This window comes from Streptomyces sp. NPDC051018 (genome assembly GCF_044456085.1).
Taxonomy (GTDB): Bacteria; Actinomycetota; Actinomycetes; order Streptomycetales; family Streptomycetaceae; genus Streptomyces.
On record NZ_JBITFN010000001.1, the window covers coordinates 57672 to 173014 of the forward strand.

At 71.7% G+C, this 115343-nt stretch carries 80 protein-coding genes and 3 tRNA genes (2 of these 83 cut by a window edge); 46 read left to right on the plus strand and 37 right to left on the minus strand.

What is annotated here, in order from left to right:
• From ACIBCM_RS00240 to ACIBCM_RS00250, 3 genes are all read left to right on the plus strand, one after another.
• Positions 1-726, plus strand: the 3' portion of a protein-coding gene (locus ACIBCM_RS00240) for a hemolysin family protein (RefSeq protein WP_399238443.1). It extends 573 nt beyond the left edge of the window; 726 of the gene's 1299 nt are visible here — the last part of the coding sequence; its start codon lies beyond the left edge, outside the window; it ends in the stop codon at positions 724-726.
• Positions 727-862: 136 nt separating this feature from the next.
• On the plus strand, positions 863-1216 hold the full coding sequence (locus tag ACIBCM_RS00245) for an MmcQ/YjbR family DNA-binding protein (RefSeq protein WP_399238445.1): 354 nt from the start codon (positions 863-865) through the stop codon (positions 1214-1216).
• Between the two features lie 174 nt (positions 1217-1390).
• The gene (locus ACIBCM_RS00250; RefSeq protein ID WP_399238447.1) at positions 1391-1768 is read left to right on the plus strand and encodes a cytidine deaminase; all 378 of its coding nucleotides are present in this window, start codon (positions 1391-1393) and stop codon (positions 1766-1768) included.
• A 270-nt stretch (positions 1769-2038) separates the two neighbouring features.
• Here the strand turns inward: ACIBCM_RS00250 and ACIBCM_RS00255 are convergent, their stop codons facing one another.
• The gene (locus ACIBCM_RS00255) at positions 2039-2980 is read right to left on the minus strand and encodes a LysR family transcriptional regulator (protein ID WP_399238449.1); all 942 of its coding nucleotides are present in this window, start codon (positions 2978-2980) and stop codon (positions 2039-2041) included.
• A gap of 333 nt (positions 2981-3313) precedes the next feature.
• Between ACIBCM_RS00255 and dnaE the strand changes: the two genes are divergently transcribed.
• From dnaE to era, 4 genes are all read left to right on the plus strand, one after another.
• Entirely contained in the window at positions 3314-6910 is a 3597-nt protein-coding gene (dnaE, locus tag ACIBCM_RS00260; RefSeq protein ID WP_399238451.1) for a DNA polymerase III subunit alpha, read from the plus strand.
• Positions 6911-7243: 333 nt separating this feature from the next.
• Positions 7244-8602, plus strand: coding sequence for a beta-xylosidase (locus tag ACIBCM_RS00265; protein ID WP_399238453.1), 1359 nt, complete (start codon positions 7244-7246; stop codon positions 8600-8602).
• 60 nt (positions 8603-8662) lie between these two features.
• The gene (locus ACIBCM_RS00270) at positions 8663-9643 is read left to right on the plus strand and encodes a WxL protein peptidoglycan domain-containing protein (RefSeq protein WP_399238455.1); all 981 of its coding nucleotides are present in this window, start codon (positions 8663-8665) and stop codon (positions 9641-9643) included.
• Positions 9644-9766: 123 nt separating this feature from the next.
• The gene (gene era / locus ACIBCM_RS00275) at positions 9767-10720 is read left to right on the plus strand and encodes a GTPase Era (protein ID WP_399238457.1); all 954 of its coding nucleotides are present in this window, start codon (positions 9767-9769) and stop codon (positions 10718-10720) included.
• A 169-nt stretch (positions 10721-10889) separates the two neighbouring features.
• Here the strand turns inward: era and ACIBCM_RS00280 are convergent, their stop codons facing one another.
• Both ACIBCM_RS00280 and ACIBCM_RS00285 read right to left on the minus strand, forming a co-directional pair.
• Positions 10890-11156 (minus strand): protealysin inhibitor emfourin, encoded by a 267-nt coding sequence (locus tag ACIBCM_RS00280; protein ID WP_399238460.1) that lies wholly within the window; start codon positions 11154-11156, stop codon positions 10890-10892.
• A gap of 62 nt (positions 11157-11218) precedes the next feature.
• Positions 11219-12289 carry a M4 family metallopeptidase gene (locus ACIBCM_RS00285; RefSeq protein ID WP_399238462.1) on the minus strand — a complete coding sequence of 357 codons (1071 nt, stop codon included), beginning with the start codon at positions 12287-12289 and terminating at the stop codon, positions 11219-11221.
• A 296-nt stretch (positions 12290-12585) separates the two neighbouring features.
• Between ACIBCM_RS00285 and leuA the strand changes: the two genes are divergently transcribed.
• From leuA to ACIBCM_RS00315, 6 genes are all read left to right on the plus strand, one after another.
• Positions 12586-14346 carry a 2-isopropylmalate synthase gene (gene leuA, locus ACIBCM_RS00290; protein WP_399238464.1) on the plus strand — a complete coding sequence of 587 codons (1761 nt, stop codon included), beginning with the start codon at positions 12586-12588 and terminating at the stop codon, positions 14344-14346.
• Positions 14347-14642: 296 nt separating this feature from the next.
• A complete protein-coding gene (locus ACIBCM_RS00295) occupies positions 14643-15338 on the plus strand; it encodes a TerB family tellurite resistance protein (protein WP_399238466.1) in 696 nt (231 codons plus the stop codon).
• 402 nt (positions 15339-15740) lie between these two features.
• Positions 15741-16523, plus strand: a complete 783-nt coding sequence (locus tag ACIBCM_RS00300) for an AraC family transcriptional regulator (protein ID WP_399238469.1) — start codon at positions 15741-15743, stop codon at positions 16521-16523.
• A 116-nt stretch (positions 16524-16639) separates the two neighbouring features.
• Positions 16640-18781 carry an MMPL family transporter gene (locus tag ACIBCM_RS00305; RefSeq protein WP_399238471.1) on the plus strand — a complete coding sequence of 714 codons (2142 nt, stop codon included), beginning with the start codon at positions 16640-16642 and terminating at the stop codon, positions 18779-18781.
• A gap of 497 nt (positions 18782-19278) precedes the next feature.
• The gene (locus tag ACIBCM_RS00310; RefSeq protein WP_399239767.1) at positions 19279-20505 is read left to right on the plus strand and encodes a sensor histidine kinase; all 1227 of its coding nucleotides are present in this window, start codon (positions 19279-19281) and stop codon (positions 20503-20505) included.
• Complete coding sequence (locus ACIBCM_RS00315) at positions 20502-21182, plus strand: response regulator (protein ID WP_399238473.1); 681 nt, start codon at positions 20502-20504, stop codon at positions 21180-21182. The genes ACIBCM_RS00310 and ACIBCM_RS00315 overlap by 4 nt, the downstream gene beginning before the upstream one ends.
• Positions 21183-21248: 66 nt before the next feature.
• On the opposite strand, the gene ACIBCM_RS00320 is transcribed toward ACIBCM_RS00315, so the two are convergent.
• On the minus strand, positions 21249-22481 hold the full coding sequence (locus ACIBCM_RS00320; RefSeq protein ID WP_399238476.1) for a glycoside hydrolase family 18 protein: 1233 nt from the start codon (positions 22479-22481) through the stop codon (positions 21249-21251).
• A gap of 257 nt (positions 22482-22738) precedes the next feature.
• Between ACIBCM_RS00320 and ACIBCM_RS00325 the strand changes: the two genes are divergently transcribed.
• From ACIBCM_RS00325 to ACIBCM_RS00335, 3 genes are all read left to right on the plus strand, one after another.
• A complete protein-coding gene (locus tag ACIBCM_RS00325; protein ID WP_399238478.1) occupies positions 22739-24559 on the plus strand; it encodes an SMI1/KNR4 family protein in 1821 nt (606 codons plus the stop codon).
• Positions 24560-24813: 254 nt separating this feature from the next.
• Positions 24814-25560 (plus strand): DNA repair protein RecO, encoded by a 747-nt coding sequence (gene recO / locus ACIBCM_RS00330; protein ID WP_399238480.1) that lies wholly within the window; start codon positions 24814-24816, stop codon positions 25558-25560.
• Between the two features lie 37 nt (positions 25561-25597).
• Positions 25598-26422: an isoprenyl transferase gene (locus tag ACIBCM_RS00335; protein ID WP_399238482.1), complete on the plus strand. Its 825-nt coding sequence runs from the start codon at positions 25598-25600 to the stop codon at positions 26420-26422.
• Positions 26423-26836: 414 nt separating this feature from the next.
• Here the strand turns inward: ACIBCM_RS00335 and ACIBCM_RS00340 are convergent, their stop codons facing one another.
• From ACIBCM_RS00340 to ACIBCM_RS00355, 4 genes are all read right to left on the minus strand, one after another.
• Positions 26837-27271, minus strand: coding sequence for a Fur family transcriptional regulator (locus ACIBCM_RS00340; RefSeq protein ID WP_399238484.1), 435 nt, complete (start codon positions 27269-27271; stop codon positions 26837-26839).
• A 92-nt stretch (positions 27272-27363) separates the two neighbouring features.
• The gene (locus tag ACIBCM_RS00345; protein ID WP_399238486.1) at positions 27364-28257 is read right to left on the minus strand and encodes a metal ABC transporter permease; all 894 of its coding nucleotides are present in this window, start codon (positions 28255-28257) and stop codon (positions 27364-27366) included.
• 2 nt (positions 28258-28259) lie between these two features.
• On the minus strand, positions 28260-29063 hold the full coding sequence (locus tag ACIBCM_RS00350) for a metal ABC transporter ATP-binding protein (protein ID WP_399238488.1): 804 nt from the start codon (positions 29061-29063) through the stop codon (positions 28260-28262).
• The gene (locus ACIBCM_RS00355) at positions 29060-30004 is read right to left on the minus strand and encodes a metal ABC transporter substrate-binding protein (RefSeq protein ID WP_399238490.1); all 945 of its coding nucleotides are present in this window, start codon (positions 30002-30004) and stop codon (positions 29060-29062) included. Before ACIBCM_RS00355 ends, ACIBCM_RS00350 begins: the two co-directional genes overlap by 4 nt.
• Before the next feature lie 278 nt (positions 30005-30282).
• Here ACIBCM_RS00355 and ACIBCM_RS00360 point away from each other — a divergent pair, with 278 nt between their 5' ends.
• Both ACIBCM_RS00360 and ACIBCM_RS00365 read left to right on the plus strand, forming a co-directional pair.
• A complete protein-coding gene (locus tag ACIBCM_RS00360; protein WP_399238492.1) occupies positions 30283-31665 on the plus strand; it encodes a glycine--tRNA ligase in 1383 nt (460 codons plus the stop codon).
• Between the two features lie 289 nt (positions 31666-31954).
• The gene (locus tag ACIBCM_RS00365; protein WP_399238494.1) at positions 31955-32137 is read left to right on the plus strand and encodes a DUF6243 family protein; all 183 of its coding nucleotides are present in this window, start codon (positions 31955-31957) and stop codon (positions 32135-32137) included.
• A 443-nt stretch (positions 32138-32580) separates the two neighbouring features.
• Here ACIBCM_RS00365 and ACIBCM_RS00370 read toward each other — a convergent pair whose 3' ends face one another.
• Complete coding sequence (locus ACIBCM_RS00370) at positions 32581-34032, minus strand: MFS transporter (protein ID WP_399238496.1); 1452 nt, start codon at positions 34030-34032, stop codon at positions 32581-32583.
• 77 nt (positions 34033-34109) lie between these two features.
• Here ACIBCM_RS00370 and dusB point away from each other — a divergent pair, with 77 nt between their 5' ends.
• From dusB to ACIBCM_RS00385, 3 genes are all read left to right on the plus strand, one after another.
• Entirely contained in the window at positions 34110-35327 is a 1218-nt protein-coding gene (gene dusB, locus ACIBCM_RS00375) for a tRNA dihydrouridine synthase DusB (RefSeq protein WP_399238498.1), read from the plus strand.
• Between the two features lie 905 nt (positions 35328-36232).
• Complete coding sequence (ppdK, locus tag ACIBCM_RS00380) at positions 36233-38950, plus strand: pyruvate, phosphate dikinase (RefSeq protein ID WP_399238500.1); 2718 nt, start codon at positions 36233-36235, stop codon at positions 38948-38950.
• Between the two features lie 489 nt (positions 38951-39439).
• Positions 39440-40483, plus strand: coding sequence for an ArsR/SmtB family transcription factor (locus ACIBCM_RS00385; protein WP_399238502.1), 1044 nt, complete (start codon positions 39440-39442; stop codon positions 40481-40483).
• 173 nt (positions 40484-40656) lie between these two features.
• On the opposite strand, the gene ACIBCM_RS00390 is transcribed toward ACIBCM_RS00385, so the two are convergent.
• Positions 40657-42564, minus strand: coding sequence for an amino acid permease (locus ACIBCM_RS00390; RefSeq protein ID WP_399238504.1), 1908 nt, complete (start codon positions 42562-42564; stop codon positions 40657-40659).
• Between the two features lie 516 nt (positions 42565-43080).
• On the opposite strand from ACIBCM_RS00390, the gene ACIBCM_RS00395 reads away from it, so the two are divergent.
• The 3 genes from ACIBCM_RS00395 to ACIBCM_RS00405 all read left to right on the plus strand — a co-directional run bounded on the left by ACIBCM_RS00395 (position 43081) and on the right by ACIBCM_RS00405 (position 46923).
• Positions 43081-43989 carry a putative protein N(5)-glutamine methyltransferase gene (locus ACIBCM_RS00395; RefSeq protein ID WP_399238506.1) on the plus strand — a complete coding sequence of 303 codons (909 nt, stop codon included), beginning with the start codon at positions 43081-43083 and terminating at the stop codon, positions 43987-43989.
• Between the two features lie 399 nt (positions 43990-44388).
• Positions 44389-45924, plus strand: coding sequence for an MFS transporter (locus ACIBCM_RS00400; protein WP_399238508.1), 1536 nt, complete (start codon positions 44389-44391; stop codon positions 45922-45924).
• A 312-nt stretch (positions 45925-46236) separates the two neighbouring features.
• On the plus strand, positions 46237-46923 hold the full coding sequence (locus ACIBCM_RS00405; protein ID WP_399238510.1) for a ScbR family autoregulator-binding transcription factor: 687 nt from the start codon (positions 46237-46239) through the stop codon (positions 46921-46923).
• Positions 46924-47092: 169 nt separating this feature from the next.
• On the opposite strand, the gene ACIBCM_RS00410 is transcribed toward ACIBCM_RS00405, so the two are convergent.
• Both ACIBCM_RS00410 and ACIBCM_RS00415 read right to left on the minus strand, forming a co-directional pair.
• Positions 47093-47725, minus strand: coding sequence for a class F sortase (locus ACIBCM_RS00410; protein ID WP_399238512.1), 633 nt, complete (start codon positions 47723-47725; stop codon positions 47093-47095).
• A gap of 225 nt (positions 47726-47950) precedes the next feature.
• Positions 47951-48511, minus strand: a complete 561-nt coding sequence (locus tag ACIBCM_RS00415) for a hypothetical protein (RefSeq protein WP_399238514.1) — start codon at positions 48509-48511, stop codon at positions 47951-47953.
• A gap of 485 nt (positions 48512-48996) precedes the next feature.
• On the opposite strand from ACIBCM_RS00415, the gene ACIBCM_RS00420 reads away from it, so the two are divergent.
• The 3 genes from ACIBCM_RS00420 (at position 48997) to ACIBCM_RS00430 (ending at position 50749) form a co-directional block, all read left to right on the plus strand.
• Complete coding sequence (locus ACIBCM_RS00420) at positions 48997-49620, plus strand: NADPH-dependent FMN reductase (RefSeq protein WP_399238516.1); 624 nt, start codon at positions 48997-48999, stop codon at positions 49618-49620.
• A gap of 326 nt (positions 49621-49946) precedes the next feature.
• Positions 49947-50273, plus strand: coding sequence for a divalent-cation tolerance protein CutA (gene cutA / locus ACIBCM_RS00425; protein ID WP_399238518.1), 327 nt, complete (start codon positions 49947-49949; stop codon positions 50271-50273).
• Entirely contained in the window at positions 50270-50749 is a 480-nt protein-coding gene (locus ACIBCM_RS00430; protein ID WP_399238520.1) for a gamma-glutamylcyclotransferase family protein, read from the plus strand. The genes cutA and ACIBCM_RS00430 overlap by 4 nt, the downstream gene beginning before the upstream one ends.
• Before the next feature lie 153 nt (positions 50750-50902).
• Here the strand turns inward: ACIBCM_RS00430 and ACIBCM_RS00435 are convergent, their stop codons facing one another.
• The 7 genes from ACIBCM_RS00435 to ACIBCM_RS00465 form a co-directional block, all read right to left on the minus strand.
• Entirely contained in the window at positions 50903-51484 is a 582-nt protein-coding gene (locus ACIBCM_RS00435) for a TIGR03086 family metal-binding protein (RefSeq protein ID WP_399239769.1), read from the minus strand.
• A gap of 361 nt (positions 51485-51845) precedes the next feature.
• Entirely contained in the window at positions 51846-52598 is a 753-nt protein-coding gene (locus ACIBCM_RS00440) for a vancomycin high temperature exclusion protein (protein ID WP_399238522.1), read from the minus strand.
• A 32-nt stretch (positions 52599-52630) separates the two neighbouring features.
• The gene (locus ACIBCM_RS00445; RefSeq protein WP_399238524.1) at positions 52631-54589 is read right to left on the minus strand and encodes a hypothetical protein; all 1959 of its coding nucleotides are present in this window, start codon (positions 54587-54589) and stop codon (positions 52631-52633) included.
• On the minus strand, positions 54586-58899 hold the full coding sequence (locus ACIBCM_RS00450) for a DUF5682 family protein (protein WP_399238526.1): 4314 nt from the start codon (positions 58897-58899) through the stop codon (positions 54586-54588). Before ACIBCM_RS00450 ends, ACIBCM_RS00445 begins: the two co-directional genes overlap by 4 nt.
• Positions 58886-60046, minus strand: a complete 1161-nt coding sequence (locus ACIBCM_RS00455; protein ID WP_399238528.1) for an AAA family ATPase — start codon at positions 60044-60046, stop codon at positions 58886-58888. Before ACIBCM_RS00455 ends, ACIBCM_RS00450 begins: the two co-directional genes overlap by 14 nt.
• Positions 60043-65052, minus strand: coding sequence for a hypothetical protein (locus tag ACIBCM_RS00460; protein WP_399238530.1), 5010 nt, complete (start codon positions 65050-65052; stop codon positions 60043-60045). Before ACIBCM_RS00460 ends, ACIBCM_RS00455 begins: the two co-directional genes overlap by 4 nt.
• Before the next feature lie 62 nt (positions 65053-65114).
• The gene (locus ACIBCM_RS00465) at positions 65115-65990 is read right to left on the minus strand and encodes a DUF4132 domain-containing protein (protein ID WP_399238532.1); all 876 of its coding nucleotides are present in this window, start codon (positions 65988-65990) and stop codon (positions 65115-65117) included.
• 150 nt (positions 65991-66140) lie between these two features.
• Here ACIBCM_RS00465 and ACIBCM_RS00470 point away from each other — a divergent pair, with 150 nt between their 5' ends.
• From ACIBCM_RS00470 to ACIBCM_RS00490, 5 genes are all read left to right on the plus strand, one after another.
• Positions 66141-66329, plus strand: coding sequence for a hypothetical protein (locus ACIBCM_RS00470; protein ID WP_399238534.1), 189 nt, complete (start codon positions 66141-66143; stop codon positions 66327-66329).
• Between the two features lie 104 nt (positions 66330-66433).
• On the plus strand, positions 66434-67771 hold the full coding sequence (locus ACIBCM_RS00475; protein WP_399238537.1) for a deoxyguanosinetriphosphate triphosphohydrolase: 1338 nt from the start codon (positions 66434-66436) through the stop codon (positions 67769-67771).
• A gap of 146 nt (positions 67772-67917) precedes the next feature.
• Positions 67918-69180, plus strand: a complete 1263-nt coding sequence (locus ACIBCM_RS00480; RefSeq protein ID WP_399238539.1) for an NAD(P)/FAD-dependent oxidoreductase — start codon at positions 67918-67920, stop codon at positions 69178-69180.
• Between the two features lie 80 nt (positions 69181-69260).
• The gene (dnaG, locus tag ACIBCM_RS00485; protein ID WP_399238542.1) at positions 69261-71177 is read left to right on the plus strand and encodes a DNA primase; all 1917 of its coding nucleotides are present in this window, start codon (positions 69261-69263) and stop codon (positions 71175-71177) included.
• Positions 71178-71749: 572 nt separating this feature from the next.
• Positions 71750-73090, plus strand: a complete 1341-nt coding sequence (locus ACIBCM_RS00490; protein ID WP_399238544.1) for a sigma-70 family RNA polymerase sigma factor — start codon at positions 71750-71752, stop codon at positions 73088-73090.
• Positions 73091-73342: 252 nt separating this feature from the next.
• On the opposite strand, the gene ACIBCM_RS00495 is transcribed toward ACIBCM_RS00490, so the two are convergent.
• The 4 genes from ACIBCM_RS00495 to ACIBCM_RS00510 all read right to left on the minus strand — a co-directional run bounded on the left by ACIBCM_RS00495 (position 73343) and on the right by ACIBCM_RS00510 (position 79295).
• Positions 73343-75265 (minus strand): ABC transporter ATP-binding protein, encoded by a 1923-nt coding sequence (locus tag ACIBCM_RS00495; protein WP_399238546.1) that lies wholly within the window; start codon positions 75263-75265, stop codon positions 73343-73345.
• Entirely contained in the window at positions 75262-76995 is a 1734-nt protein-coding gene (locus ACIBCM_RS00500) for an ABC transporter ATP-binding protein (protein ID WP_399238548.1), read from the minus strand. The genes ACIBCM_RS00495 and ACIBCM_RS00500 overlap by 4 nt, the downstream gene beginning before the upstream one ends.
• Before the next feature lie 470 nt (positions 76996-77465).
• Entirely contained in the window at positions 77466-78959 is a 1494-nt protein-coding gene (locus tag ACIBCM_RS00505) for an FGGY family carbohydrate kinase (RefSeq protein WP_399238550.1), read from the minus strand.
• A gap of 36 nt (positions 78960-78995) precedes the next feature.
• Positions 78996-79295: a YtxH domain-containing protein gene (locus ACIBCM_RS00510; RefSeq protein ID WP_399238552.1), complete on the minus strand. Its 300-nt coding sequence runs from the start codon at positions 79293-79295 to the stop codon at positions 78996-78998.
• A 179-nt stretch (positions 79296-79474) separates the two neighbouring features.
• Here ACIBCM_RS00510 and ACIBCM_RS00515 point away from each other — a divergent pair.
• The 3 genes from ACIBCM_RS00515 (at position 79475) to ACIBCM_RS00525 (ending at position 79877) form a co-directional block, all read left to right on the plus strand.
• Positions 79475-79547: transfer RNA gene (locus ACIBCM_RS00515), tRNA-Asn, on the plus strand.
• 5 nt (positions 79548-79552) lie between these two features.
• Positions 79553-79625: transfer RNA gene (locus tag ACIBCM_RS00520), tRNA-Asn, on the plus strand.
• A 178-nt stretch (positions 79626-79803) separates the two neighbouring features.
• Positions 79804-79877 (plus strand) — tRNA-Ile (locus ACIBCM_RS00525).
• Positions 79878-80483: 606 nt separating this feature from the next.
• Here the strand turns inward: ACIBCM_RS00525 and ACIBCM_RS00530 are convergent.
• Positions 80484-80753, minus strand: coding sequence for a hypothetical protein (locus ACIBCM_RS00530; protein WP_399238554.1), 270 nt, complete (start codon positions 80751-80753; stop codon positions 80484-80486).
• 1020 nt (positions 80754-81773) lie between these two features.
• On the opposite strand from ACIBCM_RS00530, the gene ACIBCM_RS00535 reads away from it, so the two are divergent.
• Entirely contained in the window at positions 81774-81944 is a 171-nt protein-coding gene (locus ACIBCM_RS00535) for a hypothetical protein (RefSeq protein WP_399238556.1), read from the plus strand.
• 961 nt (positions 81945-82905) lie between these two features.
• On the opposite strand, the gene ACIBCM_RS00540 is transcribed toward ACIBCM_RS00535, so the two are convergent.
• Entirely contained in the window at positions 82906-83850 is a 945-nt protein-coding gene (locus ACIBCM_RS00540; RefSeq protein ID WP_399238558.1) for an N-acetylmuramoyl-L-alanine amidase, read from the minus strand.
• A gap of 568 nt (positions 83851-84418) precedes the next feature.
• Positions 84419-85162, minus strand: a complete 744-nt coding sequence (locus ACIBCM_RS00545) for a L,D-transpeptidase (protein WP_399238560.1) — start codon at positions 85160-85162, stop codon at positions 84419-84421.
• A gap of 736 nt (positions 85163-85898) precedes the next feature.
• On the opposite strand from ACIBCM_RS00545, the gene ACIBCM_RS00550 reads away from it, so the two are divergent.
• The 5 genes from ACIBCM_RS00550 (at position 85899) to ACIBCM_RS00570 (ending at position 95624) form a co-directional block, all read left to right on the plus strand.
• The gene (locus ACIBCM_RS00550; protein ID WP_399238562.1) at positions 85899-89438 is read left to right on the plus strand and encodes a hypothetical protein; all 3540 of its coding nucleotides are present in this window, start codon (positions 85899-85901) and stop codon (positions 89436-89438) included.
• A 214-nt stretch (positions 89439-89652) separates the two neighbouring features.
• On the plus strand, positions 89653-90048 hold the full coding sequence (locus tag ACIBCM_RS00555; RefSeq protein ID WP_399238564.1) for a molybdopterin-binding protein: 396 nt from the start codon (positions 89653-89655) through the stop codon (positions 90046-90048).
• A gap of 140 nt (positions 90049-90188) precedes the next feature.
• The gene (gene modA / locus ACIBCM_RS00560; RefSeq protein ID WP_399238566.1) at positions 90189-91004 is read left to right on the plus strand and encodes a molybdate ABC transporter substrate-binding protein; all 816 of its coding nucleotides are present in this window, start codon (positions 90189-90191) and stop codon (positions 91002-91004) included.
• Positions 91005-91181: 177 nt separating this feature from the next.
• Positions 91182-93221 (plus strand): ABC transporter permease, encoded by a 2040-nt coding sequence (locus ACIBCM_RS00565; RefSeq protein WP_399238568.1) that lies wholly within the window; start codon positions 91182-91184, stop codon positions 93219-93221.
• Between the two features lie 582 nt (positions 93222-93803).
• Complete coding sequence (locus ACIBCM_RS00570) at positions 93804-95624, plus strand: RICIN domain-containing protein (RefSeq protein ID WP_399238570.1); 1821 nt, start codon at positions 93804-93806, stop codon at positions 95622-95624.
• A gap of 258 nt (positions 95625-95882) precedes the next feature.
• Here ACIBCM_RS00570 and ACIBCM_RS00575 read toward each other — a convergent pair whose 3' ends face one another.
• The 5 genes from ACIBCM_RS00575 to ACIBCM_RS00595 all read right to left on the minus strand — a co-directional run bounded on the left by ACIBCM_RS00575 (position 95883) and on the right by ACIBCM_RS00595 (position 103221).
• On the minus strand, positions 95883-96677 hold the full coding sequence (locus ACIBCM_RS00575) for a VOC family protein (protein WP_399238573.1): 795 nt from the start codon (positions 96675-96677) through the stop codon (positions 95883-95885).
• 554 nt (positions 96678-97231) lie between these two features.
• Positions 97232-98689 (minus strand): acyl-CoA synthetase, encoded by a 1458-nt coding sequence (locus ACIBCM_RS00580; RefSeq protein WP_399238575.1) that lies wholly within the window; start codon positions 98687-98689, stop codon positions 97232-97234.
• A 405-nt stretch (positions 98690-99094) separates the two neighbouring features.
• Complete coding sequence (locus ACIBCM_RS00585) at positions 99095-100756, minus strand: GAF domain-containing protein (RefSeq protein WP_399239771.1); 1662 nt, start codon at positions 100754-100756, stop codon at positions 99095-99097.
• Between the two features lie 64 nt (positions 100757-100820).
• Entirely contained in the window at positions 100821-101864 is a 1044-nt protein-coding gene (locus ACIBCM_RS00590) for a rod shape-determining protein (RefSeq protein WP_399238577.1), read from the minus strand.
• Between the two features lie 787 nt (positions 101865-102651).
• On the minus strand, positions 102652-103221 hold the full coding sequence (locus ACIBCM_RS00595; protein ID WP_399238579.1) for a hypothetical protein: 570 nt from the start codon (positions 103219-103221) through the stop codon (positions 102652-102654).
• A gap of 140 nt (positions 103222-103361) precedes the next feature.
• Here ACIBCM_RS00595 and ACIBCM_RS00600 point away from each other — a divergent pair, with 140 nt between their 5' ends.
• Positions 103362-104156: a hypothetical protein gene (locus ACIBCM_RS00600; protein ID WP_399238581.1), complete on the plus strand. Its 795-nt coding sequence runs from the start codon at positions 103362-103364 to the stop codon at positions 104154-104156.
• A gap of 236 nt (positions 104157-104392) precedes the next feature.
• Here the strand turns inward: ACIBCM_RS00600 and ACIBCM_RS00605 are convergent, their stop codons facing one another.
• Entirely contained in the window at positions 104393-104827 is a 435-nt protein-coding gene (locus ACIBCM_RS00605; protein ID WP_399238583.1) for a MarR family winged helix-turn-helix transcriptional regulator, read from the minus strand.
• A 152-nt stretch (positions 104828-104979) separates the two neighbouring features.
• Here ACIBCM_RS00605 and ACIBCM_RS00610 point away from each other — a divergent pair, with 152 nt between their 5' ends.
• On the plus strand, positions 104980-105999 hold the full coding sequence (locus ACIBCM_RS00610) for an NADP-dependent oxidoreductase (protein WP_399238586.1): 1020 nt from the start codon (positions 104980-104982) through the stop codon (positions 105997-105999).
• 440 nt (positions 106000-106439) lie between these two features.
• Here ACIBCM_RS00610 and ACIBCM_RS00615 read toward each other — a convergent pair whose 3' ends face one another.
• Entirely contained in the window at positions 106440-109022 is a 2583-nt protein-coding gene (locus ACIBCM_RS00615; protein WP_399238588.1) for a M14 family zinc carboxypeptidase, read from the minus strand.
• Positions 109023-109197: 175 nt separating this feature from the next.
• Here ACIBCM_RS00615 and ACIBCM_RS00620 point away from each other — a divergent pair, with 175 nt between their 5' ends.
• On the plus strand, positions 109198-110031 hold the full coding sequence (locus tag ACIBCM_RS00620; protein ID WP_399238590.1) for an EI24 domain-containing protein: 834 nt from the start codon (positions 109198-109200) through the stop codon (positions 110029-110031).
• Positions 110032-110179: 148 nt separating this feature from the next.
• Here the strand turns inward: ACIBCM_RS00620 and ACIBCM_RS00625 are convergent, their stop codons facing one another.
• Both ACIBCM_RS00625 and ACIBCM_RS00630 read right to left on the minus strand, forming a co-directional pair.
• On the minus strand, positions 110180-110962 hold the full coding sequence (locus ACIBCM_RS00625; RefSeq protein WP_399238592.1) for a carbon-nitrogen hydrolase family protein: 783 nt from the start codon (positions 110960-110962) through the stop codon (positions 110180-110182).
• Between the two features lie 473 nt (positions 110963-111435).
• Positions 111436-112383, minus strand: a complete 948-nt coding sequence (locus ACIBCM_RS00630) for an SGNH/GDSL hydrolase family protein (protein WP_399238594.1) — start codon at positions 112381-112383, stop codon at positions 111436-111438.
• A gap of 260 nt (positions 112384-112643) precedes the next feature.
• Here ACIBCM_RS00630 and ACIBCM_RS00635 point away from each other — a divergent pair, with 260 nt between their 5' ends.
• The gene (locus ACIBCM_RS00635) at positions 112644-113138 is read left to right on the plus strand and encodes a DUF3145 domain-containing protein (protein ID WP_399238596.1); all 495 of its coding nucleotides are present in this window, start codon (positions 112644-112646) and stop codon (positions 113136-113138) included.
• A gap of 399 nt (positions 113139-113537) precedes the next feature.
• On the opposite strand, the gene ACIBCM_RS00640 is transcribed toward ACIBCM_RS00635, so the two are convergent.
• Both ACIBCM_RS00640 and ACIBCM_RS00645 read right to left on the minus strand, forming a co-directional pair.
• Positions 113538-114323 carry a response regulator gene (locus ACIBCM_RS00640; RefSeq protein WP_399239773.1) on the minus strand — a complete coding sequence of 262 codons (786 nt, stop codon included), beginning with the start codon at positions 114321-114323 and terminating at the stop codon, positions 113538-113540.
• Between the two features lie 23 nt (positions 114324-114346).
• Positions 114347-115192, minus strand: coding sequence for a sensor histidine kinase (locus ACIBCM_RS00645; RefSeq protein WP_399238599.1), 846 nt, complete (start codon positions 115190-115192; stop codon positions 114347-114349).
• Positions 115193-115330: 138 nt separating this feature from the next.
• Here ACIBCM_RS00645 and ACIBCM_RS00650 point away from each other — a divergent pair, with 138 nt between their 5' ends.
• Positions 115331-115343: the beginning of an ABC transporter ATP-binding protein gene (locus ACIBCM_RS00650; protein WP_399238601.1), read on the plus strand. 704 nt of this gene lie beyond the right edge of the window; only the first 13 of its 717 coding nucleotides appear in the window; the start codon lies at positions 115331-115333; the stop codon falls past the right edge of the window.

A 115343-nucleotide genomic window follows, 5' to 3' on the forward strand; every position in this document is an offset into this window, starting at 1 on the left:
GTCTTCGAACTGGGCGACACGCTGGTACGGGAGGTGATGGTGCCGCGCACCGATCTGATCTGCATCGAGCGGTACAAGACCGTCCGGCAGGCGCTCACCCTCGCGCTGCGCTCCGGTTTCTCCCGTATCCCGGTCACCGGCGAGAACGAGGACGACATCGTGGGCGTGGTCTATCTCAAGGACCTGGTCCGCAAGACGCACATCAACCGGGAGGCCGAGGCGGATCTGGTCTCCACGGCGATGCGGCCCGCGGTCTTCGTGCCCGACACCAAGAACGCGGGGGATCTGCTGCGCGAGATGCAGCAGAAGCGCAATCATGTCGCCGTCGTCATCGACGAGTACGGCGGTACGGCGGGCATCGTCACGATCGAGGACATCCTGGAGGAGATCGTCGGCGAGATCACGGACGAGTACGACCGTGAGCTGCCGCCGGTCGAGGACCTGGGCCACGGCCGCTTCCGGGTCACCGCCCGTCTCGACATCGGTGATCTGGGCGAACTGTACGGGCTGGACGAGCTGGACGACGAGGATGTGGAGACCGTCGGCGGACTGCTGGCGAAGGCCCTGGGGCGGGTCCCGATCGCGGGCGCGAGCGCGCTGGTGGAACTTCCCGACGGGCGGGCGCTGCGGCTGACGGCCGAGTCTCCGGCAGGCCGCCGCAACAAGATCGTGACGGTCCTCGCCGAGCCGGTCGAGGCCCGACGGGAAGGGGAGAACGCGGCATGAGGACGACGGCACCCGGCCGGGGGCGCACCGCGCACGGGCCGGTACGGGCGGCGCACGGACCCGGTTCGGCGAGGTGGCGGCCGCTGACCACCGGCCGCTGTCGGGGGCGCGGCGGGCGCGGTCCGGGGGCGGGCGCGTGAGGGCCCGGGAACTGAAGGCGTTCTGCCTGGAGTTCAACGACGTGGTCGAGGAGTTCCCCTTCGGCGAGGAGACCTCGGTCTTCAAGGTGGCCGGAAAGATGTTCGCCCTCAGCGCGCTGGACGGCGACCCTCTGACGGTCAATCTGAAATGCGATCCGGACCTCGCGGTCCAGCTCCGCGCCGAGCATCCGGCGATCGTTCCCGGCTACCACATGAACAAGCGCCACTGGAACACGGTGACGGTCGCCGATCTCCCGGACACGCTGGTCAGGGAGCTGATCGAGGACTCGTACGACCTGGTGGTGGCGGGACTTCCCAAGGCGGTGAGACTGCGCCTCGACCGCGCCTGACCGACACGGCGCGGGCCGGCCCGCCGGGAGGTGATCGCGCTGCACCCCGGCGGGAGGGTCCCGGTGCGGGCCCGTGGCGCGAGTCCGGTGCGGTGCGGTGAGTTCCGGAGCCCGCGTGCCGTCCGGTCCGGGGGCCTCGCCGGGGCCTCGCCGGGTGCGATCTATGCTCGGGGCATGACCCAGAGCACCGAACCCCAGGGCGGTGGCCCCGGCGCCCTCGGCCCCGAGGACCGCAAGATCATTACGCTGGCGCGCAGTGCCCGGGCCCGCAACGGTGTGGCCGAGGGTGCCGCCGTTCGGGACGAGACCGGGCGCACCTATGTCGCGGGGACCGTCGGCCTGGAGTCGCTCGTGCTCAGTGCGCTGCGGACCGCCGTCGCGATGGCCGTGGCCAGCGGTGCGAAGTCCCTGGAGGCCGCCGCCGTGGTCTCCGAGGCGGATGCGGTGACGGACGAGGACCGCGCGGCCGTACGCGACCTGGGCGGGCCCGCGACCCCGGTGCTGCTCGCGGGGCCCGACGGGCAGCTGAAGACGGCCGTGACGGCGGGCTGACCCACCCGCCGGTCCACCCCTCGGGGGCGTTTCCGACGGGCTCGCCCCCAACTGCCTCCCCGGGTACGGTCAGGCCGACTTCCGCGAGCATCTGGCCGTCGCCGTGCGCGGCCCGGCTACCTAGTCAGGGTCAACCGCCGCCCGTACGCCGGGCAACCTCTCGCGTCCTCCCGTGGGCCCGCACCGGCCCCCGTACGCCCCCACTTCCCGCGCCGGGTCCAGCCGTACGCTCCCCGGCCATCCCGTGCCCCCGGCCGGCCCGGGCGTGTCCTAAGCCCGCTGAGCCCACCCCGGTAGCCAGATCCCTTCGGACGGGCGGCCGGGGTAGGCCGAGGTGAGATGGTCCCGCAGGGCCGTGAGGGCGGGGTGCGGGTTGTCGGTGCGCCAGATGAGCGAGTGCGGGTAGACCGGGGTCGGGTCACGCAGGGGGATGCGCCGCAGGTCGTGGCCCGCGGGCCAGACGAGAGGGGTCTGCGCGGAGACGAAGGTCGCCAGGGTCGAGGAGGCCGCGATCGTGTCGAGGAGGGGCTCGATACCGAAGTCCGGGCCGATGGAGTCGATGGTGAGCCCGAAAGCGGCGGCGAGTTCGTCGTAATAGGCCGCCCATTCGGTTCCGGGTACGTTGCCGGGCATCCAGATCCGGCGCCCGGCGAGCCGGGCGGGAGCGACCGCGGGCGCACCGGCGAACTCGTGGGCAGGACCGGTGAACAGCTGCAGGGGCTCATCGAGGACCGGGGTGGCCTCGATGCCGTCGGGGAGCGGTTGTCCCGGCATGGTGACGGCGCGGAAGGTCGCGTCGATCGTCCCCGACCGGACGGCGTCGACGGCGGCGCCGACACCCGCGTTGAGGAGGGTCACCACATCGAGATCGATCTCGGGATAGGCGCGGTGGAAATCGCGCAGCAGCCCGGCCACCGAGAGCCGGCGGCCGATCACATCGACCCGCAGCGCGCGTTGGCCGGGGCGTACGGAGGCGACCGCCCGCTCCTCGGCCTCCAGGAGTGCCCGGGCGTACGGAAGGAACGCCTGGCCGTCGAGGGTGAGCAGGGCTCCGCGCGCGGCACGGGTGAAGAGCTTCACCCCGAGTTCCCTCTCCAGGGCGGCGATGCGCTTGGAGACGGCCTGCTGGGTGATCGACAGGGCGGCCGCGGCTTCCTGGAACTGGCCGCCCTCGGCGGCGGCGACAAAGGTACGTACGGCAGGGAGATCCACACCGGCCATCCTAGGCGTACAACGATCGGTTGTGCTGGGTGGCCGAAGTAGTTGTTTGATCCCGGTGTGCCTTGCTCGCTTTGATGTGTCGGGTCAACGTCTGGTTGTGCGGGCGGCGGGGTGCGGATGTGCTCCCGGCCGGTTGCCGGGTGCCTGTGGGCCGTCTGGGGCGGGCGCGCGTTCCCGGTGGTCCGTCCCGGCCGGGGTGATCAGGCGCCGACGGACCGGTGTGCGTCCGTCCCCCTGCACCGCCGGTGCGGCCAGTCCCCAGCGAGGCTCCGGCCGGCTCCGGCCGGGACGGGGTCGTCCACTGATCCCGGAGGTGACCAAGCTGTGCCGGATTCCTTCGTCCACCTGCACAATCACACCGAGTACTCCATGCTGGACGGCGCTCAGAAGCTGAAGCCGATGTTCGGTGAGGTGGCCCGGCAGAAGATGCCGGCGATCGCGATGAGCGACCACGGCAATATGTTCGGGGCCTATGAGTTCGCCCAGGTGGCGAAGGGCTTCGAGGGCGTGACGCCGATCATCGGTATCGAGGCGTATGTGGCACCCTCCTCCCGCTTCGCCCGGAAGCAGGAATTCTGGGGGCCCGGCGGCCGTCGCGCCATGAGCGACGAAGGCGAGGGGTCGAAGGACGTCTCCGGCGGTGGCCGCTTCACCCATATGACCATGTGGGCACGGAACGTCCAGGGCCTGCGGAATCTCTTCCGGCTCAGCACCCAGGCCAGCTACGAGGGCCAGTTCCCGTCCGGCAAGCCGCGTATGGACCGCGAGCTGATCGCCGGGCGGCCGGAGGGCATCATCGCCACCACCGGCTGCCCCTCGGGTGAGGTCCAGACCCGTCTGCGGCTGAACCAGTACGACGAGGCGAAGGCCGCCGCCGCGGCCTACCAGGAGATCTTCGGGCGTGAGAACTACTTCGTGGAGCTGATGGACCACGGTCTGGACATCGAGCGCGAGGTCCGCGGCGATCTGCTGCGTCTGGCCGGGGAGCTGGGCATCCCGCTCCTGGCCACCAATGACGCGCACTACGTCACCGAGGACCAGGCCGACGCCCACGACAGCCTGCTGTGCATCGGGGTCGGCAAGAACAAGGACGACCCGGGCCGCTTCCGCTTCAACGGCTCCGGCTACTACCTGAAGTCGGCCGCCGAGATGCGCGCCCTCTTCGCGGAGCTGCCGGAGGCCTGCGACAACACCCTGCTGATCGCCGAGCGCGTGGAGTCCTACGACGAGGTCTTCGACTACGTCGACGAGATGCCGCGCTTCCCCGACGTGCCCGACGGCGAGACCCAGGAGTCCTGGCTGCGCAGGGAAGTCCTCAAGGGCCTGGCGATGCGCTACGGGGACCCGGTTCCCCGGCATGTCCTGGACCGCTTCGAGACCGAGATGACGGTCATCGGCCCCATGGGATTCAGCTCCTACTTCCTGGTGGTGGCGGACATCTGCCGCCATGCCCGGGAGAACCGGATCGCCCTCGGACCCGGCCGCGGCTCGGCCACGGGCTCGATCGTGGCCTACGCCATCCGTATCACCGAGCTCTGCCCGCTGGAGCACGGTCTGCTGTTCGAACGGTTTCTGAACCCCGAGCGCATCAACCCGCCGGACGTCGACCTCGACTTCGACGACCGGCAGCGCGATCAGATGGTGCGTTACGTGACCGAGAAGTACGGCGACGAGTACACCGCCATGGTGAACACGTTCGGCAGGATCAAGGCCAAGAACGCGATCAAGGACTCCTCGCGGATCCTGGGCTACCCCTTCTCCCACGGCGAGCGGATCACCAAGGCGCTGCCACCGGACCAGAACGGCAAGTCCGCCCCGCTGGCCGCGGTCTTCGACTCCTCCCACGAGCGCTACGGCGAGGCCGGTGAGATCCGGCAGATGTACGAGAGCGAACCGGATGTGAGGCGGGTGATCGACACCGCCCGCGGGGTGGAGGGCCTGACGCGCGGCACCGGTGTGCACGCCGCCGCGGTGATCCTCTCCAAGACGAGGCTCACCGACCGGATCCCGCTGCATATGCGCGCCTCGGACGGCGTGCGGATCACCGGGTTCGACTACCCGTCGTGCGAGGCGATGGGGCTGATCAAGATGGACTTCCTGGGGCTGCGCAATCTCGGGGTCATCGACCAGGCCATCGAGAACATCCGGGAGAACCGGGGCGTCAGCCTGGCCACCGTGGACCCCGGGGACGGCGACCCCGCCACCCTCGTGATCCCGCTGGACGACGCCAGGACGTACCGGCTGCTGGCCGAGGGCAACACCTTCGGCGTCTTCCAGCTCGACGGCGGCGGTATGCGGGTCCTGCTGAAGCAGATGGAACCCACGCGGTTCGAGGACATCGCCGCGGTCAACGCCCTCTACCGGCCCGGTCCCATGGCGGCGAACGCCCACACCAACTACGCCCACCGCAAGACCGGCCGCCAGGAGATCACCCCGATCCACCCCGAGTTGCGCGAGGCCCTGGAGCCGATCCTCGGGAACACCTTCCATCTGCTCGTCTACCAGGAGCAGATCATGGCCATCGCCCGGGAACTGGCCGGATACACGCTGGGCGGCGCCGATCTGCTGCGCCGCGCGATGGGCAAGAAGAAGCCCGAGGTACTCGCCGCGGAGTGGGACAAGTTCCACGCCGGCATGCTGGGCAACGGCTACGGCGAGGAAGCCGTCAAGGCGCTGTGGGACGTCATGCTCCCGTTCTCCGGATATGCGTTCAACAAGTCGCACACCGCCGGATACGGCCTGGTCTCGTACTGGACCGCCTATCTCAAGGCGAACTACCCGGCCGAGTACATGGCCGCCCTGCTCACGTCCGTCGGCGACGACAAGGACAAGGCGGCGGTCTATCTCGCCGACGCCCGCAAGAACGGCGTGCGCGTCCTCCAGCCCGATGTGAACGAGTCCATCGCGGAGTTCACGGCCGTCGGCGACGATGTGCGGTTCGGGCTGCGATCCGTACGCAATGTCGGCGACAACGTCATCGACGCCGTCATCGGCGCCCGCCGCGGCAGGGGGAAGTTCACCTCCTTTCCCGACTTCCTGGACAAGGCGGATCTCCCCGCCCTCAACAAGAGGGCCGTCGAATCCCTGATCAAGGCGGGCACCTTCGACTCCCTGGGGCACTCCCGCAAGGGGCTGGCCGCGATCCACGAGGACGCCATCGACGCGATCATCCCGGTGAAGAAGGCCGCCGCCTTCGGGCAGGACGACCTCTTCGCCGGGCTCGGCGGGGAAGAGGACAGCCGGCCGGCCTTCGGCCTGGACTTCCCGATCGACGAGGCGGAGTGGCCGAGGCGGCAACTCCTGGCGACCGAGCGGGAGATGCTGGGCCTGTACGTCTCGTCCCACCCGCTGGACGGCGCCGAGCACATCCTCACCGGCGCACGGGACTGCTCCATCGCGGATCTGCTCGCCTCCGGCCGTACCGCCGGGGAGGTACGGCTGGCCGGGCTGATCACCGGCATCCAGCGCAAGGTGACCAAGCAGGGCAACGCGTGGGCCGTCGTGAACCTCGCGGACCGGGACGCGGGCATCGAGGTCCTGTTCTTCCCGGCCTCCTATCAGCTCGTGCAGCACGCGCTGACCGAGGACAACGTCATCTCCGTCAGAGGCAGGATCGAGGACCGCGACGGCACCGTGAACGTCTTCGGCAGGGAACTCGCGGTGCTGGACGTGGCCTCGGCCGAGCACGGCGGACGGCCTCCCGTACGGCTGGCCCTGCCCGCCCACCGGATCACCGAGCGGTCCGTCGGCGAGCTGAAGAGGATCCTCGCGGACCACCCGGGCGAGCACCCGGTCCACCTCGCCGTCCGCGGCGCGCGGAAGACCACGGTCTACGCCCTGCGGGCCAGGGTCGACCCCGCCACCGCCGCCTCCGATGTGAAGGGGACGTTCGGGGCGGAGGCGTGGGTGGGCCTCGCGTAACGCCCGGGGCGCGTCATGCCGGGGGCGTGTAACGCCGGGAACCGATGGACGGCGCCGGCCGGCCCGCGGTATCCGGTGCCGGCGGCGACCGGGCGCGGGATGGCGGCCCGCCCGGAAGGACCGGCGGCCGTCCGTCCCGATCGCTCCTCGCCCGTCCGATCACCCCTTGGCCCGGCCCGGACGGACCGGGCGCGTCGTACCCCGCCACCGGCCCGGGGCCGGGATCTTGACAGTATCTGATGGGTCATCAGTTGGTGCATTTCGATTCCATTGACTTCTCGTTGCCGCACCACGTCAATGGCCACCTGAATTCCTCCGAAGGGGGCCAACCACATGGCTTCAGCCACCCGAAACGCCTCACGAAGACCAGCCGTCCGGCGGACCGGTGCCAGGCGCTGGACCGCCGCACTGGGCACGGCCGCGCTCCTCGCGGGTACGGCGGCGCTCGCCGCACCCGCCACCGCGCTGGCCTCGTCCGTGCCGGTCGACTTCCTCACCCGGTGCATCCCGCCGGACATCGCCGGTCTCCCGCCGATCGAGGGCACCACCACCGCCCAGATCACCGTCGACAACGCCTCGCCCAAGGTCGGCGACACGGTCAAGGTGACGTACAAGGTCACCAGGCCGGCCGCCAGCAACCCGGTCGATCTCGCGCTCCCCGCCGACATCATGACGCCCAGCGGAAAGGTCGCCATCGGCGGTGCCCAGAGCGGCAGTGTCACGGTCACCGGCCCCAAGAAGAACCCGCCGGTGCCCGGCAAGGGGGCCTTCCCGCCCTTCGAGATGACCGGCACCTTCACGGTCACGGCGCCGGGCTCGATCACCCTCTCGCCCGGTGACTACAACATCCACACCAGCTACATCATGGAGCTGGACACACCCTGCTCGGTGAAGAACCCGCCCGCGCCGGTCTCCCAGACGGTCACCGCCGAGGAGCAGCCCGGCGCCAACGAGCGCGCGATCTCCCTCGCCACGGCCTCCGGGAAGCCCGGCGACCGGGTGACCGTCACCGGGTCCGAGTTCACCCCGCTCTCGGACGTCACCGTCGCGGGCCGGGCGGGCACGGCCGAGACCGCCGACAGGATGACGTTCACGACGGATGCCACCGGCGGTTTCACCGCCCGGCTCAAGGTGAACGACAAGGCGACCACCGGCATCGTCGCGTACGAGGGGGCCGCCTGGTCGGCCGACAAGGGGGCGGGCCCGGCGGCGTACACCGTCGTCGACGACACCCCGCTGCCGGAGAACAGCCAGAGGCTCAACGCCACCGTGGCCGCGGGCACCCTCTCCATGACCCAGGCCGGTGACACCGTCCAGCTCTCGGCGGTGGACTTCGGCACGGGCGGCGCGGCGAACGGCGACCTCCAGCGGGTGACCGTCAAGGACTTCCGCGGCGGCCCCGCGGGCTGGTCCCTGACCGGCAAGGTCACCGACTTCACCGGACCCGGCGGGAAGATCGACGCCGGAAAGCTCAGCTGGACCCCTGCCTGTGCCACCAAGCAGGGCAGCCCGAGCACCTGTGTGCCCGGTTCCACGGGGCCCGTCGGCGGCGGGGGCGCGACCCTGGCGTCCACCCCCAACGGCGCGCTCACCGGCGGTGAGTTCACCGTGGACGCGAAGGTCTCGCTGGACGTCCCCGCGTTCACCGCGCCCGGGGCCTACTCCGGTGTACTGACGCTCACACTCACCTGACCGCCCGGCGGGCCGGGCGCGCACCCGGTCGGCCCGCCCCGACCCTGGGGGGTCCGCACCATGCCCAGACAGCACACGCGCCTGTGGTCCGTCCTCCTTCCGGTCCTGGCCGCCCTGTTCGCCGGTCTCGTCCCCGGCATCTCCCCGGCACCGCCGGCACGCGCCGCGGAGAACGGGGAGTGGTCCGTCTACCCCTCCGCCGGGGAGGCGGGCAAGCGGCCGTACTTCTACCTCACCGCCGACCCCGGTACGCGTCTCACCGACCGGGTCACGATCAGCAACAAGACCGAGTCCCCCCTCACCTTCCGGCTGTACGCGGCCGACGCGTACAACACCGAACGCGACGGCGGCTTCGCGGTACGGACCCGGAACGAGAAGCAGCGGGGAGTCGGCGCCTGGATCAGGCCCGGACGCGGCCGGGTCACCGTGCCCCCGCGCGGCTCGGTCACCGTGCCCTACACCCTCACCGTCCCGGAGTCCGCCGAGCCCGGGGACCACCCCGGCGCGCTGGTGGCGCTGGACGAGCGGATCAGCCCCTCGGCGGGCGCGGTCGCCGTCGGTGTCCAGCGGGCCGTCGGCGCGCGGGTCTATCTGCGGGTGAACGGGCCCACCGTTCCCGGGCTCGCCGTCGAGGACGTCCGGCTCAGCCACGACCGGCCCCTGGTGCCCGGCACCGGCGAGAGCAGCGCCCTGATCTCGTACACGCTCCACAACCGGGGCAATGTCACCCTCAACCCCAAGGTCGCCCTCAAGGCCGAGGGCCTCTTCGGCCGCGATCTGCTCGCCCGGGACCTGAGGAAGATCCCCTCGGAGCTGCTGCCGCGCCAGCGGATCCGGCTCACGGAACGCTGGTCGGGCGCACCCCACATCGAGTGGGGCGAGGTCCGGCTCACCGCGAGCGCCGAGGACGTACGGGAGTCGGCGCGCGTCTCCTACTTCGCGCTGCCCTGGCTGGTGGCCCTGGTCCTGGTGGCGGTGCTCACCGGTACCGGGGTATGGGCCCGGATGAGACTCAAGGCGCGCGGGCGGGCACGGGGCTGACCGGGTCGGCACCGGTACGAGGCCGGGGCGGGGAACCGGCTTTCTCCCGGGGTCCCGGCGCGGAACCGGCCCCGCCGGGACCACGGATCCCCGTGGGCACGGGGACCCCGGGGATCAGGGACAATGAACGGCATGAGCGTTCGTATCGAGTCCTCCGGGCCCGCCCCCCACCGGGCGGGCTTCGCCTGCTTCGTCGGCCGCCCCAACGCGGGCAAGTCCACCCTCACGAACGCTCTCGTCGGCCAGAAGGTGGCGATCACCTCCAACCGGCCGCAGACGACCCGGCACACCGTGCGCGGCATCGTGCACCGCCCCGAGGCGCAGCTGATCCTGGTCGACACCCCCGGTCTGCACAAACCGCGCACCCTGCTCGGCGAGCGGCTCAACGACGTCGTGCGCACCACCTGGGCCGAGGTCGACGTCATCGGCTTCTGCCTGCCCGCCGATCAGAAGCTCGGCCCCGGCGACCGCTATATCGCCAAGGAGCTGGCCGGGATCAGGAAGACCCCGAAGGTCGCGATCGTCACCAAGACGGATCTGGTCGACTCCAAGACCCTCGCGGAGCAGCTCGTCGGGGTGGACCGGCTCGCCGGGGAGCTGGGCTTCGAGTGGGCGCAGATCGTCCCGGTCTCGGTCGTCGGCGACCGGCAGGTCCATCTGGTCTCCGATCTGCTGATTCCTCTGCTGCCCGAGGGCCCCGCGCTCTACCCCGAGGGTGATCTCACCGACGAGCCCGAGCAGGTCATGGTCGCCGAGCTGATCCGCGAGGCCGCGCTGGAGGGCGTACGGGACGAGCTGCCGCACTCGATCGCCGTGGTGGTCGAGGAGATGATCCCCCGCGAGGACCGCCCCGAGGACAAGCCGCTCCTGGACATCCACGCGAACCTCTACATCGAGCGCCCCAGCCAGAAGGGGATCATCATCGGCCCCAAGGGCAGGCGCCTGAAGGAGGTCGGCACCAAGTCCCGCAAGCACATCGAGGCGCTCCTCGGCACGCCCGTCTTCCTCGATCTGCACGTCAAGGTGGCGAAGGACTGGCAGCGCGACCCGAAGCAGCTGCGGAAGCTGGGCTTCTGAGGGACCGCCCCTCACACCGCCCCGACCGGGCCTCTGACCGAACCCTCTGACCGGACCCCTCACCGCGGCCGGGTGCACCGGCCCCTCGTGCTCCGGGCCCTCGCACCGGCCCCCTCGGCAGGGTTCCGTACGGCCCGGGGCCATACGGGCGAGGCGGTCCGGTGCCGCCTCACGCGCCCTCTTTCAGTACCCGGGAGATCAGCCGGCGCTGGGCGTCCGTGAGCCGGGGGTCCGCGCAGTACACCGTCCGGCCGTCCACGGTGATCTCGTACGCGAACCCGTCGGGCACCCCGATCGGGCGGGTCCCGCGGCCGTCCGCGACGGCCCGCCCGGCCAGGTCGTGCCATGCCTCCGCGTCGGGGCGGCCCGCCGTGTCCACCTCGGAGGTCCGCTCGATGCCGGCGAATCCGCCCGTGCGCCGTACCTGGATCAGCATGGTCCCGTTCTAGTACGGATCGGTCCGGGGCGGAACCGGGACCCGCGCCGGAAACTCGCGTCTCAGCCGGTCGGCACGCCCACCTGGGACCACGCCTTCAGCACGGCCTCGCTCTCCTCGCCCTCTCCGTACCGCGCCGAGGCCGCGGCCGCCGTCAGCCGGGCGAACTCCGCGAACTCGGCGTCCGGGGACAGCTCTCCGCCCGTCAGCGTGTCGAACCAGATCTGCCCGGCCCGCTCCCACGCCCTGCCGCCCAGCTGGGTCGCCAGCAGGAAGAAGGCCCGGTTGGGGATGCCGGAGTTGATGTGGACCCCGCCGTTGTCCCGGCTGGTGACGACGTAGTCCTCCATCGACCCGGGCTGGGGGTCCTTGCCGAGGACGTCGTCGTCGTACGCGCTCCCCGGGTTCTTCATGCTCCGCAGCGCCACACCGGTCACCCCGGGGGCCAGCAGCCCCTCGCCGATGAGCCAGTCGGCCGCCTCGGCGTTCTGGTCGAGGGTGTACTGCTTGACGAGCGAGCCGATGACGTCGGAGACGGACTCGTTGAGCGCGCCCGGCTGCCCGTAGTACTCCAGGTTCGCCGTGTACTGGGTGAGGCCGTGGGCCAGCTCGTGCGCGATGACGTCCACGGGCAGGGAGAAGTCGAGGAAGATCTCCCCGTCCCCGTCGCCGAAGACCATCTGCTCGCCGTTCCAGAAGGCGTTGCCGTAGTCACGGCCGTAGTGGACGCTCGCGGTCAGCGGCAGTCCGAGGCCGTCGAGGGAACTGCGGCCGTACGACTTCAGCAGCAGCTCGAAGGTGGCGCCGAGGCCCGCGTACACCCGGTTGACGGTCGCGTCCCCGCCGGGCCCGTCGCCTTCGCCGCGGACCTTCACCCCCGGCAGCCGGGTGCCGTTGCGGCAGTCGTGGACGGTGCGGTCGGGCCGGTCGGGGGCGTTCGCGGGCTCAGCGGCCGGGGAGGCGGCCGCGGCCGGGCCGGTGACCGCCGTCAGCCGGCGGCGGGTGCGCTGCGCGGAGTCCGCCTCCAGGGTGCGGCGGGCGCGCTCGGAGACCGCCGGGTCACCGGCGCGTGCCAGCTTGTCGAGGACATGCGGAGGCACGATGGTGCAGAAAACGGGATGGGTGTCTGCCATGCCCGGCAATGTGGCACTGCGTCACTGCCCTGTCACTAGTTGCCACCATGATTAGTGAAATGGAGTGAAGCACGTGCATGGCCGAAAATCGCCGGGTGTCCCGCATCATGATACGAGGGCACTGATCTCTCGGCTCTCGGCTATGCTTCCAGGCATCATGCGTTTCGGGCTGCTCCTTCTTAGCTGCCGCGGCGAGGGCCTGTAGTCGTAGGCCGACCCCCTCCCCGCGGGATCTGCTGCTGCTTCGAATCGTCGGCCGTCCAGTTTCCAGACCGGACCTCCGAGGAGCCCGCGCCATGTCCGATCAGTCCGTCGGCCGCCCGACGCCCATCACCAACGCGACCCACACCCAGAAGCCGTCCGGGATGCCGATCCACAAGTACGGCCGGTACGAGGCCGTGGACATCCCCGACCGCACCTGGCCGGACAACCGGATCACCCAGGCCCCCCGCTGGCTGTCGACCGATCTGCGCGACGGCAACCAGGCGCTGATCGACCCCATGTCGCCCGCCCGCAAGCGGGAGATGTTCGATCTGCTGGTACGCATGGGATACAAGGAGATCGAGGTCGGTTTCCCGTCATCCGGAGAGACCGATTTCGCCTTCGTACGGTCCATCATCGAAGAGGGCGCGATCCCCGAGGACGTGACGATCTCCGTCCTCACCCAGGCGCGCGAGGAGCTGATCGAGCGGACCGTCGAGTCCCTGCGCGGCGCGCACCGGGCCACCGTCCATCTGTACAACGCCACCGCGCCCACCTTCCGCCGGGTCGTCTTCCGCGGCTCGAAGGAGCAGGTCAGGCAGATCGCCGTGGACGGCACCCGGCTGGTGATGGAGTACGCGGAGAAGCTGCTCGGCCCCGAGACGGTCTTCGGCTACCAGTACAGCCCCGAGATCTTCACCGATACCGAGCTGGACTTCGCGCTGGACGTCTGCGAGGGCGTCATGGACGTCTGGCAGCCCGAGGCCGGCCGCGAGATCATCCTCAATCTGCCCGCCACCGTGGAGCGCTCGACGCCGTCCACGCACGCGGACCGCTTCGAGTGGATGTCGCGCAACCTCTCCCGCCGGGAGCACGTCTGTCTGTCCGTGCACCCGCACAACGACCGCGGCACCGCCGTCGCCGCCGCCGAGCTGGCGATCATGGCGGGCGCCGACCGTATCGAGGGCTGTCTGTTCGGCCAGGGCGAGCGCACCGGCAACGTCGACCTGGTGACCCTGGGCATGAACCTCTTCTCCCAGGGCGTCGACCCGCAGATCGACTTCTCCCAGATCGACGAGATCCGCCGCACCAGCGAGTACTGCAACCAGATGGAGATCCACCCGCGCCACCCCTACGCGGGCGATCTGGTCTACACCGCCTTCTCCGGCTCCCACCAGGACGCCATCAAGAAGGGCTTCGACGCGATGGAGGCCGACGCGGCCGCCGCCGGGAAGAGCGTCGACGAGATCGAGTGGGCCGTGCCGTATCTGCCCATCGACCCCAAGGACGTGGGCCGCTCGTACGAGGCTGTCATCCGGGTCAACTCGCAGTCCGGCAAGGGCGGGATCGCGTACGTCCTGAAGAACGACCACAAGCTGGACCTGCCGCGCCGGATGCAGATCGAGTTCTCCCGGATCATCCAGGCGAAGACCGACAGCGAGGGCGGCGAGGTCACCCCGAACGACATCTGGCGGATCTTCCAGGACGAGTACCTGCCCAACCCCGGGAACCCGTGGGGCCGTGTCCAGCTGCGCTCCGGGCAGAGCACGACCGACACCGACGGCGTGGACACGCTCACCGTCGAAGCGGTCGTGGACGGTGCCGAGACCGTGCTGAGCGGTTCCGGGAACGGTCCGATCTCCGCGTTCTTCGACGCGCTGAACGCGGTGGGCGTCGACGCCCGGCTGCTGGACTACACCGAGCACACCATGAGCGAGGGCGCCTCGGCCCAGGCCGCCTCGTACATCGAGTGCGCGATCGACGGCAAGGTGCTGTGGGGCATCGGCATCGACGCCAACACCACCCGCGCCTCCCTGAAGGCGGTCGTCTCCGCCGTCAACCGCGCCGCGCGCTGAGCGGATCCCCTCGCGGCCGCGTTCCCGGACCGTTCCCTCCCGGAAACGGCACCGGGGGCGCGGCCGTCCGCCTCGCCCCCCGCGGGGCCGACCCCCGCGGCCCCCGGGCCCCATGGCCGTCGCCGGGGCCTTTGGGGGTCTTTGCACGGGCGAGGAATCGGCCATGTCCGTGCATACCTTCTCCAGGGTGCTGACGACACAACATCCCTGTGGCTAACATCACGTCAACGCGGCAGTGTTGCCGTGGTGGTGCCTTCCGCGACCCTGGGGCCGCGGGGGAGTGACGGAGGTGCGCAGTGCGGGCAGACCGGGGAGTATTTGGCCGGAAGGTACTGGTCTGCGGCGTTCACACCTCATGGAGCACCGTAGGAGACGGGGAGTTCTTCTGCACGGCGTGCGGAGGCGACCGCAACTACCGCCGCCGTACCGGCCGCCGCCGGTTCACCCTGCTGGGCATTCCGCTGCTGCCGCGCGGATCAGCCGGCCCCGTCGTCGAATGCGCCGCCTGCCACGGGCACTTCGGCACGGACGCGCTCGACCACCCCACCACCGCCCGCTTCTCCGCGATGCTCCGCGACGCCGTGCACACCGTCGCGCTCGCCGTCCTCGCCTCCGGGGGCACCTCCTCGCGCCCCGTCCGGGAGACCGCGGTGGCCACCGTGCGCGCCGCGGGCCTCCACGACTGTACGGAGGACCAGCTCACCGCGCTGATCGAGGCGCTCGCCGCCGACACGGGCCGCTTCGTCGCCGACGCCGGGCCCTTCGGCGCGGCCCTCGCCATCGAACTGCACGAGGCCCTGGAGCCGCTGGCTCCCCATCTGGCGGCCGCCGGCCGGGAGTCGATCCTCCTCCAGGGCGCCCGGATCGCCCTCGCGGACGGGCCGTACACCCCCGCCGAGCGCGAGGTGCTGACGACCGTGGGCACGGCGCTCCAACTGCCCCTCACGGACACCACCCGGCTGCTGACGACGGCCCGCACGCTGTCCTCGTGACGGACGGGCCGGGCCCGCCTCCGGGATGACCGCCGTCTCCGGGACGGCCGCCTGCCCTCTGGACGACCCCCGCCCCGGGACGACCGCCCGCCCCTTGACGACCGTGGTTCCCGCCGTGTCCTGGCGCGCCCCTCACCGCCTCCCGCCGTCCGCTCGTGCTCCCTGCGGCGACGGAGGCCGCCGAACACCCCTGCGCCGCGCCGGACCGGTCCCGGCCGGAGACGGCGGCGCTGAATCCGGCGTCCGTACGCGCTCGCACGCGGCTTCCGGCGAGCCCCGCGCATCCGGCGAACGCTCCGGAAGCCGCCCCCGCGCCCCGGCCGCAGGAAGGGGGGCGCCCTGGCCCCGGATGGCCCGGTTACGCTAAGAGGGCAGGTCATAGCGTCGTGAGGACATCACATCGTGAACGAAGCCCCGCACTGGCCCGCACCCGCCCGGGTCGGTGCCATCGTGGTCGGAAGCTTCCCCCTCACCTCGGGGGAGTGGATCGACGCGCACAGCCATCCCCAGCACATGCTGGCCTGGACCCGTACCGGAGTCATCGGTGTCGCCGTCGGCGAGACCTACTGGGTCCTGCCGCCCACCCGCGCCCTGTGGCTGCCCGCCGGGGTCGTCCACCGCGCCGGCGCCACCCGGGAAGCCGTCCTCCAGGGGCTCTACTTCGAACCCGGCCGCTGCACCGTCGACTGGACCGAGCCCACCCCGGTCGCCGTCGACGGACTGCTCGCCCGGCTCATCGGATACCTCGGCCGCGACGACCTCCCCGACGACGCCCGGCTGCGGGCGGAAGCCGTCGTACCGGATCTGCTGCGCCCCCTCCCGGCGTCGCCCATCGACGTACCGGTGCCCGTCGACGCCCGGGTGCGGGCCGTCGCCGACACCCTGCTGACCGACCCCGCCGATCCGCGCGGCCTGGAGGCGCACGCCCGCGAGGTCGGTGTCAGCAGACGGACCCTGACCCGGCTGTTCGTCCACGACACCGGCATGAGCTTCGACCGCTGGCGCACCCACGCACGGCTGCGGGCGGCGCTTCCGCTGCTCGCCGAGGGGCAGCCCGTGTCCCGGGTGGCGCACTCGGTCGGCTATGCGACGGCGAGCGCGTTCCTCGCCGCGTTCCGCCGTACCGTCGGCACGTCCCCGAGCCGCTATCTCAACGGCGCCGTGCCCGTACTCCCGGGGGAGTAACGGGACCCCGGCGTCACCCCGGGCAGTACGCGTCATCTCGCTCCGGCGCCGGACGAATCCGCGGCCGCCCGGCGGGAACCTGGTGCTCTGACACCCGTGACGAAGGGGAACGACCCATGGGTCCCGTGACACCGACGCAGCATCCGCCGACGAACCCGGAACCGCCCGGGGCGCCGGGGTCCCCCGGACGCAGGCGCGCCCTGCCCTGGGCGGTGCTCCTGTTCTGGATCGCCGTCATCGCCGTCGCCGTCCCCTTCGCGGGCAAACTCGCGGACGTCCAGCGCGACAACATCGTGGACTATCTGCCGGCGAACGCCGACTCCACCCAGGTCGCCGAGATCGAGCAGCGGCTGCCCGGCGGCGAGACCACCGAGGTGGTCCTCGTCTACCACCGCGACGGCGGGCTGACCGCTGCCGACCGCGCCGCCGTGGAGCGCCAGACCGGCGAGATCAGCTCCGCGCACAAGTTGACGGCACCCGCCCGGCCCGTACCGTCCGCGGACGGCGAGACCCTCATGGTCCCGGTCGTCACCACCGAGCCGGGCAATGACGAGAAGGCGCGCTCCGCCTTCGTCGAGGACGTCCGCGGGGCGGTGAGCGGAGAAGGCGGGCTGAGCGTCGACGTCGGCGGACCCAGCGCCCTCCAGACCGATATGGAGGAGGTCTTCTCCTCGATCGACGGAACCCTGATGGTCGCCACCGTGATCGTGGTGACGATCCTGCTGATCATCACCTACCGCAGCCCGTTCCTGTGGCTGGTGCCGCTGTTCGCCGTCGGCGTCGCCGCGCTCACCACCCGGGCCGTGATCTACGGGCTCGTCCAGGGCTTCGACCTCACCGTCACCAGCCAGAGCGCGGGCATCATGACCGTCCTCGTCTTCGGCGCGGGCACCGACTACGCCCTGCTGCTCGTCGCCCGCTACCGCGAGGAACTGCGCCGCCACCGGCTGCCCCTCGACGCGATGATCGCCGCCGTGCGCGGCTGCGGACCGGCCGTCCTCGCCTCCTCCGGGACCGTCGCGGCCGGACTGCTCTGCCTGCTGGCCGCCGACCTCAACAGCGCCAGCGGTCTCGGCCCGGTCGGCGCGGTCGGAGTCGTGGGCGCGCTGGCCGCCATGATGACGCTCCTTCCCGCGGTGCTGGTACTGCTCGGGCGGCGGGTCTTCTGGCCGCTGATCCCCGAGTACGGGAGCGAGCCCAAGCACCGCCGTTCGCTGTTCGCGCGGATGGGCTCCTCGGCCGGGAAGCGGCCGGTCGCGATCCTCGTCACCGGTGCTGTCGTGCTGGGGGCCCTGGCCCTCGGCGCGTTCAATCTGCCGGGGACGCTCAAGCAGGAGGACAGCTTCACCGACCGGCCCGAGTCGGTCTCGGCGATGCGGACCCTGGCCGACGCCTACCCCGAGCGCAGCAGTCAGCCGATCAGTGTGATCGCGCGGACCGGGAGCGCCGACGACGTCCTGGCGAAGGCACGCTCCACGGACGGTGTCGCGGCCGTCGAACGCGGCCGGAGCGCGGACGGCTGGACCGAGATCTCCGTCTTCGCCGAGGACGCGCCCGAGTCGGCGGGGGAGACCACGACGATCAAGAAGCTGCGGTCCGATCTCGACGGTGCGTACGTCGGCGGTCCGAGCGCCCAGCAGATCGACCTCGACGAAACCAACGTCCGTGACCGCATGGTCGTGATCCCGCTGGTCCTCGTGGCGGTGCTGCTGATTCTGATCGCACTGCTGCGCAGCCTGGTCGCCGCCGTGATCCTCGTCGTCGCGGTGGTCGCGGTGTGGGGCGCGGCCTGGGGCCTGGGCGGGCTGGTCTTCGAACCGGTCTTCGGGTTCCAGGGGGTCGACCCCTCCACGCCGCTGTTCTCGTTCGTCTTCCTCGTCGCGCTGGGCGTCGACTACGGCATCTTCCTGATGCACCGGATGCGTGAGGAGGCCCTGGAGGGCAAGGACCCCTCCGAGGGGGCCCTGACGGCGCTGCGGACCACGGGCGGGGTGATCGCCTCCGCGGGCATCGTGCTCGCGGCGACGTTCGCGGTGCTGATGAACCTGCCGCTGGTGATGATGGTCGAGATGGGCTTCCTGGTGGCGATCGGAGTGCTGATGGACACCTTCCTGGTACGCACGTATCTGGTGACCTCCGCGAGTCTGCTGCTGGGCCGCAAGGTGTGGTGGCCGGGGAAGCTGTCCCGCCCCGGTGCGGTGCCTTCCGCCGAGCAAGGGGAGCGGGAGCTCTCGGCGGTGCCCGGAAGCCGCCCGTGAGGGCATGAGCACGCTCCCCGAGTCCCCCGGAGTCCTCGAACCCCGGGGGACTCGGGGAGCCGTACCGCAGGATGGAGACCGTGCACCCACCATCAGAAGTCCCGGAACCTCCGGTCCGCGAGGGTGAAGGCCGTACGACGGGCGCCCGCGAGCCCGGGGGCGGTGAGCCGTCCGGAGCCCGTGGGGCCAAGGCTCCCGATCCATCGGTCCGTGAGGGCGGGGGCCGTGGGACTGGAGTTCCCGGGAGACATGAGCCGCCGGTCCGTGGGGCCGAGGCTCCCGATCCTCCGGTCCGTGAGCCGGAAGGCGGGCCCGCCGGAGCGGGGAGCGGCGCGCGCGCCCGGACCGGCGCTCCGGGGGATCCCCCGCGGCGCCTCTCCCTCCCGCGCGGGCTTCTGCGGGCGTCCCCGCGCCGGGGGGAGACCCGGCCGGACGACTCCGGCTCCGGTCGGCCCCGTACCTCTTCCGCGCGCACCCGGACCGGCGCCGGTACCGACCTGCCCACCGGCGCCCGCACCGGCGCCCCCCGCCGTGGTGAGAGCCTGGGGGACCGCGTCCTCACGGCCGTCAGCCGGGATCCGCTCTCGGCCCCGCACCGGGCGCGCAACGATCTGATCATCGCCGGATGCGTCGGTGTGTTCACCGCCGTACTCGCCCATATGGCCTTCGACGGACGCGGGTTGGACGCGCTCGGCTGGTTCCTCCTCGCCGGTGTCGTCGTCCCCCTGATCTGGCGCCGGTCCCACCCTTTTGTGGCCACCACCCTCTCCGTCGTCTTCGTGGGCCCCTACCACGCGCTCGACTACTCCCATGTCGCGCCGCTGGCCGCGTCCCTCATCGCCCTCTACACCCTGGCCACGATCGCCCGGCCGCTGCACACCTTCTTCGTCGGCGCCGTCACCACGGGGATCGCCCTGAGCGTGATGTTCATCGTCAGCGCCCACCAGGGCGTCGAGGCGCTGCGCACCTCCGGCTGGATCATCGCCGTCCTCTTCGTCGGTGTGGACGTACGCATCTACCGCCGCTACTTCGCCTCCATGGTCGCCCGCGCCGAACACGCCGAGCGCACCCGGGAGGAGGAGGCGGCCCGCCGTGTCGCCGAGGAACGCGTCCGTATCGCCCGTGATCTGCACGACCTCCTCGCGCACTCCATCACGCTCATCGGGGTGCAGACCTCCGTCGCCTCCCACGTACTGAGCCTCGACCCCGAGCGGCTCGACCGGGCGGCGATCGCCAAGGCCCTCGACGACATCGCCGAGACCTGCCGGACCGCGCGCGGTGAACTGCGTACCACCCTCACCGTCCTGCGCACCGACCAACCCGACCACGACGGCCCGCTGCCCGATCTGTCGTCACTGCCCGAACTGGTCACGGCGGCCGGGGCCGAACTGACCCTCGGCACCGGCGACGACCGCACGCCGCCCGCCGTCGGGGCCGCCGCCTACCGCATCGTCCAGGAGTCCCTGACCAACGCGGTACGCCACGGCGGCCCCGGCGCACGGATCGCCGTCTCCGTCGAGCGCCAGGGCCCCGCCCTGCGCGTCACGGTCACCGACGACGGCGACGGCTCCGCCTCCGAGGGAGGCGTGCCCGGCTACGGCATCGTCGGCATGCGCGAACGCGCCCGCAGCGTCGGCGGCACACTCTCCACCGGTCCCCGCGACGGCGGAGGGTTCCAGGTGACGGCACTCCTGCCGCTCCAGCAACCGGAGGCGTTCGCATGAGCTCCAGTCCCATCCGCGTACTGCTCGCCGACGACCAGCAGCTCGTACGGGCCTCGTTCGCGATGCTCATCGAGTCGTCCCCCGACATGGAGGTCGTCGGGCAGGCGGGCAACGGCGCGGAGGCCGCCGAACTGGCCCGCTCCGCACGGGCCGACGTGGTCGTCATGGACATCCGCATGCCCCAGCTCGACGGGATCGAGGCGACCCGGCTGATCGCCGCGGACGAGGACCTCGCGGGCGTCAGGGTCCTCGTCCTCACCACGTACGACACCGACGACCACGTCGTCGACGCGCTGCGGGCGGGCGCCTCCGGGTTCCTGGTGAAGGACACCCGTCCCGTGGATCTGCTCACCGCGATCCGCACGGTGGCGGCGGGCGACTCCCTGCTCTCCCCGGGCCCCACGGCCCGGCTGATCGCCCGGGTCCTCAGCAGCCCCCGAACCCCGCCGCTGATCCCCGGGGCCGGACCCGGCGATCTCACCGAGCGCGAGCGCCAGGTCCTCGCCCTCGTCGCCCGCGGACTGAACAACACGGAGATCGCGGAGGCGCTCGGACTGTCCCCGCTCACCGCGAAGACCCATGTCAGCCGCATCATGGGCAAACTGGGCGCCCGGGACCGGGCCCAACTCGTCATCGTCGCGTATGAGTCGGGCCTGGTGGTCCCGGGCGAGCGGTAGGTGTATTGCCTCGGGAGGTTGTGGACGGGTGATGCAGGCAGGGCTCGGAGGGTCCGTGCTCCGTCGTCAGCGGACCGCCTTGATCAGCTCACCCCCCGGGGTGTCGCCGCTCAGTTCCCACAGGAAGGTGCCGCCGAGTCTCTGCCGTTTCCCGTACGCGACCTTGTCCGCGATCGTGTCCGGGGTGTCGTAGCTCCACCACTCGGCGCCGCAGTGGGCGTAGGCGGTCCCGCCGGCCCGGCCGGTGGCCGGGCATCTGGTCTTCAGCGCGCGGTAGAGGTCGACGGCCGGCTGCTCCGTCCCCTGTGCGGGCCCTGTCGCGGTCCCTCCCGGTGTGGACCGGGTCACCCCCGTCCAGCCGTGGCCCTCGAAGGAGACGCCGAGCAGCAGCTTGCCGGCGGGGACGTCATGGTCCTTGAGCTTCCGGATCGCCGCGTCGACGGTCGCGTACCGGTGCGGAATTCCCGGGTAGGCGCGCAGCGGGGCGTGCGGGGCGGTCGGACCGCGGGTCTCGTGCCGGCCGTACAGCCGGTACGTCATCAGGTTGAACCAGTCCACGTCATCGGCCGCCTCCGCGTAGTCGATCGCGTCGATCGTGCCGCCCGGTGCGGCGTCGCCGGAGACGGTCGCCGTGACCAGATCACCGCCGAACTCCGCGCGCATCGCCGACATCAGCGTCCGGAACGATTCGTCACCGGGATGGGGATACTGCCAGTCGATGTCGATCCCGTCGAAGACATCACCCCAGCGCGGGTCCTCCACCAGCGCCCGGCAGGACCGGGCGAACCTCCGGGCCTCGGCCGGCGACTCACCGAGGTCGCCCAGCCGGGACCAGTCGGTGAACGACCAGACGACCTTCAGCCGGGGGTGGAGCTTCTTGAGCTTCCGCAGCTGATTGACATTGCCCCACACCGGCTGGTCCCAGGTGTCGGCGGTGCCGTCCACGCTCTGGGCGGCGCCGTAGTGCCTGTCGAAGTCGGCATACGCGTCCCCGGGGAAGCAGCCCCGTTCCTCGACGCGGCCGTGGAAGTACCGGATGTGCGTCAGTCTCTCCGCCGCGCCCGAGGTCCGGAGGTCCTTGATGTGACTGTCGCGGCCGTAGACGCCCCAGTTGGTGTAGGTGCCGACCACCTTGCGCCCGGGTGGGTCTTCGGCGCGGGCGGAGGTGGAGGCGGAAGCGGATGCCGACGCGGATGCGGCGGGAGTGGCGCCGGTGAGCAGGGCAGCGCCGAGAGCGGCGGTGCAGGCCACCGCGGTCAGTGCTCGTAATCGGGTACGCGGACGGTGGTGAGCGGTCATCGGATCTCCTCGTCGGGGAGAACGTACGGGTGACTGTCGACCGTCGGGCGATGGGGCGTGAACGCGAACGTGAACGGGGGCACGGTCCGTGTCTCTGTATCGAGCACGGGGATCGAGCACGGGGCCTGTGGGGTTCTCTGCGGCCGCCTCTGAGGAACGTATGCCCACTGTGCCCCGCTCAACCACAGTCGGAGCGTCCGGGAGTTCAACTCCTCCGCTCCTCTTGACTGTCAGTGGCGGCGGTTACGGTTTTCGGCATGGTCATCAACCGAGACGATCGGACCGCGCCACCGCCCGTGGAGGAGTCCTGGGCCCGTGTCGACGCATGGCTCGCCGAGCACGCGCCGGAGACGCTGAGGGCGCTGCGCCCGCCCGCGGGCAAGGAGGAGATAGCGGAGGCGGAGCGGACGCTGGGGGTCACGTTCTGCCCGGACCTGGTGGCTTCGCTGCTGTGCCACGACGGTACGGACTCCGGTGCCGCCGCGCTGGAGTTGACCGGCGTCGAGCCGGCCTCCCTCGCGGACATCGTGTCGCACACCCTGTTCTGGCGGGACATGGGCGCGGACACGGAGGAATCCGGTGAGGAAGACCATGAACTGTCGGCGCTCTGGCGTGACGAATGGCTGGTGATCACCCGGGGGGTGGCCGGGGACACCTACGACGGGCGGTTCGTCACCTGCCGCGACAGCGAGGACTACGGGCGCGTCGGGCGCTTCTTCACCGGGGACGCGCCGTCGTTCACGGAGTGGAGATCGCTGCGGGAGATGCTGGCGGACCTCGCCGACGCGCTGGAGCACCGGCGTCCGGTGAACGGTGAAGTGCCGGTGGCGTACGGCGGCGCGCTGCTCTGGGAGGGTGTCCCGAGTCCGGTCGGCGACCCGGTGTCCCTGCTGGATCTCGCGGAGCGCGCGGGAGAGCCCGAGCCGGAACGACCGGCCCGTTCCGAGTCGCCCTTCCTGCCGGGCGCCGACACCGGAACGCCGCCCCATGTGCAGGACCCGGGGACCGCGTCCCTGTCGTTCGCCCGTGTCGTGTACCGGCGGCAGGACAAGGTCCCGTACCAGCCGGACGTCCTCTTCGCCGAGAACGTCGCCCCCGGTGACGTGCTGCTCCGCATGGGCGTGATACCCGGGTCGCTGCGGGGACGGGACAGGGAGCAGGCGGTGTTCGCGGCCTCGCGGCTGTGGGGCGCGGCCCGGCCGATGGTCCGGGCGGGGACGTGCGGTGCGTGGAGCTTCGTGGTGCAGGACGCGGGGGACACCTGGCGGAATAACTCGGAGTTGCGGCGGCCCGAGGTGCTGCGCAGGGTCTCGGCCGGGACCCGCGCGATCCTGCTGTACCAGCAGGGCGTCGGCGTGACCCGCACGGTGTACGAGGACGGGCGACCGTCGGCCGACCGCCAGGAGCAGACGGCCTACGACCCGGTGGCGGGGGATCCCTGGGCGTCCGCGCGCGCCTCGTACGCGGAGCTGCTGGCCGAGCTGCGGCCGGACTTCGGGATCGTCTTCGACCCGGACGAGGCCACCCGTGGGGAGCTGCCGTCCGGTCTCGTCCTGCCGTTCCCCGATGACCTCCAGGACCCGGATCCGGATCTGGACCCGGGCCCGGACGGGGAGTTCGACCTGGACCCCGAGGACATGCGGGACTTCGACCTCGGAGCCGTCGTCGTCGCGAACCCGGACGAGGTGCTGCGGCGGCTGTTCCTGCGGCAGCTCCGCAGGCTGACGGCCGAGTCGGGACTCGACGGCTTCCCCGAGGTGTCCGGCGCCCTGGCACGGCTGGACCGGGGCGAACCGGTCACGATCGGGGACGGCAGCCCGCTCGACCTCAGAACACGCCGGATCGAAGCGGAGATGCGGGCCTCGTTCACGGTCGGCTCCCATCGCGAGGAGACGGATGTCACCCCGGACGACCTGCGCGGCTGGGGGACCCGGTACAACGGGGCCGAGGCGCTGCGGCGGTTCCTCCGGTATCCGCTGGTCGCCGGAGGGTCGGCCGTACTGCACGCCCGGCTGTCCCCCGACTGGCGGGCGGAAGTCCTCGCGGACCTGGCGGCCGTCCGCACCGGAACCCCGTGACCTCTGGTGCCGTGGTCCCAGCCCATGCGGTCACGGCCCGGCCCCGACCCGGGCCGTCTCCCGGGTCTGCCGGATCCCGTCGGTCGCGGCGGCGGGGTCCTGCCCGCCCTCCTGCACGATCCATGCCCGTGCGTACGGGTGGGCGGCGGGCCCGGGAGTGCGACGGACGGCGGCGAAGACGGCCCCGGTCCGGGGGGCACCCGGGATGGCCGGGTGAGTGCCGTCGCGGGCCGGGCGTACAGGACAATGGGGGGATGAGCCTGTTCCGTGACGACGGCGTCGTCCTGCGCACCCAGAAGCTGGGCGAGGCGGACCGCATCATCAGCCTGCTCACCCGCGGGCACGGGCGGGTGCGGGCCGTCGCGCGCGGGGTGCGGCGGACCAAGTCGAAGTTCGGGGCGCGGCTGGAGCCGTTCTCGCATGTGGATGTGCAGTTCTTCGCCCGCGGCAGTGAGCTGGTCGGGCGCGGGCTGCCGCTGTGTACACAGAGCGAGACCATCGCGCCCTACGGCGGCGCGATCGTCGGCGACTACGCCCGGTACACCGCGGGCACCGCCATGCTGGAGACCGCCGAGCGGTTCACCGACCACGAGGGCGAACCCGCCGTGCAGCAGTACCTCCTGCTCGTCGGCGGACTGCGGGCCCTGGCCCAGGGGGAGCACGCCCCGCATCTGATCCTCGACGCGTTCCTGCTGCGCTCCCTCGCGGTCAACGGGTACGCGCCGAGCTTCGGCGACTGCGCCCGCTGCGGGCTCGACGGCCCGAACCGGTTCTTCTCCGTCGCGGCCGGGGGCGTCGTCTGCGGTGACTGCCGGGTACCCGGAAGCGTCGTACCCTCGGCGGAGGCCATCGGACTGCTCAGTGCGCTGCTGACCGGTGACTGGCCGACGGCGGACGCCTGCGAGGCGCGGCACGTCAGGGAGGGGAGCGGGCTGGTGTCCGCGTATCTGCACTGGCATCTGGAGCGCGGACTGCGCTCGCTCCGCTATGTCGAGAAGTAGCGAGAAGCACAAGCAGAACATGGGAGATGTGAGCCGCATGGCACGACGCGGAATCCTGGGCCGGTCCCGCCGCGAGTACAAGGTCCCCGAGCCGCACCCCTCCGGCGCCCGGCCGCCGAAGATCCCGGGTGAGCTGGTGCCGAATCACGTGGCCTGCGTCATGGACGGCAACGGCCGCTGGGCCAAGGAGCGCGGACTGCCCCGTACCGAGGGCCACAAGGTCGGCGAGGGCGTGGTGCTCGATGTGCTCAAGGGCTGTCTGGAGATCGGCGTCAAGAACCTCTCCCTCTACGCCTTCTCCACCGAGAACTGGAAGCGCTCGCCCGACGAGGTCCGCTTCCTGATGAACTTCAACCGTGACGTCATCCGCCGCCGCCGTGACGAGATGGACGAACTCGGCATCCGTATCCGCTGGGTCGGCCGGATGCCGAAGATGTGGAAGTCCGTCGTCCAGGAGCTCCAGGTCGCCCAGGAGCAGACCCGGGGCAATGACGCCATGACGCTCTACTTCTGCGTCAACTACGGCGGACGGGCCGAAGTCGCCGACGCCGCGCGGAAGATCGCGGAGGATGTCGCCTCGGGCAGGCTCGACCCCGGCAAGGTGAATGAGAAGACGTTCCAGAAGTATCTGTACTACCCGGACATGCCGGATGTGGATCTTTTTCTGCGGCCCAGCGGAGAGCAGCGCACCTCCAACTATCTGATCTGGCAGAGCGCTTACGCCGAGATGGTCTTCCAGGATGTGCTCTGGCCGGACTTCGACCGCCGCGATCTGTGGCGGGCCTGTCTGGAGTACGCGCAGCGCGACCGCCGCTTCGGCGGGGCGAAGCCCAATGAGGTCCCCGGAGGGAGCACGGCCTGACCGGCGGAGGCGGCTGCGTCCCTGTGCCGGGCCCGGGCGCCGGCAGACGGCCCCAGCCGATCGTGCCGCGCCGGCGGGGGCAGCGGACGAGCGGCCCGGACGGCCGGACGGCCCGGCCCTGAGCCGTGCCGGACCGGCGGCTGAAGCGGCTCCGACCGCTGACCCGCCGGTCGCCCGGGGTGACAGCCGCCGGACGACGGGTGACCCTCCGGTACGTGTACGTGTACGTGTACGGGCGCCGGGTTCGTGGCACAAGGTCCGGACGACGGGCGCGTGGCACCGTGCGCGGGCCCCGGGGACCGTTCTTGCTCCGGGGACGCCGGGCGACGGGTGACCCTCCGGTACGGGCACGGGAGCGCCGGGTGCGGGCACGGGACCGTGGGCCGGGCCCTCGGCCCGGGTACGCGTCCGGGGTCAGGCCTTGGGCGCCTCCGCGCACTCCGCACAGGTGCCGAAGATCTCCACGGTGTGCGCGACGTTCACATAGCCGTGCTGGGCGGCGATCGACTCCGCCCAGGTCTCGACCGCGGGCCCCTCGACCTCGACCGCCTTGCCGCACATCCGGCAGACCAGATGGTGGTGGTGGTCGTCGGTGGAGCAGCGGCGGTAGACCGACTCGCCCTCGCTGGTCCGCAGCACATCGACCTCGCCGGCGTCCGCCAGCGACTGAAGGGTCCGGTAGACGGTGGTGAGCCCCACCGAGTCGCCCCGGTGCTTGAGCATGTCGTGCAGTTCCTGTGCGCTGCGGAATTCGTCCACCTCGTTCAGCGCCGCCGCCACCGCGGCACGCTGCCGGGTCGACCGGCCTCGCACTGGGACGGTGTTACCGCCGCTGGGCGCCGTCACCACGGGTGCCTCCTCGCTTCGCCGCACATGCCTGTCGGGGCAATTCTGCCAGGCTCGGACCGGGGGCCGGACGAGTCAAGCCTCCGGTCCGTCCATCAGACCTTGACATCGTCGCCGGAGGCCCGGCTGCGCGGCACCTCGGGCGGGCAGACGGCCCCGGTGTCCTCCACCGCACGCGCCCGCCGCCGTGCCAGCGGGGTCGCCAGCGCGGTCAGCGCGATGAAGACACCGATGGCGAGCAGCACGATCGTGGCGCCCGGCGGTACGTCCCGGTAGTACGAGGTGGTGGTGCCCGCCAGCGTCACCGCCACGCCGATCGCCACCGCCAGGGCGAAGGTCGTCCGGAAGGACCGGGAGATCTGCTGGGCCGCCGCGACCGGTACCACCATCAGGGCGCTCACCAGCAGCAGCCCCACCACGCGCATCGCGACCGAGACGGTGACCGCCGCGGTGACCGCGATCAGCAGGTTCAGGGCCCGCACGGGAAGCCCGGTGACCCGTGCGAACTCCTCGTCCTGGCTGACGGCGAACAGCTGCCGCCGCAGCCCCAGGGAGACCAGGACGACGAAGGCCGCGAGGAGCGCGATCGCGGTCAGGTCGGCGTCCGAGACGGTGGAGAGCGAGCCGAAGAGGAAGGAGCTGAGATTGGCCGTCGAGCCGGTGTCGGAGACATTGATCAGCAGGACACCGCCCGCCATGCCCCCGTAGAAGAGCATCGCCAGCGCGATATCGCCGCGGGTCTTTCCGTACGCCCTGATCAGCTCCATCGTGATCGCGCCGGCGACGGAGACGAGGGTCGCCATCCAGATCGGGTTGGTGGAGAGCAGAAAGCCGAGGCCGACACCGGTCATGGCGACATGGCCGATGCCGTCGCCCATCAGCGCCTGCCGCCGCTGGACGAGATAGATGCCGACGGCGGGCGCGGTGATCCCGACCAGTACGGCCGCGATCAGCGCCCGCTGCATAAACGCGGTTTCGAGGATTTCCATGATCAGGTCAGCAGTCCCGTGCGGAGCGGCTCACCGGCCGCGTGCGGATGTACGTGGTCGTGCCCGGGCAGCGCGTGCTGGCCGACGGCCTCGGGCGGCGGTCCGTCGTGGACCACGCAGCCGTCGCGGAGCACCACGGCCCGGTCGATCAGGGGCTCGATCGCACCCAGCTCATGGAGGACCAGCAGCACGGTCGTACCGGCGGCGACCTGCTCGCGCAGGGTCCCGGCGAGGACCTCCTGGCTCGGGAGGTCGACGCCCGCCATCGGCTCGTCCATGATCAGCAGCTCGGGCCCGGAGGCGAGCGCGCGGGCGATCAGCACCCGCTGGTGCTGGCCGCCGGAGAGGGCGCCCACGGGGTCCCGGGCCCGGTCGGAGAGGCCGACGAGTTCGATGGCGCGGTCCACGGCGGCCCGGTCGGCCCGCGAGAGCCGGCCCAGCCGGGCACGGGAGAGCCGCCCCGAGGAGACGACCTCGCGGACGGTCGCGGGAACTCCGCTCGCGGCGGTGGTCCGCTGCGGTACGTATCCGACCCGGGCCCACTGCCGGAAGCGGCGCAGCTCGGTCCCGAACAGCTCGATCCGCCCGTCCGTGAGCGGCACCTGGCCGATCACGGACCGTACGGCGGTGGACTTGCCCGAGCCGTTCGCCCCGAGGAGCGCGACGACCTCGCCGCGCTCGACGGTGAGGTCGATGCCCCGCAGCACGGTCCGTGAGCCCAGTGTGGCGCGGGCGTCACGGACGGATATGACGGGCTCGCCGCCGCCGCTGTTCCGGTCGGGCGCGCCGCCCTTGTTCCCCGTCATTTCGCCCCCAGTGCCTTCCGCAGTGCCGTGAGATTGGAGTCCATCACCTGGATGTAGTCGCGGCCCCTGGACTGGTCGGTGATGCCTTCGAGCGGGTCGAGGACGTCCGTCCGCAGACCGGTGTCCTTCGCCAGGGTCTTCGCGGCCCGGTCGTCGGCGAGCGTCTCGAAGAAGACGGTGCCGACCTTCTCCTTCACCGCGATGGACTGGATCTCCTTGATCCGGGCGGGGCTGGGCTCGGCCTCGGGGTCGAGGCCGGCGATGCCCTCCTGGTCCAGTCCGTACCGTTCGGCGAGATAGCCGAAGGCGGAGTGGGTGGTGATGAAGGTCTTGGTGGCCGTGTTCTTCAGGCCCTGCTCGTACCGGGTGTTCAGCCCGGCCAGCTTGCCGGTCAGCACCTCGGCGTTCTTCCGGTAGGCGGCGGCGTTGTCGGGGTCGGCCTCGGCGAGGCCGTCGGCGACTCCCTCGGCGACCTCCGCGTACTTCACCGGGTCGAGCCAGATGTGCGGGTCGCCGCCCGCCTCGCCGTGATCGTGGCCGTCGTCGTCGCTGTGCCCGGCCCCGTGGGTCTCCAGTTCGGTGAGGGTGCCCGCGTCCGTCTTGTGCGGTACGTCGGCCTGCTCGATGGCCTTGTCCACGGCGGGCTGGACGCCCTTGAGGTAGAGGATGTAGCCCGCCTCGCCCAGCTGGGCGGTCTGGCGCGGCTTCAGCTCCAGGTCATGGGGCTCGACACCCGGCTTGGTGAGGGTGGAGACCGCGACATGGTCGCCGCCGATCTGCTCGGCGAGGTACTGCATCGGATAGAACGACGCCACCACCTTCAGCCTGCCGTTCTCCTTGCCGTCCGAGGCGGAGGAGCCAGAGCAGGCGGAGAGGGCGACCAGACCGAAGGCGATGGCTCCCGCGGCGGCGGAGGGACGTATGAGGCGTCGTACGTTCATGACAGTCATTTTCAACAAAATTGGAAACGATTGTCAACAAGGCCCCGGAGAACCCTTCCCGAACGCTCTCCGCACGGCCGTTGTCCGCTCCCCGCACGCTCTCCGCCGCTTCCCGTCCGGTGCCGTCGGCCGTCCGTTCGCCGTCCGTCCGTCCTCGCTCCGCCGTCTGTCCGCTGCTCCCGGGCGCGGGTGACGGCCGCCGATTTGATCCGGGGGGTGCGCCCGCCGGTAATCTGAAGCATTCGCCCTTAGCCGTCGTCCCCTATGAAGAGAGCACCGTGGCCGCCGACAAGATCGACACGATCGTCAACCTGAGCAAGCGCCGTGGCTTCGTCTATCCCTGCAGTGAGATCTACGGTGGTCAGAAGGCCGCCTGGGACTACGGGCCGCTGGGTGTCGAGCTGAAGGAGAACATCAAGCGCCAGTGGTGGCGCTACATGGTCACCTCGCGGGAGGACGTCGTCGGCCTCGACTCGTCGGTCATCCTGGCCACCGAGGTCTGGGAGGCGTCCGGGCACGTCGCCACCTTCACCGACCCGCTCACCGAGTGCACCTCCTGCCACAAGCGCTACCGCGCCGACCATCTGATCGAGGCGTACGAGGAGAAGCACGGCCGGACCCCCGAGAACGGCCTCGCGGACATCAACTGCCCGAACTGCGGCAACAAGGGCGCCTTCACCGACCCCAAGCAGTTCTCCGGCCTGCTCGCCACCCACCTCGGCCCCACCCAGGACTCCGGCTCCGTCGCCTATCTGCGGCCCGAGACCGCGCAGGGCATCTTCACCAATTTCGCCCAGGTCCAGCAGACCTCGCGCAAGAAGCCGCCGTTCGGCATCGCGCAGATGGGCAAGTCCTTCCGCAACGAGATCACGCCCGGCAACTTCATCTTCCGTACGCGTGAGTTCGAGCAGATGGAGATGGAGTTCTTCGTCAAGCCCGGCGAGGACGAGCACTGGCAGCAGTACTGGATGGACCAGCGCTGGGGCTGGTACACCGGGCTCGGTCTGCGCGAGGAGAACATGCGCTGGTACGAGCACCCCAAGGACAAGCTCTCCCACTACTCCAAGCGCACCGCCGACATCGAGTACCGCTTCCGGTTCGGCGGCAGCGAGTGGGGCGAGCTGGAGGGTGTCGCCAACCGCACCGACTTCGACCTCTCGGCGCACTCCAAGGCGTCCGGCCACGACCTGTCGTACTTCGACCAGGAGGCCGGCGAGCGCTGGACGCCGTACGTCATCGAGCCCGCGGCCGGTGTCGGCCGCGCGATGCTGGCCTTCCTCCTCGACGCGTACAACGAGGACGAGGCCCCCAACGCCAAGGGCGTCATGGAGAAGCGCACCGTGATGCGCCTCGACCCGCGCCTCGCGCCGGTCAAGGTCGCCGTGCTGCCCCTCTCCCGCAACCCGCAGCTCTCCCCGAAGGCCAAGGGGCTCGCGGCCGACCTGCGGCAGAACTGGAACATCGAGTTCGACGACGCGGGCGCGATCGGCCGCCGCTACCGCCGCCAGGACGAGATCGGTACGCCGTTCTGCGTCACCGTCGACTTCGACACCCTCGACGACGACGCGGTGACCGTGCGCGAGCGCGACACCATGAAGCAGGAGCGGGTCTCCCTGGACCAGATCCAGGCATACCTCGGCGCCCGTCTGGTGGGCTGCTGACGGTCGTACGGCCGTACGCGCAGGGGTCGGCGGGGCAGTGTTCCCCGTCGGCCCCGTGCTTGTCACGGACGCCCGTACCGACGGCCCGTACCGACGCCCGGACCGACGGTGACGGGTGCGGGAGGACGACCGCGGCACGGCCGGAAAATCGGGTGCCGTGTGCACACAGGGGAGGTAACGTCCCCTCCATGTACTCGTTCTTCCAGATCTACGAGTGAGAGCGCGGCGGACCTCCTCCGCCCGCATCTGACGATTCCGCAGTCACTTCTCACCACGATGGGAGAACCCCGTGGCCAAGAGCCGTAACAACCTCCTCGGCGTGGGCGGACAGCGCAGGAAGCTGTCCCGGGCCGACCAGCAGGGCAACGGCCCCACCCGCAACGCCGACCGCAAGACCGCCGCCGACCAGAAGGCGGAGCTACTGCGCAAGATGCGTGAGCGCGCCCAGACCGACACCAGCACCGAGGACTGACCAGCTCGCACACACCACCGGAACCCCGGAGCGCACCAAGCGCCCCGGGGTTCCGTACTGCGCCCTCCAGCATTCCAGCTGGTCCGGCGTTTGAGGACGGACGTGGGGCTGGGGTGTGGGTTGCTTTGGCGTGGCCGGTGGGTCGGCGTGCGCATTCCAGCCTGTCCGGCGTTTGAGGACGGACGTGGGGTCGGGGTGTGGGTCACTTGGCAAGTCCGGCGGGCCGAAGCGCGCCAATCCCAGCCCGTCCGGCGTTTGAGGACGGACCTCAGCCCCAGGCAGGGGCACACCGGCAAGACCGGACACCCGGAGAAGCAGAATCCAGCCCGTCCGGCGTTTGAGGACAAAGCCCGCGCTCAGGGACAGGGCCACCCCGGAGGGGACCCGCGCTCCGGGACAGGACCACCCCGGAGGGGACCCGCACCCCGGGACAGGGCAACCCCTCACACGTCGGGGATCCGACCCACCCCCCGCCCATCCCCGCCCCCACCCCCTTCCGTCGCCGTCTCCAGACGCCCCGCGCACCGCAGCGCCGTCCCCCGCGCCCAGGGGCCGCTCGTCAGCGCCCCGACCACCAGCACACACAGCCCGCACCCCGTGATGACCCACCACGCGGGCCGGCTCGCCGCGACGAAGGCCGCCGGCGATCCCGTCCCCAGGGACACACCTGCCGCCAGCACCGCGCCGATCACCGCGACGCCGAGGGTCTGACCGATCTGACGGCTCGTGGACGCGACCGCCGCCGCGACACCCGCCTGGGCGCGGGGCATACCGGAGACCGCCGTGTTGGTGATGGGCGCGTTCACCATGCCGAAGCCGATGCCGAACAGCACGTACCCGGTGAACAGCAGCACATCCGAGGTCTCCGCCTCGAACGCCGCGAACATCACCCCGCACGCCGCCATCGTGGTCCCGGCGACCAGCAGGGGCAGCCGCGGCCCCCGGCTGCCCACCAGCCGCCCCGACAGCGGTGCGCAGATGAACGTCATGCCCGCCATCGGAAGCATGTAGAGCCCGGCCTCCAGGGCGGACAGCCCGCGCGCGTCCTGGAGATAGAGCGTATTGAGGAACAGGAATCCGCCCAGCGCGGCGAAGGCCGCCACCGCGATCACCGTCGCCCCGCTGAAGGGCGCGCTCCGGAAGAACCGCAGATCGATCAGGGGCTCGCGCCGCCTCGGCTCGTACAGCAGCACCCCCACCAGTGCGACCGCCGCGATCACCGCGAAGACGAGGTCCGTCTCGATGATCGCGTACGTCAGTGAGCCCAGCAGCGCGATGATCAGCAGCTGTCCCACCACGTCGACCCGCCGAGGGTGCGGAGCCCGGGACTCCGGTACGTATCGCCAGGTCAGCAGCAGCGCGGCGAGGCCCACCGGCAGATTGACCCAGAAGATCGAGCGCCAGCCGACCGAGTCCACGAGCAGCCCGCCGACCAGCGGCCCCGCGGCCATGGAGATCCCCACGACCCCGCCCCACACCCCGATGGCCCGGGCGCGCGCCGCCGGCTCGGTGAAGGTGTTCGTGATGATCGACATCGCGACCGGATTGAGCATGGAACCACCGACGGCCTGGACCATCCGGAAGACGATCAGCAGATCCAGGCTGGGTGCGAGCGAGCACAGCAGCGAGCCCACGGTGAACAGCACCAGCCCCGCCATGAACACCTTGCGGCGGCCGATCCGGTCCGCGGTGGAGCCCGCGAGCATCAGCAGGGAGGCGAGGACGAGGGTGTACGCGTCGATCGTCCACTGCAACCCGGAGACGGAGGCGTTCAGTTCCCTGCCCATGGAGGGCAGCGCGACATTGAGGATCGTGTTGTCCAGACTGACGATCAGCAGGCTCATACAGCAGATCGCCAGCACGAGGAGCCGCCGTCGGGATGTCAGCTCGGGCATGCGTCGATAGTACGGCTAACTAATGAATATGGCCGCTGTGACACCGCGCGCAGGCCGCCATACGTGACAATGGAGCAATGACCACGCTCGCCCCGTCCGCCGCCCCGACCCTGACCATCGGCCCGCACGCCGTGCGGCCGCCGGTGGTGCTCGCGCCGATGGCTGGCATCACGAACGCGCCCTTCCGCACGCTCTGCCGGGAGTTCGCCGAGGGCGTCGGGGAGGCCGGGGACGGTGGGGGCTTCCCTCCGCGGAGCGCGCCGGATGCGGCCACCGCTCGCCGGGGGCTCTTCGTGAGCGAGATGATCACGACCCGGGCGCTGGTCGAGCGCAATGAGAAGACCATGCAGCTGATCCACTTCGACGCGGCGGAGACGCCCCGGTCGATCCAGCTGTACGGGGTCGATCCCGTGACCGTCGGCAAGGCGGTCCGCATGATCGTCGACGAGGATCTCGCCGACCACATCGATCTCAACTTCGGCTGCCCGGTCCCGAAGGTGACCCGCAAGGGCGGTGGCTCGGCCCTTCCGTACAAGCGGCCCCTGCTGCGGGCGATCCTGCGCGAGGCGGTCACGGGGGCGGGGGACCTCCCCGTCACCATGAAGATGCGCAAGGGCATCGACGACGACCACATCACCTATCTCGACGCCGGCCGGATCGCGGTGGAGGAGGGCGTCACGGCGATCGCCCTGCACGGACGTACGGCGGCGCAGCACTACGGCGGTACGGCGGACTGGGACGCGATCGCCCGGCTCAAGGAGCACGTCCCCGAGATCCCCGTCCTCGGCAACGGTGACATCTGGTCCGCCGACGACGCGCTGCGGATGGTCCGGGAGACCGGCTGCGACGGGGTGGTCGTGGGCCGCGGGTGCCTGGGGCGGCCCTGGCTCTTCAGCGATCTCGTCACGGCCTTCGAGGGCGGGGGTGCGTCTGCCGCGCCGACCCTGCGGGAGGTCGCGGCGGTCATGCGGCGGCACGCGGAACTGCTCGGGGAGTGGATCGGTGACGAGTCGCGCGGGGTCATCGACTTCCGCAAGCATGTCGCGTGGTACCTCAAGGGGTTCTCGGTCGGCTCCGAGATGCGCAAGCGGCTGGCCGTCACGTCGTCGCTCGCCGAGCTGGACGAGGGGCTGGGGCGGCTGGAGCTGGATCAGCCGTGGCCGTCCGACGCGGATGGGCCCCGTGGGCGTACGTCGGGGAACAACCGGGTTGTCCTGCCGGACGGGTGGCTGAAGGATCCGTACGACTGTGCGGGGGTCGGGCCGGATGCGGAGCTGGATACGTCTGGGGGGTAGCGGGGGGTTTTGCCCTCTCCCCGGGCCGGGGTCTGTCCTCAATCGCCGGACGGGCTGGGCTTTCGCGCTTCGGGCCGGTGGGCATGCCAAGTGGTTCCTGCCTGGGGCCGGGGTCCGTCCTCAATCGCCGGACGGGCTGGTTTTGTGGCCGTTGCCTGGGGCTGAGGTCTGTCCTCAAGCGTCGGACGGGCTGGTTTTGCTGCCGTTGCCCGGGCCCCGGGTTTCGCCCTCAAGGGCCGGAGGGGCTGGAGTTGTGGCCGTTGCCTGGGGCTGGGGGTGGCCGTTCGGTGGCGGGAGTCGATGCGGGTGCTCATCTGAGAAGGGAGCGGTGCGGGCAGGGGTTTCGGTTGCTTGCATGCTGTCGGCGGATGACGCCGTACGGACAGAATCGCATCCCGGCCCGGTGGTGCCGTCGCTGCTGCCGGTGGCCGGGGCTCGGGCGGCCCTGTGCGCGCAGCAGCGCCGAGGGGCGGAACCTCCGGCGCCGGTCCGCTGGCTCGCGCCGGGGCGCGCGGGCGTGCCCCGGCGGTCCGGATGATGGAACGGCTCGTGTTTCCGTCGCGTGATTCTCGCCACCCTTGATAAGGGTGACGCTCAGATGAGCGATTTGGAGTCGACTGCATCTTTCGGACGAGTGGCACTGCGTGCCACCCTGTCACCGTTCACCCGGTCGACCGAATCGCCACACAGAGTCGCCCTTGGGTGCCGATCGGCTGCCTTCGGTAGTGATGTGTTCAAGGTTTGAAAGATCTGGCTTGGGGGGTTTACCCATCAGTTAACTTTCGATCCGGTGGCGGACGAGTGGTTACGGCCGTATGTCGGCCAAGTGGACGTACCCAGAAGCCTTTGATCTGGGTATGTTCCTCGCCGTCAGGGCAGCCACTGAGCCTCGGGAGTCGAGAGCCGTGTCGGAAAACAAGGATCACCAGGATCAGAAGTTCGTTTACGACTTCACCGAGGGCAACAGGGACCTCAAGGATCTGCTCGGCGGCAAGGGCGCCAACCTCGCCGAGATGACCAACCTCGGGCTGCCCGTCCCTCCGGGCTTCACGATCACCACCGAGGCGTGCAAGGTCTACCTCGACAGCGGCACCGAGCCCCCCTCCCTCCGGGCCGAGGTGAGTGCGCACCTCGAAGCCCTCGAAGCGACCAAGGGCAAGAAGCTCGGCCAGGCCGACGACCCGCTGCTCGTGTCCGTGCGCTCGGGCGCCAAGTTCTCCATGCCCGGCATGATGGACACCGTCCTCAACATCGGCCTGTCCGACGGCTCCGTCGCCGGCCTCGCCCAGCAGTCCGGCGACGAGCGCTTCGCCTGGGACTCGTACCGCAGGCTCATCCAGATGTTCGGCAAGACCGTCCTCGGCGTCGACGGCGACCTCTTCGAGGAGGCGCTGGAGGAGGCCAAGGCCGCGAAGAACGTCACCGTCGACACCGACCTCGACGCGGGCGATCTGAAGAAGCTGGTCAAGCAGTTCAAGAAGATCGTCAAGGCCGAGGCCGGACGGGACTTCCCGCAGGACGCGCGCGAACAGATGGACCTGGCCGTCAAGGCGGTCTTCGACTCGTGGAACGGCGACCGCGCCAAGCTCTACCGCCGCCAGGAGCGCATCCCCAACGACCTCGGCACGGCCGTCAACATCTGCTCCATGGTCTTCGGCAACCTCGGCCCCGACTCCGGTACGGGCGTCGCGTTCACCCGCGACCCGGCCAGCGGCCAGCAGGGCGTCTACGGCGACTACCTCCAGAACGCGCAGGGCGAGGACGTCGTCGCGGGCATCCGCAACACCGTGCCCCTCGCCGAGCTGGAGCGGATCGACAAGACGTCGTACGACCGGCTGATGCAGATCATGGAGACGCTGGAGAACCACTACCTCGACCTCTGCGACATCGAGTTCACCATTGAGCGCGGGGTGCTGTGGATGCTCCAGACCCGCGTAGGCAAGCGGACCGCGGGAGCCGCCTTCCGGATCGCCACCCAGCTCGTCGACCAGGGGCTGATCGACGAGGCCGAGGCGCTCCAGCGGGTCACCGGCGGCCAGCTCGCCCAGCTGATGTTCCCCCGCTTCGACGAGGACGCCAAGGTGGACCTGCTGGGCCGGGGCATCGCCGCGTCGCCCGGCGCCGCCGTCGGCAAGGCCGTCTTCGACTCGTACACCGCCGTCAAGTGGTCGCGGTCGGGGGAGAAGGTCATCCTCATCCGGCGGGAGACCAACCCCGACGACCTCGACGGAATGATCGCCGCCGAGGGCATCCTCACCTCCCGGGGCGGCAAGACCTCCCACGCGGCCGTCGTCGCCCGGGGGATGGGCAAGACCTGTGTCTGCGGCGCCGAGGACCTCGAAGTCGACACCAAGCGGCGCCGGATGACCGTGAACGGCACCGTCGTCGAGGAGGGGGACGTCGTCTCCATCGACGGCTCCACCGGCAAGGTCTACCTCGGTGAGGTCCCCGTCGTGCCGTCCCCGGTCGTCGAGTACTTCGAGGGCCGGATGCACGCGGGCGCCGACGACGCCGACGAGCTGGTCGCCGCCGTGCACCGGATCATGGCGTACGCGGACCGGGTACGCAGGCTGCGCGTACGGGCCAACGCCGACAACGCCGAGGACGCGCTGCGCGCCCGGCGGTTCGGCGCCCAGGGCATCGGCCTGTGCCGCACCGAGCACATGTTCCTCGGTGAGCGGCGCGAGATGGTCGAGCGGCTGATCCTCGCCGACCACGACGACGAGCGCGCCGAAGCCCTCGACAAGCTGCTGCCGCTCCAGAAGAAGGACTTCATCGAGCTGTTCGAGGCGATGGACGGCCTCCCGGTGACGGTCCGGCTGCTGGACCCGCCGCTGCACGAGTTCCTGCCCGACATCACCGAGCTGTCGGTGCGCGTCGCGCTCGCCGAGTCCCGCAAGGACCACAACGAGAACGATCTGCGGCTCCTCCAGGCCGTGCACCGGCTGCACGAGCAGAACCCGATGCTGGGGCTGCGCGGGGTCCGGCTCGGCCTGGTCATCCCGGGTCTGTTTGCCATGCAGGTACGGGCGATCGCCGAGGCCGCCGCCGCCCGCAGGAACGCCAAGGGCGACCCGCGCGCCGAGATCATGATTCCGCTGGTGGGCACGGTCCAGGAGCTGGAGATCGTACGGGACGAGGCCGAGCGGGTCATCGCCGAGGTCGAGGCGGCCACCGGTACGGACCTGAAGCTGGCGCTCGGCACGATGATCGAACTGCCGCGCGCCGCTCTGACCGCCGGTCAGATCGCCGAGGCGGCCCAGTTCTTCAGCTTCGGCACCAATGACCTCACCCAGACCGTGTGGGGCTTCTCGCGCGACGACGTGGAGGCGTCCTTCTTCACCGCCTACCTGGAGAAGGGCATTTTCGGGGTCTCGCCGTTCGAGACCATCGACAAGGACGGGGTTGGCTCGCTCGTACGCAACGCGGTGGAGGCCGGCCGCGCCACCCGCCCCGATCTCAAACTCGGCGTCTGCGGTGAGCACGGCGGCGACCCGGAGTCCGTCCACTTCTTCCACGAGGTGGGTCTCGACTACGTCTCCTGCTCGCCCTTCCGGATCCCGGTGGCGCGGCTGGAGGCCGGGCGCGCGGCGGCGGGCTCGAAGGGCAGCGACTCCCGCTGAGGCCGTCCGGGGGCCGCCCAGGCCCTCCTGGACCCCGGATCGCCGCCGGCCGTACCTCAACCCTCAACGGCCGGCGGTGGCTCCGGAGCACGGAAAGAAGGGGCGGGCGCCTTGTGCGGGGCGCCCGCCCCTCGTGTTTGTTCACCCGGCTTCCGGAAAGCCGGTGTTTCCCGGCTTTCTCCGCCGGTGGACCGGTAAACAGCGGGCGGGGCGCGGCCGGTGGATCCCCATCCACGGGCCGCGCCCCATTACCCCGGCCGGACAGGGAGCCGCACCCACTGTCACCCGCCGCCGAACGTGCAAAGCCCCCCACGGTCTTCGCCACGTCCATCGGAGACAGAAGGAACCCGCCCGACGCGGTACAGCCTTTCGGTTCGCACCCGACCGCGGCGAGACATTTCAACTCTGGCTGAAACTCCGTGGTAACCGGTTGTGATGGTGTGCATACTCAGTGGTAGGGGCAATTGCGAGTGCAACAGTGGGGGTCCAGTGCTGCGTATCCATTTCACCGGTGACGATCTGGCAAGAGTGAGAATGGCCACAAAACCCGATGTGCTGTGGGAGACGATTCTCAGCTTTCACCGATTGAGGGAGCGCCGACGTGCGGTGATGTTCGGGGAATGGCGTGCGGAAACGCGGGCCAGGTTGAATGGTGAAACAAGCCTGCTGTCCGCCCTGGTGCCGCCCCGAGGTTATTTCCCCGACTTTCTGACACCGCCTCAAAGTAACAGCGGTCTTGAATCCGGCCTTGAGGCTATACGGGCTACAGCACCCGAACGGTTACATTCCGAACTGACTCTCGCTTCAGCAGGCCGTGCATCCGGGCGTGCAGGGGCCCGTGCAGCGGCGTCCGGCCGGGCGGGCCGGTCGGGCGGACCCACGGGGCTCGCCGGGCTCGCAGAGGGGCATCCCGAGGCGCTGGACCGACTCGTCTCGATGATCCGCGGTTACCACCGCGCCGCCATCGTGCCGTACTGGCCGCACATCCAGGCCCGGGTCGAGGCCGACCGCGCGGTGCGGGGCCGGGCCCTCCTCGACGGCGGCGCCGCCGAACTGCTGGGCGCCCTCCCGCCCGTACTGCGCTGGCGCGCCCCCGTCCTGGAGGCGGACTATCCCGTCGACCGCGAACTGCACCTCGACGGGCGGGGGCTGCTGCTCCAGCCGTCGTTCTTCTGCCGCGGCACCCCGGTCGTCCTGCGGGACGCCTCGCTGCCGCCGGTCCTCGTCTATCCCGCGGCCCACACCCCCGACCCGGCGTTCGGCGAGGCGGCCACCTCGCTCGGTCCCTCGCTCGGCAAACTCGTGGGCCACACCCGGTCCGCCGTCCTCCAGGCCATCCGCTACGGCTGCACCACCAGTGAACTCGCCCGCAGGGCCGGTGTCTCGCTCGCCTCCGCCAGCCAGCACGCGGCCGTTCTCAGAGAGGCGGGACTGGTACTGACCCTGCGCCACGGCAACGCCGTACTGCATACGCTCACACCCCTTGGCGCGGCCCTTCTGCGCGGTGGCGCACCGGCGGAGGCGACGGGCTAGCGGGCGACGGCGGCGGGGGGAGGCGACGGGCCGGCGGGCGACGGCGGCGGGGGGAGAGGTGAGGTGAGGGTGTAGCGAGGGACGGCCCCGGGGGAGACGAGGGGGTGCGGGTGACGGCACCGGAGAGGCGGGGGCCCGGCGCCACGGCGGGCGAGAGGGCCGATACGTCTCGTTCAGCCCTGCGGGGACCCCGGCCACGCCGGTCCTCGCCCGCCGTCACGGTCCGACACCCGGAACCGCAGCCGGCAGATCACCGCCTCCGTGTCCCTGCGTACGGCGTGTGCCAGCACCGACCCGCGCTGGTTCTGGAGCAGCCGCTGCCACAGCCGCTCGGGTTCCACCTCCGCGATCAGCACCGTGACCCGTGTCCCCGGGTGGTAGTGGTACACCTTCCGGACGTACTCCGACACCGGCCGCCCTATCGCCCGGTGCTCCGAGTGCAGTTCCACCAGCTCCACGCCCGGATTCCACCGCTCCCAGTCCCGGCGCAGCGCCCGTGTCTTCTCCCGGTCCTCCGGATCGGGGTGGGCGACCGTCACCGCCCGCACCTCGTCGCCCAGTGACACGGCCGCGTTGACGGCCTCGCACGTCAGCCGGGACAGCTGCGACACCGGCACGATGACGAGCGACCGGTCGCGGTGCGGGGCGTCGGGGACGCGGCCCAGCCCGATGCGCTCGTCGATCCGCCCGTACGCCCGGTGGACCCGCTCGAACAGCAGCACCAGCGCGGGCAGCGCGATCACGATCAGCCACGCCCCCTCGGTGAACTTGGTCGCCGTGACGACGATGGCGCTCACACCCGTCAGCACTGCCCCGGACCCGTTCAGTACGGCCTTGTACCGCCGCCGGGGGTCACGTTCCGTACGCCAGTGGATCACCATCCCCGCCTGGCAGATGGTGAAACCGACGAACACCCCGATCGCGAACAGCGGGACCAGGGTGTTGGTGTCACCTCGCGAGAACACCAGCAGCAGCGCGGCGACCGCGGAGAGCGCCAGCACCCCGTGGCGGTGGACCTCTCGGTCGGCCTTGAGCCGGAAGAGATGCGGCAGGTAGTTGTCGCGGGCCAGCAGCGCCATCAGCACCGGCAGCCCGCCGAAGGAGGTGTTCGCGGCCAGCGCCAGAAGCACGACCGTGGCGAACTGGACGACGTAGAAACCCCAGTTGTGCCCCAGCGAGGCGTCCGCGAGCTGCGCGAGTACCGTCACGCCCTCCACGGGCTGGAGATGGAAGCGGCCGATGAGGACCGACAGCCCGATCAGCATCACGCCCAGCAGACCGCCCAGGGCGACCTCCGTACGCTGGGCCCGCCTGGCCGACGGGGCACGGAAGGACGGTACGGCGTTGGCGACCGCCTCCACTCCGGTCAGCGCCGAGCATCCGGACGCGAACGCCTTGAGCAGCAGCAGCGCGCCCACGGCCGTGGCGCTGTCGCCGAGTGCGGACGCATGACCCTCCGCTGTCTCCGTGGAGGCCGGCGCGCTGCGGAACAGACCGACGGCGATCAGCGTGAGGATCGAGCCGATGAACACCGCCGTCGGGACGATGAACGCCTTCGCAGAATCGACGATCCCCCGCAGATTCACCCCCGTGACCAGCAGGAGAACGGCCATGCAGAGCAGCAGCCGGTCGTCGTAGAGGGAGGGGAAGGCGGAGGTGAGGGCCGCGACGCCCGCGGTCACCGAGACCGCCACGTTCAGGACGTAGTCCAGGACCAGTGAGGCCGCGGCCGTCAGCGCGGTCCGGTTGCCCAGATGCGCCTTCGCGACCGCGTACGCACCGCCGCCGTTCGGGAACGCGGCGATGACCTGGCGGTAGGAGGCGACGAGCACCGCGAGCAGTACGGCGATGGCGAGCGTCACAGGCAGGGTGTACCCGAGCCCGGCCGCGCCCGCCGTGGCCAGAACGAGAACGATGGCCTCGGGTCCGTACGCCACCGAGGCCATCGCGTCCAGGGAGAGCGCGGCCAGTCCCTGGAGCGCGGTGAGCCGGTGGCGGTCGCCGGAGGACGTTCCCGGGATCCGCGGGGGCGGCGCGACCGCGTCCCCGGACGGTCCGGAGGGCGTGGAGACAGTGGTCATCGTGCCGGGTACCTCTCTGCCGGAGCCCATGGAGTGAGGGCAGCACCTCAGAGTGAGGGCGCGTTTTCCGCGGTGGGTGCCCTCTTGTCACGTCCCTTGCGCGGGAGGGGCGGGTCTTCACACGACATTGACGCGGGGGCGCGGCAGTGGAAGTGGGTGCCGTGCGGGTGTCGGGGCATGTTCGGGGGTGCGGAGGCCGGTGTGCCCAGGGGCGGGTCCGGGGTGCGGAGGCCGGTGTGGCCGACCCGAAGGCGAAGGCGCGGCCCGGCCGCGGCGGCATGGCGCGGGGACCGGCGGTCGCGCCCGTGCCTCCCGGCGGCCTGGACGGGCCCCCGGGGGACGGGTCCGGTAATGTGTGGCCTCCCCGTACCGTCGTCGGGGACACGACACACCGAGGAGGTGAGACCCATTACCGCTGTGGCAGGTCGGGTGCTCTCCTCGCACGGCCCTTCGGCCGGTCCGGCTCACCGGCTCGGGTGACCCGGAGAGCGCCCTTCGGTAACCCGGAAGGCTCTCATGTCGGATTCCCCCTCTTCTTCCCCTCTCTCTGCTGCTTCCGCCTCGTCCTTCTCTCCTTCTTCTTCCGTTTCTTCTGTTTCTTCCGCTTCCCGTACTCCGGTCCCGGTCGGCTCGGGGGCGGAGATCGTCACCAGGCTCCGTGACGCGGGCTGTGTCTTCGCCGAGGACGAGGCCGGGCTTCTGCTCTCCACCGCCCGCACCCCCGCCGAACTCGCCGCCATGGTGGACCGGCGGATCGCCGGGCACCCTCTGGAACACGTCCTCGGCTGGGCGGAGTTCTGCGGTCTCCGGGTGAGCGTCGACGCGGGCGTCTTCGTACCCCGCCGGCGTACCGAGTTCCTCGTCCGGAAGGCCGCGGAACTCGCCCCGTCCCATGCCGTCGTGGTCGATCTGTGCTGCGGCTCGGGTGCGCTCGGTGCGGCGCTGGCCGGGGCCGTGGACCGGGCCGAACTGCATGCCACCGACATCGACCCCGCCGCCGTGCACTGCGCCCGCCGCAATGTGGCGGCCGTCGGCGGGGTGGCGTACGAGGGTGATCTGTACGAGCCGCTGCCCGCCGGACTCCGTGGCCGGGTCGATGTGCTGCTGGCCAATGTGCCGTATGTGCCGACCGGTGACATCGGACTGCTGCCCGCCGAGGCACGTGTCCATGAGGCCCGTGTCGCCCTCGACGGGGGAGCGGACGGACTCGATGTCCTGCGCAGGGTCGCGGCCGGTGCGTACGCGTGGCTGGCGCCGGGCGGCTCACTGCTCTTCGAGACCAGCGAACGGCAGGCGGAGCAGGCCGTGGAGATCGTGGCCCGGAGCGGTCTGGCACCGGGGGTGGCGGTGTCGGAGGAGTGGTACGCGACGGTCGTCATCGGCACCCGGACACCGCCCGCGGCGACACCGGGTACACCCGCGTGAGTTGAGGGAACCCCGCAGGGCGGCCGGGGTGGCGCCGTACCAGCGAACACCGCGTAGGGCACTCCTTGCCACGGGTATCACGGCGTACTGGGAAGAAAAACCGACCGTAGTGGATGTAAAAACCTGGCGGGCTGCCGGTCCTTGAGGGGTCTTGGCCGGTTCGGGGCCCGAGAGGCAATCGGGCGCTGTTTTAGCAGGTGAGAGCGATTCCACGGCGGGGATTGGGGTCGGCGTCGGTGGCTCGGAAGCGCCTTGCTGCCGTCCGGGCATGCCCTTCTGGGCACCGAAAGAGACCGTCAAGGCCGTTGAACAAACCGGCATGCCGGTTTTATATTCAAGTCGTCCCCACTCGGGTCGGCCTCTCACGGCGGTCCGGGCTCACCTTCGAAAGGCTGACTGATGGAACGTCATCCACGTCGCTGGCTCATCCTGATCGTGCTCTGCCTCAGCACGCTGGTGCTGGTGATCGACAACATGGTGCTCACGGTGGCGATCCCGCCGATCACGGAGGACCTGGGGGCGAGCGCCCAGGACATCCAGTGGATCATCGACTCGTACATGCTGGTCTTCGCCGGACTGCTGCTGACCGCGGGGAGCCTCTCCGACAAGTACGGCCGGCGGAAAGTGATGATCATCGGGCTGGTGCTCTTCGGCGCCGCCTCGGTGCTCGCCACCGTCGCGGCCAATCCCGAGCAGCTGATCCTGGGCCGGGTGCTCATGGGGGTCGGCGGTGCGCTGGTGATGCCGAGCACGCTGTCCATCCTGATCACGGTCTTCGACGAGGACGAGCGGCCCAAGGCGATCGCGGCCTGGAGCGCGGTGGCGATGGTCGGTCTGGTCGGCGGTCCCGTTCTCGGGGGTGCGCTCATCGCCAAGTTCTGGTGGGGCGCGGTCTTCCTGATCAACATCCCGATCGCGATTCTGGCGATCGTCGCCGCGCTGGTGCTGATGCCGGAGTCCAAGGGTCCGTGGCGCAAGGCCGACCCGCTCGGCATGGTGCTGTCGATGGCCGGCATGACCGCGCTCGTCTGGACCATCATCGAACTGCCCAAGGGCGGACTCGACCACACCGGTACCCAGATCTCCCTGGCGGTGACCTTGATCGGTCTGATCGGGTTCGCGGTCTGGGAGACCCGTACGGACTCGCCGATGGTGCCCGTCAGCCTGTTCCGCAACAAGGTCTTCACCGGGGCGAGCTTCTCGCTCGTGCTGCTGACCTTCGCCAACGGCGGTCTGATGCTGGTGCTGACCCAGTATCTGCAGTTCGTGCTGGGCTACTCCCCGACCGAGACCGGTCTCGCCTTCGCACCGCTGGCCGTCGCCACCCTGGTGTTCAACACCATCGGCGCCTCGCTGGTGGCCAGGACGGGCAACCGGGCCATGGCGGTCACCGGCCTCATCGTCATCGCCTCCGGCTTCGCGCTGCTGGCGAGCCTGTCCGCCGACGACGGCTGGGGTGTGCTGATCGGTGCCATGCTGCTCATGGGTGCGGGCAGCGGTCTGGCGATGCCGGCGGCGATCGCGGCCCTGATGGGAGCCGTACCGGAGGAGCACGCGGGTGTCGGCTCGGCCCTCAACGACACCATCCAGCAGGCGGGCGCGGCCCTCGGCGTCGCCGTCATCGGGGCGGTCCTCTCGTCCGGTTACACCGGTGCCATGCCCGCCACCGTTCCCGAGGCGGCCCGCGAATCCATGGGGCACGCGCTCGAACTGGCCCGGAAGACCAAGGACTCCACGCTGCTGGAGGCCGCGCGTGAGGCATTCACCACCGGAATGGCCCACAGCTTCCTGGCGGGAGCGGCGGGTGTGGTGGCCGCGGCGGTACTGGCCTTCTTCCTGATGCGGACGCCCCGCGCCGGCAAGCACGCCAAGGTCGTGGCGGGCTCGGAGACGGCGCCCCGGCCGAAGGACGAGGAACTCGTCCAGGCGCGCTGAGCCCGTGGGCGCCGGCGGCGGACCGCCGGCGCGCCGGGCGGGGCCGTACACCGGCGGAACGGAACGAGCAGAGCGGTAGAACGGCAGGACTGCACAACTGCAGAACAGCTGAAGAACGCAAGAAAACACAGAAGAAGAACAACGGAACAGAACAAACAGGCAGGGCCACGGCAGTGGAGGCGGTGAGCGCGGACTCCGCGGTGATTCCGGACTTCGGGTCCAGGATCCCGGCGGACCGCGTTCGCCGCCCCTGACTGTTAGAATCAGACCCTTCGGTTTTCTTTTACGTCCGAGCGGCGAGGGAGGCGCCTCATGGCGCAGCAGGAGCGGGCCATCCGTACACGGCAGAAGATCCTGGTCGTGGCGGCCGCGATGTTCGACGAGGTCGGGTACGAGGCGACGAAGATCACCGACATTCTGGAGAGGGCGGAGCTCACCAAGGGTGCCCTGTACTTCCACTTCTCGTCCAAGGAGGAGCTGGCGCAGGCGGTTCTCGCCGCCCAGGTCGACGCGCTGCCGGCTGTTCCGCGGCAGGAGCTCAAGCTCCAGGAGTCGCTGGACACCGCGCAGCTTCTCACCCATCTGCTCCAGCGGGGGACCGGGGATCCGATCATCCAGGGGAGTGTGCGCCTGACCGTCGACCAGGGCTCGGCCAAGGACGGCCTCGACCGTCGTGTGCCCATGCGCGGCTGGATCGACTACAGCCGCAGCCTTTTCAACGAGGCCCGTCTGAACGGGGAGTTGCTGCCGCACATCGATGTGGACGGCCTCTCGTGGACCTTCACGGGTGCCTTCACCGGCATCCAGGTGCTGTCGAGCATCATGACGGACCGCGAGGACATGCCCGAGCGGATCTCGGCCCTGTATCGCACCCTGATGCCCTCCATCGCCGTGCCAGGCGTTCTCGCGCGGCTGGACTTCTCCCCGGAGCGGGGGGCGGTCGTGTACGAGCAGGCGATGAAGCTCCGCGAGCAGGGGGACGCGGCCTCGGGGGACTGACCGTCCGGCCCGGACCCGGGCCCGTGCCACCCGTGCGGCCCCGGAGCGAGCCGGGCCCGAGGCCATGTGCCCGGAGCCTGGGGTCGGGGGCCCGGGGGGCCGGGGTCCCGGGTCGGGAATCCGTGTTCATGGGCCCGGGCCGTGTGAGGCCCGCACGGCCGGGGACCCTTCAGGCCGCCTTGTCGTTCCGTACGCCGATGAGATGGGCGAAGGCCACGACATTCCCCTGGTAGCCGGACTTCTCGCTGAAGCCGCCGCCGCAGGTGATCACCCTCAGTTCGGCGCGGTCCGTGGCCCCGTACACCTTCCGGTCCGGGAACTTGTCGTACTCGTACACCTCGATCGCGTCGATGGTGAAGACGGCCGTGCGGCCGTCGGCCCGTGACACCTCGATGCGATGGCCCTTCTCCAGCGCGCCGAGGCTGTAGAAGACGGCGGGTCCCCGGGCGTTGTCGACATGACCGGCGACGACGGAGGTGCCCCTGGCGCCCGGCGCGGTGCCGTGCCGGTACCAGCCCGCGAGATTCCGGTTCCCGGCCGGCGGTACCTCCAGACTGCCGTCCTTGCCGAGACCGAGGCCCATCAGGGGCGCGTCGACCTCGATGTCCGGGATACGGAGCCGCAGGGGTGCGGCGGGCGGGAGGGGGTCGGCGGCGGCATCGGTGTGCGTCCGGGGTCCGGCCGCGAACGCCTGGGCGGCGGAGGGCACGGGCGGTGTCACTTTCTGCGCGCCGTTCTGCACCAGCCACAGACCGGCGCATACGGCGGCGGCCAGACACCACCCCTTGGCCTTGGAGCTCAACGGTCCTCCGTTCGGGGGTGCGGGCCCGGCGGGCCGTAAGGGGCCACACGGCCCCGCGCGCGGCGAGGACCGTGACCGAGGCGGCGTGACCGGGGTGATGGTGTGACCGGGGCGGCGTGCCCGGGCCGTGCGAGCGGGCCCGGGTGCCGATGTGCCCCCGTTCCCGGGGCTGAGCCCGACAGGAACGGGGGACGGGGCGGGTACGGGACCGGCGTGGCCGGTCCCTCAGCTGCCCTGGTCGCCGCTCGCCCGACGACGCAGAAGCAGGGTCCCGCCGACGGCGGCAGCGGCCAGTACGGCCACACCCGCCGCGATCTGGGTGGTGTCCGGGCCCACGCTGCCGCCGAGACCGGTCCGCACATGGCCGCTCGGCTCCCCGTAACCGCTCGACTCATTGCGGCCGTGCTCGCCCTTTTCCTCGCTCTCGCGACTGCGCACGACCACGTCGCCCAGGGCGCGCCTGCCGTCCTTGCAGCGCACCTCGATGGAGTACGTCCCCGACTCGGTGCCCCGGGGAATCCTGAACTCCCCGACCACGACCTCCTTGTGCGTGCCCTGCGCCAGCCGGAACTCGCCCACGCCCAGCGAGCGGGCGTCACCGACGGCATGCCCGCTCCTGCCGCAGGCGGTCGTGTTCACCGTGACGGTCGCACCGTGCTCGGCGGTCGACGGGAAGACTTCGAGGGCGTCGACCTCCCCGGCGTACGCTCCCGAAGCACCGAGTCCGAAGCCTATGGCGGCGGCTGCCAGCGCGGCGCTGGTCAGCAGGCGGGCGGTGGTGCGCATGGTGTTCCTCCGGAAGCGCGGTGGTTCTGCGGCGTCTCTTCCGAGGAAAGGCGCGGCCGGCCGGCCGCGCCTGCTGATTGGGCATCAGATTCGCCCCCATTGCACGGCGTGGCGTACTGGACGCGAAGTGTCGTCGCAGGTCAGTGAGGGTGCGGGTGAAACGTCGGTCCGGGCGCGCCGATCGGGTGACGGCGGGGGCAAGCCGTCATCGGGACCGGTCTCCCGGTCGGCCGCTCTCCCGCTTCGTGCGGCCGTCCGGTCGCCCGGCCTCCGGGTGCCTGTACGCCTCCGGGTCGGCGTTCGGCCCATCGGCACTGTTCCGGCGGGGCGGCCGGTCGGCACCGTTCCGGCAGCGCTGCTCCGCCGGCACCGCCGTACCGGGACCGGACCCGACCGCCGGGCACCAGCCACGAGGCGTACCGATACGGCCAACGGGACCGGCGCCGCTTGACCTCGACCGAACTTGAGGAACGACTCTCTCCCCCATGGACCTCATCACACCCGATACGTCCGCAACCCTCACCGCCCGTCCCGCTCCGCTCGATCTCGTCGTCATCTCCTCCAGCAACCGGGCCGGCCGCTTCGGGCCCGTCGTCGCCGAATGGTTCCTGGAACACGCACGCGGACGGGAGGACTTCGACGTACGGTTCCTCGATCTCGGGGATCACACCCTTTCCACCCGTCTCACCCCGAAGCCCGAGCCCGCCGTGAGCGAGACGCTCGCCACGGTGTCGCCGATGCTGGCCCGGGCGGACGCCTTCGTCGTCGTCACACCCGAGTACAACCACTCGTATCCCGCCTCGATCAAGAGCCTCATCGACTGGCACTTCACGGAGTGGCGAGCCAAACCCGTCGGCTTTGTCTCGTACGGAGGAATCTCGGGCGGCCTGCGGGCGGTCGAACATCTGCGGCAGGTGTTCACCGAGATGCACGCGGTCGCCATCCGTGACACGGTTTCCTTCCCCCACGCCCACTCACAGTTCGACGCCGACGGCCGGCACAAGGGCCCCGAGGCGTGTGACGGCGCTGCCCTGTCGATGCTCGACCAACTCGCCTGGTGGGGACTGGCCGTCAGGGACGCCAAGTCCGTACGTCCCTACACCGACTGACTCCGTACGTCCCCACGCCGACCGGCGACGGGACGGAGGCCCTGCTCCGGCGCGGGTGCCCGCGCCGGAGCTGCGGCTCGTACGCTTCACGACCGGTTCCGGACCGCCGTACGCCACCGCCGACCGGACGGTTCGTCCCGCACGGGACGGTGCGTGCCGCACCCAGCCGGTCCGTACCGCACGGGACGGTTCGTACCGCGTCGGCCCGGTCACCCCGGCCGGTTCATGAGGCGCCGGACCGGCGGCGCGGTGCCGACGGCCGGGCCGTCTGGCGCGCGGGGGAGGGACACCTCCTGTGCCGTACCGGTGATGCGTACCGTGTGGTTATGACACCGACCGCGTTGACCGTACTCACCACCACCGACGGCGCCGCCAAGGCGGAGGAACTGGCGCGCGGTGCGGTCGAGGCCCGGCTCGCCGCCTGCGCGCAGATCTCCGCGCCCGTGACCTCCGTCTACCACTGGCAGGGCGCCATCGAGACCGCCCAGGAGTGGCAGGTCCTCTTCAAGACCACTTCCGCCCGCTATGCCCAGCTCGAAGCCCATCTGCTCGCGGCACACGACTACGACACCCCGGAGATCATCGCGACCCCCGTGACCGACGGCAGCGCCGCCTATCTCGCGTGGATCGACGCGGAGACCGGGGACCGATGACTGCCGAACCCGAACTCCCCTTCTTCGTCTACGGCACCCTCCGCCCCGGGCGTCACAACCACGACCTCCTTCTGCGCGGCCGGACCGCCGCCGAGGAGCCCGGATTCCTGCCGGGAGCCGTCCTGTACCACGGCCCCGGCTATCCGTACGCCGTCGAGACCCCCGGCGACAGCCGCCTCTTCGTCACCGGCGAACTGCTGACGGCCGCACCGGGGCGGTACGAGGCGCTGGTCGCCGCGCTCGACGAACTGGAGGGATACAACGCCCCCGGCCACTCCGGCAATCTCTACGAACGGGTCGCCCGCGACGTCCTGCGCCCGGACGGCACCCCCGTACGCGCCTGGGTGTACCTCGCCGCGGCCGGGACAACCGCCCGGCTCCGTTCCGGAGGCACTCTGGTACCCGGCGGCGACTGGCCGGACCGGACGCCTGCCCGGCGGGCGCGGGCCCGACCCGCCGTACCGCACACCCCGTGACGCCGGCGAGCCGTACGGCAGGCGGCGCTCCCTGCCGTGGAGTCATACGGCGCCGGACAATATGCCCGTCGGCGGCGGACCAGAGGCCGCCGACGCCGACCGGGCTCGCCGGGCCGTCCGGCGCGACGGCGGGCGGTACGGGCCGGGCGGGGCTCAGGCCCGGCGGCCCAGCAGCGCCAGGAGCCTTGTCTGATGGCTGTCGCCCGGCGGCGGCTCGATCGGCGGGGCGAAGAGGCCGGACTTGGACAGCTCCGACGCATAGGGAGTGACCTCCTCCAGAGCGAAGTTCACCAGCGCCGCCGGAAGCCGCTCGGGCGCGCCGATCGCCCGTGACAGATCCCAGGCGTGCACCACGGCGTCGGTCGTCATCTGCGCGCAGTACGCGACGGCCGGGGTCTCACCGTACGAGAGCCACACCGTCCGCTCCAGCGCGCCCGGCTTCCCGAACGCCTTGCGCGCACCGCGCGCCGCCGCGTCCCAGGCGGAGCGCGGCCGGGCACCGAGGACATCGCCCTCGTACGCGTCGCCGATGTCGGCGATCGTGGAACCGTCGGTCACCAGATCGGGCACCCACAGCTGTTCGGCGGTGAGATGGTTGACGAGATCGCGCACGGACCAATCGGTGCACGGCGTCGGTTCGTCCCACTGGTCCGCCCGGACGGCATGGACCCGTTCGGTGAACAGCGCGAGGGCCTCGGAGTGACGGCTGAGCAGGGTCGCGACATCGTGTTCCATGTTTGCCATAGCGCTCACTGTCGCGCGCCGGGGGTGGTGACGCGAGCGTGCACCCGCGTGTCCGGCGTGTGTTGCGCGTCCGTGCGTCCTATCGGTGACACGAGCGGTCGCCGCCGGCGGTGACCTATGACAGGGCGGCGGCCTGTGAAAGCGCGGGCTGTGGGCTACCGGCCCTGCCCGGGTGGCCCCCCGGTCCTGCCCGGGAAACGGTGTCCGCAGCCCGCCGCCGCCATGGCCCGGCGTCCGCCGCCGGGTTCTGCCCGTCCGCCGCCGGGTTCTGCCCGTCTGCCGATACGGCCCGGCGCTCGCCGTCATGGATCCGTGGCCGGTGGGGCGGCTCCCGGGGACCGTGGCCCGGCCCTCAGCCGTCGGCGGAGGCCAGCGCCTCCTGGACACCCTTCTCCTGGTCCCCGAGGAACGTCGGATCCGGTTTGAACGCCGCGTCCAGCGCCGCCTTGCCCGCCGCGACCATCTCCCGCGCGCCGTAGTACCAGGTGTTGGCGTCACGGGGCTCCTCGACCCCGACTCCGTACGACTCGATCCCCGCCGAATCACACAGCGCGAGGGCCCGCCGGATATGGAAGCCCTGCGTCACCAGTACCGCGCGATCGACACCGAAGATCTTCTTCGCCCGCACACAGGAGTCCCAGGTGTCGAACCCCGCGTAGTCGCTGACGATCCGGCCGTCCGGCACCCCGCGCTCGGTGAGATAGGTGCGCATCGCGTCCGGCTCGTCGTACTCCGCCCTGCTGTTGTCCCCGGTGACCAGCACGACCTTGACCTTGCCCGCCCGGTACAGCTCGGCCGCCGTGTCCAGCCGGTGCGCGAGATACCTCGTGGGCCTGCCGTTCCACAGACCGGCGCCGAAGACCATGGCGACGTCCTGCGCCGGGACCTCGGAGGCCGCCCGGACGCGGCCGTCCGCGGTCGTGTGCATCCAGGTCGCGGGGGCGAGAGCGACCACCGTCCCGACCATCACGGCCTGGGCGATCAGCCGCTGCCCGCGCCGGGTCCGGGGCAGCCGCAGCCGGCCGGACCGGCTCGGACGGGGCGGCCGCGGCGGCTCCAGTTGCCCCGCACGCTGCCGCCGTAGCCTCAGTCGTGGTCGCTTCATACCTGGTCAGACGCCCGCCACGGCCGATCGGTTCACCGCGGTGAGGGGACGTGGGCCGGGGGAGCGGGCGCCGACCAGGCCGCGGGCAGCAGCGAACGCGCCGCTGCCGAGGTGTACACGGCCGCCGCCAGCCAGGCCGTGGCGAAGGCGTCCGGGTCGGCCGGCAGCAGCCTGCCGAGGCCGTCATGACGGCGGTCGGCCGCCGTCTCGGCCAGGGAACGCGCACACCGGGCCCCCGTCGTCAGCCCCACCTCCCGCAACCGGCGCGGCAGTTCACCATCGGCCGAGGCCGCGATGACCGCGCGCCCTCCGGCGACCGCGCGATCGACCGTGCGACGGAGGAGATCCAACTCCATGGGCAGTGCGGGCGGCGGGGCGGGGAGACCCCCGGGTTCCGTGGCTCCCACGGCGGCCGGCAAAGGCTCGGGTATGTGGGAACGGTTCAGCCTGCGCAGTCCCAGATCCATCCGCACCGGCTCACCGCCGTGCCCCTCCCATGCCGCCGCCAGCGCCTGCACACCGCCCGGACGGTCACCCACCACCCGTCCGATCAGCCGCAGCCGGAGCCCCGGCCGTGAGGCGATCAGCCGCAGATTCTCCCCGTACGGCAGCTCCGGACGCTCGTCGGGGGCCAGCAGCCGCACCAGCGGGCCGTGCGTCACCCGGAAGCCCTCCGAGGTGACCGTCCCCGTCAGAAAGAGGAGATCGCCGCCCGCGGTACGGGTCTCGGGGGACCGCGCCAGCCAGTCCAGCGCGCCCGCGAGCTGATCCGCCGGGCGCCGTTGCCAGAGGGCGTCGAGCGGCGGCTCGTGCCAGCGGGCTCCCGCCGCCTTCACGGACCGCACCCGGGAGCCGCCGCCGATACGGCCGTCCGGCGAGAGCGTCGGGTTCGTCAGCATCACCCCGCCGCCGTCACCCCAGGCGCGCAGTGGCAGCGCACAGCCGCCCGGGAGGGGCGCACCGGCCGCCTGGAGCGCACGGGCCGGTTCACCGGGTGCCACATCGGAGACCGTGTAGAGCGTGCCGTCGGACGCACAGCCGTACGCCGTCGCGCCCGCGTAGCCGGAGGCGGTGACGACCGGTTCGGTGAACAGCCCGTACAGCCGCAGGGGTTTCGCGGGCTCGTAGGAGCGCCGGGCGGGCGTCACCGCGTCGGCGGGGCTGCGCAGCAGGTCCAGCAGCTCGGCCAGCTCGCCCGAGAGCGCGGACAACCGGAACGAGGGATCCTCCGAACGCGCCTCTCCCAGCAGCCGTACGATCCGCACCGCGGCCGCGGCGGGCAGATGCAGCCCCGCCAGCCGGCCCGAGTGCGCCGCGTGCAGCAACTCGGCCCGGTGAACCGCCCCGGCCCCGGTGACCCCCGTGACCAGTACGGCCGTCGCGGCGGTACGGAGCGCGGCGACGGCGGTGACCTGGGCCGGTGACAGCGCGACCGCGGCCCCGGGACGGGAACCCGGACCCGTGGCGCGGGCGGGCCCTGCGGCCTGGGCCGAACCGGTGGCCTCGGTCGGACCGGCGGCCTCGGTCGGACCGGCGGCGGGAGCCCGAGCCGGGCTCGGCGCGGGGGCCGTCCCGGGCGCGGGCCCCGGGCCGGCCGGGGACTCGGGCGCTGGCTCATCGGGGCCGGCCGCACCCGGGGCGCCGTGGCGCTCCGCCTCCGGTGCTTCCGGTAGTCCCGTTACGCCGGGGGCCTCTTCGGCCAGAGGAGCGCTCGACAGGACGGCCGCACGGTGCAGACAGGCCGGGGCGAGCAGACAGTCGCACACCGCGTCGTCCGCACGGGCCACGATTCCGCCGGTGACCCTCAGGGTCACGGCGGTCTCGCCGTCCACCCCGATCCGTACGCCGTCCGGCGTCGCCTCGACGGGCCAGCCGGGCACCTTCGCGAGCGCGCCGTCCACCCGCTTGCGCAGTCGCGCGGGCAGCAGATCGAGGGCCCCGGCCGCGACATCGGCGGCCACCGGGGGAAGGGGCGTCGACGGTGTCGTCATCGCTGCGTACCTCCTACGCGCTCGCCGACCCAGCGGGCCAGCTCCAGAGGGCTGAGTGCGGCGACCGGCATTCCCGCGGCGACCAGGCGGCCCGCCACGGCGGTCGAGTATCTGGGCAGGCCCTCGTTGTCGAGGGAGGCGCAGCCGAGGACATGGCAGCCCGCGTCGACCAGGGTCCGCACCTCGGAGAGCAACGGGCCGACCGGCCCGCCCTCCTCGAAGTCGCTGATCAGGACGGTCAGCGTGCGGGACGGCACGGTGACGAGATCGCGCGCGTACCGCAACCCGCGGGCGATGTTGGTGCCCCCGCCGACCCGGACCTCCAGCAGCAGGCCCAGCGGATCGTCGACCTGGTCCGTGAGGTCGAGGACCTCGGTGGAGAAGGCCACGAAATGTGTGCTGAGAGCCGGGACTCCGGCGAGGACGGACGCCGTCAGCGCGGACCAGATCGTCGACGCCTCCATCGAACCGGAGACGTCCACCACCAGCACCAGCCGCCAGTCCGTCGACCTGCGGGCGCGGGTACGGAACACGGGCCGCTCCGGCAGCACGCTCACCGCACCGGTGTCCGGGTCCCTGCGGGCGGTCGTCAGATTCGCCCGCAGGGTACGCGGGAGATCCAGCGGGCCGCCGGGCCGGCGGGTGGGCCTGGGGTGGGTCAGTCCGGTGAGCGCGGGCCGCAGCCGGTTGGCCAGTGCCTCCGTCAGCTCCCGTACCAGCCGCGCCACCAGTGGTCTGAGCCGGGCGAGCTGCTGCTCGGGAAGTCCGCCCGCGTACGAGAGAACCGTCCGCAGCAGTTCGACCGACGGCCGGGCCGCCGAGGGATCCAGCTCGAACGCGGCGTCGACCCGGCCCGCGTCCGCGGCGGATGCCAGTACCTCCTCCCGCACACCGGGTCCGAAGAGCGCGGCCAGCTCCTCCGACCAGGCCCGCACACCCGGATACGAGGGCTGGTCGCCCCCGCCGGAGCCGCTCCCGCCGTACCCCTCGTCACCACGGGAGCCCTCACCGCGCCCCCGGCCGTACAACTCGTCCAGCGCGGTGGCGTACCGGCGGGCCCCTCCGCTCAACTCCCGGCCCCGGCCCAGCAGCAGCCGCCACCGCTCGCCGGGCGTGAGCGCGATGCCCCCGCCTTCCGCACCGGGGACGGCGGTCCCGCCCGAACCAGTCTCGCCGTCCGGACCGAACCCGCCCGAACTCGTGCCGCTGTCCGGGCCGGTGCCGCTGTACGAGCCGGTGGCGCCGTACGAACTGATGCCGCTGTCCGGACCGGTAGCGCTGTCCGGAGGCGACGCCACGGAGCCGACGCTCAGGGAACCGGTCCTCTCGGCACCCGCTCCCACGGAGCCGGTCCCTGCCGCCCCGGCCCTCCCGGACCCGCCCTCCTCGGCCCCGGCTTCCCCGGAACCCGACGACGTGACCACGCTCGCCGAATTCCCGGACTCCGAATTCCCGGACTCCGAATTCCCAGGCCCCGCACCCCTGGACAGCACCACCCGGGGTCCCGGCCCGGAAGCGGATCGCGGCCAGGAGCCGGATCCCGGCCCGGAACCGGGTCCCGCCCCCGGCCCCGATGCCCCGGCATCCGGTGCCGCTGCCCAGGAACCGGGCCCTGACACCACGGGGTCCGGTATCCGCGCTCCCGTGCCGGCGCCCGCCTCCGCCGCCGGGCGGCCGTCCATGCCGGGCGTGTCCCCGGCAGCGGCGGCAGCGGCGGCAGCACCGGCGCGGGAACCGGAACCCGGGGGCGCCGTCACACCCTCCTCGCCCGGGCCCAGCGCCCTCGCCGCCAGAGCCTCCCTGCCCGCCAGGTCGGCCAGCGCCAGCAGACCCAGCGTGCCGGGGTCCGTCACCGGGCCGGAGAGGGTGCCCGCCGCCGTACCCGTACGGTCCTCGACCACGGACAGCAGACGGGAACGGGCCGCCGGAGACAGCGTGTCGAAGCCCGCCCGCAGCGCCGGCAGCCGGTCCAGGAACCTCCGGTCCGTCAGCGCCTCCACCCTCTCCAGCAGGGGATCCAGCGCCCGGCCGGTCTCCAGCAGAGGGCCCGCCGCGAGCAGCGTGCCCCGCAGGAACTCGGCCAGCCTGCCCCGTAGTTCGGAGGTGTGGGCGGCATCCGCGCGCGACGCCAGGCCCGCGCCGAACCCGCCCGGATCCCGCTGCCCCAGCAGCACCCGCGCGGCCCCCGCCGCCCCCTGGATCAAAGGCGTCGCGTCCGTCTCCAGCCGGGCCAGCGCGTCCGCAAGGCGCAGTCCGCCGCCGATCTCCGATGCGCGCCCCGCGAGCGAGACGAGGGCCCGGGCGTCGGACGGATCGGTGGAGCCCGCGAGGCCGTCGAGGGAGCGCACCCCCGCCGTGGTCAGCTCCTCGTACGCGGCGTCAACCGCCGGCCGCTGCCACCCGGCGTCGAGCCCCGGCACATGCCCGGACCTGATGCGGTCCAGCAGGGCCATGCCCGAGAGCAGTTCGGGCAGGGTGCCCGTCGCCGGCAGCAGCTCGGCCAGTTCACCCAGCCGTTGGGCGGCGAGTTCCGGCAGGGCGCAGCGGACCGCCTCCGCGAGGCCGTCGACGGCCTCCGCCGCCGTCGGCCCGCCCTGCCGCTGCTCCTCCGCGCGCCGGCGGCGCAGGACTCCGGACGCCGCCTGCTCCAGGGTCACTCCGTGGAGTCCGGCCACATCGAGCATCGCGGCCGTCGACGGGGACCAGGCCACGGCCCAGCGGGTGGTGAGCGCCGCCGCGTCGCCGACTCCCGCGACCTCGGACTCCTGCCCGTACGGAACGCGGCACACGGCGAGCCGCCGCAGACAGATCTCACGGCGCCGGTCGAGGTCGGTGCGCAGCACGTCCAGTCGCAGCTCCCGGGACCCGGGCTCCCCGGGCCCGGGCAGCTTCAGACCGGCGAGCTCCGCCTCGACCGCGGGCCCGAGCCCCGAACGCGGTGTCCCCGGCGCCAGCCTGCCCTGCCGTCCGCCGACGAGGACCTGCTCCATGGCCGTGGCCACGACCCGGCCGCGCCCCAGCAGCCGCCCCTGTGTGAGCACGGTCTGGGCCGCCTCGGCCAGTTCGCCGCGGCCCGCGGCGGGCAGCCCGCGCAGGGTGGCCAGATCGCGTGCCATCCGTACGACTTCCCGCGCGTCGGCGGGGCCGCTCGGATGCCCGGCCTCCCGGACGGCCGCACAGATCCGTACGGCCGTGGTGGTCAGCAGCTCGTCCAGCAGCCGGGGGTCGCCCGCCGCCCGCAGGACGCCGTGCTGCCACTCGGGATCCCGGATCCCGGCCGGGTATCCGGAACGCTCGTCGAGCAGCGGATACGAGTACGGCACCAGCGAGGTGACGATCTCCGTGTGTTCCGCGGCGCGCTTCCCCGGACCGGACCCCTCCGCCGGCCCCCGGGCGGTGCCTCTCGCCTGCTCCGGCCGGTCGGCCGCCGTGTACCCGGGGCCGCCGCCCCCGGCGGGGACTCCTCTGAGCGCGGGTGCGTGGAACGCGCCGATCACCGCCGCCGCACGCCGCTCCCCGCGCTCCGCCAGCCGCCGCCGCATATTGGCCTCGCGCCGCAGGTCGTACGGGTCCACCGCGCCCGCGTCGGCGCGCAGGGCCCAGCCGACCAGCAGGGCGGCCCGGCGCAGGGCCTCCGGCTCACAGCCGGGGGCGGCCGCCTCGACGAGCCGGTCCCACAGATCGTCACCGGGACGGCCCCCCGCCCGCGCCCGCAGGGCCGCCGTGAGCGCCCCGGCGGGGGTGGCCCCGGAGACCGGAGCGGTGCGGGCCGCGCCCTCAGGGCCCGCATCGGTCCCGCCATCCTCGGGCGCTGCGGACATGCCGTGCTCCGGGCCGCCCGCCGGGGCCCTGTCCGCGCCGGGTCCGGGCACCTCGGGCCCGGCCGCCCCGGGGGAGGAGCCCGGCACCGGCTCCTCGGGCTCCCTGCGTGACCGGGCGGCCAGCGGCAGATCGAAGGGGACGACCTCGACCCCCGCCTCCCGCGCCCACCGGAGCGCGGCCAGCTCCGGCGAGAACTCGGCGAACGGCAGGAACACCAGGGCGTCCCCACTGCCCGCCAGCGCGACCGGCGGCACGGTCGCCGGGTCGGACAGATGCCCGAGCCACGGCGCGAACTCCTCGGGCAGTTCGATGAACAGCACCTCCGGAGCCGCCGCGTCCAGCAGCGCCGGAACCGCCGCGGCCAGCGCGGGGGAGTGATGCCTGACCCCGATCAGATACGGGTCACGGCACCCGGCGAGCGAGGACAGCGCCTCCTCGGGCTGCCCGCCCGCGGGGAACGGAGTCCCCGGCGCGTCAGGCGAGTTCATCGCGGAGCTCCCACAGCGTCCGCCACAGCGGCGCGCCGCTCTCGGCCCGGCGGCGGACCGGGCCGTCCCAGTACCCGAGGAGCCGGGCGTGGTCGGACGGGTCGTCCTTGCGGACCGTGCCCAGCAGATGCCCCGGCAGGGTGCGTACGACATCGCGGCCGTCGCCCAGATAGGCCGCGCCGATCCCCATCGACGTGGCGACATGGACCGCTTCGGCCGTGGACATCACCGTCGAGGGCCGCTCGATCTCCCAGCCCTCGGCGCTGCGGCCCGAACGCAGATCCCGGAACGCCGTCACCAGCGCCTCCAGCACCGCGTCGTCCACCCCGAACGCGGCCCCCGACCGGGCCAGTGCCGCCGTGGCCTGGCCCCGTACCAGCGCCGTCTCGGCGTCGAGATCCCCGATCGGCCCGACCTCCTCGAAGTTGAACCGCCGTTTCAGCGCGGCGGACATCTCCGACACGCCCTTGTCCCGGAGATTGGCCGTGGCGATCAGCGTGAAGCCGGGCACTGCGTGCACGGTCCCCTCCGCACCGTCGTCGCCCGCCAGTTCGGGCACCGAAATCCGGCGCTCGGAGAGCAGCGACACCAGCGCGTCCTGCACCTCGGGCAGACAGCGGGTAACCTCCTCGACCCGGGCGACCGCGCCACGGGTCATCGCGGTCAGGACCGGCGACGGCACCAGGGCTTCCCTGCTCGGGCCCTTGGCGAGGAGCATCGCGTAGTTCCAGCCGTAGCGGAGCTGGTCCTCGGTGGTGCCCGCGGTGCCCTGCACGGTGAGGGTGCTGGAGCCGCACACCGCGGCGGACAGCAGCTCCGACAGCATCGACTTGGCGGTGCCGGGCTCGCCGACGAGCAGCAGCCCGCGCTCGCCCGCCAGGGTCACCACACAGCGCTCGACGAGCGCCCGGTCGCCCACGAACTTCCGTGACACCACCATGTGCCGTCCGTCCGCCGCCTTCTGCGGCTCGTCGCCCGAGCCGCAGACGAACCGCACCACCGAGCGCGGTGTCATCCGCCAGCCCGGCGGCCTCGGCCCCGTGTCATGGGCGGCGAGGAACTCCAGCTCCTCCCGGTACCGGTCCTCCGGCAGCTCCACCTGACGTACCGCACGCGGCACATCCGTCCCCGGCATCTCGTCGCTCATCGCGAACCTCCTCTGGCGTTACGGCCGCCACGCCCCTTGAACTCCTCGAACCCCGGCGCGTCGCCGTCCGTCACCCGCCGCCAGGCCGCCGCGAACAACTCGGGCACCGGCCGGTCCGGCACCACGAAGCCGTACATGCTCCAGGGCAGCAGTGAGGTCTTCCAGCTCTCCACGGGCAGCCTGGGGGCCTTGGCGTCCAGCCAGCCGCCGGGCAGGAACAGCGAACGTCCCGCCCGCGACCGCTTCGCCTCCACCACCAGGTCCGTGGCCGCCAGTTCGGCGCGCGCCTTCTTCAGCCGGGCGGGCTTCCAGCCGGTCCACTCCGCCTGGTTCCTGTCGGTCGGATCGGGCAGCGCCAGCAGCATCAGATACAGGCACGCCGCGTCCTCCCCGAGGCCGAACCGCTCCTGTACCCCGGTGACCAGCCCGGGGACGCTGTGCGCCGGGGACTGCGCCGCTCCGGGCGGGCCGTCGGCGCTCACCAGGGCCTCGAACTCCGCGCTCAGCAGCGTCCGCAACTCCTTCAGATACGGCTTCTCACCCGCCACCGCGACCAGGAGCTTCAGCGCGGGGTGATCGGGTCCCGCACCGTCGCCCGCCACCACGGCCGAGGTACGCACCCACACCGAGTCCCCCTCGGACGAGTAGCGCATCGGCGTCAGCACCAGGCCGTCCGACAGCTCGACGATCCCCTCCGAGGCCTTGCCGCGCCGGGCCAGTCCGGAGGCCTCCCGGAGCCGGACCGAGGTCCCCTTGCCCGTCTCGTCCCAGTCCACACCGAGGTTGACCAGCAGCTCGGGGTCGGCGAGCCGCTCGCGCAGGGCTCGCAGAGTGACGGGCAGGGTCGCTCGCAGGGGGTCCCCGAACGGCAGCCGGTAGGCGAGCCAGCGCAGCGTGCCGGCATACGCGTCGATGTCCGAGCCGGAGAGCAGCTTCTCCCGCTCCGCCGGTACCAGGTCGTCGTCCCCGTCGAGCCGCTGTGTGGTACGACCCGTCAGTTCGGGCTGCGCCTCGGGGTTGAGGGCCTTGTCGAGCCGCACCTCCGGAACCCGGTCGGCGATCGCGCGGGTGACCAGCCATGACGGCGCGACACGCCGCTTCCCACGGGCCGCCACCCAGGCCCCGACCAGGGGTTCCAGGTCGAACCCGTCGGCCCACAGGCCGTCGACCCGCTCCGGGCCGGGCAGCAGCAGGCCGACATAGTGCCGGCGCTCGGCACCGGACAGCTCCCGGAGGAGCCCGCGCCCGGCCTTGGCGTCGGGCGTCCCGAGCCCCAGCGGAGCAAGGTACTCCGCAGGAAGCAGATCATCCCGGCCGAGGCCGTCGACACCGAAGAGCCCGAGCTGGAGCAGCGCGGCGACCGCGCCGCTCACACCGGCCGCCCCGGCGAACTCCCCGGCCTGCTCCGGCCGGTACGGCATCGGCCCGCGCTCCCGGACGGCGTCGGCCAACCGGCGTACGGCATCGGCGCGGACCGGGTCGTCGGGGGAGCCCAGCACTTCGGACTCCACCTCCACCAGGCCCTTCCAGGCGCCGAAGGTCCCCGTCGGGTCGTACTCGACGCAGTCCCAGTGCGCGTGGTTGTCCCCGCCGTACCGGTAGCCCGTGAACAGCAGGCGCCGCGCGCCCGAGTGGAGGACCTCCCCGAGCATGCTGAGGAACTGGCCCATTTTCCGCGACTTCAGATGCACGGTGCGCAGCCGTCCGCGGGGGTCCGCGAGAATCGCCTCGCCGTCCGCCCGCACGGTGAGCGCCAGGTCCAGGAACTCCAGCAGTGCCTTCCGCTCGGCCTCCTCCACGACGGGCGATGCCGCACGGACGGCGGTCGCCGCGATGCCCGCGCCGGGCAGGGCCGTCCAGGCGATCCCGGTGGCCGACAGGTCGGACTTGGAGGCGTCGGCGTCCGGGGCGAGGACGTCACGGAGCGCATAGAGCTGGCCCATGGCGGTGGCGGCGTGCTGCTCCCAGGAGTAGCCGCCGCGGGGGCGCCGCTCGGTGAGCCCGGACAGCGCGTTCCGCAGCAGTCCGTCGTGCGCGTGAAGGACCACCCGGTCCGCGGCGCGCGAGGTCGGAGCCAGCCGTCCCTCCTCCGCCCACTTGGCGAGCCTGGCGACCCGCCCGGCCTGGTGCGCGGCCTCGCCGACGAGCCCGGCGACCCCCGCCAGCAGCCCCGGGTGGGTGATCGCGGGCAGCAGGTTCCGTACGGCGTCCTCCGGCTTCGCGCCCTCGACGACCGCGGTGACCAGGGCCTGGGCGTCCTCGGTGGTCACCTCGCGCAGCGCCGCGGAGCCCTCCTCGTCACGCGGGCGCAGCGCGTGCCAGTACCCCACGGGCGGTACGAGGGGGGTGCCTGCCGCGTACGCCCCGCCGAGCCCGCCCTCGGTGACGGAGGACAGGAGCATCCCGTCGGCGTCATGGAACTCGATCTTCGCCTCGTAGCCGCGCGTCTCGCGGGGGTGCAGAACGGCACCGCCGGGCAGCCGCATCGGCGGCATCGGAATCCCGCCCGACAGATACCGCGGATCGGCATTCACCGAAACGGGGATCGCCGGGCTGCGGCTGCCGTCGACCGAACAGGCGGTGAGGGTGTGCGTCCCCGGATCGAATCGCACCCACCAGCCGAGCAGACCGTCCTTGCTGCCGAACGGCGAGGACTCCAGCCCCGGTTGTACGGGCAGCATGCGGCAGTACCCCTCCAGCAGGGTGCCGCCGCCCTCGGCGAGCGCCGAGTCGAAGAAGGAGGGCACCGAGATCCGGCCCCGGCGGGCGGACCCCGGGTCGTAGTCCCACCAGGCGCCCTCGTGGAGCACCCAGACCGAGATCCCGTCCGAGGCGACCGCCCGCCACTCCTCGGCGAACGACGTGTCACCGGCGCGCACCGGCCGTCCGCCGAAGGTGCGGCCGCCGTCGGGCAGTTGCAGGGAGGGAGTCTGGTGGGAGACCCAGTTCTCCGGAGGCGTGCCGTCGGGCTGGAAGACATCGGCCGCGCGGCCCGACCAGCGGGCCCGCCGGTCGTCACCGACTCCGCTCACGGTCAGCCACTGCCCGCCGACGTACCGGACGTGCGGGGTGTCCCAGGTCTGCTTCTTCTGAGCGGGCAGGGAGATCGTCAGCCGGTCCAGCACCCCGTCGGGGCCGGTGACGACTGCTTGCATCCCCAGCCGGACGATCAGCCCCGGCCAGGCGTCCGACAGGCGGTACCAGCCGGTTTCGCCGTGGCGGTTGATCTGGACAGCGGCCTTGCGGTCGGGTTCGCCCAGTCCCCTGAGGCCCTCCTCCAGCGCGGACCAGCCCAGCTCGTCCAGGACACCCGCGCGCAGGGTGTGCGCGAGCGCCGGGGCGGGGGAGAACGAGGCGATACGGCCCAGGGCTTCCGGCGCGGCCGCCAGCACCGGGGGGAACCCGGCCACCAGCAGCCTCCGCAGCAGCCGGTCGACTCCCGGGAGCGCCATCGGCCCGGTGAGGTCGTCGGCGCGGTCGGAGAGCCAGCCCACCAGCGCGGTGCGCAGCGCGGGATGCTCCGCGATCCAGGTGAGCCGGGACTGCGCGTCACCGCCCTGTGCGAGGCCCTCCACCCCGGCGCGCAGCACCCGCGCGAACCGGGGGTCCGCGGCCAGCGCCGCCAGATCCCTGCGGCCCTCCTGAGGGCTCTGCAGCCAGCCCGTCAGATCCAGCGCCGTGACATCGTCCGCGGGCGTCCCCACCGGGATTCCGAGCGCCAGACAGAGGTCCAGCACATCGAGATCGACGCTGTCTCGCCGGCCCGAGCGCACCAGGGTCACCGGGGTGCCGTCCTCGATCAGGCGGTCCGCCAGCCGCTCCACCAGTGCCAGTTCGGCCGGGAGCCGCTTGGTGGAGCGCCAGCCGCGCTGCCGGTGCAGGCACCACCCCGACAGCCAGCCGGCGGCCGGAACGCTCCCGTCCAGCAGCAGTTCGATGGCCCCGCACTTGTCGAGCAGCGCGAGCCAGGAGCCGTCGAACTCCTCGGGGCTGTCGCCACCCGCCGACGGCAGCAGCGCCAGCAGCCTCTCCCGTACACCACGGTCCTCGGCGGCCACCTGGGTCAGCGCGGTCAGCGCGGACTTCCAGAAGCTCCCCGACGCCCGGCTCATCACCCCCGTCGGGATGATCTCCCCGATCAGCTCCCGCTCCTCGGCGGCGGCGTCCAGCCCCGCGGCCCTGGCGAGGCGCCGCAGGTCCTCCAGCATGCCCGCGTACGGGGTGAGCCCCGCCGAGCACCGCTGCGAGGTGACGACACGGAACTCCGCGTACGCCCGGTCCGGGCCGAGCCGTTGACTCAGCCCCTTGGCGTGCTCCCGCAGGGCCTTGCCGCTGAGCGCGCCCGCCCCCGCGAACTCCAGGAACACCTCCCGCAGCCGCTCCTCGTCCACCGGCAGCGCGTGCCGCTGCTCGGCCGCCCGCGCCTTGCCGAAGAACACGGACGCCTGCTGCTGCGACTCGACGGCGAGGAAGAGCCGCGCCACCTGTTCGTAGTACGTCGGCAGGAACTGCGGTACGGAGCGGTCGAGCCGGTCGCCGATCTCGTCGAAGCCCTCCTTCGCCAGCCCGGGCTTGGTGGACACCAGCCGGGTCAGCCGCTCCATCTCCTTGACGACCGCCAGCGCGTGATGGCCGTGCTCCGGGTCGTTGACCAGTGCCCAGGCCGGGAAGCCGAGCGACTGCCGCTTCACCCGCCCCACCGGCACCGCGCCCCCGGACCCGAAGCCCAGATACTCCAGCGCCAGGTCCTCGGCGGGCCCGATGGCCTCGGGCACCAGCCGCACCACCGTGCGTCCGCCGAGCGCGGGGTGCCCGTACGTCCGCGCCGTCAGCCGGTCACCCGGGCCCGCGTCCCCGGCCCCCGTGCCCCCGGCGGCGCCCCGCTTCCCGGCCCGGCCGCCGCTCGCGCGGCCGCCCGTACCGGCACCGCCCGCGTCTTCGGCGTCCTTCACTTCCTCGCCCGCGCCGAGCGGGAGCACCGCCCCGGCTTCCAGCAGCCTGTCCATGGATCCCCCCACAGTGGTTCGCCCCGTCTCTTCGCCGGGGTTCCGTCCATCCCGTGCCCCGGTCACCGGAGCGCGTCCTCGTCGTCCACGGCCACCCGGCCCGCGTACACCAGAGCGGCCATCCGCTCGCCCTCCGACCAGGCGACCGGCCCCACCTCGTCGAGCGGCAGCCTGCGGCCGTCCCTGCCCCGCCACTCCAGGGAGCCCGTCAGCGCCTCGGCGTCCGGATAGTCGGCCCCCAGCCAGTACGCCGCCTCCAGGGCGCGGCCGTCCTCCACCAGCGGGCACAGCGCCTGCCCGCCGCGCACGCGGTAGCCCAGCGACACCGCACGCGCCGTGGCGTGCCGCAACTGCTGGAACCTCCCGTCGGCGTACGCCTTCCACTCCGTGCCGGAGGTCTCGGCGGGGCGCCGCCACACCTCACGGAACAGCTGCTCCACCTTCTGCTCCACACCCAGCTCGACCGCGAACTCCCGCAGATCGTCCAGGTCTTCGAGGAGCACCGGGTGCGGGATCAGCACGCTCTCGCACTCCAGGCGCACCGAGTCGCCGTCCAGGTCGACGATCCCCGCGCCCTTCTCCCCATCCGCGTCGCGCAGAAAACCGGCCCGCGACATATCGGCCCCGCCGTCCGCACCCACGGGCGCGACCACCAGATCGCGCAGCGCCGACTGCCAGGCCGCGTCCGGCCACACCCGGGCCAGCAGCGCCACCGGGACGGGCAGCGAACGCACCAGCCAGGTGTCCGCCTGCTCCCCGCACTCCCGCTCGTGCCGCTCCAGCCACTCGGCCAACTGCCGCAGCCGCACCACGGCGACGTCGTCCCTGAGCTTGGGCGGCACCTGCTTGAGCTGTCGCCCCGCCGCATTCCTGCACAGCACGTCCGTGCCGTCCAGCGCTACGGTGTATCCACCGGCCTCTGTCTCGATCCAGCCCATGGCAAGACCGCCCCTCCCGACGCTTCGGATCTGATGTCGATCACACTAGGTGAGGGGTCCGACAGCCCGCTCACACGCCGTCGAGCCTGTGGACAACTCTTGTCATGAGTAGGCAACCCTGTGGCAATTCGGCCAGGGCACGATCTGTTCATGACGGAGCCGGAGCACCTTCGTGAGTCCCCGCCCCTCGATACGACCGCCCAGCTGCTCAGCCGGATCACGGCCCAGCTCGGCACCCAGCTCAGCAGCGTCCGACGGGACGGAACGCGCAGGCGTCCGGCCCCCGCGGACCCGCGGCCCGGCCGGCCCGCGCCCCCGCCGCCGGGCGGCGGGAACTAGTGCTGTGACGCCGCGGGCCACCGGCAGACCTTTCCGGCCACAGCGCTGCCCCCGAGTTATCCACAGGCTGCCCGTCCGCCACGGCATCCGGTTACCTTCGGTGCATGGAAGGCACCACCGGCATCACTCCGACCGGGCCCGGCACCAGGGGCCACCACCACCATGCGTACGACGACCTGTACGACGAACCGGCCACCGCCCGCTGGGCCCCCGAGCCCGACAAGCGGCCCGGCCGCACCGCCTTCCAGCGCGACCGCGCCCGGGTGCTGCACTCCTCCGCGCTGCGCCGCCTCGCGGGCAAGACCCAGGTCGTCACCCCCGGCACGCGCAACCAGGCCTGGGACGCCAGCCCGCGCACCCGGCTCACGCACTCGCTGGAGTGCGCCCAGGTCGGGCGCGAGCTCGGCGCTGCCCTCGGCTGCGACCCCGACCTCGTCGAAGCCGCCTGCCTCGCCCACGACCTGGGCCACCCGCCCTTCGGCCACAACGGCGAGGTGGTGCTCAACGACTTCGCCAAGGACTGCGGAGGCTTCGAGGGCAACGCCCAGTCGCTGCGCCTGCTCACCCGGATCGAGCCCAAGCGGTTCATCCGCACCGGCGACGGCTCCCTCACCAGCGTCGGACTCAATCTCACCCGGGCCGCACTCGACGCGGCCACCAAGTACCCCTGGGCGCGCGGCGGTCACCCCGCCGACCCCCGTTCCGTGAAGTTCGGCGTGTACGAGGACGACCTGCCCGTCTTCGACTGGGTCCGTGAGGGCGCACCCGAGTACCGCAGATGCTTCGAGGCCCAGGTCATGGACTGGTCCGACGACGTCGCCTACTCGGTGCACGACTTCGAGGACGGTCTGCATGCCGGTCACATCGACCCCAATCTGCTGCTCGCAGAGCCCGAGCGCGCCGATATGTGGCAGCTCGCGATCGGCCGTTTCGTACCGGCGGACACCGATCCCGAGGAGCTGTCCCAGGCCCTGGACCGCCTCGTCGACCAGGAGTGGTGGCCCCATCACTACGACGGTTCGGCCGTGGCGCAGGCCCGGCTCAAGGACGCCACCAGCCAGCTCATCGGCCGCTTCTGCCTCGCGGCCGAGGGCGCGACCCGCCAGGCGTACGGCACCGGACGGCTCACCCGGTACGCGGCCGAGCTGGTCGTGCCCCGCGCGGCGAGGAACGAGTGCGCGGTGCTCAAGGCCGTCGCCGCCCGGTATGTGATGCAGCGTGCCGAGCAGGAGGCCCTCAGAGCCGACCAGCGCATCGTCCTGGCGGAGCTGGCGGAGGCGCTGACGCTCCGCGCGCCCGACAGCCTCGACCCGCAGTTCCGGGCCCTGTTCGACGCGGCGGAGGACGACCGGGCGCGCGGTCGGGTGATTGTGGATCAGCTCGCCTCGCTCACCGATGCCTCCGCCCGCACCCTGCACGCCCAGCTCACGGCCCGTCGCTGAGCCACCGGGACAGCCGGAGAGCGCGCGGGCGGGGACACGCCCGGACGCACTCCCTCTTCCGCCATCACGCTCCGTGCGGGACGCTCGCTGGAGGCTGCGCAGCGTGGAACCACAGAGTCAACGCACAAGCAAAGAGGAGGCATCAAGTGGTCGACGGACATCGGACATTCGTCATCGTCGGCGGTGGTCTGGCCGGGGCCAAGGCCGCCGAGACCCTCCGTGCCGAGGGATTCACCGGGCGAGTGATCCTCATCGGCGACGAACGCGACCACCCCTACGAACGCCCGCCGCTCTCCAAGGGCTACCTCGCCGGGAAGGAGGCCCGGGACAGCGTCTTCGTCCATGAACCCGCCTGGTACGCACAGGCCGACGTCGAACTCCACCTCGGCCAGACCGTCGTCTCCGTCGACCGCGACGGGAAGTCGGTGCTGCTCGGCGACGGTACGGTTCTGCACTACGACAAGCTGCTGCTGGCCACCGGCGCGGAACCCCGCCGACTGGACATTCCGGGCACCGAACTCGCCGGGGTCCACCATCTCCGCCGCCTCGCCCACGCCGACCGGCTGCGCCGGGTGCTCGGCACCCTCGGCCGGGAGAACGGCCAGCTGGTCATCGCGGGCGCGGGCTGGATCGGTCTGGAGGTCGCCGCCGCCGCCCGCGGCTACGGCGCCGAGGTCACCGTGGTCGAGCCCGAGGCCACCCCGCTCCACCAGGTCATCGGCCCCGAGCTGGGACAGATCTTCACCGAACTCCACCGCGACCACGGAGTCCGCTTCCACTTCGGCGCCAGGCTGACCGAGATCACCGGCCAGGACGGCATGGTGCTCGCGGTCCGCACCGACGACGGCGAGGAGCACCCCGCCCACGACGTCCTCGCCGCGATCGGCGCCGCCCCGCGCACCGCGCTCGCCGAAGCGGCCGGTCTCGCGCTCACCGACCGCGCCCACGGCGGCGGGATTGCCGTCGACGCCGCCCTGCGCACCTCCGACCCCGATATCTACGCCGCCGGCGACGTGGCCGCGGCCCTCCACCCCCTGATCGGTTCCCGGCTCCGGGTCGAGCACTGGGCGAACGCCCTGAACGGCGGCCCGGCCGCCGCGCGGTCCATGCTCGGCCAGGACGTCTCGTACGACCGTGTCCCGTACTTCTTCTCCGACCAGTACGACCTGGGCCTGGAGTACTCGGGCTGGGCGCCCGCCGGCTCGTACGACCAGGTGGTGCTGCGCGGGGATGTGGGCAAGCGGGAGTTCATCGCCTTCTGGCTCAAGGACCGCCGGGTCCTCGCGGGCATGAACGTCAATGTGTGGGACGTGACCGAGCCCATCCAGGCGCTGATCCGCGCGGACGCGGCCGTGGACCCCGACACGCTCTGCGATCCCTCCGTCCCGCTGACGGCCCTCACCGGGTGACCGGCGTCCCCGCGGGCGCCCCCGCGGAAGGTCATCCAGGGGCAGGCCCGGGTGTCACCGTGTGACCGTAGACTTCACGCGTGGCAGGCAGGATCAACGATGACGACATCAAGGCGGTCCGGGACGCGGTCCCGATCGACGCCGTCGTGTCCGAGTACCTCCAGCTGCGCAACGCGGGCGGCGGCAATCTGAAGGGGCTCTGCCCCTTCCACGACGAGAAGTCGCCTTCCTTCCAGGTCAGCCCGAGCAAGGGACTCTTCCACTGCTTCGGCTGCCAGGAAGGCGGTGACACGATCGCCTTCGTCATGAAGATCGACCATCTCACCTTCTCCGAGACGGTCGAGCGCCTCGCCGCCACCGCCGGCATCACCCTGAGATACGAGGAGGGCGGGTACAACCCCAGCCATCAGCGGGGCGAGCGCATCCGCCTGGTGGAGGCGCACAAGATCGCGGCGCAGTACTACATCGAGCAGCTGGCGACGGCGGCCGAGGCGGAGACGGGCCGTGCGTTCCTCGCCGAGCGCGGCTTCGACCAGGCCGCCGCCCAGCACTTCAGCGTCGGCTACAGCCCTCAGGGCTGGGACCACCTCACCCGTTTTCTGCGCGGCAAGGGCTTCAGCGACAAGGAGCTGATCCTCTCCGGCCTCTCCCAGGACGGCCGGCGGGGTCCCATCGACCGCTTCCGCGGCCGGCTGATGTGGCCGATCCGGGACATCTCCGGCGATGTCGTCGGATTCGGCGCCCGCAAGCTCTACGAGAGCGACAACGGACCCAAGTACCTCAACACGCCCGAGACCGGCATCTACAAGAAGTCCCAGGTGCTGTACGGCATCGACCTGGCCAAGAAGGAGATCGCCAAGTCCAGCCGGGCCGTGGTCGTCGAGGGCTACACGGATGTGATGGCCTGCCATCTCGCGGGCGTCACCACCGCGATCGCCACCTGCGGCACGGCCTTCGGCGGCGACCACATCAAGATCCTCCGGCGCCTGCTGATGGACAATGCCACCGCCGAGGTGATCTTCACCTTCGACGGCGACGCCGCCGGACAGAAGGCCGCCCTGCGGGCCTTCGAGGACGACCAGAAGTTCGCCGCCGAGACCTCCATCGCGATCACCCCCGGCGGTATGGACCCCTGTGACCTGCGGCTCGCCGAGGGGGACGACGCCGTCCAGAAGCTGGTCGAGACGCGTACACCGCTGTTCGAGTTCGCCATCCGCCAGCTCGTCGCGCGCCACAATCTGGAGACACCGGCCGGCCGGGCCGCGGCCCTGGACGAGGCCGCCCCCATCGTCGCGGGCATCAAGAACATCGCGATCCAGCACGAGTCGGCCGTGCAGCTCGCGGGCATCGTCGGCATCCTCGACACCCAGTTCGTGGTCAAGCGGGTCGCCCAGCTCGCCCGCTGGGCCCGGGACCGCGGCGGCCGGGGCCCGGCCGCCCCCCCGTCCCGTACGAACGGACAACGGCAGCAGCCGGCGGCGCCCGAGGCGCCGACGGGAGCCGCCGGGCCCGCGCTCAATCTCCGCAGCCCCGCCCACCGTACGGAGCGCGAACTGCTGAAGCTCGCCCTCCAGCACCCCGAACTGGTCTCCCCGGCCTTCGACGCGTACGGCGTGGACGAGTTCACCGCGCCCCCGTACGCGGCGGTCCGCCAGACCGTCGCCGACGCGGGCGGAGCGGAGCAGGGCATGGTGGACACCTCCGGCTATCTCGCCCGGGTACGGGACGCGGCGCCGAACGACACCGTGCGCGCCCTGGTCACCGAGCTGGCCGTCGAGGCCGTCCATGCGAAGACCGTCGACGACGGCTATGCGGGCGTGCAGCTCGTCCAGGTCAGACTGCGTGCCGTCGACCGGCGGATCGCCGAGGTCCAGGGCGCCCTCTCCCGCCTCGGCCCGCATGCCGGCCCCGAGCAGCACACGGCCGTACAGAACGAGCTGTGGGTGCTCCAGCAGTACGCCCAGTCCCTGCGGAACCACGGCGCGAACGCCCTCTGACCTGCGCTCTCATCCTCAGGGCGGACACACGCCCGCACCGCGGGCCCACCGGGCCGAGCGGCCGGACCGGTCGGCAGGGCGGAGTGGCCGGTCGACAGGGTGGAGTCGCGGGGCACCAAGGCGACCGCTCCGACCGGGCCGAGTATCCGGCCACCACACCCGGGCCACCCGCGCCCGCCCGCGTCCACCAAGCCGCGCCCCCGCCACCACGCCCGGGCCCCGGCCACCCCGCCCGCGCGTACCAGCCCGTGCGCCCTGCCACCACGAGCCCCGGGCCCCGGCCACCGCCCGACCCGCACAGACGACCTCGGCCGCCCCCACCGAGGACGGCATCCCGGACACGTACGCCTGTCCTCGCTCAAGTGCCCCCGTTCCCGGGCGTATCGCCGTCCCGGGCCCGCTGCTCGGGGCGGGCCCCGGCGCCAGGAGTTCCGTCCGGGACCACTCCGGCAGGAGGAATCCCGGCCGACGCGTACATCTGCGCGAGGGTAACCAGCCGGTTACGGACCGGACTCAGAAAATCCCCGCACGCCCCTCGTGGTGAGGATGTGTCGTACCCCACACTGGGGGCGGTGCCTGAGTCCTCGGAGCGCGGCCGGTCCACCCACAGTGGTCCTCTTATCCCCGCGGATCCGTTCATCGTGTACGGGACGGACAGCGGCCCGGCCGCCTCCGTCCCGCTGCCGCATGCCCCCGAACCGGCAGCGATCACCCTGGAGGTCGCCCCCGTGCAGACCCAGACCCTGTCCGAGACCCTGACGGAACCCCCGGTCACCGCCGGTGCGGCGCACGAGCCGGAGGCGCCGGCGGGCGTCGCGGCCCCGGAGACCGCGGCGGGCGTCCCCGCGCAGAGCATGCCGTCCCACCACCCCGAAGCCGTCCCCGAGCGTCCGCCCCGGGCCGCCCCGGACCCCCCGCCCGTGACGGCGCCGGAGAATCTCGTCGAGGACGCGGTGGATCCACCGGAACCCCCGCCCGCCGCCCGCGGCGAGGGCGGCGGGCCGTCGTCCGATCTCTTCCGCCAGTATCTGCGCGAGATCGGCAGAATCCCTCTGCTCACGGCCGTCGAGGAAGTGGAACTGGCGCGCCGGGTCGAAGCGGGGCTCTTCGCCGAGGAGAAACTCGGCAGCACCCCCGACATCAACAACTCGCAGCTCGCCGTCGACCTCGACCGGCTCGTCGTTCTGGGGCGGATGGCCAAGCGCCGGCTGATCGAGGCCAATCTCCGGCTCGTCGTCTCCGTCGCCAAGCGCTATGTCGGCCGCGGACTGACGATGCTGGACCTCGTACAGGAGGGCAATCTCGGCCTGATCAGGGCGGTCGAGAAGTTCGACTACGCGCGCGGCTACAAGTTCTCGACGTACGCGACCTGGTGGATCCGCCAGGCCATGTCCCGCGCCCTCGCGGACCAGGCACGCACGATCCGTGTCCCCGTCCATGTCGTCGAGCTGATCAACCGGGTCGTACGGGTGCAGCGCAGGATGCTCCAGGAGCGCGGGTACGAACCGACCGCCGACGACGTCGCCGCGCAGCTCGATCTGCCCCCGGAGCGGGTCAGCGAGGTCCTGCGGCTCGCGCAGGAGCCGGTGTCGCTGCACGCCCCGGTCGGGGAGGAGGACGATGTCGCGCTCGGGGACCTCATAGAGGACGGCGACGCGGCCTCCCCCGTCGAGTCCGCGGCCTTCCTGCTGCTGAGGGAGCATCTGGAGGCGGTCCTCTCCACCCTCGGCGAGCGCGAACGCAAGGTGGTCCAGCTGCGGTACGGGCTGGTCGACGGCAGGCCGCGCACCCTGGAGGAGATCGGCCGGATCTTCGGTGTGACCCGCGAACGCATCCGCCAGATCGAGTCCAAGACCCTCAACAAGCTGCGCGACCACGCGTTCGCGGACCAGTTGCGCGGCTATCTCGACTGATCCCGGCCCGGAGGCCCCGCGCCGGGATGCGCGGGAGGCCGACGCCGGGATCCCGCTGCCCGAAAAGTTCCAAAGGTCTGGATGGTTGGGAAAGGAACCCGGAACCCAGGCCCCGGAAAGCCCCCGCGGGCCCGGCCCCCGAAGCACCGAGCCGACCCGACACCACCCGGGACAGCCCTGCCCGTCCCGGGCCTGCGCTACCCGACACGCCCGGGCCGGAGCGGAACGGAGCCCGCCGCTCCAGCCCGGGCCTCAGTCCACCTCGGCCACCGCCTGCGCGAACTGCGCGGAGTACAAGCGCGCGTACGCGCCCTCCGCCGCCAGCAGTTCGTCGTGCGTGCCCTGTTCCACGATCGCGCCGTTCTCCATCACCAGGATCACATCCGCGTCCCGGATGGTGGAGAGCCGGTGCGCGATGACAAAGCTCGTCCGGCCGTGGGCGAGCCGCGCCATCGCCTTCTGGATCAGCACCTCGGTCCGGGTGTCGACCGAGCTGGTCGCCTCGTCCAGGACCAGGATCACCGGATCGGACAGAAACGCCCGCGCGATGGTGATCAGCTGCTTTTCGCCCGCGCTGACGCCCGAACCCTCGTCGTCGATGACGGTGTCGTAGCCGTCGGGCAGCGTCCGGATGAACCGGTGCGCGTGCGCGGCCCTCGCCGCCTGCTCGATCTCCTCGCGCGTGACCTCCCGGGAGGCCCCGTACGCGATGTTCTCGGCGATCGTGCCGCCGAACAACCAGGTGTCCTGGAGCACCATGCCGATGCCGGAGCGCAGTTCCTCCCTCGGCATCTTCGCGATGTCGACCCCGTCGAGACTGATCCGGCCGCCCGTGACCTCGTAGAACCGCATCAGCAGATTGACCAGTGTCGTCTTGCCCGCACCCGTCGGACCGACGATGGCGACCGTGTGGCCGGGCTCCACCGTCAGGGACAGATCCTCGATGAGCGGCTTGTCCGGGGCGTAGCGGAACGCGACCTTCTCCAGCGAGACCTGTCCGACGGGCCGTCCCACCGGGCCGGTCGACGGAGTGTCCGCCTCCTGCTCGTCCGCGTCCAGCAGTTCGAAGACCCGCTCCGCGGACGCGACGCCCGACTGCACGAGATTGGCCATCGAGGCGACCTGCGTCAGCGGCATGGAGAACTGCCGGGAGTACTGGATGAACGCCTGCACATCGCCGATCGACAGCGTCCCCGACGCGACCCGCAGCCCGCCGACGACGGCCACCAGCACATAGTTCAGGTTCGAGACGAACAGCATCAGCGGCTGCATGACCCCGCTGTTGAACTGCGCCTTGAAGCCCGCCTCGTACAGCACCTCGTTCTGCTCGGCGAAGTCCCGCGCGGACTCCTCCTGCCGTCCGAAGACCTTCACCAGGGCGTGGCCGGTGTACATCTCCTCGACATGGGCGTTGAGCTTGCCGGTCGACTTCCACTGCTGGACGAAGTGGGGCTGTGAGCGCTTGCCGACCTTCGTCGCCACGAAGACCGACAGCGGGACGGTCACCAGCGCGACCAGCGCCAGCAGCGGGGAGATCCAGAACATCATCGCGAGCACACCCACGATGGTCAGCAGCGAGTTGATCAGCTGGCCCATCGTCTGCTGGAGGGTCTGCGCGATGTTGTCGATGTCATTGGTGACCCGGCTGAGGACCTCGCCGCGCTTGGCCCGGTCGAAGTACGACAGCGGCAGCCGCGACAGCTTGGCCTGCACATCCTCGCGCATCCGGTACACGGCCCGGTTGATCACCTTGATCGACAGCCGGGTGGCGACCAGGGCCAGCAGCCCGGAGACGACGAACAGCGCGAGCGCCAGCAGCAGCACCTCGCCGACGGCCGTGAAGTCGATGCCCCGGCCGGGGGTGAAGCCGACGCCCGAGAGCATGTCGGCGAGCCCGTCGTCCCCCTTCGCCCGCAGATCCTCGATCGTCCGGGCCTTGCTCGTACCCTCGGGCATGTTCCGGCCGACGACCCCGGCGAAGACCAGGTCGGTCGCCCGCCCCAGCACCATCGGCCCGACCACCGAGAACGCCACGCTGAGCACACCCGCCGCGAGCATCAGCCACAGCAGCTTCCGGTCCGGGGCCAGCCGCCTCAGCAGCCGCTTCCCCGAGCCCTTGAAGTCCATGGACCGCTCGACAGGGCCCGTCATCATGCGTCCGCCCGGCCCGCTCATGCGGCCTCCGCCTCCGTCAGCTGCGAGAGCACGATCTCGCGGTAGGTCTCATTGCTCTCCATCAGCTCGCGGTGGGTCCCCGCACCCACGACCCGTCCCTCGTCCAGGACGATGATCCGGTCCGCGTCGCGGATGGTGGACACCCGCTGGGCGACGATCACGACCGTCGCCTCGGCCGTCTCGTCGGACAGCGCTGCGCGCAGCGCCGCGTCCGTGGCGTAGTCGAGCGCCGAGAACGAGTCGTCGAACAGATAGATCTCCGGCCGCTGCACCAGCGTCCGCGCGATCGCGAGCCGCTGCCGCTGACCACCGGAGACATTCGTTCCGCCCTGGGCGACGGGAGCGTTCAGCCCGCCCTCCAGTTCCCGGACGAAGCCGGCCGCCTGGGCCACCTCCAGCGCCCGCCACAGTTCCTCGTCGCTCGCGCCCGGTTTGCCGTACCGCAGATTCGTGGCCACCGTGCCGGAGAAGAGATACGGCTTCTGGGGCACCAGCCCGACCGTCCGCGCCATCAGCGCCGGATCGAGGTCGCGCACATCCACGCCGTCGACGAGCACTTCGCCGTCCGTGGCGTCGAACAGCCGCGGTACGAGGCCGAGCAGTGTGGACTTGCCGCTTCCGGTGGAGCCGATGATCGCGGTGGTCTCACCGGGGCGCGCCGTCAGAGTGACCTCGCGGAGCACGGACTCCTCGGCACCCGGGTAACGGAACTCCGCGTTCCGTATCTCCAGGTGTCCATGGCGCTTCAGCTCCCGTACCGGTGCGAGCGGCGGCACCACGCTCGAATCCGTCGCCAGGACCTCCTCGATCCGCTCGGCGCAGACCTCCGCGCGCGGCACCATCATGAACATGAAGGTGGCCATCATCACGGCCATCACGATCTGCATCAGATACGCGAGAAAGGCGGTCAGCGCGCCGATCTGGATGGCGCCGCTGTCGATCCGCTGCGCCCCGAACCAGACGACGGCGACCGACGAGACATTGACGACCGTCAGCACGGTCGGGAACATCAGGGCCATCAGCCGCCCGGTGGCCATCGACACATCGGTCAGGCCGGTGTTGGCCTCACGGAAGCGGCCCCGCTCGTACTCGTCGCGGACGAAGGCGCGGATGACGCGATTGCCGGTGATCTGTTCCCGCAGCACACGGTTCACGGTGTCCAGCCGCTCCTGCATGGTCCGGAACAGCGGACGCATCCTGACGACGATCACCGACACCGCGATCCCGAGCACCGGCACCACGGCCAGCAGCACCGCGGAGAGCTGCACATCCTGGCCGAGCGCCATGATGATGCCGCCGACACACATGATCGGCGCGGAGACCATCAGGGTGAACGCCATGAGGACCAGCATCTGCACCTGCTGGGCGTCATTGGTGGTCCGGGTGATCAGGGAGGGCGCGCCGAAGTGTCCGACCTCGCGGGCCGAGAAGCTCTGCACCCGGTCGAAGACGGCCGCGCGGATATCCCGGCCGAGTGCAGAGGCGGTGCGGGCGCCGTAGTAGACGGCACCGATATTGCAGATGACCTGCACCACACTGACGGCGATCATGACCGCGCCGAGCCGGAGGACGAAGCCCGTGTCCCCTTTGACGACGCCGTCGTCGATGATGTCGGCGTTGAGGGTGGGCAGATAAAGGGTGGCGCTGGTCTGGAGCAGTTGCAGCGCCACCAGCAGGGCGATGGGTCTCTTGTACGGACGCAGGTACGTCCGCAGCAGTCGTATCAGCACGCGCTGTCTCTCGGGTCGGCAGGTTCGGGGCGTTCGGGGCCGGGGGACTCGCGAGCAGCGTGCGGCCACGACCTCGCTGGAGGCCGTGGCCGCTCAGGCCGAGCCCGGTCCGGCAGGGGGGTACCCGGTCCATCTTGCGTCACCGGGGCGCCCGGCCTCAGGAGAATTTTCCCCAAGGCCGGAGCGGGCGCGCACTTCCGGCCACGGCGCACCGGGGCCCGCACCAGGCCCGTCCCGCCGGCCGGTTCCACCGGTCCCTCCGTGCAGGTTTACGCCATCCGGGCCGGGCTGCCCCGGCCGTGCCGGTGACCCGCTCCGTGCCCACTGCCGCACCGGCCCCTCGACGCACCGGGCCGCCGCGCCGCTACCCCAGCCGTGCCGACCGCCTCGACGCACCGGGCCGCCCCGGCCGTACGAGCTGTCCCGGCGGTGCCGCTACCCCAGCCGTGCTGGACAACCCAGCGGTGCCGCTACCCCAGCGGGCCGGACGCTCCGGCTCCCGCGGCCCCCTCCGGACCGCCCGTCGCCGCCGTGAACGCCCCGGGGTGAAGCTGGTCACGCGTCGCGCTGTACTGCTGGCGCACGGCCTGCCCCACCGCCGCGTCCTCGCCCGGCTCCAGCACCTGCACCGTCGCGGCCTGCCAGACGGGAGGAGCCGCGGGCGACAGCGTGCCCTGCGACACGCCGAGGGCCCACGCGGCCTGCCGGGCCGCGCCCAGAGCCGCGTAATCGGCGGGCTGCGGTACGACGATCTGGGCCCCGAAGACACCCGGCGCGGCGGACTGCACGGCGGGCAGCCCGGCGCTCGCCCCCAGCAGGAACACCCGGCGAACCTCCACGCCCCGGCTCCGCAGCACGTCCATCGCGTCGGCGAGCGAGCACAGCATGCCCTCGAAGGCGGCCCGCGCCAGATGCTCGGGCCGCATCGACTCCCGGCGCAGCCCGCTCAGGGTTCCCGCGGTGTGGGGGAGCCGGGGAGTGCGCTCGCCCTCCAGATACGGCAGCAGCACCAGCCCCGACGAACCCGGCGTGGACTTCATCGCCAGGTCGGAGAGCGCGTCCAGATCGTCCAGCCCGAGCATCTCGGCCGCGCCGCGCAGGGCCCGTACGGCGTTGAGCGTGTGGACCACCGGCAGATGCATACCGGTCGCGTCGGCGTACGAGGTGATCATCCCGCTCGGATCGGCGAGCGCCTCATGGTGCACGGCCATCACGGAACCGGAGGCGCCCAGCGACACCACCGCGTCCCCCGGCCCGACACCGAGCCCGAACGCCGCGGCCATGGTCTCGCCGGTCCCCGCCGAGATCAGCAGCCCTTCGGGCGTCGTCCCGGCGGCGTCGGCGGGGCCGAGCACCTCGGGCAGCGCGCACTGGTGCCCGAGCGCCAGCTCCACGAGATCGGCGCGATAGGAACCCGTACCCGCGGACCAGTACCCGGTCCCGGACGCGCCACCGCGGTCGGTCGTCCTGCGAGCGGGCCGCCCGAGCAGCTGCCACACCAGCCAGTCGTGCGGCTGGAGCACCGCCGCGACACGCTGGGCGGCATTCGGCTCCGAGCGGGCCATCCACCGCAGCTTCGCCACCGGCAGCGCGGCCTGCGGCACCGACCCGACGGCCTCGGCCCACGCCTGCCGCCCGCCGAGGGCGTCGATCAGATCCGCCGCGGCGACCTGCGCGCGCTTGTCGTTGCCGAGCAGGGCCGGGCGGACGAGCCCGCCCTGCTGGTCCAGCGGTACGAGCCCGTGCTGCTGCGCGGAGACCCCGATGGCCTGCACGCCTTCCAGCAGCCCGCCCGCCGCCGCCTCGCCCAGCGAGAGCAGCCACGCCTGCGGGTCGATCTCCGTGGCCTTCGGGTCCACGGGATGCGGCGCGTATCCCTGACGCAGTACGGCACCCGAGTCCGTGTCACAGACAACGATCCGTGTGAACGCAGACGAACTGTCCAAGCCGGCGACTATCCCCATGGAGAGGGATTGTGCCGCACACACGCGCCGGAGGCGTCATGTGTTGCTGGTTCCCCAGTCGTCTCCGCCGTTCGACGTGCGCTCCCGCAGGGACCGCACCCGCTCCGCCACGGACTCCGGCATCCGGTCGCCGACCTTGCCGCTCACGGCGTGGAACGCCTTGCCCGCCGCCTGCCGACCGTTGTGCGCCGCGCTCTCGGCGGCGTTCCGCACGGCCGGATTCTGCGAGATCTGCCGGACGGACTTCTTCATCTGCTCGTAGCGCTCACGACCGGCACGCGTGCCGATCACATAACCGAGGGCCAGTCCGACGACGAACGTGAGCTTGTACCGCATGGCTCTGCCACCCTTCCCTGACGTACGTCGGTGCCTGCCCGCCTACCCGGCGCAACCCGTGATCACCCGGGACCATACCGATTGGCGGAGCACCCCCCTGCTTGCGCTAATGTATGTGTCGCAGCGAACACACGCCTTCCGGGACGCCCGGTCGGGTTGGTTCGGCGCACACGCAGCAATCCCCTGTAGCTCAATTGGCAGAGCAGCCGGCTGTTAACCGGCAGGTTACTGGTTCGAGTCCAGTCGGGGGAGCGCGATCCCCTGTAGCTCAATTGGCAGAGCATTCGGCTGTTAACCGGAGGGTTGCTGGTTCGAGTCCAGCCGGGGGAGCGGATCCGGAACAGGGCCCCTGGGGGGTCCTTTTTCGTATGTTCGGGTGACTCCGGGAACCGGGCAGGGGCGGGCGCAGTCCTCATGGTTGAGCGTTGCCGACCATCCGAGGCAGGAGATCGTATGAGCGGCTATGCTGCGGCAGACGGCGCGCACATTTGTGCGCGACGCGCCGTTAGGGGCGGTAGCTCAGCCGGTTAGAGCAGCGGACTCATAATCCGTCGGCCGTGGGTTCGAGTCCCACCCGCCCCACCCAGCGCTACGCGTGCAGAATCGTTCCCAGCAGTAAGAACGAGATCGCAGCGGGTGTGGCGGCAACCCGCAGGATCGTTTACCGGCCCGCTGCCGGCCGGAGAGACGGACGATCACGACACGCGGATCGGCCCTGGTGCCGCGTCGGCGCCCGGCGGACCCGAGGACAGAGTCGCGGCGGGCAGGGGATCGGCGCGCCCCGGCATACAGGGACGGACACGGGCGGTCCTGGACTCCATCAGTGGCCGTGCTCGTGTTGTGTGTATCGGGCCGCCGGAAGGACAGGGTTCCCGGCGGCGGAGACAGGTCCGTCCGCGTGCGTTCGGTGGCTTACGGAGTCGGCGGTGTACGGACAGACAGGCGCGCGGGCCGATCGTGAAGGCGATCGACGCGCCGAACTGACGAAACCGCCCCTCGCTGGGCGGTCGGCTGACCGATCGGCAGCATGCCGCGGCCCCCGTCGCCGTGGCCCGGAGCCCACTGTTCGTCCCAGGAGGCCCGCGCACGGCTCTTGAGATCCGTGCGCCAGCACAAAACCACCCCGCCCGTCCTACGCAGGGGCCGGACAGAGGGCGAGGTACCGGCTGGTGATGAGGTGTGGACCGGTCACCCCGAATCCCGCTCCGGCAGGGGCGAGTGGCGGGTGGGTCCGGGCGTGCGGCCCTCCGGGGGGTAATCGCAGTCGAGGCTGGAGACCTGGTAGTCGTCGCCCTCGTTCTGGTCCTGATCGACGACCACCGCCGCGGTGCAGACCCGGCCGTGCTCGTCGGTGAACGTCACTATCTCGCTGTAGTCCGTCGGGGCACTGCACCCCGCGAGCAGCAGCCCCGTCGCCCCGGCGGCCACCGCGACTCCGATCCCCCGCAGCAGTTTCATTCCTCGCCCTCCGCACTCGGTCGTCGCTACAACGTAGGGGGCACCGAGGGGCCTGTCACCGGTGCCCACCTGCCGGAGCGCGACCAGAAGCGCACCGAGCCCGGTCTCCGGCGCGCGTGTCGTCGACCGGTACGTGGCCCTCCGGTACTCGTGGTCTCCCGATATCCGCGTCGCCGGTCGCCGAGGTCGGCGGGCGGGCCAGGGCCCGCCGCGGTGGCCGCGCTCAGACTGTGGCTCCGGGTGGATCTTCCGTTTCCGTCCCGGGCCCGGGGGGCAGGGGCGCGGGAACCCGGCGGAGCCCGGTCGGGGCGGGTGGCTCCGGGGGAGGGGGCGGTGGCATGGGGTGCCATTCGTTCTCTTCGTACACGAACGCGAATCCGAACGGCGGTGGCATATGCGGAATCGGGCGGCTTCGGTAGTCGCGTAACGGGCACGGCGATACCGGTCGAGTGCCTGGTCCGGGCTTTGCGTCACCACATATCGAATGGGGGGACTGCGCATTCGGGGCGCTGTCCTGACGGCCCGTCCGTGCGATGGAGTCGATGCTCCTCGATACGGACGCCCCGCCCTCGCGGGTATCCCGGTTACGGGCGTCGGTGTGGGTGCCATGCGTCCGGGTTTCGAATATGACAACACCACATCCGATGGGTCGGCTCGATCGGTCCGGTGGGGCCGGGCCCCTCGGTCGAGGGGGTGGAGGCGTCCGGGGAGTCCGTCCGGATGCGACGATTCGGGTCGAATCAACCAGTAGGCGATGGCCGTGACTTAACACACAGTGCAGAGTTCCTCCACAGTCTCTGCACACCCGCGGGAGCCCCGCCCGGGAGCCGTCGGCCGACCGCGCGCCACCCGTCCTAGCTCGGGGTATGGGATCGGACGGGGGTATTCCCCGGGGTGGGCAACAGCGGTCGCTTCTCCCCGTGATAGTGCGGCCCGCGAGGTGAATCCTCGGAAAAGCCATCACCCGCGTCCGAAAAACGGTTAGTTTGACGCCCCCACCCCACACACCCAGAGGCCGCTATGAAGAGAACTCTCCTCATCACACTCGGCATCACTCTCATCTCACTCGCTGTAGGCGGAATGCTCATGGCCGTCAACGCCAGCCTGGGCCCCGGATTCATCGCGGAAATCGTCGTCGCAGCAGCCCTCGCCGCAGGCGCCTGGGCCAGCCTGAGCGCCTCGACCAGGTAGCAGGCCGAAAGACTTCCCCGCCGCCCGAGGGGGGCGGCGGGGAACCCGCCCGCCGGCCCCACCCGGCGGGTTCCCGCCCGGCTCCCGCAGCCTGGCAGACGCCCCGTGACCAGGGCTTCACTGCCCCGGCCGGGGCAGAAGCCCGGCCGGGAGCAGCAGAGACGGGGCAGTTCGTCGTCGGCCGGAGGCGGGAGGGCAGCCCGCCCCGGCCGACAGCCCGGTCGCCGTACGCGGCGACGAGGCAGATGGTCCGCAACTCATCAATGAGCCGCAATGAGTTGAAGGTCAGCGAGGCTTCCCGGCCGTTCGCCCCGGTCCGTCCGGTCCCGGGGTGACAGCGGCCAGAGTTGCCGGGCCCCTGTCCTCGATGGCCGTGAGCCGGGCCGTGTCACACCGACCCGAGCGGGCCGGGACACCCGGCACGCATGGCGCGGTGCCGTGGGCCGTCCGAGTACGTTCTCCTGCGAGGGCGACCCTTGGCCGTACGACGGTACGCACCGGACACCGCGGGTCCCGCCCCTTCGGGCGGACGGAATCACGGTGGCGCCGCAGTCCGGCGGCCGGGCCCCGCGCACATCAATGAGCCCAGGTCGCGGCGGGTGTCCTGAAGCTTCCCGGTCGGTGCCGCTCCGGTTCCGCTCCTCCAGCCGGAGTGGCTGTACGTACTTTTCCGCCCCGCCTCTCTGTCTGTCGGAGGCGTCGGGGCTTCTCGGCAGCGGCACAGCGCCCGGGACGGCCCGAGTCCTGTTGCCGGAGCCGGCTGAGCGGGACCGGCGGTCCGGTCACCTTCGGGGCCGGGGCCACAACCGTGGTTCGTAGCGCCCGCCCGATCTCGAAGCCGGCCGCGCGAGCCGCGAGCCCGCCCGGCGCGCCCCCGGTCGAGCCCGGTGAACGGCCCCGCCGCGCCGGGCCCGTATCGACCAGGACCAGGCGGGCGCGGGAGCCGGCGGCTGAGGAGGAGTCAGGCCGCCCAGTACAGCCCGGAGGCCACTCGGTGCAGGAGCGTGACCGGGCTGGCGTCCTTGGTCGTGGCGCGGATCTCGAAGCGGAGATGGCGGCCGGCGGGGACGTGGCCGGAGAGGCGGAACTGGTGTCCGCCGGGGCCGCGGTGGGTGATGGGGAGGAAGGCGGAGGGGTCGTTGCCCTTGGTGTCGGTGAGGTAGAAGCGGCCCTCGATCAGGGTGTCTTTGGGGGTGGTCTCGTCGAAGAGGAGGTGGATGAGGGTGTCGTGGGTGCGGGATCCGGCGTGGAGTACGGCGTCGGTGAAGGCGAGTGCCGTCCAGCGTCCGCTGCGGAGGGCGACGTCGAAGGCATTGGGCTCGTTGAGGACCTGCGGCATGTCGGTCTCCTTGGCGGGCGGTACGGGTGTGGTGGTTTTGCCGGTGGCGCGGGCGACGATGCCGGGGAAGACGACTTCGCGGAACTGCTTCACGCGGGCGTTGCCGGGGCAGGAGGTGCCGTCCGTCGACCAGGCGGCGTGCAGACGGTGGTAGCCGTAGCCGGGGTCGGAGGCGCTGCGGCAGATCCGCAGCGGGATCTTGTGGCGCTGGTGCAGCCAGGCGCCGAGTTCGATCAGCTTCTCCACCTGCGCGGCCGTCCACGGGTCGGTGCCCTTGGTGTTGGACGCGGTCTCGATGGACACCGCACCCGTCCCGTCGGGGCGGCGGTTCGCCCCCGCGTTCGCGTCGGCGCGGGTCTCGGTCCCGATGAACTGCCCCAGGTCGCCCTTGTATCCAAGTCCGAAATGTGACTCAAGGCTGGTTGAGTCCCGCCAGTACTCATACGTCCGTTTCGCCGTCCAGGGGGCGATGATGCTGTGCACGATGAACTGCGTCGGCCTGATGGCGGGTTGGCGGTCTGACTCGGGTTGCAGCTCGTACTTGACGGCACCGGGATACCAGGCCATGCGCGCCTCCAGGGCAGCAAGACGCCTCGGCCGGTGTCGGCCGGGGCGGCGGGTGTGAGTGGTCGGAGCGGTCTTCGTGGCGGGTGCTCGGGGTCTGAGCGTCGAAACGCGCGCAACCGCGCCTCGGTGTCCCGGCCTTCCCGAGTGGCGGTGGCCGGGGGCGGCATGCACGAAGAGGTCTGTTCGGCGTGGGTGACGTGCCCGAACACCCCCTGTGGGCAGCTCGACGAGATGACCGGCCCGTTCGGTGGTGTCCGATTTTGTACGGTACACGACCGCTGGGCGAGAGGTGCGGGGAGGTCGGAATCAGGCGCTACGCGCGGATGCGTACGGCAGCAAATGCCGCCCCCGCGCGCGCCTTTCACTACGGCGGTCCGTCGGTGGACGGGCGGGGGCGGCCGGACGGTCGGCCAGGGCTTCCGACTACTCCCCACCGCCGCAGGGAAGTTGAGTGAGATCCCCTCCCGGGGTCACTGGCGGGGCGGTGGTCGGCGGGGGCCAACAGGCCCTCCGCGGACGACGGGTGCGCAGGGGACGGCGGACGGCCCCGGTGGGGTGTGAGTGTGGCTCAGAGGCCGCGATTTCCCCACACATAGACCAGATCGTCGAGACGCAGAGCCTTCCACAGGCGCTTGGCGTCCTCGTACCGCAGATTGACACAGCCGTGCGAGCCGGGCTCCTCCCAGATGTTGCGGTAGCTGGCATGGAGTGCCTGGCCGCCGTCGAAGAACTGGCTGAACGGCATCGGGCCCTCGTACAGATCGGACCACTGGTCGATCACACGGTCCACTATTCGGTGGTGGCCGGGGCGGGTGGCGTGTCCGGTCTTCCCGGTCCGTATCGGGACCGGGCCGAACGCCACCTGGTTTCCGTCCCAGACCCACAGCAGTTGTCGGGTGAGATCGACACAGACGACGAGTTCCTCGTCGTACGGGCAGCCGGTGAGGCTCCCGGGGCGGGAGCGGGCCTGCTCGTACTGGATGATCCGCCAGGTCTCCACCCCGGCGTAGCCGTTCGCCGGTTCGAGGCCGTGTTTGGCCTGGAGGGTCTGGATCGCGGCGCAGTCGATGGGGGACTGCGCCCCGTCCCGGTGCAGTCCGAGGTGGCGCTCGGCAGCCGACTGATAGGGACCGGTGCCGGTGCTGCACGCCGTGGCGCGGGTGGCCGTGGCCGGGGGGCGCGTGGACGCGGCGGCCGGCTCGGCCACGGCGGTCACCAGGAACGGGCACAGGAGGGCCGGGACACCCAGCAGCGCCGCGACGGTGGCCGGGCGGGGGAGACGGCGGGCGGCTGTCGAGCGTGTCTGGGACATCGGGTGGGTCCTTTCCTGCGGTCCTGCTGACGGTGGGAGGTGCGCTGTAGAGGGTGTGCGGTGGCCGGTCGGGCCGGGTGCGGTGCTCCGTGCCTTTCGTGCGGTGCGGTGTGGTGCGGTCGGGGCGGATCGGGCCGTGAGGGTTGCCGCCGGTTGTGCTGTCGGGGGCGTGCGGTCGGTGCTGAATGTGTTGTCCGTGCCGAACGTGTTGTGCGGTGTGCTGCGCCGTACGCCGCAGAGGTTCGTACGGCGGAGCCGGCACCGGTGGCGTACGGCCCGGCCATCAGCGCGCGGCAGGTGGCGGCACCCACCGCACCGGATCGCGGAGCGGTCGGTTCCACGATGCGCGGCCGGGGGCGGGCCCGCCCGGGAGGGATCCGCAGGGTCGCCCGGCCGCCGGAGCACGCCGGGACCCGGAGCGCACCCGGGCGGGTCCACCGGAGCGGCCCGGGTTCACTCCGACGGCCGCGGTCCGTGCCGACCGGGTGGCTCCCGGCGGCCGGACCCGTTCCGTACGGGGGAGGGGCGGCCGGTCTCCACCGGTGCGCGGACGTTACTCCGGGCGGGCGAAGCGGGAGGCCGGGGGACCGCTAAGGGGCCGACCGGCCCCCGGTTGCGCCAACCGGATGCGGCTCAGGGGTCTCCCGGAGTGACACGCGGCCACGCTGCGGGCGGACTCCGCCCGGCGTGCCCGTGGAACTTGGTACTCCTGTGGCCCCGGGGGGGCCCGATCCCGATGAACGGAGCACATGTCGACATGCGCGGTTCTCCCGGCAGACGACGCCGCCTCGGCGCCCTTGCCTCCACCGCTCTCGTCCTCGCGGCCCAGGCGATCGCCCTGGGCACCGCCGTCCCGGCCGCCCACGCCACCACACCCGGAACCCCGGGCCTTCCGCAGGCGCCGACCGTCGTCTACACGGAGGACTTCGAGAACGGCACCGGCCAGACCCCGATCCTGCTGCCCGCCTACACGGGCGCGCCGCCCGTCAACGCCACGTACACCGCGGATCCCCCCTGGCTGAGCGCGACGAACTGCAACGGGATCATCCTCAACCGGTCCGGGGCCAATCAGCCCGCCTGCCAGGCCCGGAGCGCGGTCGCCATGTCCGAGCTGAAGTTCATGGCGGCCGCGCTGGGCCAGGTCGCCGGTTCCGCGGCCCCGAACAACAACCACGCGGTCTCGGCGTACACCGAGGGCGCCAACCCCGGGGCGAATCTGGTCGAGATCCGGACGGTGAACCCGATCCCGCTGGCGTCCACGAACCGCTTCATCACCTTCTCGGTGGACGCGGCGGCGGTCAACTGCAATGTCTCCGCGCCGCTCCTCAACTTCTTCGCGACGGGCGGCGGGCCGGACATCCCGCTCACCACCGCGCCGATCAACCCCTGCACGGACCCCCGGAGCCAGACGTACATGATCGGCCCGCGGGCGATCCAGGCGGGTTCGTTCCCCTCGGACAACTCGGTCCTGTTCACCGGCTCGTCCGTCGGCATCAAGATGACGAACGCCAACGGCAGCGGCATCGGCAACGACCACGCGTTCGACAATCTCAGGATCCTGGATGTGACGCCGCAGCTGGACAAGGAGTTCAGCCCTACGTCGATCCCGCAGGGTGGCACCTCCACCCTCACCTTCACCGTCACCAACACCACCGATCTGGCGGCGAAGAACGGCTTCGGCTTCACCGACGCCCTCCCGGCCGGTGTGGTCGTGGCGCCCACCCCGAACGCCTCGACCACCTGTGGCGGCACGGTCAGCGCGGTCGCGGGTTCCGGTTCGGTCGGTCTGACCGGCGGCGCCCTCGCCGTGAACGGGGTCTCCTGCACGGTCACGATCGATGTGACCTCAAGCACCCTCGGCGACCACGTCAACCTGCCCGCCAATGTGGTGCCGACCGGTGTCAACCCGCCCGGCGAGGCCACACTGACCGTGGTGCCCGCCGGCTCGCCGACGGTGGTCAAGTCCGCGGACGCGTCGACGTTCGCGATCGGCCAGACGATCAACTACACGTATGTGGTGACCAACACCGCGACGACACCGCTGACCAACCTCGTGGTCACGGACAGCGGTCCCGGCGCCCCGACCGTGACCTGCCCGATGACGACGCTGGCACCCGGCGACTTCACGACCTGCACCGCCTCCTACACGGCGACCGCGGCCGACGCGGTCACCGGGACCATCACCAACTCGGCGGTGGCCACCGGAACGGTCAACGGCCAGACGGTCACCGGGACCAGCAACGAGATCGTCATCCCGCTGCGGTCCCTCACCGTCACCAAGAGCGCCGAACAGCCGGACTTCAGCGCCGCCGGGCAGGAGATCGACTACACGTTCACCGTGACCAACAACGGCCGGGTCCCGCTGACCAATATCTCCGTGGCGGACGTCGGACCTGGCACGCCGACGGTGAACTGCCCGGTGGGTCCGGTGGCCCCCGGTGACTCGGTCGACTGCACCGCGACCTACACCACGACGGCGACGGACGTCACCAACGGCAACATCACCGACAGCGCCTCGGCGACGGGTATCGCACCCGACGGTGAGGCCGCCAACGACACCAGCAACACCGTCATCATCCCCTTCGTGCCTCCGGTGAACGTGGACCTGGCGGCGGACAAGACCGGACCGGCCACGGTCGGCCCCGGCGACACCGTCACCTACACGATCACCATCACCAACAACGGCCCCGGAGACTCCACCGGTTACACGGTCACCGACGCCATCCCCGCCGGTCTGACGGGCGCCTCCACCAGCACCCCCGGCTGCGGCATCGGCTCCGGCACCCTCACCTGCACCGCCACCTCGCTGGCGGCGGGCGCGAGTACCACGATCACCCTCACCGGTACGGCCGCTCCCGGCGCGACGAGCATCGTCAACACGGTGACGGTCACGGGCAACGACCCGGACCCGAACCCGGGCAACAACACCAGCACGTTCACCACGACGGTCACCCCGATCGAGGCCGATCTCGCGATGTCGAAGACCGGTCCGGCGAGTGTGGCCCCCGGTGGGACGGTGTCGTATCAGCTCACCGTCACCAACAACGGACCCGATGACTCCACCGGGTTCACCGTCACCGACACCATCCCGGCCGGTCTGACGGGCGCCTCCACCAGCACCCCCGGCTGCGCCATCGCCGCCGGAGTCCTGACCTGCACGGGCGGGGCGCTCCCCGTGGGCGACAGTGCGATCTTCACCCTGACCGGCACCGCCGCCGCGGGTGCCACCAGCATCAGCAACACGGCCAGGGTCACCGGGGACAACGACGACCCGAACCCGGGTAACAACACCAGCACGATCAGGACGACGGTGACGCAGATCGAGGCCGATCTCGCGATGTCGAAGACCGGTCCGGCGAGTGTGGCCCCCGGTGGGACGGTGTCGTATCAGCTCACCGTCACCAACAACGGACCCGATGACTCCACCGGGTTCACCGTCACCGACACCATCCCGGCCGGTCTGACCGGTGCCACCACCAGCACGCCCGGCTGCGCCATCGCCGCCGGAGTCCTGACGTGCACCGGTGGAGCGCTGGCGGTGGGCGACAGCGTCGTGATCACGCTGTCCGGCACCGTGGCCGCGGGTACCACCAGCATCACCAACACGGCCAGGGTCACCGGGGACAACGACGACCCGAACCCCGGCAACAACACCAGCACCATTACGACCAGTGTGGCCTCGGTGACCATCACCAAGAAGCAGAACGGTCCCTCGACCGTCCAGCCCGGTGACGTGGTTCCGTACACCATCACCGTTACCAACAACGGTGGCGCGCCGGTGAACGCGTCCTTCACGGACGATCTGTCCGGACTGCTGGACGACGCGGTCTTCAACAACGATGCCACCGCCACCACCGGCACCGTCACCTTCGCCTCGCCCGATCTCAGCTGGTCCGGCACCCTCGCACCCGGCGAGACCGCGACCATCACCTTCTCGGTGACGGTGAACCGGCGGCCGTTCGGCGATCTGCGCCTGCTGAACACCGTGGTCTCCACGACCCCGGGCAACAACTGTCCGGCGGGCAGCACCGACAGCCGCTGCACCACCACCGGCACGGTGAAGGTCAAGGACAAGGACAAGAAGGCGGCCGACCGAACGGCCGGGGCCGAGAAGTTCCGGAGCGACAAGGCTCAGGGCGAGAACTCGCGGAGCGACAAGGCCCAGGGCCAGAAGTCGGGGAGCGACAAGGCCCGGGGCGAGCAGTCGAACCGGGACATGACGCAGGACCGGCAGAAGGAGGCCGGTATCCCCGGGCAGCGCACGGACCGGATCTGATCCGGGCACTGCCGTCGTGTCGCCGTCCCGGATAGACGGCCGCGCGGAACGGAACAGGACGGCCCCTCCCTCGGGAGGGGCCGTCCTGTCGTCTGTCCGGGCCCGGGTTCGTCCGGCTCCCGCCTGCGAGGTCCCGCCATCCGTTCATGCATATGCTAGGCAAAGAGAATCAGCACCTTGTAGATGCGGGACCATTCCGCCTAACGTGACGCATATGCAGTCCTACACCATCGGTCAGGCCGCGCGTCTGCTGGGCGTGAGCCCCGATACCGCGCGCCGCTGGGCCGACGCCGGGAAGGTCGCGACCCACCGCGACGAGAGCGGGCGCCGGCTCATCGACGGCCGCGATCTGGCCGCCTTCTCGGTCGAGATCGCCCAGAACGGCACCGGGGAGGACGAACCCTCCGTGACCTCGGTCCGCAACGCGTTTCCCGGCATCGTCACCGCCGTGACGCTCGGCGATGTCGCCGCGCAGGTGGAGATCCAGGCCGGGCCGCACCGGCTGGTCTCCCTGCTGACCCGGGAGGCCGTGGAGGAACTGGGACTGGAGGTCGGTATGCAGGCCACCGCCCGGGTGAAGGCGACCAGTGTCCATGTCGACCGCTTCTGAACCGGACCTTCCCGCCCGACCGGCCCTCTGCTGACCAGGGGCCTTTCCATCCGACCGCCTCCGGACCGGACGGCCCGCCCGCCCGGTTTCGAGCCCGCCGTCCGCCGCCCGCGCACAGGCTTCCCAAGGAGCGCCCACGTATGTCCGCCGTGTCCCTCACCGCCTCCGTCCGCCGGACCGTCACAGCCGTGGTGACGGCAGCCCTTCTCGTACCGCTCGCCGCCTGCGGTGGTGACGACTTGAAGGGGGACGCCGGAAGCGGCGCCACCGCCTCCGGAAGCACGCCTCCCCGGGCCGAGCTGACCGTGCTGGCCGCCGCGTCGCTCACCGATGTGTTCAAGACGGCGGGTGCCGCGTACGAGAAGGCGCACCCCGGTACCGAGGTGACGTTCTCCTTCGCCGGGTCCCAGGAACTGGCCGCCCAGGTCAGACAGGGTGCCCCGGCCGACGCCCTGGTCACCGCCGACACCAGGACCATGGACGGGCTCGGCGCCGACACCGGAACACCCGTGGTCATCGCCAGGAATCGCCTGGTGATCGCGACCGAGGAGGGCAATCCCCGGAAGATCGACGAGCTGAGGGATCTGGCCGATCCGAAGCTCAAGGTCGTGCTCGCCGCGCCGGAGGTTCCCGCGGGCCGCTACAGCCGGCGGGTCCTGGACGCCCAGAAGATCGTGGTGGAGCCGGTCTCGCAGGAGCCCAGCGTGCGGGCCGTACTGAGCAAGGTCGAGCTGGGGGAGGCCGACGCCGGTCTCGTCTACAAGACCGACGCGGCCGGCTCGCCCGGCAAGGTCGATCCGGTCGAGATCCCGGACGCACAGAACGCCATCGCCGAGTACCCGGCCGCCACCCTCAAGACGTCCCGGAACGCGGAGGCCGCCGCCGCGTTCGTGGCCTGGCTCAGCGGCCCGGCCGCGCAGAAGATCCTCCAGGACGCGGGGTTCCAGAAGCCGTGACCCCGAGCCGAGGCATCCGTACGGGGGGCAGTCGGCTTCACCGCGTGCGCCGGCCCCTGCCGCCTCCACCGGCCCACCCGGTGAGGCCCCGGAGCCCGGTGAGGCATGTGGCCCTGGTGAACCGGGTGACCCGACGCACCTCTGACGCATCTTTGACGCACCTCTGATGGAACACCGATGAACCGCCCCCGCCCCCGTTTCCGTACGAGCGCCCCTGTACCAGTGGCGCTCGTACTGCCCGCGCTGCTCGCCGTCGCGTTTCTGCTGCTGCCCCTGATCGGCGTCCTCGCCCGTACCCCGTGGGGCGAACTCGGTACGCACCTCGGCAGTCCGGGCGTCACCGAGGCACTCCGGCTGTCGCTGGTCGTCTCCTTCTGGGCACTCGGCATCTCCCTGGTGCTGGGAGTACCGCTCGCATGGCTGCTGGCGCGGGTCCGCTTCCCCGGGAAGGCGCTCGTACGGTCGCTGGTGATGCTCCCCATGGTGCTGCCGCCCACGGTCGGCGGTGTGGCGCTGCTTCTCGGATTCGGCCGGCGGGGGCTCCTCGGCCCCTGGCTGGAGGACACCTTCGGGATCACGCTGCCGTTCCACACCTCGGGCGCGGTGGTCGCGGCGACGTTCGTCGCGATGCCGTTCCTGGTCATCAGCCTCGAAGGCGCGCTGAACGGACTGCGCCCCGGTTACGAGGAGACGGCCGCCTCGCTCGGCGCCTCACCTGTACGGGTGTTCCTCACGGTCACTCTGCCGATGGTGGCGCCCGGTCTGATCGCGGGAGCGGCGCTGACCTGGGCCCGGGCGCTCGGGGAGTTCGGGGCGACGATCACCTTCGCGGGGAATCTGCCCGGGGAGACCCAGACCCTGCCGCTCCAGGTGTATCTGCTCCTCCAGGACGAGCCGGAGGCGGCCACCTCGGTGTCCCTGCTGCTGCTCGTCATCGCGATGGCGGTTCTGATCGCCCTGCGCGGCCGGTGGACGGGCGGTGCGACGGCCGATCGGAAGGAAGCGGTCCGCAGCGTCCGAGCCGACAAGGACGAAGCGGACGGGGTCGAGGCCCCCGGCGACGAGGCCGGTGGCGACGGAGCCGGCGGCGACCGGGCGCGTACGGATCAGGCTCGTACCCATCGGGCCCGTACCGATCAGTCCCGCAGCCACCCCCTGCCCCCCTCCGCGCACCTCACCGAGCGGTGGTCCCTCCAGGCCGAGGTCACCGGCTTCACCCGCCTCGCCCTGGACGCGGCCCCCGGCACCACCATCGCCGTCGTCGGCCCCAACGGCGCGGGCAAGACGACCCTCCTGCGCGCCCTCCTCGGACTGACCCCCCGCGCGCACGCCGTCCTCCGTCTCGGCGACGACGAGGTGACGGCGCTGCCGCCGCACCGCAGGGGTGTCGCCTGGGTCCCGCAGGACGGTGCGCTCTTCCCGCATCTGAGCGCCCTCGGCAATACGGCGTACGGCCTCCGAGCCCAGGGCGTACCGCGTGCGGAGGCGCGCCGCACGGCCCAGGAGTGGCTCGACCGGCTCGGGGTGGGCGGCCTCGCCCACCGCAGGCCCGCCCAGCTCTCCGGCGGTCAGGCCCAGCGGGTCGCCCTGGCCCGTGCCCTGGCCGCCCGCCCCCGGCTGCTGCTGCTCGACGAACCCCTCGCCGCGCTCGACCAGACCACCCGCGCCCGGGTGCGGCACACTCTGCGCGGCCATCTCGAAGGCTTCGGCGGGGTGTGTCTCATCGTCACCCACGACCCGGTGGAGGCGGTGTCGCTGGCCGACCGGGTGCTCGTGCTGGACGAGGGCCGCGCCCTTCAGGACGCATCGCCCATGGAGGTCACCCGGCATCCGCGTTCCCCGTGGGTGGCCCGGATGCTGGGCCGCAACGCCTGGCCCGGCACCGCGACGGAGAACGGACTGGCACTCGCGGGCGGGGGACGCCTGGTGGTGGCCGAGCCACTGCCCGAGGGAACCGAGGCCCTCGCGGTCATCGCTCCCGAGGCCGTCTCCGTACACACCGGCAGGCCGGGTGGCAGCCCGCGCAATGTCTGGCCGGGGACGATCCGTGAGATCACCGCGACCGGAAGCAGGCTGCGGCTGCTGATCACATCACGGCAGGCGCCCGATCTGGTGGCGGAGATCACCCCGCAGGCGGCGGCCGAGCTGGGGCTCGTGGAAGGGTCCGAGGTGTGGACCAGCGTGAAGGCGACGGAAGCCGTGATCGTCACGCTGTGAGAAACGCCGACGCCTGGAGACCACGCTGCGGGGCCACGCTCCGAGATACGCCGAGGGCACGGGGAGCGCGGCCTCGGCGGCCGGTGGGCGGTGAGCGCGGTGAAGTCCGTCGGCGCCATCCGTCCCTGCGGTCCGTCCGGAGCGAGGGGCGGTAACGCGCCGGGATGGCCGCCGAACGCCCGTTGATTTCAAGGCAGTTGGCCGGAAGGGGGTCGGCGGTGCGCTGTCCGACCGGTGTTCGCCGACTCGATGCCCGAACGCGGGCGGTCGTGCTCGGTTGCGGCCCGCGACCAGTCAATTCCGTACAGGATCGGCGCGGCGGTATTCCGGGCCGGTGAGTCACCTATTGCCCGGGGCTCCGGGGAACTCTTGTTCCGTGTGGGCGGGTTGTGCGAGGGTGAGCTTCCTCACGTCCGAACACGGGCGGTTTTGTTCAACCGTTCGAATTGAGGGCGGTACCGACCATGTGCGCGCTCCATTCGACGACGACCACTCTGTGACCAGAATGCCCTGCCCGTTACCCGGGCCGGGGACGGCACTGCTCAACCCCCCACCGCATTGCCCTGGATGGAAAGACGTCTCATGCAGAAGCCACACACTCAGGGTCCACTTCCCTCTGTCCGTACGGGTGCCCACGCGCGCCCCCGATTCTCCGACGAGGCCGTGGCGACCGCGCTGCGGACCGGCGACCCGGCGGAAGAAGACCGTCCGACCGCGGTCCTGCTGGCCAGACACTGGCAGTCGGTCTTCGACTACGCCTCCATCGGGACGCCCTCGGCGAAGGCCGCGTCCATGCTGACCACGGCGGCGTTCGGCAAGGTCCTGGAAAATCTCCGGGGAGCCCCCGTGGCCACCGCGCTCCGTCCGCTCCTTCTCATGACCGCCCGCGGGATCGCCATGGCGTGGGCCGCCGACGAGCGCGTCACGGCACTGCCCGATCTCCAGAATCCCGACACGGGTCGCACCGTCCCTGTCGACATGTTCACTCTGGCCGAGAATCGCGCCCTGGTCTCCCGTGCATTCCTGGCAATGCCCGGATCCGCCCAATGTCTGCTCTGGCATGCCGAGGTGGAAGGTGAAGGCATATCCGTACCGGCCGGTTTGCTGGCCATGGATCCGCGTTCCGCTTCCGCCCAGCTCGAACAGGCGCGGGAGATTTTCCGGGCGGGCATCCTCCGCTTCCATCTCGAACTCGCACCCGACGGCGAATGCGGTCACTACAACCGGCTGCTGGATGTATCCATGCGCCGTGGCGGCACCTTGATACCCGATGTCCAGACGCATCTGGCGGGCTGTCGCCACTGCCGTTTCGCCGTCGAACAACTTGACCACGGCGGCGGCCGCCTGGCTCTGCTGCTCGCCGAGGGGCTGCTCGGCCGGGCAGCCCTTCCGTATGTCGACTCCCGGCCGGCCCGCAATCGTGAGCGGTTTCAGGCCGGCGGCCCCGATGCCCGGGGTGTGCCGCGCCGGGCCGGAAAGCGGCAGGGTCGCGGCGGGAGGACCGGGGCCGTGCCCACGGCCGTGCGCGGCCGAAGACTCTCGCATCGCGGGCGGGCGGCCGTCGTCACCGGACTCGGTGTGGTCACGGGTCTGCTGGTCGTCGCGACCGTCGTCACCGAGCTGTGGGCGGACGACGGTGCCGGCAGCGCGAGCCCGAGCCCCAGTGCCTCCTCGTCCTCCGAACCGGGTGCGGGCGGATCCGGCGAGCCGACCCCCAGGCCCACCGCGACCTCCGCCGACCATCCGGGCGGAGCCTTCAGCACTCATCTGCGCAACTCGGAGGCCGGTCTCTGCCTCGACGTCCGCGACCGCCGGGCGGAGGAGGGCGCGGAGGCGGTGATGGCCGCCTGCACGGACACGCTCACCGAGGAGTGGACGTACGACGACGACGGACTGCTGCACAGCGCCGCCGCTCCCGAACTCTGCCTGAACTCCCACCAGTTGGACGGTATCCTGCATCTGCGCCCCTGTACGGAGGCAACCGCCGACGCGACCGACGTACGGTACGACCTGACCGTGCAGGGCACTCTGATCCCCCGCTGGAACGATCGGCTCGCGGTGGTCCCCAGTTCCGCCGGCTCCGGCGCACCGGCCGTGGTCAAGGTCCGGGACGGCTCCCGTGAACAGCGGTGGGAGACGGACAACGTTGCCGTCGGCCCCAAGCTCAGGCCGAGTGCCAACGCGACCACCAAGGAGGTGACCGACTCCCCCCGGGGCACGGGGGCGGGCCGGGCCGCGGCGGCCGAGCCACCCCCGGTCGGAGCCTCCCGGACGCCCGGCCCGGACCCGTCCGTACCGGCGCCACGGCAGTCCGGCGTCCAGGACATCAGCGACCGGCGCGGGGACACACGCGCCTCGGACACTGTCCGGCCCGGGCGCCCGGACGGCGCGGACACCGGCTGACCCGGTCCATGAGGGCTCATGGCGTCCGGTTCATGGCCTCCGCCTCATGTGGTCCGCGGGATCCCTGGGATTCCTGGGGGAGGAGGCGGCCGGTTCCCGGGACGTACGGCGAGGTGTACGGGGCAGGGCCGTCACTCCCCGTCCCGTACACCCGTCCCTGAATGCCGTCGCCCGGACGGACGGCCCCCGCGGTGACCGGCACGCGCCGGTCGGACGGCCCGTGTCGGCCGGACGCCCCGCGTCGGTCAGCTGGGTCGGTCAGATGAAGGGAGGCACATCGCCTTCCCGTGTCTCCAGGTCGATGACGGAGAACACCGCGCCCTGCTGGTCCAGGACCGTCGCGAACCGCCCGAAGGGGCTGTCCGTCGGCCCGAACACGGTCCGCCCGCCCAGCTTTCCGACGGTGGTGAGCGCGTCGTCCACATCCGCCACGGCGAAGTAGACGTTGATGAACGGCGGCACGTCGTCGGGGAAGTCCCCCTCCGTCATCTTCATCCGACCCGCCACCGGTTCGTCGCCGACGCTCCACAGACGGAAGTCGATGTCGTCGACGTCCATGCGCCGCACCTGGAAGGGGAAGACGGCGGGGAAGAAGGCGTCGGTCTTCTCCACTTCACGGCTCATCAGATCGACCCAGGCGTACGCGCCCGGCTCGCCGGTCTTCTCGAAGCCCTCGTGGTTGTCCGCCTGCCAGGCGCTGAAGTACATGCCTTCGGGGTCCTGCGCGGTGACGTTCGTGCCGAAGTCCCCGATGATCATCGGGTCCGCCATCAGCGTCCCGCCGTTCTCCCGGATCCTCGCGGCCGTCGCCTCGGCGTCCGGGGTTGCGAAGTAGAGGTTCCAGGACGCGGGCACGTTCTCCATGCCGGGCATCTGCGGGGAGATCGCCGCGACCGCCTTCCCGTCCACATACGCCTGGGTGTAGTCGCCGTACTCCACCTCGCTCTCGCCGAACGTCCAGCCGAACAGCTCACCGTAGAAGGCCTTGGCCGCCTCCAGATCGGGAAACATCGCGTCCGCCCAGCACGGTGTGCCTTCCGGTTGTACAGCCATGGGAGTTCCGCCTCCGTCAGCTCGGTGCGTGTCTTCGGTCTCTCCGGTGTTCCGGGCCTCTCTCGACGTCCCGGTGTGGGTGCCCCGGTGTCCTCCGGCCTCGCCCGGCTCTGGGCCGTGTCGGCCTGCCCCACCCTTCACGCTAGGCGTGCGGGGGCGTCGGCGCGCGCCGAACAAGGTAATCGAACAAGAATCGTACAGAGGGTGCCGGGTGAGGGCAACGGCGCTGAGCGGATACACGAAGTGCGCCGGGCGGACGCGAGTGTGCGGGCGGCGGGGCTCCCGGACCGGGCGGTGGCCGAGGCGCGCGTTCCGGTGTCCTCGGCCCGGTCCGGTCCGGTGCAGGAGGGTGACCGGGGAGGCGGGCACCGGCCCCGGGGTGGCCGGGCGCTCGGTTGCCGCCCCGGCGGGCTCCGGACGTCGGCTCATCCGGCCGGACCGGTCGCGCCAGGGGTTTCGGCAGGTCCGGCGGACTCCGGACGTCGGACTGATCCAGGGATCACAGGCGCCGGCCGCCCCGAGGCGCCCCGGGCGCCGGCCGCCCCCTGGGGACCTCAGGCTTCGGCGGACCCCAGAGCGCGCTTCATGATCTTGCCCATGTCATTGCGGGGAAGGGCGTCCAGGAAGCGGACCGTCCGGGGCCGCTTGTGCGGCGCCAGCTGCGCGGCGACATACGAGGCCAGTTCCCCCGCGGACGGCGGGGACCCGGGGTCGGCCGGGACGACCCAGGCCACCACCCGTTCGCCGAGATCGGCGTCCGGCTCACCGGTCACCGCCGCCTCCCGGACCCCCTCGTGCTCCAGCAGCGCGTTCTCGATCTCGCCCGCGCCGATCTTGTAGCCGCCGCTCTTGATGAGGTCCGTCGCCTTGCGGCCGACGATCCGGATGGAGCCGTCGACGGCCCGTACCGCCATGTCGCCGGTACGGAACCAGTCACCGTCGAAGGCCGCGGCGGTCGCGTCCGGACGGTTCAGGTACTCCGTGAAGAGATGGTCGCCGCGGACCTGGATCTCGCCGATCGTCTCCCCGTCGTACGCCGTCACCGGGGAGCCGTCCTCCTCGACGAGCCGCAGCTCCACACCCCGCAGAGGCACCCCCACCGACCCGGGCAGCGGTTCGGCGTCGGCGCGGACGCTCGTGTTCATCAGCGTCTCCGTCATGCCGTACCGCTCCACGACCGGGCGGCCGGTCGCCGCCGTGATGCGCTCGTGGTCGTGGACGGGCAGCGCGGCCGAGCCCGACACCAGCAGCCGGGCCCCCGCCAGCGCCTTCGTCAGCTCACGGTCGCCGGGGAGCGCCTCGGCCAGCCGGTGGTACATCGTCGGCACCCCGAACAGCATCGTCCCGCCGTCCGCCAGTTCACGGGTCACGCCCTCCACGGAGAACCGCCCGAGATGCCGCACCTGCCCGCCGCGCCGCAGTGGTCCGAGGACGCCGAGGATCAGCCCGTGCACATGGAACAGGGGCAGTCCGTGCACCAGGACGTCGTCCCGGGTCCACTGCCAGGCGTCCTCCAGCGCGTCCAGGGTCGTCGCGATTGCGCGCCGGGGCAGTACGGCGCCCTTCGGCGGACCGGTCGTACCGGAGGTGTAGACGATCAGCGCGGGGGAGAGCGGGTCACTGTCCCGGGCCAGCGGTCCGCAGGCGCCGGCCACCGGCACGTGCACCGGCACGTCCACGCGCTCCAGCCCGCCGAGCGCGTTCGGCAGCTCGTCCGCCGCACCGGCGAGCACCGCCGCCGGTGCGCTGTCCGCGACGATGTGCGCCAGCTCCCGTTCGCCCGTCTTCGGGTTCAGCGGCACCACCGGGACCCCGGCGAGCAGCGCGCCGACCGCGCCCACGGCGGTCTCCAGGGTCGGGGTCGCCCACAGCGCGACCCGTGACGCCCCGCCGATCCGTACGGCCAGGGAACCCGCGGCTCCGGCCAGTTCCCCGTAGGTCAGAGAGCGGTCGCCGAAGCGCAGGGCGGGGCGGTCCGAATCGGCGCGCAGCGCGGGGAAGAGGTCACTCACGCTCGTTGTCCTCCATCTGGTGTGGACCCGGTGGTCCGCGTGGGCTCCGACGGCCGCTGCCGGTCCGGGCGGGTCCCGGCGGTTCCGGCGGACCCGGTTGCTCCGGTGGGGCTCGGCGGTCCGGGCGGGTCCCGCCCCGGGACCGGCGGGCCGGGCACGGATCGGGCGGTGGTCACGGCCCGGCGGTCCGGGCGGTGCGGTTGATCTGCCCATTCTCGCGCGAGCCATGGGCAGAAGGGTCCCCGGCACCGGGACAGGGCTCCCCGGACCTCGCGATGCGTATCCGCCGTACGCCTGTCCCGGCCCCGCGCACCGGGATTCCGGGGGTGCTGTCCCCGGCCCCCCCCGACCCCCGGGGCGCGCACCCTTCCTCCCCTGTCCGACCTGTCCATCCCCTCCTGCCCGTCAGCAGGGAGCCTGCCAGATCACGGTCGTCCCACGCGCCCGGCCGGACTCGCTGCCTTCCGCCCCGGCTCCGGCCTCCGTCTGTGCTCCCGCTCCGGCCGCCGTCCTCGCTTCCGCCCTGGCCCTCGTCTGTGCTCCCGCTCCGGCCGCCGTCCGTACTCCCGCGCCCTCGCCGCCTTCGTCCCTCCCTCTGAGGCCGTCGTCCGTGACCGTCAGCCGGACCCCCGTCCGGCCGTCCTCCAAACGGGCCGCCGCTTCCACGACCACCGTGATCGCCGTGACGCCGGACCGCCGGTGGGCCGCCGCGAGCGCCCCGCGCAGCGCCCCCAGCAACTGCTGATCCGCCGGTTCGCGTACGAGGGTGTCGACCGCGCCCCGGAACTGCACCGACGGCTGGAAGCCGAGCAGCGCCGCCGCGCCCGCCGCCTCCTTCAGCACCCGGCCGCGGAAGCCGGTCCCCGCCTCGGCGGGCGGCTGCTGGAGGGCGAAGATCGTCGTCCGTACCTCCTGGATCGTGGAGTCCAGCTCGTCGACGGCACGGCTCAGCAGTTCGTCCGCCTCGCCCTCCGCCGCCCGTCTGCGGGTGGACTCCAGCATCATCTCCGTGGCGAACAGCCGCTGGACGACCAGATCGTGCAGATCGCGGGCGATCCGGTCGCGGTCCTCGTAGACCGCGAGCTGCTCGCGGTTGTGCTGGGCGTCCGCCAGCACCAGCGCGAGCGCGGCCTGGGAGGCGAACTGCGAGGCCAGCAGCCGGTCGACCGCGGTGTACGGGCGGCCGTGGAGACTCCTCGGCAGCGCGAGCGTGCCGATCAGCCGGCCGCCGCTCTGCAGCGGCAGCATCATCGAGGGCCCGAACCGGGTGCGTACATGCGTGGTCATCCGGGGATCGGTCGCCGAGTCCTCGATGAACACCGGCTCACCGCCGAGCAACTGGACCAGCACGGGGGAGCCGGGCGCGATCGTGGTGCCGACGATGTCCCCCGGGTCGTCGACCGTGGACGCGGCGACGATCTCCATACCGCCCTCCTCGGTGGGTTGGAGCACCACCCCGGCGGACGCGTCCGCGAGCACCCGGGCCCCCTCGGCGACCGTCATCAGCGCGTCCTCGGGGCTCTCGCCGGTCAGCAGCGCGGTCGTGACCGCCGCCGCGCCCTCGATCCAGCGTTCGCGCAGACGGGCGGCCTCGTACAGCCGGGCGTTGCCGATCGCGATACCCGCCTGCGAGGCGAGCATCTTCAGCAGCGCGAGGTCCTCATCGGTGAAGGGGCCGCCCCGCTTCTCGGTGAGATACAGATTGCCGAAGACCTCGGTGTGGACCCGGACCGGTACGCCGAGGAAGGTCGTCATCTCCGGATGGCCCCCGGGCACCCCGGACGAGCGGGGGTCCGCACCCAGATCGTCGATCAGCAGCGGCTGAGGGTCCCGGATGAGCAGTCCGACGATCCCCGTACCCCCGTCGGGCAGCCGGCCGATCCGCTCCCGCTCCTCCTCGGACATCCCGCAGGTGTAGAGATCGCTGAGCCGTCCGCGCTCGGGGTCGATGACCCCGAGCGCGCCGTACCGGGCGTCGGTCAGTCCGGCCGCCGTGTCGACGATGTGCTGGAGCGTGGTGTCCAGATCGAGGTCCGTCCCCACACTGAGGACCGCTTCGAGGAGCATCGGCAGCCGGGGCCGGGCGTTGTCCGGCTCCGTGTCATTCACACGTGCTCACTTCGACGCTCTCCTACTCCACCTCGGCCAGCGGGTTGAGGACCATCGGCTGGATCTTGCCCTCAAGGATCGCACCGAGGCCCAGGATGGCGCAGATGTCGGGCCGCTCGGCGATCTGCACCGGCATTCCGGTCGCCTCGCGCAGCATCTGGTCGAAGCCCGGCAGCAGCGCGCTGCCGCCCACCATCATGATGCCCCGGTCCGCGAGATCGGCGACCAGGTCGGGCGGGCAGTCCCGCAGTACCTTCCCGATGCCGTCGAGTACGGAGGTCAGGGGGGTGTGGATCGCGTTGCGCACGGCCGCGGTGTCCACCTGTACGGAACGGGCGAGGCCCGTCGCCACATCACGCCCGTGGATCTCGGTGGACTCCGGGCCGTGGGCCGTCAGCCCGTTGCCGTGCAGGGCGACCTGGAGCGGGCGCACCGACTGGCTGGGCAGCATCAGCTCGTGCTGGGTACGCAGATGCTGGATGACCGCGTGGTCGATGGCGTTGCCGCCGACGGGGATGCGCTCGGCGGTCACGATCGAACCGAGCGACAACACCGCGACCTGGGTCGTCGCGGCGCCGCACACCATGATCATCGTCGCCGTGGGCTGCTCCACGGGGAGCCCGCACCCCACGGCGGCGGCGATCAGTGTGTCGACCAGCTCCACCCGGCGGGCGCCGAGTCCCACCATGGTCTCCACGGCGGCGCGCCGCGCGAGCGGGTCGGCGTCGTGCGGGGTGCAGGCGGCGGCCCGCAGCCGCGGCTTGCGGCGCAACTGCCGGCGCAGCTTCTCCCCGAGGAGATGACGGAGCATCCGCTGGGCCATCTCGATGTCCACGACCGTCCCGCCGGACACGGGACGCATGACCCGGATGTAGTGCGGTGTCCGGCCCGTCATCTGCTCGGCCAGCGCACCGACCGCGATGAGCGCGCCGGTCCTGGTGTTCACCGCGGCCACGCTCGGCTCATCGACCACCAGGCCCGCACCCTTGACGAAAACCCTCGTACGCGCCGCTCCGAGATCGACGGCAACATGGCAACGGCGCAACTGCTCAAGACTCACGGTCACGGCGGATCCTCCCGAATGCGGTACGTCTTCGCATCCTCGGCCCCCGTGCGGATGGCCGCCCCCCGGGTGGTCCACTTGGGGGTATCCACCTGACGCCACACCAGTTTCCTTACGCCGATGGGCTGACGGCCACCGGAATGAAGCGGATCGATTCGTGCCGGCCCCGTCCGGTGCGGGTCGCCCGGACGGGTTCGCCCTCGGCCGCCTGGACGCCCGGGAGCCCCTGGGATGCCCGCCGGCTGCGCCCAGCCCGCCCGATACGCCGCTCCCCTCGGCCCCCGTTGAACAAGCGAGCCGCAGGGCCCGTGCGAGGTCCCGCACAATCGGAGGCCCCGCACCCCTTGGGCGAGTGAGCCGAAGGGCCGCGCGGGTGTCGAAAGGGAGAGCGCGCGGAGGTCCCGAGGAACGAGGGATCGAGCACGGTCGACCGTCGACGCACGCTAAAGCGGTCCGGTGGGGGTCCCCCCGGACGGAGTCTGGGGGAGAACCGAGCCACGAAAAATAGACCGCGCGTCGGTCACTGTCCGGAGGCCCTCCGCCCGGCCCGCCGATCGAGCACGGTCGACCGTCGACGCACGCTAAAGCGGTCCGGTGGGGGTCCCCCCGGACGGAGTCTGGGGGAGAACCGAGCCACGAAAAATAGACCGCGCGTCGGTCACCGACCGGAGACCCTCGCCCGGCCCACCGACCGAGCACGGTCGACCGTCGACGCACGCTCAAGCGGCCCGGTGGGGGTGCCCCCGGACGGAGTCCGGGGGAGAGAACCGAGCCACAAAAGGAAGGGAGCTCACAGCAACCGCTGGAAAAGCCCCCAGCAGAACTCCGCCGTGCGTCCCTCCCCGTCCGGCAGGGTCAGGGAGAGCAGCAGACGGGTGGGGGCCGAGCCCTCCTTCGGGACCGCCGGGGGGAATGCCCGGGCCACCTCGTCGACCGTGCAGGACCAGGGCACCAGGTCCCGCTCGGTGCGCAGGACCGGGCCGGCGGCCCCCGGCGCCCGTACGAGCCTCTCGTTCCAGACCGCCCCGCCCGCCCGTACCGCGAGCACCTCGAAGCGGAGGTCCGGCCAGAGCGGCACGGGCCACAGATACGCGTCGCAGTCGAGATCGCCGAGGCGCCGCGGGACCGTCCGCTCCGGCGTGCCGAGCACCGACCGGTAGCGGGACAGTGCGCCACGGGAGCCCCGCCCGCGGACCATCGCCTGCCAGCGCCGGTTCGCCTCGCGCATCTCGGCGACCGAGACCCCCAGCTCCCGCCGGGCGTCCTCGACCAGCACCGGTTGATGGTCGGCCATCCGGCGCAACAGCACCAGTTGGAAGGAGAGGGGCCCGAAAGGAGCGGCAGCGGTCATGCCCGACATCCTGCCCGGCACCGGGGGCCGACGGACCGTCGCTCCGTCAACTCGTAAGACATCGTGTCACCCGGACGTGGCGGTTCCACACAAGACTCTCACAGCGTCCTTCACCTCTGGCCCCTCCTGCCCCATAGCCTGCGGGCGCGATGGATTACTGCCTTCAGTGCCGACGACATCTCAACGGCGCCCTGGCCTGCGCGGGCTGCGGCACGCCGGCCGAGGAACTGCGCCACCGGAGCCCGGGCCCGCGACAGGACGAGCCCGTACACGGGGCCGACGAGATCACCGAGCCGCTCCCGGTCGTTCCGGGGGACGCGGGAGGCCAAGCCGAGGGGCGGGTTGCCCGCCGTGCGGGCCGTAAGGTCTCCGGAGCCCGGCCCGCCGGCCGCCGCGCCCCCGGAAGAACCGGGGTAACCGCAGGAGCCGGAGAACCCGCGGGAGCCGGAGGGAAGCGGCGCAAGGCCCTGATCGGCGGCCTGGGCCTGGTGATCGTGGCCGGCGCGTTCGGTTTCGCACAGCTGCCCCTGAACGGGGACGACGGCCCCGCGACCTCCGTCAGGGAGACGGCGGACGACGAACCCGCACCGGCCCCTGAGCCCACGGGCGCCGATACGCCCCAGGATGGCCCGGCCACCGTGAGCCAGCGGCCGACGGGGACCTCCGGCTCACGCGGTACCGTCCGCCCCACCGGCAACCGCCCGGGGAAGGGCAAGGGGCGGGGCAGGGCGACCGCCGCACCGTCCCCGGCGCGTCCGGCCGCCACGCCCGCCCCGTCCGCGGGCAGGACCTCGGCCGCTCCCGTACCCCCGCCCCCGTCCACCCGTCCGGTCGAACCGGAGGAGCCGGGTGAGCCGGAGGAACCCGGTGACGTCCCTGCGCCCGTGCTGCCGACCCCCGTGCCCACCGAGACCTGCGAACCGTTCCTCTGGTGGTGCCTCTGAGGGGCCGCCCCGACCCGCCGAGGCACCCGCCCCGACCCGCCGAGGCCCGGACCCGACCCGAGGCGGCTCCCGGCCCCGACCCGCCGAGGCCCCGATCTGATCCGAGGCGGCGCCCGGACCCGAGCCGAGGCGACCGGCCCGTCCCCGGCCGGACCCGGTGCCGGGTCCGCGGGCCTCCCGGGGCGCCGGGCTCTCCCGGGACCCCGGCCCCTTCCCGGGCCCCGGAGCGCGGGGCCCTACGCGTCCGCGCCCAGCATTCTCCTCAGCAGATCCCGCAGCACCGTCCGCTCCGCCACCGACAGTTCCGCCAGTGGCTCCCGTGCGAACTCCAGCGCGTCCCGCAGTCTCCGTACGGTGCTCGCTCCCTCCTCCGTGGGCGCGGCGAGCTTCACCCGGCGGTCGTGCGGGTCCGGCCGCCGCTCCACCAGGCCGCGGACCTCCAGCCGGTCCACGATCCCCGTGATGTTCGACGGCTCGCAGTTCAGCTTCTTCGCCACCTGCCGCATCGGCATCGGCTCCAGTGCCAGCAGCCCGAGCACTCTGGCCTGTGCGCCGGTCAGCGAGTGCTGGGCGGCTGCCTCCTCGTACTCCGCGTAGTAGCGCGCCACGACGGTCCCGATCAGCTCGACGACTTCGAGGGTCAGGGGGTCGGCACTTCGTTGACTGGGCATGGCGGCCAGCGTACTCCGATACTTGACAACATGAAATATCAAGGTGCATGGTTGTTTCAGATCGTGAAGTAAGTTGTGGAGCGCCAGGGGGGTCGTGTGCGACGCGGCTCCGGACGGCTCCCGCGCCACCCGTCTCCAGGAGGCAGCACCGCATGTCAGGACTTCCCAGCGTCAGCCGTGAATGGCACCTTGTCGCGCGTCCGGCCGGCTGGCCCGAGAAGGAGCAGTTCGCCCTGCGGGAGGCCCCGGTGTCGCCGCCGGGGGAAGGCCGTGTCCTCGTCCGGAATCTGCATTTCTCGGTCGACCCGTATATGCGCGGCCGGATGAACGAGCTGAATCCGTATATGCCGCCTTTCGAGCTGAACCGGCCGATGGACGGCGGCGCGGTCGGCGAGGTCATCGCCTCCGCCGCGGAGGGCTTCTCCGTCGGTGACCATGTGCTCCACGGCCTCGGATGGCGGGAGTTCGCGGAGGTCGGTGCGGAGGACGCGGTCAAGGTCGACGACTCCCTGGCCCCGCTCTCCGCGTACCTCGGCGTCCTCGGTATGCCCGGTCTCACCGCGTATGTGGGCCTGTTCGACACCGCCTCCTTCAAGGAGGGGGACGCCGTGTTCGTCTCCGGAGCGGCCGGAGCCGTCGGCAGCCAGGTCGGCCAGATGGCCAGGATCAAGGGCGCTTCCCGGGTGATCGGCTCGGCGGGCTCCGACGAGAAGGTCAGGCTTCTCGTCGAGGAATACGGGTTCAGCGCGGCCTTCAACTACAAGAACGGCTCCATCGCCGAGCAGTTGAAGCAGGCCGCCCCCGACGGCATCGACGTCTACTTCGACAATGTCGGCGGTGACCACCTGGAAGCCGCGATCTCCTCCCTCAGGCTCCACGGCCGCGTCACCCTCTGCGGCGCGATCGGCGGCTACAACGACACCGAGCCCTCCCCGGGCCCGCGCAATCTGCCGCTCGCCGCCGGTAAGCGGATCCGCCTCCAGGGGATGCTCGTCACCGACCATCCGGACCGTCAGCCGCAGTTCGTCGAGGATGTCGCCGGGTGGATCGCTTCCGGTGAGCTGAAGTATCACGAGACCGTCGTCAAGGGGATCGAGCGTGCCCCCGACGCCTTTCTCGGACTCCTGCGCGGTGAGAACATCGGCAAGATGATCGTCTCGCTGCCGTCCTGAGCCCGCGTCCGAACCGCCCCGCCCCCGCGTCGGAGCGCCTCCGGACCGCCTCCGACTCCGCATCTGAGCCCCGTACGGATCGCTGACCGGATCCGCGCCCGTACGGATCGCCTGAGCACGCCGCCGGAAAGGGGCGCCGGAACGGTCCGATGAGCGCGCTCCTCAAGAGCGGTGGCCCTCCGTACGAGTGAACGGACGCCTCCGTACAGACGACCCACCGACCCCGCCCCGAGCCCGCACCGAACGTGCCTCGCCCACCCCCTTGGGAGGTGCAACGGGAAGCGCCCCGGCCGTGCCCGGGAGCGGGAGCAGCGCGAGGGCCGCACCCCGCCGGGTGCGGCCCTCGGTGTTCATCTGTTCATCAGTTCAACTGTTCACGGGTTCATCTGGTCACCCGGTCACCCGGCCGCCGTGGGGCCGCCGGTTCCGTCGCCGTCGGGCTACCACCCGAGCAGCGCCCGTGCGACCTGGGCGAACGATCCCTTCGGATGGCTCCGGAACATCGGCTCCGTACCGAAGAGCACCACATTCCGGCCCAGCTCGGAGTTGCCGCGGACGATCGACGGCTTGCCCGCCGCGTCCGCCGGTCCGCCCGTTCCGTCCGCCTCGGTCCGCCAGTGGCCCGACACCAGGGGGTTCCCGGTGGCGTACGACTGGTCGATGTGCACACCCTCGCCCAGGCCGGTGAACCACAGTGGTGAGTAGACGAACGAGTGGTCCGCGGCGCCGCCCGTGATCGGACCGCCCGCGTTGGTCACCCGCACCACGCCGTTGGCGTCGCCGTTGCCCGCCACCGCCGTGACGGGGAGCAGCCCGGCGGCGCTGTTGAACGCCGCCCCGCCCGAGCCGCGGCCGACCACGGGCACGTTGCGCGCCTCGAAAGCCTCACGCGCGGCCGGGGTCAGGGCCGGGTAGCTCAGCCCGGTCGACACGTACAGCACATCGACCGTGGACCAGTCGAAGCCCGCGTTGAGGATCGCGGTCGAGACCGGCACCACCTCGAAGCCCATCTCCCGCAGGGCGAACTGCTCACCCGCGGTCACCGCGGCCGCCACCTTGACCTTCTTCACGAAGGCGACCCCGGTCTCACGGGTCTCCGTGAACGTCACACCGAGACGCTCCGCGAGCCGGACCGCCGCCGGGAGGGCCTCCTCGGGGGCGAGCGCCGCGCCGTCCGCGGTACGCCGTACCCGGAAGCCCATGCCCAGCAGCTCGTTCAGCGCGGCCAGCTCCTTCGGGTCGTCCAGCCGCAGCTTCAGGTTGGCGCGCCGGGCCACCGAGGGCGGCGCGTAGCCGGTCGGCGCCGCCGCGTTGACCGGCCGGCTCAGCAGCCGCAGGTCACCGCTCTCGGCCCGCTCCACGGTCGCGCCCCACAGCCGGCCCAGGCTCCAGCCCGAGATGTCGTACATCGCCGACACATCGGCGCTGATGTCCCGGCCGTCCGCCAGGATCACATTGGCGATGCCGCGCTTGGGCTGGCGCATGTCGACGACATACGAACCGGCCGGATAGGTCTTCCCGGCGAGCCGGAACGACCACAGGGCCCGCTCGACCCGTACGTCGTTGGCGACGAGATGGTCCACCAGCCGGGCCGCGGCGACCTTGCTGCGCTGACCGGACCCCGCCGGAATGACATACGCCCGGGGGAAGGTGGTCGTGTACACATCCTCCGGACCGATCCCGGGCACGCCCGGCACCGTCTCCTCCGAGATCGGACGCTGTGCCTCACCGGCGGCTCCCCGCCGGAACGTCTCGATCTGGTCGGCGAGCACCCGGGTGCGGTTGGTGTTCGTGTAGTCGAGGGTCGCGCGCATCGCCGCGCCCGCGATCGCCGTGTTGATCGAGGAGCGCCTGCGCAGCTCCTCCACCGGAAGGGTGTCGTACGACCGGTTGTTGACGGTCATCGGGAACTCGATGGTGTGCGAGGCCACCGCGCCCTGGAACGGCATGTACTGCGGGGTGAAGATGGGCGGCCAGTCGTCCCAGCCCTCGGCCTGGTCGCGGAAGGGGATCTCGGCGGGCCGTACCCCGTCCTTCTCCAGGGTGTAGCCGAGCCCGTTGACCGCCTTCTCCATGCCGAGCGCGTTGGCGTAGGCGTTCTTCAGGAACAGGTCGTACTCGTAGTTCTCCCCGTGCGGCGGGGTCGTCGGCTCGATCAGGGTGCCGTTGACATAGCCGTGCAGATCGAGCATGACCGCGGGCTGCTTGTCGATGGCGATCTGCCGCATCACCCGGACCTCGGGCTGCGAGGCGGTGATGAAGTCCCGGTTCAGATCGAAGCCGTTGGAGTTGGCGCGCGTCCCGGCGATCCGGCCGTCGGGGTTGGCCGTCACATTGAGATAGATGCGGTTCTTCGCCAGCAGGCCGACGGTCTTGGCGTCCTTGGCCTTCGCCAGCTCCTCGATGAGCTTGAGGGCCGCGTCCGTGCCCTCCCACTCATTGCCGTGGATGTTGTTGTTGATGAAGACCGGGGTCTTGTAGGAGGACTTGATGTGCTTGTCCCGGGCGGCCGACGCGGGGGAGTTCTCTATTCGCTCCCGCATCCGCTCCTGCTCGCGCGCCTCACGGGAGCTCTCCGGCGCGGTCACGGTGACGAGATACAGATCGTGGCCGCCCGCCGACTTTCCGGCGACCTCCACGCTGACCCGGTCGCCGAGCCGCTGGAGCTCGTTCAGCCGCGGGGCTATGGAGTGGTACGGGGCGAGCCCGAGCTTGATCGACTTGTCGGCCGGGTTCACGGCGGGCGCGTCGAGGACGGTACGGCGGGGATAGCCGCCGGTCCGGTGGAACGAGGGGGCGTGCCGCTCCAGCGCGTTGAGCGCCGAGGACAGCGGGGCCCTGGAGAGGGCGGAGTCGGTGACGCCCTCCTCCCGTACGGGGTCCGGGGTGTCACGGCCGGGTGCTGCGGCCGGACCGGCCGGTCCTCCTGGCGAACCGGGCAGCGCCGTCGCGGGGACGGGCACGAGGAGTACGGCGGCGGCGAGCGCGGCGGTGCTGACCAGAACGGGTCTGGGAATACCCATGCGTAGAAGCCTCCGGGGTTCGAGGTCGACGGACGTGACGAGTCACGACAATCGGTACGCAGGGTCTACCTGTTCATCTCATCAACATTCAAGAGGTGTAACAGGACGGATCTGTTCCGGATGCCGTCCCGGAACGCCCCGCGGGTCCGTCCGGCGCCCCGGATAGGCTGGTGGCATGCGTGATCTCGCCTTGGGCTTCGGTTACCTGATGAAGGGCCAGCGCTGGGTCCTCGGACACGGCCGCTGGTTCGGCTTCGGGCTGCTCCCCGGACTGCTGACGCTGGTGCTGTACGTGGGCGCGCTCATCGGTCTCGGCTACGGCGCGGACGATCTGGTGGAGTGGGCGACGTCCTCCTTCGCCGACGGCTGGCCCTCACCGTGGCTCGGGATCTTCCACGGCATCCTGACGGCGCTGACCTTCACCTTCGGGCTGTTCATCGCGGTCGTCACCTTCACCGCCGCCACCCTGCTGATCGGCCAGCCCTTCTACGAGTCGCTGTCCGAGCAGGTCGACCGGAGCGAGGGCGGCCGGGTGCCGCGGTCGGGGCTCCCGCTCTGGCGCGAACTGTGGATCTCCGCCCGCGACTCCCTGCGGGTCGTCGCCCGGGTGGTGCTGTACGGCGTCCTGCTCTTCCTGCTCGGCTTCGTGCCCGTCATCGGCCAGACGGTGATCCCGGCCATCGGCTTCTGCGTCTCCGGATTCTTCCTCGCGGAGGAGCTGACCGCCGTCGCCCTCCAGCGCCGGGGTGTCGAACTGAAGGAGCGGCTGGTCCTGCTGAAGGGCCGCCGGACGATGGTCCTCGGCTTCGGCGTCCCGCTCACACTCGCGTTCATCGTGCCGTTCGTGGCGGTGCTGCTGATGCCCGGCGCGGTGGCGGGGGCCACTCTGATGGTGCGGGACATCGCTCCCGAGCCGGAGGAGGCCCTGCCCGACGAGGACCCGCCGGGTCCCGAGGTCCACACGCCCTCGGCCCCCGGGCCGTACCCGTACGGCACCCGCAAGAGCTGACCACCAAGCGGCCGCGGGGCGTGGCCGTCGCGGTGGAGCCACCCCGGTCAGCGGGGGCGTGGCCGTTGCGGTGGAAGCACCCGGTCGGGGCGGGATCGCCTGATCGACGTGGCGAAGGCACCCCGGTCAGCGCGGGGGAGGCGCCGGGTCAACGCGGCGGCGACGGCCGGCCGGAGTGGCGGGAGGCGCTGTCCGCGGTGGCGGAGGGGTCCGGACCGAGCCGCAGCTCGGCCACCGCGAGGCCCGGTGACGTCCGCCCCGCCGTGGCGAGCACCGATCCGTCCCGCCCCCACACGGTGCTGTTCCCGGGGCACTCCCCGACATCGCTGTCCCCCGTCGCGTTGGCGAGCACCACATACAGACCGTGGTCCCGCGCCCGTACCGGGTACACCGTGTCCCACGAGTCATTGCCGTTCTCCAGCGCCGAACTGGCCAGATACACGGCGCAGTCGTCCGCCCGGGCGCGCTCGGCGACGGCCGGGACACGATTGTCGTAACAGACCGTCAGGGCGAAGCGGACACCGTCGAGGGTGAACCGGCCGTCCCGGGTGCCCGCCGTGAAGAGATCCAGCTCCGGTCCGTACGGATACCGCTTGTCGTAGCGGGTGAGCAGCTCCCCGTCCGGCCCGATGACCAGCGAGGTGATCGCCTGCCCGCCGTCCCCGGTGCGTACCGCGGCGTTGACGACCGCCGCCGTGGCGCTCTCCCGGCACGCCTCGCGCACCGGACCGAGCCGGGGGTCGTCCTCCGTGACCACCAGCGAGGGATCCCCGGCGATCACTCCGAGGCCGTACCCCGTGAGCCCCAGCTCCGGGAAGACGGTCAGCCGGGCGCCCCGCCCGGCCGCCGCGCCGATCAGCTCCCGCATGGCACCGGCATTGGCGCCGATATGACCGAGCACGGGTGTGAACTGCGCCGCGGCGATCCTCATACGTCCATCATCGCCGCCCGTGCCCCGTGCGCCGCGACCGGGTGTCTTCCGCAGGCTCCCGCCGTGCGTGGGTCACACCACGGCGGGCGGCCGTGACAGGACCCGCGCCCACGTCACACGTGACCTGCCACGCGCAAGGCGCCGCAGGCACCCGCACATGCTCACGCCACACGCACACGCTCACGCCACACGCACACGCTCACGCCACACGTACGCGCTCACCACCAGAACCCGCTCACGCTCACCCCACCTGCCGGGGCTCCGCCCCGGACCCCGCGCCTCAAACGCCGGCGAGGCTGAAAACACCCACCCCCGGCCTGAAGATGCCCGGCCCCCGGCAGGGCCGGAGATGCCCGGGCGGCAGCAAGGCTGAAAGGGCCCGGGCCCCGGCCAACCCAGCCCGTCCGGCGATTGAGGACCCCGGTCCGGGGCAGGACCCCGGAAAGAACCGGCCCCGGCGCACCGGGACCCGGTCACGCGGGCGGCCGTTCCGCCGTGATGTTCCGGTACGCGATCTCCGCGAGCCTGCTCTGCCCGTCCTTGTTGGGGTGGAACCAGTCCCAGCGGCTCAGCGCGTCGTCCCCGAACCGGTAGTCGAACACCGCCCCGCCGTCGTAGCGGCAGCGCGGATCCTTCCCGCAGACGTCCTTGAGCACGGTGTTGTACGCCATCACCCGGCCCTGCACCTGATCCCGCCGCGCGTGCGCCTTGGCGCTCAGATCCTCCGCGTCGTCCAGCATCGTGGCGCAGATGCCGAGCTTCCAGATCTGCCGGCTCAGCGGGTTGTCCCGCCCGGTCGTCCAGAGCCGTTTGAGGTCCGGCACGCTCGACACGTACACCTGGGCCTTGGGCGCCGTCCGGCGCAGTTCCCGCAGCGCGCCCGTGAACGACTGCCGGAAGTCCTCGACCGGTGTCATCAGCTCGGTGGAATCCGCACAGGCGTCGTTCGCCCCGACCATCACCGTCACCAGCTCCGGCTTTCTGGCGGCGGCCTTGGTCATCTGCGCGGACAGATCGGCGACATCGGCCCCGGTGCGCGCGTAGTTCCAGGTCTTCCCGGCCATCACCGCCGGCTCGCCGATGAGCCGCTGCGCCAGGCTCCGTACCTCGGTGTCGGTGCCGGTCGACCATGACACCTCCGGGCAGTCCGAGAGCACCACACAGGCGTCGAAGCCCCGGGTGATGGAGTCGCCGACGGCCGCGATCGAGTCCGGGCTGCGGTCCCAGACGACCGGCGGCGGCAGTTTACGCGCGGGCGCACCCTTGGTCTGGGTGTCCGACGACGCCTCACACGCGGTGAGCGCGCCGGTCAGGAGCACCGCGGCGGCCGTGGTCAGGGCCGCCGCGGCGGTGCGGGTACGTGGTGGGCGGGTGGTCGTGTGCCTCTCGTGCCTCGCATGCCTCGTGCGCCGCTCGCGCATCCCGGATTCCCCTCCGTCTCGACTGCCCCCGAGGTCCTGCCGAGTGAAAGCTTGGTGTGTACAGCCCTCAGGACCGACATTACGACACCCCATGGCCACCCGCGCACGGTAGCTTTTCCCCGTCGGCCCTGAGGCACCGCCGCCATCGGCTCCGGTAAATTACATCACGTCACATACTGTCCCTTTTGTGGAGATTCACTCCTGATGCTGTTTACTGAGACCGCTGGGAAGGCGATCCTCGTCCCACACTGGAGGTCCCGGTGACGACACGCGGCGTTCTGTATGTCCACTCCGCTCCACGCGCGCTGTGCCCGCACGTCGAATGGGCGGTGGCGGGTGTGCTCGGAGTACGGGTCCAGCTCGACTGGATCCGCCAGCCCGCGTCACCCGGCACCTGGAGAGCCGAGTTCTCCTGGCGGGGCGAGGTGGGCGCCGCTTCCAAGCTCGCGTCCGCCCTGCGCGGCTGGCAGATGCTCCGCTTCGAGGTGACGGCCGAGCCCAGCGCCACGGCCGAGGGCGAGCGCTACAGCGCCACGCCCGACCTCGGCATCTTCCACGCGGTGACCGGCATCCACGGCGACATCCTCATTCCGGAGGACCGGCTGCGGGCGGCGCTCGCCCGCTCCGTCCAGGGCGAGACCGACCTGGAGGCGGAGATCGCCAAGCTGCTGGGCAAGCCGTGGGACGACGAACTGGAGCCGTTCCGGTACGCGGGTGAGGGCGCGCCGGTGCGCTGGCTCCACCAGGTCGTGTGAGAAGCCACGACACCACCGGGTGGTCCGAGGGGCCCGCCGGGGGGCCGGTCGCGTGCGCCCGTCCGGCCTGACCCATCGGCACCCCTTCCGTCCGGACTGACCGGTTCGGCCCCCGTGATTCGGCCGGTCGCCGCGCCCGTGCTGGGCCCCGCGCTCTCCGGGCAGCCCCCGGCCGTGTGCTTACTCCGGGCAGCCGCGTCCTCCGCACGGGCCTTGATCGGCACCGGCCTGCTGCGCACCGGCGGCCCTTCCGGCCCGTACGGTTCCCGCCTTCCGGCCCACTCCCGGACCCGGGCCCCTGCCCCACGGCCACAGGCCCAGGACCGGTCGCGTCCTCCCGGAGCGGCCTTCCCCCGGCCCGTACGGCCCGGCGGCCCGTGCCCCTGCCGCCCGTACCGCTCAGCCCGTGCCGTCCGACCGGGGACCAAGACCACCGGGAGTACCGGGAGTACCGGGAGTACCGGGGGTACCGGGAGCACCGGGAAAATCACTTTCCCGCGCCCCCTCAGCCGGTGAGACCAGCCCCGTCTCATACGCGAGGACCACGGCCTGGGCGCGGTCGCGCAGGGTGAGCTTGGCGAAGATCCGCGCGACATGCGTCTTCACCGTGGCCTCGCTGAGCGTCAGCTCCACGGCCAGTTCGGCGTTGGACAGCCCGTGGCCCATCAGCGTCAGCACCTCGCGCTCACGGGGCGTCAGCGCCGTGAGATCCCGGTGCACGGCCCCCGGACGCGGCTGCGCGAACCGCTGGACGAGCCGCCGGGTGATCGACGGCGCGAGCAGCGCGTCCCCCGTGTCGACGAGCCGCACCGCCCGGGCCAGATGCTCCGGGGTGACGTCCTTGAGCAGAAAGCCGCTGGCCCCGATGGACAGCGCCGCGTACACATAGCGGTCGAGGTCGAACGTGGTCAGCATGAGCACCCGGCACCCCGGCAGCTCGCCCAGGATGCGCCGGGTGGCCTCCAGCCCGTCCATCACCGGCATCCGGATGTCCATCAGCACCACGTCGGGCCGCAGCGCCCTCGCCGCCGTCACCGCCTGGGCCCCGTCCGCCGCCTCACCCGCCACCTCGATGCCCCGCGCCGTGAGGATGAGCCGGAAGCCGGTACGGACCAGGGCCTGATCGTCCGCGATCAGCACCCGGGGCGAGGGCTCGCCCCCGGGCCCGCCCCCGCCACCGGCCACAGCACCGGCTCCCGCTGCGCCGCTCACGGCGGGTCCAGGGGGATCCGGGCCCGGACACGGTAGCCGCCGCCCAGCCGGCGCCGGGCGTCCAGATCGCCGCCGTAGACCGCGACCCGTTCCCGCAGCCCCAGCAGCCCGCGCCCCGTGCCGTCACCCGGCTCCGGGGCCACGGGCTCCGGTGACGCCTCCCGGCCGTTCCCCCGGAGCACGCTCGGCCCGCTGTTGAGCACCTCCACCCGCAGCGAGTGGTCGGCGTAGCGCACGGTCACCTCCGCCTTCTCCGCATCCGAGTGCCGGAGCGCGTTGGTCAGCGCCTCCTGCACGATCCGGTACGCGGTCACATCGATGCCCGCCGGAAGCGGGCGCGGCTCCCCGGCGATCCGCACCTCCACCCGGAGCCCGGCGAACACGACCCGGTCGATCAGGGAACTCAGCCGGCTCAGACTCGGCTGCGGTGACAGACCTGCCCCGTACGCCTCGTCGTCACCGTTCTGCGAGGGCGCGAGCAGACCGAGCAGATGCCGCAGTTCGGTCATCGCGCCCCGGCCCGCGCTCTCCACGGCCCCGAGCGCGGTGACGGCCTCGTCGGGCATCGTCCCCAGCACCTCACGGGCGGCCCCCGCCTGAACCACCATCAGGCTCACATTGTGGCTCACGATGTCGTGCAGCTCCCGCGCGATACGCGCCCGCTCGTCGTCCACCGCCGTACGGGCCGCGCTCTCCCGCTCCCGCTCCAGCAGCCAGCCCCGCTCCTCCAGGGCCCTGCGGTGCAGCCCGCGCGCCCGCCGCAGCGCCACCGCCAGCCAACCGGTCACCGCGCACACGGCCACCAGGGCGACGAGCAGCCAGAACGCCACGGAACTCCACACGGGAACACTCTCGCAAATCAGGAGGCCGTCCGCATCGTTCCGCCGGTGCACCGCCGTACATCCCCGGGATGACCCGCCCGCCGTCCTGCATCCCCGGACCGATGCACGGCGGCCCTCCTCCGCTCTAGCGTCACTGCCATGACCAGTGAAG

What these genes read in the sequence shown, in the direction of transcription:
- ACIBCM_RS00250 (WP_399238447.1), top strand. Translation starts at nt 1,391, where the DNA reads ATGACCCAGAGCACCGAACCCCAGGGCGGTGGCCCCGGCGCCCTCGGC.
- ACIBCM_RS00265 (WP_399238453.1), top strand. Translation starts at nt 7,244, where the DNA reads ATGGCTTCAGCCACCCGAAACGCCTCACGAAGACCAGCCGTCCGGCGG.
- ACIBCM_RS00270 (WP_399238455.1), top strand. Translation starts at nt 8,663, where the DNA reads ATGCCCAGACAGCACACGCGCCTGTGGTCCGTCCTCCTTCCGGTCCTG.
- era (WP_399238457.1), top strand. Translation starts at nt 9,767, where the DNA reads ATGAACGGCATGAGCGTTCGTATCGAGTCCTCCGGGCCCGCCCCCCAC.
- ACIBCM_RS00280 (WP_399238460.1), bottom strand. Translation starts at nt 11,156, where the DNA reads ATGCTGATCCAGGTACGGCGCACGGGCGGATTCGCCGGCATCGAGCGG.
- ACIBCM_RS00285 (WP_399238462.1), bottom strand. Translation starts at nt 12,289, where the DNA reads ATGGCAGACACCCATCCCGTTTTCTGCACCATCGTGCCTCCGCATGTC.
- leuA (WP_399238464.1), top strand. Translation starts at nt 12,586, where the DNA reads ATGTCCGATCAGTCCGTCGGCCGCCCGACGCCCATCACCAACGCGACC.
- ACIBCM_RS00305 (WP_399238471.1), top strand. Translation starts at nt 16,640, where the DNA reads ATGGGTCCCGTGACACCGACGCAGCATCCGCCGACGAACCCGGAACCG.
- ACIBCM_RS00315 (WP_399238473.1), top strand. Translation starts at nt 20,502, where the DNA reads ATGAGCTCCAGTCCCATCCGCGTACTGCTCGCCGACGACCAGCAGCTC.
- ACIBCM_RS00320 (WP_399238476.1), bottom strand. Translation starts at nt 22,481, where the DNA reads ATGACCGCTCACCACCGTCCGCGTACCCGATTACGAGCACTGACCGCG.
- ACIBCM_RS00325 (WP_399238478.1), top strand. Translation starts at nt 22,739, where the DNA reads ATGGTCATCAACCGAGACGATCGGACCGCGCCACCGCCCGTGGAGGAG.
- recO (WP_399238480.1), top strand. Translation starts at nt 24,814, where the DNA reads ATGAGCCTGTTCCGTGACGACGGCGTCGTCCTGCGCACCCAGAAGCTG.
- ACIBCM_RS00335 (WP_399238482.1), top strand. Translation starts at nt 25,598, where the DNA reads ATGGCACGACGCGGAATCCTGGGCCGGTCCCGCCGCGAGTACAAGGTC.
- ACIBCM_RS00345 (WP_399238486.1), bottom strand. Translation starts at nt 28,257, where the DNA reads ATGGAAATCCTCGAAACCGCGTTTATGCAGCGGGCGCTGATCGCGGCC.
- ACIBCM_RS00350 (WP_399238488.1), bottom strand. Translation starts at nt 29,063, where the DNA reads ATGACGGGGAACAAGGGCGGCGCGCCCGACCGGAACAGCGGCGGCGGC.
- ACIBCM_RS00355 (WP_399238490.1), bottom strand. Translation starts at nt 30,004, where the DNA reads ATGAACGTACGACGCCTCATACGTCCCTCCGCCGCCGCGGGAGCCATC.
- ACIBCM_RS00370 (WP_399238496.1), bottom strand. Translation starts at nt 34,032, where the DNA reads ATGCCCGAGCTGACATCCCGACGGCGGCTCCTCGTGCTGGCGATCTGC.
- dusB (WP_399238498.1), top strand. Translation starts at nt 34,110, where the DNA reads ATGACCACGCTCGCCCCGTCCGCCGCCCCGACCCTGACCATCGGCCCG.
- ACIBCM_RS00390 (WP_399238504.1), bottom strand. Translation starts at nt 42,564, where the DNA reads ATGACCACTGTCTCCACGCCCTCCGGACCGTCCGGGGACGCGGTCGCG.
- ACIBCM_RS00395 (WP_399238506.1), top strand. Translation starts at nt 43,081, where the DNA reads ATGTCGGATTCCCCCTCTTCTTCCCCTCTCTCTGCTGCTTCCGCCTCG.
- ACIBCM_RS00400 (WP_399238508.1), top strand. Translation starts at nt 44,389, where the DNA reads ATGGAACGTCATCCACGTCGCTGGCTCATCCTGATCGTGCTCTGCCTC.
- ACIBCM_RS00405 (WP_399238510.1), top strand. Translation starts at nt 46,237, where the DNA reads ATGGCGCAGCAGGAGCGGGCCATCCGTACACGGCAGAAGATCCTGGTC.
- ACIBCM_RS00415 (WP_399238514.1), bottom strand. Translation starts at nt 48,511, where the DNA reads ATGCGCACCACCGCCCGCCTGCTGACCAGCGCCGCGCTGGCAGCCGCC.
- ACIBCM_RS00420 (WP_399238516.1), top strand. Translation starts at nt 48,997, where the DNA reads ATGGACCTCATCACACCCGATACGTCCGCAACCCTCACCGCCCGTCCC.
- cutA (WP_399238518.1), top strand. Translation starts at nt 49,947, where the DNA reads ATGACACCGACCGCGTTGACCGTACTCACCACCACCGACGGCGCCGCC.
- ACIBCM_RS00430 (WP_399238520.1), top strand. Translation starts at nt 50,270, where the DNA reads ATGACTGCCGAACCCGAACTCCCCTTCTTCGTCTACGGCACCCTCCGC.
- ACIBCM_RS00435 (WP_399239769.1), bottom strand. Translation starts at nt 51,484, where the DNA reads ATGGAACACGATGTCGCGACCCTGCTCAGCCGTCACTCCGAGGCCCTC.
- ACIBCM_RS00440 (WP_399238522.1), bottom strand. Translation starts at nt 52,598, where the DNA reads ATGAAGCGACCACGACTGAGGCTACGGCGGCAGCGTGCGGGGCAACTG.
- ACIBCM_RS00445 (WP_399238524.1), bottom strand. Translation starts at nt 54,589, where the DNA reads ATGACGACACCGTCGACGCCCCTTCCCCCGGTGGCCGCCGATGTCGCG.
- ACIBCM_RS00450 (WP_399238526.1), bottom strand. Translation starts at nt 58,899, where the DNA reads ATGAACTCGCCTGACGCGCCGGGGACTCCGTTCCCCGCGGGCGGGCAG.
- ACIBCM_RS00455 (WP_399238528.1), bottom strand. Translation starts at nt 60,046, where the DNA reads ATGAGCGACGAGATGCCGGGGACGGATGTGCCGCGTGCGGTACGTCAG.
- ACIBCM_RS00460 (WP_399238530.1), bottom strand. Translation starts at nt 65,052, where the DNA reads ATGGACAGGCTGCTGGAAGCCGGGGCGGTGCTCCCGCTCGGCGCGGGC.
- ACIBCM_RS00465 (WP_399238532.1), bottom strand. Translation starts at nt 65,990, where the DNA reads ATGGGCTGGATCGAGACAGAGGCCGGTGGATACACCGTAGCGCTGGAC.
- ACIBCM_RS00470 (WP_399238534.1), top strand. Translation starts at nt 66,141, where the DNA reads ATGACGGAGCCGGAGCACCTTCGTGAGTCCCCGCCCCTCGATACGACC.
- ACIBCM_RS00475 (WP_399238537.1), top strand. Translation starts at nt 66,434, where the DNA reads ATGGAAGGCACCACCGGCATCACTCCGACCGGGCCCGGCACCAGGGGC.
- ACIBCM_RS00495 (WP_399238546.1), bottom strand. Translation starts at nt 75,265, where the DNA reads ATGAGCGGGCCGGGCGGACGCATGATGACGGGCCCTGTCGAGCGGTCC.
- ACIBCM_RS00505 (WP_399238550.1), bottom strand. Translation starts at nt 78,959, where the DNA reads ATGGGGATAGTCGCCGGCTTGGACAGTTCGTCTGCGTTCACACGGATC.
- ACIBCM_RS00510 (WP_399238552.1), bottom strand. Translation starts at nt 79,295, where the DNA reads ATGCGGTACAAGCTCACGTTCGTCGTCGGACTGGCCCTCGGTTATGTG.
- ACIBCM_RS00530 (WP_399238554.1), bottom strand. Translation starts at nt 80,753, where the DNA reads ATGAAACTGCTGCGGGGGATCGGAGTCGCGGTGGCCGCCGGGGCGACG.
- ACIBCM_RS00535 (WP_399238556.1), top strand. Translation starts at nt 81,774, where the DNA reads ATGAAGAGAACTCTCCTCATCACACTCGGCATCACTCTCATCTCACTC.
- ACIBCM_RS00540 (WP_399238558.1), bottom strand. Translation starts at nt 83,850, where the DNA reads ATGGCCTGGTATCCCGGTGCCGTCAAGTACGAGCTGCAACCCGAGTCA.
- ACIBCM_RS00545 (WP_399238560.1), bottom strand. Translation starts at nt 85,162, where the DNA reads ATGTCCCAGACACGCTCGACAGCCGCCCGCCGTCTCCCCCGCCCGGCC.
- ACIBCM_RS00550 (WP_399238562.1), top strand. Translation starts at nt 85,899, where the DNA reads ATGAACGGAGCACATGTCGACATGCGCGGTTCTCCCGGCAGACGACGC.
- ACIBCM_RS00555 (WP_399238564.1), top strand. Translation starts at nt 89,653, where the DNA reads ATGCAGTCCTACACCATCGGTCAGGCCGCGCGTCTGCTGGGCGTGAGC.
- modA (WP_399238566.1), top strand. Translation starts at nt 90,189, where the DNA reads ATGTCCGCCGTGTCCCTCACCGCCTCCGTCCGCCGGACCGTCACAGCC.
- ACIBCM_RS00565 (WP_399238568.1), top strand. Translation starts at nt 91,182, where the DNA reads ATGAACCGCCCCCGCCCCCGTTTCCGTACGAGCGCCCCTGTACCAGTG.
- ACIBCM_RS00570 (WP_399238570.1), top strand. Translation starts at nt 93,804, where the DNA reads ATGCAGAAGCCACACACTCAGGGTCCACTTCCCTCTGTCCGTACGGGT.
- ACIBCM_RS00575 (WP_399238573.1), bottom strand. Translation starts at nt 96,677, where the DNA reads ATGGCTGTACAACCGGAAGGCACACCGTGCTGGGCGGACGCGATGTTT.
- ACIBCM_RS00585 (WP_399239771.1), bottom strand. Translation starts at nt 100,756, where the DNA reads ATGCTCCTCGAAGCGGTCCTCAGTGTGGGGACGGACCTCGATCTGGAC.
- ACIBCM_RS00595 (WP_399238579.1), bottom strand. Translation starts at nt 103,221, where the DNA reads ATGTCGGGCATGACCGCTGCCGCTCCTTTCGGGCCCCTCTCCTTCCAA.
- ACIBCM_RS00600 (WP_399238581.1), top strand. Translation starts at nt 103,362, where the DNA reads ATGGATTACTGCCTTCAGTGCCGACGACATCTCAACGGCGCCCTGGCC.
- ACIBCM_RS00605 (WP_399238583.1), bottom strand. Translation starts at nt 104,827, where the DNA reads ATGCCCAGTCAACGAAGTGCCGACCCCCTGACCCTCGAAGTCGTCGAG.
- ACIBCM_RS00610 (WP_399238586.1), top strand. Translation starts at nt 104,980, where the DNA reads ATGTCAGGACTTCCCAGCGTCAGCCGTGAATGGCACCTTGTCGCGCGT.
- ACIBCM_RS00615 (WP_399238588.1), bottom strand. Translation starts at nt 109,022, where the DNA reads ATGGGTATTCCCAGACCCGTTCTGGTCAGCACCGCCGCGCTCGCCGCC.
- ACIBCM_RS00620 (WP_399238590.1), top strand. Translation starts at nt 109,198, where the DNA reads ATGCGTGATCTCGCCTTGGGCTTCGGTTACCTGATGAAGGGCCAGCGC.
- ACIBCM_RS00625 (WP_399238592.1), bottom strand. Translation starts at nt 110,962, where the DNA reads ATGAGGATCGCCGCGGCGCAGTTCACACCCGTGCTCGGTCATATCGGC.
- ACIBCM_RS00630 (WP_399238594.1), bottom strand. Translation starts at nt 112,383, where the DNA reads ATGCGCGAGCGGCGCACGAGGCATGCGAGGCACGAGAGGCACACGACC.